Source organism: Ferrigenium straubiae, assembly GCF_051257895.1.
GTDB classification, from domain to species: Bacteria; Pseudomonadota; Gammaproteobacteria; order Burkholderiales; family Gallionellaceae; genus Gallionella; species Gallionella straubiae.
In genome coordinates, this window is the sequence record NZ_CP194331.1 from 514464 (window position 1) to 629806 (window position 115343).

Genomic DNA, 115343 nt, shown 5'->3' on the forward strand with positions numbered 1-115343 from the left:
CGCTTAGCCAGGATATGACCGGGCGCGATGGGCGGATCGAAGCGCTGCTGCAAGACAGCGCCAGGCAAGGCGCGGCTATCCGGCAATTGCGCATCGGCGCAATCCGGGACGGTTACCGCCTTGAACAGGCGCGATCTTCCTTTGGATGGAAGCTTTTCAGGCCGGTGCGGATGGTCAAAGGCCTGCTACCCATCCTTGGCCGCAAGCTTGGCATCGATCTGCTCCCGCTCGAACACCTGAAACGGAACGGATGCGAGTGGCTGCCGGCCGGGCGCGATGGCCAATTCCTGTTGATGGCCGAGCGCGCCTGGCATGGCTTGGCAGGCTGGTACTGGCTGGATGTGGATATGGCGGCCGAGCGGCCAATCGAGGCGCGGCTATGTTTCGATACCGGTGCAGGGTTCGATCCGTCGCTGGCCATCAAGCTGCTGCTTGCCGGTAGAGGTGCACAGCGGATCCCGCTTTTGGTTCCCTCCGGATGCTGCGACATCCGCCTCGATCTCTTTGATATGCCCGAAAAGTTCGGCTTGTCTGCGCCGCGTCTGAATAAATTGAGGGAGGCACCGGATTTGCCTGGGGAGTTCCTTGCACAGTCCGGCATATATGAGGCCCTCGGATGGCGCAAAGGCAACGTTACGGCGCTTGAGCCTGCAAATGGCGTTCATCGCCATGACGAGGCCGATTACTGCTGGCGTTCGCGGGGAGGCGACCCGTGGTTTGTGCTGCAGGGTATCAGCCGGAAGCTGCGCCCCGGCTGGTACATGATCGAATTGCAGATTCGTTCGGATATCGAGCGCGGCAACGCGAAGCTGTATTTCGATTATGGCGAAGGCTATAGCGAACGGACTTCGGTGGTCTTGCCGTTCAGGAGCGGCCAGGAGTCCAAGCGGTTGTGCCATTTGCCTGGCGTACCCAAACAAGTCCGTTTCGACCCTCTCGAAGGAGTGGCCAGGTTTTCCGTAGAACGCCTTAATTTTGCGCCGGTGATGGCTGTGTTTGCGTATCACCGCATATTGCAGCGCCTGTGCAATCGTTATGCGCCTTACAAGAATATGTCGCTGTTGCAGATTTGGCGGGATTTGCAGGCACAGGAAGAATCCGGGAAAGTCGCCGCAAGGGAGCTGCTTTTCCAATGCTATACCCACACTTTTCTTGTTGATAGCGTTAAGGCCGGTATCAGTGACATCTACGAAAGATGGATCGCCGGCGTCGAAACCCCGGAGTTTTCCAGGCTGGACGCGCTTGCGGCATCGCCTGAGCCGTTCAAGCTCCGGCCAACTGTTTCGATAGTCATCCCTGTCTACAACACTGCAGAAAAATTCCTGCGGCAAGCCCTGGAATCGGTGCTGGCACAGGGCTATTCCTGCTGGGAACTGTGCATCGCGGACGATGCATCGACCGAGCCGCATGTCAAAGCCGTGCTTGAGGAATACATGCGGCGCGATCCGCGCATCAAGGTAGTGTTCCGCGAGGAGAACGGCCACATTTCCGCAGCCAGCAACAGCGCGCTGGCGCTGGCGACCGGTGAGTATGTGGCCCTGCTGGATCACGACGACGAATTGGCGCGCCATGCCCTGCATTTTGTGGTGGAAGCGATCAACCGGAAACCGTCTGCACAGATACTCTACAGCGACGAGGATAAAATCGGCGAGCAGGGCAATCGTTCAGATCCGCATTTCAAACCGGAGTGGAACCCCGACTTGTTTCTGTCGCAGAACTATGTCTCGCATCTGGGTGTTTACCGCCGCGAGTTGCTGCAACGCATCGGTGGGTTCCGCGACGGCGTGGAGGGCAGCCAGGATCATGACCTGTTGCTGCGCTGCCTGCCGCATGTGAAGCCTGCCGGGATCGTGCATATCCCCAAAGTGCTCTATCACTGGCGCATGGCGGAAGGGTCTACCGCTCTCAACAGCGGGGAGAAGAGCTACACCGCTGAAGCAGGCATCAAAGCCCTGGAGAACTTTTTCAGCGCGCAGGGCCGGGACGATGTGAAGGTGGAAAATGGGCTGGGGCCTAACACTTACCGGGTTCGTTATCCCGTTCCGCAACCGGAGCCGCCAGTCAGCCTGCTCATCCCAACCCGGGACAAGCGGGAGTTGCTCGAACCTTGCGTGCGCAGCATCCTCGACAAAACGACTTACCGGAATTACGAAATCGTCATCCTGGACAACGAAAGCTCCGAGCCCGCCACGCTGGAATTCTTTGAGCGCATCCAGGCAGAGGACAGCAGGGTGAGGGTGCTGGCCTACCACCGGCCGTTCAACTACTCCGCCATCAACAATTACGGGGTGCAACAAGCCAGAGGCGAACTGATCGGCCTCGTCAACAACGACATCGAAGTCATCAGTCCGGAATGGCTGGACGAGATGGCCAGCCATGCCCTGCGCCCCGAGATAGGCTGCGTGGGCGCCAAGCTGTATTACGAGGACGAAACCATCCAGCATGCCGGGGTGATCGTCGGGCTGGGAGGCGTGGCGGGACATTCGCACAAATACTTTCCGCGCGAATCATCGGGATATTTTCACCGTCTGAAGGTAATCCAGAACCTGTCGGCGGTGACGGCGGCCTGCCTGGTCGTGCGCAAGTCTGTTTATGAACAGGTGGGGGGGCTGGAGGAAGACGGCTTGCGTATTGCCTTCAACGATGTGGATTTCTGCCTCAAGGTGCGCGAGGCGGGATATCGAAATCTCTGGACCCCCTATGCGGAACTGTTCCATTACGAATCGAAGTCGCGCGGCGCAGAGGATACGCCGGAAAAGGTCAAGCGATTCCACAAGGAAATAGCGTTCGTTAAGACTAAATGGGGCGAGCTGTTGCAGAGCGATCCCTGCTACAGCCCGAATCTGACCTTGGCGAGAGAGGATTTCTCCCTGGAGGTGTCATGATGCGCACTCAAGCAAGAATCATGATGGTCTTGGCGTTTTCGGCGATCTCCGCCGCGGCCGCGGCCGCGGACATATGGTACGAAGACAACAACCTCGGCAGGCCCGGCGGCATGCCGCCGGATTTCGCCGAAAAATTCCAGCATCCGGAGACGTTCAACCATGCAAGCCGTTACATTCATGTGTACATGGTGAGAGCCAACGTGCTCGATGTCATGGACGACAGGTTTCTGGCCGGCGCGTTTTACCCCTACCTGAACAGAAACCGCATCAAGCTGGCCATAGATGCAACCGGCGCAACCTGGACGCAGACATCGGGAAGGAAAAAAATCGCTTCCGGTGAAATTCGCCTGCTTGAACGCCTCAAGCGGCTGGGCATACAGGTCGATTACATCAGCCTGCAAAGCGTTCTGTCCCAGCCTCTGGTGCTCGGGGGCACAACGGTGGATTACCCCTTGAGCAAGAGGATCGAAGATGTCGTCGCCTATGCCAAGGCAGCCCGCGCGGTTTATCCGCAGGCCCAGATCGGCATCATCGATGCGCTTCCGTCTTATAACCAAGACTACCGGCAGCCTTATCTCATGCTCAAGGATGCCCTGGCACAGGAAGGCATTCCGCTTTCATATATCCATCTGGATATGCCCTTCGATATCCCCAGGGAGCAGCGGCATGGCGTTACGTGGCAACAAGCCAGGGCAGTCGAAAGCTATGTGGAGGATGAACTGGGGTTGCGGTTCGGCCTTTTGGCCACATCGAGGAAGGGAGGGGAGATTTCCGGAAAGGCAATCCACGAGCGGACTCTGGCTGCCCAGGAGTGCTATATGGGCGCCGGGGGCACGCCAGGCGATTTCATCGTAGCAAGCTGGTTTCCCTACCCGCGGACGACCATTCCCGAAACCGCCGCCGGCGACGATTACCCGGCGATGCGTACGGTGCTGGAATTTGGCCGCCAGCTCGACCACATCGAAAAAGCAGGAGCGCAAGCCACGAATCAGGCCGCTTGGCGCGCCAAGTGCACCACACAATGAATTTGCTGGCCCATGAACCCAACGAACGAACTGAAGCTGCCATGAAGAAAATCAACTTCATTGTTCATGTCCCCAAAACCGCGGGAACCAGCTTTCGTCGTGCGCTTCATGGGAACGAACAGGTCCGCATGCTTTATGGCTACGGAAAAGAATTCCATGAGTCTGCCTGCGAGCTGGCAGGGATAAACCCCATGGAAATGACGCCCGAGAGCGAAATTTTCGATGCCGACAAATTCAATTTCATTTGCGGGCATGTCCCTTATAGCGGATATGCGCATTGCGTTCCGCCGGATGCGGTGGTGTCCATTGTCAGAAACCCGGTGGAGCGGATCGTTTCGGCGTATCAGCATGTCAAGAGGCATTATGGGTATGCGCGCAGTTTCGCGGATTTTTCCTCGGCTCCGGACAACCGGAACGTGCAGTGGAAAATGCTCGGGGAGCTAGGCAGCGAATCCGGCGCATTGATTGGCCTGACGAGTCATTACAGATATTTTGTCGGGATTTTTTCAACCAGGTTTGGACTGCCGGTGGAATCGATATTGGCGAATCGAGCGCCTGATTCCGACGCAGAGGACAGGATCAATATTCCGCCCGCCGAAATAAAGGCCGCATATCTCTACAACCAGCAGGATATCGGGTTTTTTTTCGAGAAAGTAGGCGTTTTTTCGGAGCGGGTGCGGGATGCCGGCTATAACACCGCCCCGACAAGGGACACCAACTGGAATTGCCTGATTGCCGGGGGAAAACGGATCGTCGGCTGGTTGTCCTGCGCCGAAACGGACTGCTATTTCCTGGAGATCGGCGTCAACGGCGAAAGGCGCGCCGTCATCTCGCTGGATAAGGACAGGAATGACATTTGCAGCCTGGGATTATCCGAGAGCCCGGTATGCGGCTTTAGCTATCCGCTTGCGCTGCTCGGCACCGAGGCCGGCGACAAGGTAACCGTCGGAGTGCTCGGTGCGCCCGGATTCGCCAGGACATTGCACCTGGATTGGGAGCATTGACAGAACGGATGCTGCGCGGGAGGAGCAAGCCCGATCTTCCGCAATCGTTGCATGTTGTGAGGAGGCGCGATCATGGCAGACACTATTCATTCATGGGATTGGGAAAACCGCCTTCCTCTGGAATTCGATGGCGAGGTCTATGTGAATCATGCCGGAAGCGGCGACCTTGCCAGATTTGACAAGAGAACGGCACAGCTTCACTACAAAAAACATGGCATGGCCGAAGGCCGGATATGCAGCGAGGTAAAGGGGAGAAAATATTTCATCGGCCTGGTGCCAACCGGACAGCCCATTCTCGAAATCGGCCCATTCTTTTCGCCCGCATTCAGGCGGCCGGAAGCGAATGTGTTTTACCTCGATTGCCTTCCTGCGGAATCGTTGAGAAAAAAGGCGGAAAAAATAAAGGAAGCGGCTATCGACAACATTCCCGAGATAGATTATGTCTGGTCGGGACAGCGCTATGCCGAGCTCATCGGGCGAAAATTTTCGGCCATCTATTCATCGCACAACATAGAACATCAACTCTGCCTGGTCACGCATCTGCATGACCTCGAATCCGTATTGGAGGACGAGGGAGCGGTTTTCCTGACTGTTCCGGACAAACGTTACTGCTTCGACCATTTTTTCACCGAGACGAATCTTGCGGATGTCGTCGAGGCTTGGGCGGAGGGGAAAAAGCGGCATCGCCTGAAAGATATACTGGAACATCGCTTTTTTGCCACGCACAACGAGCCGGTCATGCACTGGCAGGGAGCTCATGGCGTAAACCGTGGGGTGCTGCCGCTCGACGACAGGCAGAATGTTTCGTTCATGGCCGAACTTGAAAGGCTGTGTTCCACGGACGAATACACAGATGTGCATGCGTGGAAATTCACTCCGGCAACCTTCAGGATGTTGTTCGACAATCTGTATTCCTTGAAGCTGACCAGGCTGCGCGTTGCAAGGGTCTATCCGACAGTGAGAAACAGCAACGAGTTTTACGCTGTCCTGATTTTCGGCCGCAATTGACGATTCTTGGTGGAGGCGAACGATGAGCCTGAAAAACGCAATCGGCAAATTCAAACCCTTCGATATGCTTGTTAAGCGGGTTATTTTCCGGTTTGGCTCGGGGATGGCCCATGGCGAACGGCCTCTCGCCAACATGGCGCTGCCTCGGCTCATGCTCGGTGGCTTGTGCAGCAAGGTACGCCGGAGCACGGATGAGGTGGCAAGCGCGTTTTTCGAGATGATTCGGCCAGGCGCCGAGAGACGCACCCCGGGCATGACGGCGCAACCAAAAATTTCCCTGTTGCTGAGTGTGCAGGCAGGCTGCGCCCGGCGCCTTTCCGCGACCATCGAGTCGGTGCGCGCCCAGATTTATCCGCATTGGGAGTTGCGCGTCATGGCTGCGTCCGGCTGCGATCCGGCGGTCAGGGAAGTTCTCGGGGACTTCGCCCGGAACGACACGCGAGTCAGCGTCAGATTCCTGCAAGCACACCGGATTGGCGCCGTTGCGGAGGATGCCGTGCGTACCGGCAGCGCCTACGTGGGGATAGTGGGCGAGGGCGATTTGCTGGCGCCGCGGGCTTTATATGGTGTCGCGGCGGAGGCGGTGGCACACCCCGATGCGGCGCTGCTGTATACCGATGAAGACGGCATCGACGACGCGGGAGCGCGATGTACGCCCAATTTCAAACCGGACTGGAATCCCCAGTTGTTGCTGTCACAAAACTACCTGGGCGGACTCTGTGTTTTTCGGGCCGATGCGGTGGCCGCGGCGGGCAGTTTCCGGAATGGGCTCGATGCTGCCGGGAGCTACGACCTGGCGCTACGCGTGAGCGAGACGGTAAACGCGCGGCAAATCCGCCACCTTCCCCGTGTGCTTTACCATCGCCGCTTACCTTGGGGCGGAGCCGCGCCGGAGCCGGCTGATAAAGCGCCTTGCGAGGCTGGACGGCAAATGCTGAAAGCATACCTGGCGCGCAACGGAATCCGGGGCGAGGTTCTGGGCATGCCTGCGGCCGGTGGCTACCGGATACGCTATGCGATTCCTCCCGGAATGCCGTTGGTCAGCATCATTATCCCGACCCGCGATGGGCTGGATTTGCTGCGGCATTGCATCGAAAGTATCCGCAAGATATGCAGCTACCCGCGCTACGAAATCCTGGTCGTGGATAACCAGTCCCGCGATCCGGCCATGCTTGCCTATCTGGACGTGCTTGCGGCGAGGGGGGATGCGACAGTCCTGTGTTACGACCGGCCGTTCAATTATCCGGCAATCAATAATTTTGCGGCACGGCATGCGCGCGGCAAGGTGTTCTGCCTGCTCAACAACGATACCGAAGTCATCACCCCGGGATGGCTGGAGGAAATGCTCGGTTTGCTTTACCAGAAAGATGTGGGCGTTGTCGGCGCCAAGCTGCTTTACCCGGATGGCACGGTGCAGCACGGCGGGGATTGGGTCGGCGTCGGCGGCGTGGCGAACCATGCCCATGCTTTTTTGCGGCGCGGCGATCCAGGTTATCAGGGGCGCGCCCTGCTGGCGCAGGATATGTCGGCAGTCACCGGGGCATGCCTGATGGTCTGGAAATCGCTGTATGAAAAACTGGGTGGGCTGGATGAGCAGCATCTTCCGGTGGCTTTTAACGATGTGGATTTTTGCTTGCGGGTGCGCGAGGCCGGCTATCGGGTGGTATGGACGCCGCATGCGGAGCTGTATCACCGCGAGTCGGCGTCGCGCGGCAAGGACCGGAGTCCCGAAAGGGTGCGGCAGGCCAGGTATGAAGCGGCGTACATGCGCAAGCGCTGGAAACATATGCTGCGGCACGACCCGTTCTATAACCCGAATTTGAGCTATGAACGACCCCGTTGCCCCCCGGGCAATGCGACGCCGGCGGAGGGGTCATGGTTTGCCTGATTTCACATGACTCTCCCCGGACAATAGATGCCGGGAGCACGGTTTACCTCGTCGAAGAGCAATGCAATCCTTCGACGGATTACTTTGTGCTCCCGGCTGTTTCCGCCAGCGGGCGCAGGGTGGCGCGCTGCGGCTTTGCCGATTTACCGGCTCCCTCCGATCTGGACGGCGCTTCGGTGGTGTTTGTTCGTTATGTGCCGCCGGCCTGGGCGAAACTGGTGGCGGCGGTGCGCCACCGGCTGCGCACGCTGGCGTTTTTCATGGACGACGACGTGCTGGAAGTGGGCGCATCCGCCGGGTTGCCGTGGCGATACCGCTTCAAGCTGGCGAGATCGGCGGCATGGCGGTCGGGGTGGCTGCAACGGCAAGCGGCGGAGTTGTGGGTATCGACGCCTTATTTGCAGCAGAAATATGCGGCTTGGCACCCCCGGCTGGTGTTGCCTGCGCCTGCGGCCGGGCGCACGGATGTGTGCCGGGTCTTTTATCACGGCTCGGCTTCTCATGCGGCGGAAATTCGCTGGCTGCGCCCGGTGATGGAAGAAGCCTTGCATCGCGAGGAACGGCTCGCCTTCGAGATTGCCGGCGGACGGGATGTGCATCGCCTGTACCGGGGGATGCAGCGGGTGACGGTGGCACATCCGATGAAATGGCCAGCCTATCAGGCATACATGACCATGCCGGGGCGGCATGTGGGGCTGGTTCCGTTGCTGGACATACCATTCAATCGCGCGCGCTCGTACACGAAGTTCTTCGACATCACCCGTTGCGGCGCGGTGGGGATTTATGCGCCGGACAGCGCCTGCGCCAAGGTGGTCAACCACGGCGTGGACGGGCTGGTCGTGGTGCAGAAACAGCAAGCCTGGGTGGAGGCGATTCTGCACCTGGCTCGGGACGAGCCTCTGCGGCATTCCCTGTTGAGTAACGCGGCGAAAAAGATGAGCAGCCTCGCGGACAGGGCGCGGCACGGTTATGCGGAATTGATGTAGCGGAGATGTGACAGGAGCGGAAATCCATATTCATCCTGAATAACGCAGTTGAAACTGCAGGAGCGGGCCTTGCCCGCGAGCAGCTTAATCGCGGGCAAGGCCCGCTCCTACATGAATTAATCACCCAAAAGGTGAGCGGCATCAAGCGCGAAAGAATCAAGCACCACGCAGTTTTCATTGAAATGTAAAGGATCAACTGAGGTTTTCAGGTTCATTCATGACAAGGGAGGCGCTATGAAACAGAGCAAATCGGATAACGTTGTCTGGCATCACGCCACAGTGACCCGCGCGGCGCGGGAGGCGCTGAATGGCCACCGCAGCGTGATTTTATGGTTCACGGGGCTTTCCGGTGCGGGCAAATCCACCTTGGCGCATGCCGTCGAGAAGCATCTTCACCAGTTAGGCTGCCGAACTTTTACTTTCGATGGAGACAACGTGCGGCACGGGCTTTGCTCCGACCTCGGGTTTTCCGCCGAAGACCGCGTCGAGAATATCCGCCGTGCAGGGGAGATGGCCAAGCTGTATCTGGAGGCTGGGGTCATTGCGCTGACTGCTTTCATTTCCCCGTTCTGTTCCGACCGCGCGCGGGTGCGTTCGCTGGTGCCGCACGGCGAATTCCTCGAAATCTATTGCCGCTGCCCGCTGGAAGTATGCGAGCGGCGGGATGTGAAAGGGCTGTACAAGCGGGCGCGCACAGGGGAGATCAAGGAGTTCACCGGCATTTCCTCGCCCTATGAGGAGCCGGAGAAGGCTGAGCTGGTGGTGGACACCGGCAGCCAGTCCGTGGAGGAATCTGTGGCCAGGGTCGTCGACCTGCTGTGCGAGCGCGGCATCATCGGGCAGGCTGGCAGCAGGCGGCCCGAGTTGGTTTGGGCTAGCGCCTGACCTGCGCCGGTTTGCGGGTGATGAAGCTTTGCGGGAATTATTTTTTCAGGCCGAGCAGGCTCCGCTGATCGCAACCGCGCGCGCACTGGCAAACCTGCCGAGGCTAGGCGAGCTGCTCGGAGCGCCGGTAGTGCACCGTTGGACTGTGCGGGATGCGGCTGCCTGCGCAGGAGTGATTGCCTGGGGGCGTAAACCCAGCGCCGTAGCGGCCGAGGCCTATGCCGACCGGCAAGGGCTGGCGTTGCTGCGCATCGAGGACGGTTTTCTTCGCTCGATGCACATGGGTGCTTCACCGCTCTCCGTTGTTGTCGACGACCTGGGCATCTACTACGATGCCTCTGCACCTTCCCGCCTCGAAATGCTGATCGCCCACCCGCTCGTGGAGGCGCAGCGCATCCGCGCCCAGGCGCTGATCGCTGCATGGCGGGCAGCGAGAGTGTCCAAATACAACCATGCGCGCGAGTATGCAGGCGAGCTTCCGGCGTGCTACGTGCTGGTGGCGGACCAGACGCAGGGCGACGCCTCGATACGCCATGGCTTTGCCGACGCCTCCAGCTTTCAACACATGCTGGCTGCGGCGTTGGCGGAAAACCCGGATTGCATCGTATTGCTCAAGACCCATCCGGAGGTGATGGCTGGGCGCAAGCGCGGTTATTTCGATCTCGCGGCGCTTGCGCAAGACCGGCGTGTGCGGGTGCTTGCGGAAGATGCGCATCCGGCATCGCTGATCGAGCATGCGGAGGCCGTCTATGCGGTCACCTCGCAGATAGGCTTCGAGGGGCTGTTGCGGGGCAAGCGGGTGCGCTGCTTCGGTATGCCGTTTTATGCCGGCTGGGGGCTTACGCAGGATGAACTGCCGGCCCCGGACCGGCGTCATCCAGTGCAGGTGGAAAACCTGGCGCATGCGGCGCTGCTGGAATATCCGCGCTATATCGACCCGGAGACTGGTCGGCGCTGCGAGGCGGAGCGCGTGATCGAATGGATGGGGCTGCAGCGGCGGATGCGCGAGCGGTTTTCTGCCCATATTTATGCGCTGGGGTTTTCGATCTACAAGAGACCCATCGTGCGCAGATTTTTCCAGGGCAGCACCGTGCGTTTCATACGCAAGGCAGACGCCGTGCCGCAGGGTGCCACACTCGCGGTGTGGGGGAGGAATGAGCATGCTTCCATCCATGCAACGGAAGCAAAAATCATCCGTCTGGAAGACGGGTTCATCCGTTCGGTGGGGCTGGGGGCTGATCTGGTACGCCCCTTGTCGTGGGTCATGGATGGGTGCGGCATCTATTACGACGCAGCAAAGCCTTCCGGTCTTGAGTATCTTCTGCAAACAGCCTGCTTCGATGCGGCGTTGCTCGGCCGTGCCCGCGCACTGCGGGAGCGTCTGGTGGCGGAGGGGCTAAGCAAGTACAACGTGGGGACGACACGGTGGCAGCGACCGCAATTTCACCCCTCATCCGGGGTGGCTGGAACAAGGGTGATCCTGGTGCCGGGGCAGGTGGAATCGGATGCCTCGTTATCTTATGGGGCTTCCGGCATCCGCCGCAATCTTGACCTGCTGCGCTCGGTGCGTGCGGCCAATCCGGAAGCGCACCTGATCTATAAGCCGCACCCGGATGTGGTGGCCGGGTTGCGCCGCAAAGGGGTTTGCGAGGAAGACGCCGCCCGCTGCTGTGATGAGATGGTGGCGGATGTCCCGATGGGAGAACTGTTGCCGCAAGTGGATGAAGTCCACACGCTGACCTCGCTGACCGGGTTTGAGGCGCTGCTGCGCGGCAAGAGGGTGGTGTGCTACGGCCAGCCTTTTTATGCCGGCTGGGGGCTGACCGAGGACATGTTGCCACTCGCTCGCCGCACACTCTGTCTTTCGCTGGACGAACTGGTGGCCGGAGTATTGATTCTCTATCCTGTTTACGTGAGCCGGAAGACGGGCAATTTTACGACGCCAGAACAGGCGCTCGATGAACTGCTAGCCTGGCGGAAGCAGCATGCGGCCGGTTTGTCGTGGTGGCGCAAGGGAATGCGCCAGGTGTTGCGCCTGATGGCAAACTGAGCAGGCGCGAAGGGCGTGGTTGCGAGCATCCAGAAGGGGTGTTCACATCCGCGCCATGCCTTGCACTGCTTTCAGCAGGCAAGTTGCACGGCGCAGGAAAACTGTTGAAACAGGCCTAACAGGGAACCTGGATGTTGGAAGCCTGCTTGCCTTTGGGACCTTGTACTATCTCAAAGGTAACCTTCTGGCCTTCCTGGAGGGTCTTGAAACCATTCATGTTGATGGCGGAAAAGTGCGCGAACAAATCCCCGCTTCCGTCATCGGAAGAGATAAAACCAAAACCCTTAGCATCGTTGAACCATTTGACTATACCAGTTGCCATTTTCTATTTCCTTCCTTAAAAAAACGGGTACCCCCGCAAAACGATCCTGCTATTTCCATCCAAATTTTTTCTTGTTCCACACATTCCGTTTCATGCCGCAGTCGGGGCGATTACGCATCAAGCGATTAAAGCTGAACGCATAACGATTCAGTGCAATCGTTCGATGCCGCACCGAACATGGGGCCAGCCATTTGTTGCTTTAACGCTGCAAGTTCTTTCTGGGTCAGGGCCAGCTTGTCGCACAATGACGCATTACAGGATTCCAGCAATGTCATGTTTTTTACCAGTTGCTCGGTTCTGCGTTCCACATTCCGCTCGAGGTAGTAACGGTGTTCGTTCAGTTCTGCTTCCATCGCTTTCTTGTCCGAAATATCCAGCATGACCCCGCTGAAGAACAGTGGAGTGCCTGATTTATCGCGCACGACGTTGGCTTCATCGTGAAACCAGCGCAGCCTTCCGAAACCGTCATAAAGGCGATATTGGCAACTGAATGCTTCCGCAGTGCTGCGGCTGTGCAGCATGGCTTGAGCAAATTTTTCCAGATCGTCCTCATGGATATGCTGCAGGCGCAAATCGGGTTTGCCTATCCAGTCTTCCATGGCAAATCCCAAGCTCGCTATTTGCGGACTTGCGTATGTCATGCAATTGTCCTGATGACAGGACAGGACATACATGAAAGCTGGCGGTAGTTTGCCGGGGGTGGTCTGGGTGAAAGGCAGTGGTTCATGTTTTGCAGAAGCTGATATTACTGAATTGGTTTGCGAGAGATGAGTCATATCTTGTCCCTAAATGCCATTTCACTATAAAGATGCCGCATCCCCTTTGTGTGATGTCGCAAGGCATCCAACTTGTGTAGCTTCTGACGTAATAGCAAATCATGGCATCGGAAAAACCAGGCGGCCTGCCATGCAGGCTGTTATGCACAACCTCTGATTTTTTGCCGGTGTAAACCCTTTAGGTCCATGCTGCGAATTACCTGCTGCCTACAGTGCATTTTTTTCACAACGTGGGAGCATCATGTAATGATTCCGATGGTTTTTAAATAGGTAGAATTACCTAGATAAAGGCATTACTCCGCAATGGTGGATTTCAATTGGCGGGAAAAATAATTTCCATCAACGGCCGTATTGGCCGAATGGCTATTGCCATAGCCATTCCATGATATTTTGTGGCAGCTCTCAAGCCTGATTGCTATCGATGTCAGAGGCAGCGTTGGCTGAACGCGTGTCGTTGCCGAGCTGAACCGGTAGTCCTTGTTTTGCATATGTAGCAACCTCCTACAGGGCACCTCTTTCCTGCAGTAACTCACTCTCTTTGATTTAAGTTCCTGCCGTAGCGAAATACACATTTCGCCTCGCTGTATTCGATGCGCATTCAACTGACACTTGTGCCGTGGTTTGGCTCGGTATGAACGGAAAGCTCCATTGGTGAATCCGGATCAAGCCTGAGTGTACCGATTCAAGCGAGGTGACAATAGTCATGTTGAGGTCGAACCTAAATCAGTTCAGGGGCAAGCGGGTACTGTTGCTGCAAGGTCCGGTTGGGCCATTTTTCCGGAGATTTGCCTCGGACCTGGAGCAGGCCGGCGCGCAGGTGTTCAAGGTGAATTTCAACGGCGGCGACTTGCTCTTCTACCCGTTCAGAGCGTTCAACTTTCGTGGCGGCATGGAAGACTGGCCGGCGTATCTGGAAGCCTTGCTCGATCAGTTGAATATCGATGCGGTGTTGCTGTTCGGCGATTGCCGCCCGCATCACCGCATGGCGCATGGAATAGTTCACCGGCGCGGGCTGGAAATAGGCGTGTTCGAGGAGGGCTATGCCAGGCCGGATTACATCACGCTCGAAAGGTTCGGGGCCAATGGCAATTCGCTGATCCCGCGTAACCCGATTTTCTACCTGAACAACCCGATGCCATCCGTCGAGCAGCCGCTGCCGGTAGGCAACGCCTTCTGGATGGCTGCGCTGTGGGCGGTGCTGTATTACCTGGCAGCCGGCTTGCTGAAGCCGGCTTTTTCACGTTACCGGCATCATCGGCCGTTGACCTGGCTGGAATGCCTTCCATGGCTGCGTTCCATATGGCGCAAGGGGTATTACGCGCTCAAGGAGCGCCATGTGTCTGCAAGGTTGATGAGCGAGTTTGCCGGACGTTATTTCCTGGTGCCGTTGCAGGTGCACAACGATGCACAGATCCATGCCCATTCGGATTTCGATTCGATGACCCAGTTTATCGACAAAGCGATGACATCGTTTGCCGGGAGTGCGCCCCGAAATGCCGTTCTGGTTATCAAGCACCATCCCATGGACCGCGGTTATTACGATTACACAAGATTCATTGCCAGGCGGATCAGGCTGCTCGGGCTGGAAGGAAGATGCTTCTACATTCATGACCAGCATCTGCCCACGCTGCTGCGGCGCGCCCGCGGCGTAATTGTGGTCAATAGCACGGTTGGTTTATCAGCCCTTTTTCATGGCGCGCCGGTCAAGGTTTGCGGCAGCGCAATATACGACATGAAGGGGCTGACTTTCGGCGGTTCGCTGGCCGATTTCTGGCGTAATGCACAGCAAGCCAAACCGGATCGGCTCCTGTTCGAGCGTTTTCACAGTTATCTGGTTCGGTATACGCAATTGAACGGCAGTTTCTACAAGCGCCTTCCGATTGTGGCATCTGTGGCAGGAATGCGTTGGGCTTCGAGTCCGGTCGCGGGGCAGCCCGATGCCCGGCCCCGTTATCTCGAGAGCGCCGTAAGTTGAATGGGTTCAACGCCGCTACTACAGTCTATTCCCACCCGGGAAACAGGGGTTCGACCGTAGCTGAATACTGGCTTGGCCTCAGTGTATTCATGCGTGCTTTAACCGATACTGGCAACCATGTCCCATCCGGGTAATTCCTGAATCAACTGTGAAGGGAGTGCGCGATGAAATACCATGAGATGCTTCTTCTTCTTACGATATTGTCGGCGGGCGTCGGTGTGGCGCATCGCGACAGCATGGCCATGGCCAGCGAAGCCGAACATCATCATCACGGCATGGCTGCGCCAGGCACCGGTTACAAGCGCGCCATCGTGTCCTACCAGACGCCCGACGTGAAACTGGTGGATAAAAACGGCAAGCCGGTTTCGCTCCACAGCCGCCTTGATGGAGACAAGCCGGTCATGTTGAATTTTATTTTCACTACCTGCACCACGATCTGCCCGGTAACGAGTGCGACCTTTTCCATAGTGCAGGAAAAGCTCGGGCCGGAGCAGGGCAAGGTGCACTTCGTTTCGATTTCAATAGACCCCGAGCACGATACGCCTGCCAGGTTGAATGACTATGCGAAAAAATTCGGTGCAGGGGCTCAATGGAGCATGTTGACCGGAAGCGCAAAGGACAGCATTGCTGTGCAGCGCGCTTTTGATGTCTATTCTGGCGACAAGATGAATCATCGGCCGGTGACTTTCATGCGTAAAGGCCCGGGCAAACCCTGGCTGCGTATTGACGGATTTGCCAGCGCCGACGATCTGTTGCAGGAATACCGGAAACTTGCGTTGAATTAAGCCGGTATGGATATGGATCAAACCGCATCGGATACCCTTTCCGCACGCAGTGGGAGGGGCGAAACGGGCTGGCTTTGCCAGCCTTTTAATTCCCGCCGCAGGCGGGTTTCTGTCCAAACCGGGAGAACGATCATGAAGAGATTTTTACTTGTGCTGGCTGGCGTATTGCTTGCTGCAAGCTTTTCAATATCTGCTCAGGCGGGGAGCTATGGCGAACCTGTGGCGGGGATGGGCAAGATGAGAGGCGAATGCATGGGGATGGACAAGACGAGAGGTGATTGCATGATGATGGGTTGGCACAAAATGACCGGCACCGTCGATAGGATCGATCATTCCAGAGGTATGCTGACCCTGAGAAGCGGCGCGACGGATATGGCGCTGCATTTCCCGCCTTCTTCTATCAAGGATCTGAAGAACGGCGACACCATCACGGTCGATCTGGGATTCAGCAGAGGGAAACCGGCCTCCATGGACTGATCTGGTTTTTTGGAAAAATTCACGGGTCGGCCTGTTTTTCCTTTAACCGATTGACTGCGCGAATCCAGCACTAGGGATTATGGCAGCAGTGTTTAATCTGTGAAAATCCGGCGTACCAAAGCTTTTGGTGCACGATCTCCCAAAATGGTGAACAAGATGAGTCTGGGCAATACAGATAGCCTGATTAACGATGGTGTGTTGGTGCTCAACGAAGAAACGACCGCCCAAGCACAGAGAACTTTTATTGTTCTTGGCGCCCCCCGGGGGGGAACTTCCATGGTGGCCGGTGTGTTGCATCACCTTGGGGTCTATATGGGAAGTGACTTGTTGCCTACCTTTGAGGACCCGTATTTAACGAAATTGATGCTGCAAGGCCGCAATGAAGATTTAAAACAGGCGATTGTTGATCGCAACCGGAGCCATTCCGATTGGGGGTGGAAATTTCCGGGGCAGCCCATTTTGGAAGCACTGCCGGAAATATCCTCTGAACTGAGGAATCCTTATTTCCTTGCGGTTTACCGCGATGTTTTTGCCATTGCGAACAGGAATTCCATATCCGCTTATGGAGACTTGTTCGAGACCATGAAATACAGCCTGAATTACTATGCGGGGCTTGGGGCATTTCTGGCGTCAAATAAAGTACCTGCAATGCTGATTTCTTATGAAAAGGTGATGCTCGACCCAAGCATGTTTGTTGATAGGGTGAGCAGGCTTTTGGGCATCGGACATGAATGCCAGGAAAATGCCATTGCCTTCATCGAGCCCAATAAACCCGCCTACCTGGGAGCTACCGACAATCGGTGCAATGGTTTTATCGACAAGGTCGATGCCGGCTATGTGGCAGGCTGGGCTTACAGTAAAACTCAAGATTTACCCGTGGTAGTGGATATCGAATTAAACGGCCGATTGGTGAACAGCGTGCTGGCCGATCAATACCGGCCGGATGTACAGGCAATTGCTAAACATCCAAATGGGAAGACGGGCTACAGATGCGCGCTTCCATCAGAATATCAACTCAAGCATGGCGATGAGATAAGAGTACTGATACAAACCGGCGGTGAGCGAAAAGAAGTTAACCGGTCGCCGTGGATATTTTGTATGCCTTAACCAAGCTGGCCTTTTTGGGCCCCCAGTTCAGTGGTCTGAAACATGCCGGCCATCGGCGAGCCGATTTTTGCGCTTTTTCCCCGAATCCGAAAAACATGTAGTATATCCGTGCCAACCAAGTGGGCCGAGGAGCGCTATTGCGTTGCCGATGGCAGTCTCGAATTGAACCATGTGAGCAGCATTTTGGTAAAAGAGATCGACGATGACCCTGCTTGTCCCGGAAGATCAGCCTCCCTCCAACCGCAAGAACCTTGCCGCCTATCTGCCGCTCCTTGGGTATGTCACACTTGCATTTCTGGTTGCCGCAACAGCCTATTATTTCTTCTGGAAAATAGAAGGCGTGATCGAAGGGGGAAAACTTCGCGATCTCGGCGCAATTGCCGATACCAAGGTCAAGCAAATCAACACATGGCGCGAAGTCCAAAAGCGGACCGGGGAGAGTATTTCGAATGACTCGCTGCTGGCCGGAGAATTCGGCCAGTGGCAAGAAAAAGGCATGCCGTCGAATGAACACAAGCACCGCATCCGGAAATTGCTTTCCGAGCTGCAATATGCGAATGGCTATAAAGCCCTTTCGTTGCTGGATAAAAAAGGCGTTCCCAGGATTTCGGCCGACGGAGATTATGCGCCGGATGCAGAGGAGGCGCGGCTGGCGGCGCAAGCGATGGGCAACCGGAAGGCAGTATTTTCGGATTTTCACCGAGGCGACGATGCCGGGCAGGGAATATATATCGATCTGATCATACCGCTCATTACGTCCGGAAAAACTGGCCGCGTCGTGGGTGCCGCAATACTGGTAATAGACCCCAACACCTTTCTTTACCCGCTCATCCAGTCATGGCCCACCCGCCGCGGCAGCGCGGAGACGCTGCTGGTGAGGCACGAGGGTAACGAGATTTTATTTCTCAACGAGCTACACCACAATAAAGGCACGCCCCTTTCCTTACGTATTCCGTTCGAAAAGCCGAACTTCCCGGCTGCCATGGCGGTGCGCGGTGAAACGGGTACGACGGACGGCATCGATTATCGCGGTGTAGCGGTAGTTGCGGCGATGCGCGAAATTCCGGGTACACCGTGGTTCATGGTGGCAAAGATCGATAAGGCTGAACTGTTTGCTCCGATCGATCAACTCAAAACATGGGCGACAGGCCTGGGTTTTGTTATAGCGGTGCTTGGCGGAGGCCTGTTTTTTTCCTGGCTCAAGGGAATTCGGGTAAGGCAGAGGCTGATTACGGCGCAGCGCGACGCCGCGGTGGAGCGCGAAATGCTGGTCAAGCATTTCGAATACCTGAACAAGTATGCCAGCGACATTATCCTCGTGGCCGACGAGGCCGGCCGGATCGTGGAAGCCAATGAGCGCGCCGTGGAGACCTATGGCTACACACGGGAAGAGTTCCTGCGGATGGAGATATCCGATCTGCGCCTGCCTGCCGAAGACCCCGCGATTTTCAAGCGGCAGCTTGAACAGCTCGGGGAGTTGGGTGAGCTGCGTTATGAAACCGCCAACCGGCGCAAGGATGGCACGACTTTTCCCATCGAGGTCAACGCCCGCATCATCGAGGTGCAAGGCACCAAATACCTGCATGGCATCGCGCGCGACATCACTGCGCGCAAACAGGCCGAGGACGCCCTGCGCAAGCATGAAACCATGTTGCGGGAATCGCAACGGATGGCGCAGATCGGCAGTTGGGAACTTGATCTGGTGAATAACATCCTTTCCTGGTCGGATGAAAATTACCGCATATTCGAAATCGATCGCACCCGGTTCGGCGCTTCCTATGAAGCCTTCCTGAATATTGTTCATCCGGATGACCGGACCATGGTCAACCGGGCCTATACCGACTCCGTAAAAAACCGGACGCCATACGATGTTGTCCACCGGCTGCTCTTTCCGGATCAACGGGTCAAATATGTCCGGGAATGGTGCGAAACTATTTATGATCAGGAAGGCCGCCCGATTCGCTCCATTGGGACGACGCAGGATGTCACTGGGCACAAGCTGGATGAAGAAGCATTGCGCGAGAGTGAAAACCGTTACAGGCTTCTTGTCGAGTCTTCGCCATTCGGCATCCATGAGATTGATCTGGAAGGGCGCTTGCAATCCATGAACAGGGCAGGGCTCGGCATGCTCGGCCTGGATGATGCCGGGAAGGTCTGTGGTATGCCGTATCTTGAATTGGTGAGTTGGCGAGACGCCGGGCGCATCGGAACGCTTTTGTGGGATGCCATCACCAACGGGAGCCTTAGCCATTTCGAATTTTCCGCTACCGGCGATGTGCCGCGGTATTTCAAGTCGTGCTTTATCCCGATCAAGGGTGCCGACGGCAAGGTGCTGAGACTGATGAGCATTACCGAAGATATCACCGAGCGCAGGCAAGCCGAGCAGCTGTTTCACCAGCAAAAGAATTTTATCCGACGGGTAATCGATACCGATCCGAACCTGATTGCCGTCAGGGATGCCAAGGGGAAATTCCTGCTGGCGAACCAGGCCGTGGCAACCTTGTATGGCATGGAGCCGCAAGAACTGGTCGGGAGGAATGTCGCCGAGCTATTTCCAGCCGGGGATCAACTCGACGCGATCTTGCGCACCGACTGCGAGGTGATCGAGAAGCGCAGCCCGATCGAGTTCGTCGAGCATGATTCCAGGGATGGCATGAACCGCTGGTTCCGTGTCGCCAAAGTACCGATGGAGCAGCCGGATGGCTCGGTGCATGTGCTCGGCATAGCCGTCGATATCACCGAGAACAGGCTTGCGGCGGAGAAACTGCTCAAATCGGCGGAGGATATCGAGGATCTTTACGACAATGCCCCGTGCGGCTATCACTCGCTGGATAAGGACGGAATTTTTGCCCGGATCAATAATACCGAACTCAAATGGCTGGGCTACACCAGGAATGAATTGGTCGGGCAACGAAATTTCCAGGATATATTGACGCCATCCAGCGGAAACAGATTCCAGCAATACTTCCGGAAATACAGGGGAGAAGGAGGCGTGCAGGAGCTGGAAGTGGATGTGTTGCGCAGGGACGGCACGGTGCTGCCGGTGCTGCTGACGGAAACTGCGATTTACGATCCGGAAGGCCATTTCGTGATGAGCCGTTCGACCATGTTCGATATCACGACGCGCAGGCTGGCGGAGGTTGCCTTGCGGGAAAGTGAAAACCTGTTCCGCACTACGGTGGACAATGCGCCGATCATCATCTGGGTAGCAGAGGTAAGCGACGAACGAGCCTATCAGGGCTGCAATTTCTTCAACCAGCGGTGGCACGATTTTACCGGGCATGCACGGGAAGAAACTCAGGTGCGCGACTGGGTAAGATATGTCCACCCCGATGATGCGGAGCGCTGCCTCGATGTTTACAGCAAAGCCATCGGGCAAATACAGCCGTTCAAGCTGGAATACCGTCTGCGGCGCCAGGACGGCATATACCGCTGGATGCTGGATTCCGGCATTCCCCGTTTTACGGAAGAGGGAGATTTTTCCGGTTATATTGGAACCTGCGTCGATATAACCGAGCAGAAACAATTCGAGAATATGCGGGAGAAGATGGAGCATGTTGGCCGCCTTAACATTGCCGGGGAAATGGCTTCCAGCATGGCGCACGAACTGAGCCAGCCCTTGACCGCATGCAGCAATTACCTGGATGGCTGCCTGCGGCGCATGGAGGAAAACGACTGGAACAGGGAAAAGCTCCATAGGGCAGTACAGCTTGCACATAAACAGTCCGAGCGGGCCGGCAAGATCATCAACCATCTGAAGGAAATGGTGAGAAAGCAGGGTCACGAACGCGTTTTGATTGACGTCAACCAGTTGGCCAGGGATGTCGTAACGTTTCTGGAGGACGAGATCAAGCGCCAGGGTATTTCCGTACACATGGCTTTGTTTCCCTTGCCCAAAGTCATGGCATGCAAGGTGGAGATCGAGCAGGTATTGCTGAACCTGTGCAAAAATGCCATTGAATCGATGCATTCCTGCCCGCAGCGTGAACTGCGCCTGTCTACCGGCGTTGTTGAATCCGGTGAGATATTGGTTACGGTAAGCGACAGTGGAAGTGGTATTCCGGCGGGTGGGATGGAGAGCCTGTTCAACCCCTTCCAGTCCTCGAAACGGGATGGGCTTGGTCTCGGATTGGCCATTTGCCGCAGCTTTGTCGAAAATCACGGTGGCCGGATCTGGGCGGATACGCAACGCGAATTCGGCGCCGAATTCTATTTCACTCTTCCTATCGGAGCAGAACATGAATGAAAGCAACAGACAGCCGATGATATTCGTGGTGGACGACGACGAGGCCATGCGCGACTCGATTCACTGGCTGCTGGAATCGGTGAATCTTGAAACCAGGATGTTCGCCAGCACGAGTGATTTCGTGGCTTCCTGCGATCCCGATGAGGAAGGCTGCCTGCTGCTGGATGTACGGATGCCGGGTATGAGCGGCATGGAGCTTCTCGAGGCGCTCAAATACAGCGGCATTACTCTGCCCGTCATTATCATTACCGGCCACGGCGACGTGCCCATGGCCGTTCGCGCCTTGAAACACGGCGCATTCGATTTTATCCAGAAGCCATTCAACGCGCAGGAGTTGCTGGATCGGGTTAATGCCGCTCTCGAACTGGACAGAAAGAATCGCCAGCGATCCGGCGAAGTCGAGCGGCGGCGCGCCTATTTTGCTTCGCTGACCGAGCGCGAGACTGAGGTGGTGGAACTGCTGGTGGCCGGAAATTCAAGCAAAGTCATTGCGCAGAAACTTCAAATCAGCCCGAAAACAGTGGATATCCATCGTGCCAACATCATGAGAAAACTCAATGTCGGTAGCGTCGTCGAAATCGCCCAACTCCGGTTGGACCTGCAGGATTCCTGAAGCAATTCAAAAATTATGTCGTGTTGCGCAGCGCACGCTACGCTGGTTTCGTGCGGCGTTCTTACACGTCATTCTATGTGGGCTAACAAAACCATTTACCCGTTCTGCCGGGTTGCAACGATATTTCCCTACTGCCGCTAGGTAATCCTACCTATTTGAAATCGACAGGATTCGTTACATGATATTCCCACGTTGTCGAAGGGAATGCACCGTAACAAATATAGCGTTCAGCTCTTCCCGGAGCTTTTGCTACCGCATAACCAATCGACCCAGACGCAGACGGCAAGTGCTATCGAAGCGTGGCCGATGATACGGCGAACAAGTTTCCATTCCAAAGTACGCCACTAGCTGGAGATCAGGGTGGCATAAAGAGTTTTCACTAAATCGGGTGATCGTTCATGCAATGCGATATCGGGAGGTGGCACATGTACGCGAAATCGATAGGACAATTAAGGCAACGGCGCCAATCTGTGGCCTCAGCGGCAGAGGCAAAGGGCCGTTACACATCCGGCAGGGTTTCATGCAGGCAGCAAACCGAATTGCAGCGGCTATCTGCCCGCTTGCTGGAGGTTCAGGAAAGCGAGCGGCGGCGGATCGCCACCGATTTGCATGATGTGCTCGGCCAATCGTTGACCGTGATCAAGCTTATGCTGGATGAGTCGGTGATGTTGCTGGCCGCAAACGAGACAAAAAGCGCGGCCGAATCGCTGCAGCAGATGAGACTCAAGGTCAAAGGGGCATTCGAAGAGTTACGCTGCGTTTCCATGAACCTGCGCCCTGCAATAATCGACGATCTCGGCATCCTCGCGACCCTGTCGTGGTTTTTCCGGGAGTTTGAAATGGCCTGTCAGGGGATAAAAGTCGAAAAATCCTTCGGCATCCAGGAAGGCGGCATACCTGCGCCGCTCAAGATAATAATTTTCCGCATCATTCAGGAAGCAACCAACAATATCGTCAAGCACGCCAACGCCAGCCATATCCGGGTGAGCCTGAAGAGAGCCGGCGCTACCTTGCACCTCTCGATCGACGATAACGGAGATGGTTTCGACCCGCTGGAGGCTGGCAAGTCCCGCCCTTTCGGCAAAGGGCTCGGCCTTTTGAGCATGAAAGAACGTGCCGAACTCTCCGGGGGGACCTATGTAATGGAATCCAGAGCCGGGCAAGGAACAAGAATTAATGTTTCGTGGCCGCTCAGCGAATTGGAGGATAGGCATTCAGGGCAGAAAGTGACCTGGCGCAATAGCCTGAGGATCGTTGCCAATCCGATCGTATTGTGACACTACAGAATTACGCTGATCCATCTGGCCAGGAGCCTTTCACCCATGTCAAAAATACTTGCGCAGCCGGCATATCGTGAGCACAAGCAAAACAACCTTCTTGCCGGGCTTCCTGCAGCGGTGTATGAGCGCTTGGCGCCAGATATGGAACTGGTGCCACTGAGGTTCGGTTCGATTCTCTACGAAGACGAGGCGCAGTTGCGCCATGTCTATTTCCCCACCGATAGCGTCATTACGCTTCTTCGCCGGATGGAAGACGGATTGCCGGCGGAGATTGCAGTAATCGGCAATGAAGGTCTGGTCGGGATTGCCACGTTCATGGGAGGGCCTTCCATCTCGGGCCGGGCAGTGGTGCAAAGTGCCGGTTGCGCCTACCGGCTTGACTCCAGCGCGCTGAAGTGGGAATTCGAACTCGGCGGTGCGCTACGGAATGTTCTGCTGCACTACACGCAGTCGCTGATCAAGATGATGGCGCAGACTGCAGCATGCAACCGGTATCATTCGGTGGAGCAGCAGCTGTGCCGCTGGTTGCTGTCGAGCATGGATAGATTGCCTTCAAACGAGTTGCTGATGACGCAGGATCTGATTGCCAATATGCCGGGATTGCGCCGCGAGGGTATTGCCGAAGCAGCCAGAAAACTGCATGCAGCCGGGATAGTTAATTACACTTGTGGGCGGATTGTCGTGCTGGATCGACCGAAACTGGAAGCACAGGCCTGCGGGTGCTATATGGTGGTCAAAAGAGAGTTTGAGCGGCTGCTGTCGGCGCAACGACCGCAGGCTGTTGCTGCCCGTATCCCTGCACGGCCCGTAAGCAGTGCCTTGTCACATGGTATGTGGTGGAGGCCAGCTTCGATTCCCAGGAAAAATTAACCAGAAGGGCTGCCGATAATATTTTGGGTTGTTGCGGTACGCCGATCGAATTTTTCCTCATTGATGGGCATTTTCGCCGTGATGCGAATAGCCGTTGCGCCCCGCCCCCTTGATCTTGTACATGGCGGTGTCCGCATGGTGCAACAAGCTGTCCGCATCTTCGCCATCATCCGGGAAAACACTGATGCCTATACTGGCGGTAACACGCAGTTTCTGCCCATCGATATTCAATGGATCAGCCAGGCATTCCAGGAATTTCCTGGCGACATTGCTTGCGTCATCGAGGTGAGAGATAACCGGAATAATCACGGTGAATTCGTCACCCCCCAGTCTGGCGAGCGTGTCGCCCTCGCGTAAACAGCTTTTCATGCGCTCTGTCGCAGCCACCAGCACTGCGTCACCGATCTTGTGCCCCAAGGTATCGTTGATCTGCTTGAACTCATCAAGGTCGACAAAAATAACCGCCAGCATTTGCCTGTCGCGCCGTGCATGGGAGAGGGATACACTGAGCCGGTCAAGAAACAGGCGCCGGTTGGGAAGCCCGGTGAGTCCGTCGTAGTAGGCCAGGTATTGCAGTCGCTCCAGAACATATTCCTGGGTATGGGCGTCGGAAAAAATCCCGACATAATTGATTACCCGTTGCTGGCTATCCTTGACGGTGCTGATGCTCAGCCACTCCGGATAAATCTCGCCGCTCTTGTGACGGTTCCAGATTTCTCCCTGCCATTGCCCGTTTTTGTTCAGCGAGTCCCACATTTCCCGGTAGAAATCCTTGTCATGATGGCCGGATTTGAGCATGGCGGGGGTGTTGCCGATAGCTTCGTGGGCCGCGTATCCGGTGGTTTTTTCGAAGGCCGGATTGACCGAGCGGATAATTTTGCGGGCATCCGTAATCATGACCCCCTCGGCTACGCTCTCGGTCAGGCGTGAAGCAAGACGGGACGCCTCATCAGCCCTCCTGGATTCACTCAGGTCTGTCATCACCATATGGCAGGCGAGTGTATGGTCTGAGCTTTCCATGACCCTGCTTTCCAGGCGCACATCGCGCAGGGTGCCAGTTGGGGTTTTGATTCTTGACTCGATGGCAAGATTGTCGCGCGACAGGAATACCTGGTGCAGGTGATTGAGAAACTGAGAACGGTCATTTTCGGCGAGCCATGCTATGAAGTGCTTGCCCAGCAGGTGGGCACGTCCCCTGCCAAGCATGGCGACACCGGCCTGGTTGACCGTCAGTGTGCGCCCTTTCTCGTCCAGGGTCAGGCAACCGACAGGCACCAGGTCGAAGAGAACGGTGTGGTGTTTGCGCGTATCCTTCAGCTGCTGCCGGAATTTAAGAAATTCTTGTTTGCATCTTGCCAGCTCAAACTGGTCGAACCACAATTCATGCAGCAGGCTCTGGGTATCGTTCTGCTTGTATGAAGGTGATTGGGCGAGTAAATTTTTACTATCTGGAAGCATGTCGGCTTTTGCGAATAGCCCGGATGCCTTTCCGAGCAGCATCCTGCCTAACGTTGCCATGCTGCCCTCAGTTTGCTGCAGTCCTTCCGCCATTCGCAATTTTCCATGCAGTCATAGCGCTTATCTGTAGAGAAACAAGGCTCGCCGCCGCGGAGCGCCTGGATTGTCCGGATCAGCCCCGTCTGCGATGTGTGTGTGGCGCATTCCTTTAATCCGAATTCGCACGCCAGTTGCTGCAATTCTTTCAAGGTCATAGCCATTATTTTCTCCAGCAAAGCATTTGTGACAGATATGTTCCTCGGTTTCGCGATGCGCCTCTCGATAGAGATAAACAGGGTAAGCAACTTTAGTGCGGAGCATTGGAAGGGGAAATTAGTAATCGTCTTAATTCTTTCCCGAGAAAAACTGTAGTTGCATGGCGAATCGGAAGCATGATCCGCCAGTGCAAACGCTGCTGCGCATTTACCCTGAGCAGGAAATACGGTGCATCCCGTACAAATGAATACAGTCATCCGCCCAGAGAGAAATTTGATATGGGCCGTTAAGGTGAGAGGCCATCACATAACTGCGGGGGAATGAAATGAGGAACACGGAATTTCCCGTTGTGCCGCGCCGCCATCCTCATGTAGCGCAGCAGGGCTTCACCTTGCTTGAATTGCTGGTAGTCATGGTAATCATCGGTTTGCTTGCGGGATTCGTCGGCCCAAAATATTTTTCCCACATCGGCAAATCCCAGATCAAGGCGGCCCGCGCACAACTCGACGGATTGGGAAAAGCACTCGATCAGTACCGCCTGGACACCGGGCATTATCCGAGCACGGAGGAGGGGTTGGCCGCACTGGTCACGCGTCCTCCCAATGAGCCCAGGTGGGACGGCCCTTACCTGACCAAGGGCGTACCGCTCGATCCGTGGGATAACCCGTATCTTTTCAGAATTCCCGGAGAGCATGGGGAGTATGACCTCATTTCCTACGGGAGAGACGGGCAGGCCGGTGGGGAAGGTGAGGCAGCCGATATCGTCAACTGGTAGACGATACGGCAGGAAAGCCCACAGGTTTGCGGCTAGCGGGCAATAGGTGGTTTTACTTATTTTGCGAGGCTGTCACCATTGTAATAATGGCCGCCATCCTGCCGCCCTTGGCAAGGCGTGGCGCATCGCGTCCGATCATGAAAAGAGTGGGTCGCTGTTTGTCGGCTAGCAGTTCAGACATACCACCTGTTCCCCATGCATACTCCACCGAAGCCTTGGTGTTGTTGCCGGAATGGGACATATAAACCGGAGATAACGATGGGAAAAAAGAAACGCATCCTGATCATCGAGGATTACCCACTGCTGAGAATTGGCATCAGGACATTATTGTCGCGGGAAGCGGATATCGAGGTTGCCGGTGAATCTGACGATAGCCGCGATGCCGCGCTTCTGGTCAAGGTTTTCGCCGCCGACCTGGTGCTGATGGATCTGCCCATACTCGGCATGAGCGGCATGGAGGCCATTGCGGATATCAAGCGGCACCACCCGGACACCCGCGTACTGGTTCTTACCATGCACAAGGCGGTCGAATGCGTTCATGGAAGCCTGCTGGCTGGCGCCGATGGCTACGTTCTCAAGGATGATGCACATGACGAATTGCGCACCGCAATTCGCTGCGTGCTGAACGGCAAGAAATATCTGAGTTACGGAATATCGGCTACCAACGGTTGCCTGGATGCCCGCGATTCATTGAATCACGGCAAAGGCCACTACATTTGCGCTGTGCGGCATGCGACTGACTGGAGGTAATGATGAAAGAGAAAAAACGCGTTCTGATCGTCGAAGACCATACCCTGTTGAGGGCCGGCCTCAAGGCATTGCTATCCCAGGATACGGAGATCGAGATTGTCGGCGAAGCGGAGAATGGCCGCGATGCCGTCCGTATGATTGCGACGACCGCTCCCGATCTGGTGCTGACGGACCTTTCCATGCCCGGCATGAATGGCATCGAATCCATCGTAGACATCAAGCGGCGCTACCCCGGCGTCCGCGTACTGGTGCTCACGATCCATAAAACGGACGAATACATTTTTGAAGCCATGCGTGCGGGCGCCGACGGCTATATCCTCAAGGATGCATCGCACGATGAATTGCGCATCGCAATCCGCAGCGTGCTGAACGGCAAGACTTACCTGAGCCCGGACATATCGGCAAAAGTGATCAACGGTTATCTGGATACCGACAAATCATCCAGCCCGGTCAGCACTTGGGATACGTTGACCCACCGCGAGAGGGAAGTGCTGAAGCTCGTGGCCGAAGGGCATCCGAACAAGTTCATTGCCGACTACTTTTGCCTGAGCATCAAGACGGTCGAAAAACATCGATCCAATTTGATGAAAAAACTCAATCTGCACAATGCATCGATGATAACTGCCTATGCCATAGAAAGAGGGCTGGTTACCAATTAGCCGCCGTAATACCCGGTTGCCTGAAGTTTATCGCCATATGGCGTTCGCCATATTGTCCTTGCATCCTTCCGTTCCCCCCAAGGTATGAAACCCTGTCGAAGCGGGCTTTGAGCCGCAGAGGTGAACCTTTACCGCAGAGCGATCACGCGTCCGTGAGGGATCGAATCCAATATCTCCTCAGCCTCCGGTAGTGAATGAAAAAATGCAACATTTCCTGATGCAAATATGCAGTCCATTGCGTAGTGCATCAGTTTGCCGCAGCAGTAATACTCGAATTGCGAACCGCTGCCGACAACCCACCCTGCAACGGGAGTGACGCGTACAGCACCACTTGGGAGAACACGTGGGAATTCCAAACAATCCTGAAAGGAACATAACCATGAAACAGCGCAAATTCAAGCTAAAGCAGGTGGCCGTAGCGGTTTTGTTCGCGATCAGTTCACCGTTGATAATCGATTCCGCCTACGCGGGCGCCGGATGGGCCGATAGTACCAATTCGACCGGCGCACCCATCAAGGTGCCTACCTTTTACGCCAACAGCCCATCGGGTATGCGGCCAGACCTGTCTCCGACGGCGGCACCGGGGGCGATGGTCAACACCGGAACTCCCTTAAGGAAATTCGTCGATGGCCTGCCGGGCCTGACCGCTGCCGGGACGAACAATCTCGGCCAGTACATTCCCGTTGCGGTGAAGGATGCGGCTTCCTATCCCGGCTCCGATTATTATGAAATCGGCATCGTCGAGTACACCGAGAAGATGCATAGCGACCTGCCCAAGCCCACCACGCTGCGCGGTTACGTTCAGCTGGAGACAGCTGCGAATGCCGCATCGAGCAAGCATATCGCGCTGAAGTACCCCAATGGCACGGCCATCATGAATGCCCAAGGCGCGCAGATTTACGCGGTTGACAACCCGCATTACCTGGGGCCGTTGATCAGCGCCACCAAGGATGTTCCGGTGCGCATCAAATATTCCAACCTGCTGCCCAAGGGGCACTTCGCTGCGGGAAAACGCAATGGCGACCTCTTCCTGCCGGTGGACAAAACCCTCATGGGGGCAGGAACCGGCCCGAATGGCGGCACTGAGAAATACACCGAAAACCGCGCCATCATCCACCTGCATGGCGGCGCCACGCCGTGGATCAGCGATGGCATGCCCCATCAATGGATCACTCCGGCAGGGGAAACCACTTCCTACAAGAAAGGGGCGAGCGCCCAGAATGTCCCCGACATGCCTGACCCGGGCGATGGCTCCCAGACGCTGATCTGGACCAACCAGCAGAGCGGCCGCTTGATGTTCTATCACGATCACGCCGCCGCGATAACCCGCATCAATGTCTATGGCGGCATGGCGGCGGGATACCTGTTGAGCGACCCGGTGGAAAGCGCCTTGCCTGTACCCGCCACCCAGATACCCCTGGTCATTCAGGACAAAACGTTCGTGCCCCAGGACGTCGCCCAGCAGGATGCGAAGTGGGATACGGTGCATTGGGGCCAGCCGGGCGATTTATGGTATGCCCACGTCTATGAGCCGAACCAGGATCCGAATTCCTTCGATGGAACGAACCCGCCCGGCCGCTGGGACTGGGGCCCATGGTTCTGGCCCGTGTTCCCCTCGGCATATCCTCTGCCGACCGGCGCATACGGCGACGTGACTACCACGCCCGAAGCATTCATGGATACTCCGGTCGTGAACGGCACCGCCTATCCTACCTTGGCCGTCGATCCCAAGGCCTACCGCCTGCGCATTCTCGCTGCCGCGAACGACCGGTCATTCAACCTGGGGCTGTATGTCGCCGAACCCTTGACCGTCACGGTGACCTCCGGCGGCAGCGGTTATTCCGCTACTCCTACCGTCACCATCACGCCTGCTGCAGGCGACACCAGCGGCACCACCGCTACAGCGACGTCTACTGTCGTGGCCGGTGTCATAACCGGGATCACGGCTACGGTCACCGGCCCCGGCTTTACCGCTCTGCCCACTGTCACCATCACTGATCCTGCCGGCACAGGCGCCGCCATCATGGCTTCCATCAACACGGAAGTGAAGATGATTGCGGCGACCCCTCCGACCCTGCCGCTCTGTTCGACCGTCACTGCCGCCGTTGACCCCGTGACCGGTCTGCCGTCGGGGGCCGGGACAACCTGTTGGCCGGATCTCTGGCCGACCGATGGCCGGGCGGGTGGTGTGCCGGATCCGCTGACCGCGGGTCCGCAGCTGATCCAGATCGGCAACGAAGGCGGCCTCTTGCCGGTACCGGTGGCGATTCCTTCCACCCCGGTCGGCTATGAGTACAATCGCAGGAGTGCCACAGTGTTGAACGTCTTTACCTATGGCCTTTACATGGGACCGGCGGAACGGGCGGATGTCGTCGTCGACTTTTCGCAGTATGCAGGCAAGACACTGATCGTCTACAACGACGGGCCAGCGCCTGTTCCGGGTTTCGATCCGCGCATCGACTACTACACCGGTAATCCGGATCAGACCAGCGTCGGCGGCGCGCCTTCGACCCTGCCGGGCTATGGCCCCAACACCCGCACCATCATGCAGATCAAGGTGGCTGCGACTCCTCCGGCCGCTCCCTATAATGCATCCGCGCTGTCCACTGCCTTGCCGACCGCCTATGCGGCCAGCCAGCCCAAACCCGTCGTGCCGCAAGAGGCTTACAACGCCGCATTTGGCGCAGGCTGGGCAAATACCTACGCCAGAATCTACACCGGCGCGACTTACCTCGGCAATTACGAGCCGCTCACCTTTGTGACGCCAGAAAATATCACCTATAAGGCTGCAACGGCAGCGACCACGACGGCGCCTACCACGACAACAACGGCTCCGGCGGGCTCTACGGTGTCGGTGTGGGTGGAAAACAAGGCAATCCAGGAACTGTTCGAGCCTAACTACGGGCGGATGAATGCCACGCTGGGGATCGAGTTGCCGTTCAGTAGCGCCTTGACCCAGACGACCGTTCCCCTCAATTACATCGACCCGGCTACCGAGACGATCGCCGATGGCGAGACCCAGATATGGAAGATCACCCACAATGGGGTGGACACCCACCCGGTGCACTTCCACTTGGTCAACGTGCAACTGATCAACCGGATAGGCTGGGACGGCACGGTGAAACCGCCTTCGGATAACGAAGTCGGCTGGAAGGAAACCGTCAAGATGAACCCGCTGGAAGACGTTGTGGTCGCGGTCCGGGCCAAGGCGCCCGTGCTCACCTTCGGGGTACCCGACAGCCACCGCGCGCTGGACCCGACACAGCCGCTGGGCTCCACGATGGGCTTCACCCAGATAGACTATACCCCGGGCAGCCCGACCTTCGGGATGGCGGTGCCGAATGGAACCGTCACCAACACGATGACCAACTTCGGCTGGGAGTATGTCTGGCACTGCCATATCCTGGGGCACGAAGAGAACGACTTTATGCGCCCGCTCATCTTCAAGTACTCAGCGCTTCTGCCGGCTGCACCCACCAGCTTGAGCCACAACGCCAACACCCTGAACTGGACCGATACGACTCCGGCAGCCGCCGTCGCGACGCCGGGCAATCAGGCGAACGAGGTCGGTTTCCGGATCGAGCGAGCCGCCGGCTTTGGCGCATTCTCGGCCATAGGAACAGTTCCAGCGAATACGACCAGCTTTACCGATACGACGATTGCTCCAGCCACCAATTATTCGTACCGCGTTGTAGCCTATAACGCCGCGGGGAATTCGCTTCCGTCGAATACGGTATCGCTGCTGCAAGGGCCGGTCAGCCTGCTGCCGTCATCTTTGACGTTCGGGACCCAGGCAGTTGGAACCAACAGCGCAGCGCAGGCGGCGACGCTGACCAACCCCGGCATTGCTGCTCTTTCGATCAGCGGAATCTCGCTCGTCGGAGCAAACCCGGGCAATTTCCTGCAGACGAACAATTGCGGGACCAGTCTGGCAGCTGGTGCAACCTGCGCAATCAACGTGGCGTTTAGTCCAAAATCAACCGGCGCCAAGACAGCGGGACTGCGTGTGGTCGATGCGGCAGGGACGCAGCAGATTAGCCTGAGCGGCACAGGCGGCGTAGCAGTCGTGGGGCTGACGCCGGCGAGCATGACGTTTGCGAACCAGACAGTCGGCACCAGCAGCTTGGCGCAGACTGCAACGCTGGCCAATACGGGAACGGCGCCAATGCCGATCACCAGCATCTCGGTGGTGGGGGCGAACATATCCAATTTTTCGCAGACGAATAATTGCGGGGCCAGCCTGGCCGTGGGTGCAAGCTGTGCGATCAACGTGGTATTCAGCCCCAAAGCGGCCGGCACCATGACTGCGGGGCTGCGTGTGGCCGATGCTGCGGGAACACAGCAGGTTGCGCTGAATGGCACAGGCATTATGCCAACGGCAACGCTAACGCCGGCATCCCTGACATTCGCTCCTCGAACAGTCGGCACCAGCAGCGCAGCACAGGCCTTGACGCTGGCCAACCCGGGAATAACGCCGATGGCGATCACCAGCATCTCGATCGTCGGGGCTAATGTGACCAATTTCTCGCAGACGAATAACTGCGGAGCCAGCCTGGCTGCAGGCGCGAGCTGCATGGTCAACGTGACGTTCAGCCCGAAGGGGGCCGGTGTCAAGACAGCGGCGCTGCGTGTGATTGATGCGGCGGGCACACAGAGTGCTCCTTTGAGCGGCACGGGGCTGTAGGTTAAATGACGGCCATGTCACCAACCCGGCATAAACAAGGAACGGCACTGCCCGCAGGGGCTTTCTGCGAGCGGTGCTGGCTCCTGGTGCCTGCCATGCCAGGATTGACTGCATCTGCGCCTGGCCAACATGATGGGTGGCAATTTTGCCCGGAACAGCATCAATCCTTAGGAGACAGAAAATGAAATCCATTGCAAAAATCATCTGCTGCGTTGTTACCTTGTCATGGTTATCCGGCGCAACTGCAGAAGGGGTGGTCATCCATGAGAATGCAAACTCAGTCACTTTGGAATCTACGCAAACTTCTGCCGTGCCAGCCCCCCAGGAAGCATCGGCACCAGTCTACGACAAGGTAGACCGGGCTCGAGCGGAGCAAAGGCTGGAATCGAATGCGCTGCGAGCCAAAAAGAGAACCGAACAAGCGAAGAAGGAAGCTGCCAGCAGGGCTGCCAAGGCGCCACCGGCAAATCCTGCCCGGAATAACCAGGGCACCGGGAAGTGATGGCCGGCGAAGCAGGCTCCTGGCTTTGCCTGGGTACAAGTCTCGATATGACGTCCACTTGGCGGCCATCTTTCGGTTGCCGGGTGGCCGGTTGCTTTCCAGGGCACGGGCAAAACGTAATCGGGTTCGTGTCTCTTCATCAATCGTGATGCGGAATCCAATTTCTGCGCAACGGCTAATCCGGAAAGGAAAAATGATGACGATGAAATGGATGATGGTTGTAGTTTTCGGGTTTGCCGCAGCCCAGGCAAATGGAGAAGAAGTGCCGGTCCTCAAGACCCAGAAGGACATGCAAAGTTATGGCATCGGGGTGAACATAGCGAAGAGCTTCAAGAAAAACGAGGTGGATTTTGACCTGGAATTCCTGATCAAGGGCTTGAGAGACGGGCTTTCCGGCGAGAAGCTGCTGATGACCGAAAAAGACCTCCGCAAGGTCATGAATTCGTTTCAGGGCGAATTGAGGCAAAAGGCAGCCGGGATACGCCGTGTGGCGGCCATGGACAACAAGACGAAAGGAGAGGCTTTCCTGGCCGGGAACAAGGCCAGGGATGGCGTGGTGGCGCTGGCAAGCGGAGTGCAATACAAGATCGTCAAGGAGGGCGGCGGCAGGAAGCCGACGGATGCCGACATGGTGGAATGCAACTACCGCGGCACTCTTCTGGACGGAACCGAGTTTGACGGAACCGATCCCGGAAAGCCTGCGATGCTGAAAGTTTCCCAACTCATCGCCGGCTGGAAGGAAGCGCTGAAACTGATGCCGGAAGGTTCCCGGTGGCAAATTTTCATTCCGCCGGAATCGGCTTACGGCCAGCGGGGAGTGGGAAGCGATATCGGGCCGAATGAGACATTGGTTTTTGAGGTGGAACTCCTCGCCGTCAAGTGATCGAGGATATCTCCGGCTGATCCGGGCATACGAATGAAACAGCTTCCAGAAGGGAAGGGGGTGGCCGATGTTTCGTCATAAGTTATTCGCGACAGGCTGTGAAATATTGTTGATGCTCGGCTCCCTCATGGCGTTCCCCGCCCATGCTGCCGGCCCGACACCCTCCGCAGATGAGCTGGAAGCCGGCAGGCGTATCTATCAGGAGGGCATTCTGCCTTCCGGCGCGTCGCTGAAGGGCGTGCGCGCGGGCGGTGCCGTGGTGGGCGCAGCCGCAGCCTGCATGAGCTGCCACCGCCGCAGCGGCATGGGTGCCGTCGAAGGCGGCATCCAGGTACCACCCATCAACGGCCGATTCTTGTTTGCGCAGCGTGAAGACAGGGTGCTGGCGATCATGGATACGCGCAGCGGCAAGCGGATGAACCAGGCGCACGATCCTTACACCGATCAATCGCTGGACAAGGCTATCCGCCGCGGGATGAACAACCGCGGCCAGGAGATGAACGTTGTGATGCCGCGTTATGAGTTGGGTGACCGGGAGGCGCAAGCGCTCATCGCCTATCTCAAACAATTGTCGGATCAATGGTCACCCGGGGTTACGGCGGACACGATCCGCTTTGCCACCGTCATTACACCCGAAGTGGAACCGGAAAGGCGCAGGCTGCTGGTTGACATGATGCGCTCCGCCTTTGTGCAGAAGAACGGCAGCACGGTAACCAGCAGGCAGGCGGGCAGAAGACGGCACATGACATCGGCGGCGGAGATGGTCTTGGGCACCGAGCGCACCTGGCAACTGGAGGTGTGGGAACTGCAAGGGGCGCCGGAAACCTGGGCGGGGCAACTGGATGAATTCTATCGACGCCAGCCCGTATTTGCCGTGGTTTCCGGCTTATCGAATTCCACGTGGGAGCCTGTGCATGATTTTTGTGAATGCGAACGGGTGCCGTGCTGGTTTCCCAGCGTCAGCCTGCCGCCCGTAAAGGAGCAGGCATTCTATCCGGTCTATTTTTCACGCGGTGTAACGCTTGAGGCGGACGTGCTGGCGAAGCATTTGTTGTCCGGCGGTAAGCCGCCGCGGCGGCTAGTGCAGGTATACCGTGATGACTATGTAGGCCGGGGTGCGGCGCAGGCCATGAGGCAATCCCTGTCCGGCTCGGGGGTCACAGTGGAGGATCGCGTCCTGCAGGGCGATGGGCCGGATGCTTTGCGCCGCGCGCTGGCGGATGCCGGGGAGAAAGACAGCCTGATGTTCTGGCTGCGCCAGTCCGACCTGGCCATGCTCGATCAGGTGATGCCGGCCGCCGGGGCATATTTTTCCGCCCGGCTGGGTGGCGGCGAGCATGGGCATTTCCCGGTAGCCTGGAAGGATAGCGTACGGCTAGTGTATCCCTATGAACTGCCGGAAAAACGCGCAATCAATCTGTCTTACTTTCACCAGTGGCTCCAGTTGCGCAGGATAGCGCTGGTGGACGAGCCGCTCCAGGCGGAAATCTTTTTTGCCTTGAATTTCCTGACCGATACGGTCGCGGAGATGCTGGATAACCTTTATCGCGATTACCTGCTGGAGCGGGCCGAGAGCATGGTCAGCCAGCGCGAGGGCGGCAAGGCCGAGGCCGAGGCGCGCGACCGCGGCTTGTTGAGAACCGCCGGGGGGGCCATCGGAAGGCAGGGCGGGGAGGGGACCGCACCGCTCGGCAGGCATGAGAGCACAACCATCTACCCGCGCCTGAGCTTGGGGCAGACCCAGCGTTTTGCCTCCAAGGGCGGTTACATCGTGCGCTTTGCCGGCAAGGATGATGACAGGCTCGTTGCCGAGTCGGATTGGCTCGTCCCCTGACCACTCCGTAGCGGCCCCCGGTATTGAAGCAGCGATCTACAGTTTTCACTGTATTGAAAAAACGAATGGCCCTGCCTAACCTGAAAAACGCGACAGGAAAATCACCCGCACAGGAGGAACCATGAGGCAGCTTGAGTGCATTCCAACGTTAATCATGTTTGGGCTCTGCCTGATGCAGCCGGTTTGGGCGGGTATCTACGTCTACAACGCCGACGATGGTTCGGTGAATTTGAGCAATGTGCCGGCAAACAGTCGCTACACCCTCCTGCTTCCGTCGCCGCCGGAAGAAATGCCTGCAGCGGGTAACCGCAGGCCTTTGCTGAAACTTGCCAACAAGGCGCAGTATGAGCGGATCGTTGCCGAAATCGCGCACGTTTACGGCCTGGACAGCGCGCTGCTCCATGCCGTAATTTCGGTTGAATCCGGCTACAGCCCGACAGCCGTCTCAAGGAAAGGCGCCGCGGGGTTGATGCAACTCATGCCGAAGGTTGCGAGGCGTTATGGCGTCACCGATTCTTTCGATCCGGTGCAGAACCTCCATGGCGGCGCAAGGCACTTGCAGTATCTGCTGAAGATATTCAACAACGATATCAGCCTGGCCCTCGCTGCCTACAACGCGGGCGAAGGGTCGGTGCTGAAATACGGCAACCGCATTCCGCCCTTCCCCGAGACGAAAAACTATGTGCCGCAGGTGCTGGGTTTTTACCAGATGTATCAGGCAGAGCCCCTCTAGTCGATGAAAGCGAGGCCCTAAGCCTTGTGTTCCTTGAGGTAGGTCTCTACCGAGGTTATCGCCTCGGCCAGCCTGACGGCAGCGGCCTCAACCAGTTGCCGGCATTTGCCGGCATCTTCTTCCGCAATGGCCTTCTCCAGCTGGCCGGCGGTTTCCGCCAGCAAATAGGCGCCGATGGTCGCTGCGACTCCCTTCAGCGTGTGCGCCAGGCGCTCCGCCGTTTTCCGGTCATCGGCCGCAAGCGCGTCCCGGATAGACTGCACTGCCTGCCCTTGGCTGGGAGCAAACTTGCCGAGCATGGTCAGGTAAATATCCTTGCTTCCCATGCCGGCTATGGCCTTTTCGGGATCGAAAGCGGCCGGAGCTTCGGGCGATTGCCGGGTTTCCGCTGCGGATTGCCTGGGCATCCGCTCCTGGCGGTGCACCCAGCGGGCCAGGGTGGCGTACATCGCCTCGTACTGCACCGGCTTGGAAATATAATCGTTCATGCCCGCGGCAAGGCAAGCATCCCGGTCGCCGATCATGGCGTTGGCCGTCATGGCGATGATGGGCAAATCGGCCAGTGCCGGGTTTTCCCTGATCAGGCGCGTTGCTTCCAGGCCATCCATCTTGGGCATCTGCATATCCATGAGTACCGCATCGAACCGTTCCCGCTGCAATGCCTGCATCGCCTCGATTCCGTCGTCGGCGATGCCGACTTCCACTCCGGCACGCATCAGCAGCGCGTTGGCCAGCTGCTGGTTGAACTTGTTGTCTTCCACCAGCAATACGTGCAATCCCGTCAGGTCGACATGTGTCTCTTTCCCCGGCTCGGGCGAGGACAGCATGCCCATACCCGAATTGCACGTCATCAGCGCGTCGAACAGGTTGGATGCCATGACCGGTTTGTTGATGATTGCGTCCAGCAGCGCCGCTGCCTCCGACTCATGAATCATTTCGGTATGCTTATGGCCGGAAAGGTAAATGATGCATGGCTGCTGGCGCAGCGGCAGCTCCCGTTTGATGCGCCTGGCCGCTTCCAGGCCGCTGATGCCGGGCATGCTCCAGTCCAGCGCCACGCAGGTAAACGGCTTTTCGGTTCCTTCGGCCTTCTCGATCGCAGCAATCCCTTCGAGGCTGCCGGAGACGGCCATCGCCTCGATGCCGAATGACTCCAGGCAGGATAGCATCAGGCGGCGCGCGTTATCGTTGTCATCGACCACCAGCACTCTGAGCACGTTCAGATATTCCAGGTTGCGGGCTTCATCGGGCAGATAGGCGAAGGAAATATCGAAGGAAAAAACGCTACCTTGCCCCGGCGTGCTTTCCACCTCTATCCGTCCGTCCATCAACTCCACGAGGCGTTTGGAGATGGCCAGCCCCAGCCCCGTCCCGCCGTATCTCCGGGTGGTGGAAACATCTGCCTGGCTGAAGGACTGGAAGAGTTTTTCGCGCTGCTCGGATGTCAGGCCGATGCCGGTGTCCCTTACGGTGAAGCGCAACATAACCCGATCGGCAGCCCGGTTTATTATCCGGATTCGAATCTCGACCTCGCCAGCCTCGGTAAATTTCACCGCATTGTTGGCAAGATTGTTCAGCACCTGCCCCAGGCGCAATGAGTCGCCAACCAGCAACTGCGGAATCCTGAATTCCTTGTCGATCAGGAACTCGATGTGCTTTTCTTCCGCGCGGATGCTGATGACGGCCGCTACGCCTTTCAGGACTCCCTCCAGGCTGAAGGGCGCTTTTTCCATATCCAGCTTGCCGGATTCGATCTTGGAAAAATCCAGAATGTCGTTGATGATGCCCAGCAGCGAGTTTGCCGAAAGAGAAACCTTTTCCAGATAATCCCGCTGTACGGGTGTCAGCTCGGTTTGCAGGCACAGGTGGGTGAAGCCCAGGATTGCATTCATCGGTGTGCGGATTTCGTGGCTCATATTGGCGAGGAAATAGCTTTTGGCCTGGCTGGCCAGTTCTGCATCGTATTTGGCGGCAATCAGCTCCTGCTGGTTTCGTTTGTACCGGGTGATGTCGCGCACCATGCAGGTAAAATGGCGCTTTCCACCCAGCATCACCTCGCTCACCGCCAATTCCAGGGGGAAGGCACTACCATCCTTGCGCTGCCCTGTGATCTCTCTCTCGCCGCCGGTGAAGCACACATCTTTGCTCTCGCGCAACAGACAGTCGCTGTGCAGCAACTGGACAAACTCCGGCATCAGCATGCCGATATTTTGCCCGACGGCTTCGTCGATGGGATAACCGAAAATGTGCTCGGCGTTGGCGGCGAATTCCTCGATGATGCCGTCTTCGTTGAAGGTGATGATCCCGTCCGCGATGGTGTGGAGAATCGCATACATGCGCGCTTCAGTATCGCGGATGACCAGTTGTTTGGCGTATTCTGCGGCGGCAATGTTCAGATCCTGCTTGGCCTTGAGTTGGGAATAGCGCATTTTGGTGAAATACCAGGAACCGATCAGCAGCAGCAGCAGCGTTCCCGCCGCATAGAGCACGGTGGGCCACATCACCCCGGAATTCAATTCTGCGATCCGGTTTGCGGGGACATAAGAAACCACTTTCCAGAAATAACGATCGATACCGGTGCTGGTGCGTATCGGGATGCCGGCATCCTTGCGCGGTTTCAGCAGATAGGCCGTTTCAAAGCTCCACAGGCCGGTTTTATCCTCGAACTGGCCATGCTCCGCCGATACAATCTTTTCCCATGCGGCGGGAAAACTGGTAGCAAGGGTTCCCGAGCGATTGAACATGGCCTCCAGCTTGTCATCCGGGTTATCGCCCATCAACCAGTACCCATCGCCATCCAGCAGCATGTTGTAGCTGCTGGCTATGCTCCGGTAGGCCCCCACGAGAGCCTGGTATTCCTTGACGGCTACTGTGACCACCAGCACGCCATGGCGGCGAGCCCGAGCGTCGAAAACGGGAGTGGCGATGCTGATGACGGGAAGGCGATGAGCGAGAATCTCTTCATCTGCAATTTCCGGATATAGCTGGGATACGTAAATCTGGCCCGGCCCCAGCCCGATGCTCTTCTGGAAGTAGTGCCGGTCGCGTTTGTTTTCCAGCTTGTTTTGATCGGTAATGCTGATCTGGCCATCGATATTGTTTATCCGCAGCATTTCCATGCCATTCCCGTTTATCCAGGATGTCTGGTAATAAATCGGGTGCGACATGGAGAACAGGACAAAATCCCTGCGCAGGTTCTCCATGTTCGTGGAAGTTTTCTGTTCCGCTGCGGCGGCCAGTCCCGGATTGGCCGCGAGGTAGGTGACATAGCGGACGGCTTCGCCAAGCGAGCGTTCGACTTCACGTCCATTGGCCAGTACGTTGAGCGAACTGTCCGCCCTGAGGATGGTTTTCTGATCGTCGATTGCCTGGTTGTAACGATAAATTGCAGCCAGAGAAACCAGTACCGCCAACAGAATGGCCAGGATGAAAAAGTTGCGGTAAAACGAATTGGATGTGAGGGCGGCTTTCATGGGCAATACCGGCCTCATGCCTGCCCCCTCATTAAGCTGCCCGGCTCAACAGATGGTTGCGGAAAGGCCAAAGTCAATGCCTGGCATACTGATCGGAACCCCACATGAAGTCCTTTAATTGCTGCAGCTCGGACGACTTTTCGTAGGCGCTTTCCTGCAGCTTGGCATTCTCGCTGCGCAAATAATCCTGCATGAATTTGATCTTGAGGTGCGTCCTGACACGCGCAGCGACCAGCGGCGCGCTGATGGGCTTGTGGATGAAATCGGACGCACCCACCGAGAATCCCAGCTCTTCATCCTTGACTTCATTTTTGGCCGTTATGAAGATGACCGGCACGTGATTCGTCGCAGGGTTGTTCATCAGGCGGCGGCAGATTTCAAAACCATCCACATCCGGCATCATTACATCGAGCAGAACCAGGTCAGGAGGTTCGGCGAAGGCAAGCTCGAGCGCCTTGAGGCTATCATCGGCCAGTTTGACGTTGTAGTACTTGCCCAATATGCCTTCCATCAGGCTCAAGTTGAACGGTTCATCGTCTACCACCAGCACCGTCGGACGTTCGGAAGAGATTGACATCATATTCCCCTTTCATTAAGTCGATTCGGATGACCGTAAACCGTTATGCCGCCCTTAGCCAGAAATAACTGCGCATTACAGCCTGCGTATTTTCGTGGCGTAAATAATCCTGCATGAATTTGATCTTGAGGTGCGCCTTGACGCGCGCAGCGAGTATCGGCGCGCTGATGGGTTTGTGAATGAAATCGGATGCACCCACCGAGAACCCCAATTCCTCGTCCCTGGTTTCGTTTTTGGAAGTTATGAAGATCACCGGCACATGACTTGTGGCGGGGTTGCTCATCAGGCGGCGGCAGACCTCGAAGCCATCCATATCCGGCATCATCACATCCAGCAGGACCAAATCCGGCGGGTCGGCAAAGGCGAGCTCAATTGCCTTGAGGCTGTTGTCGATCAGCTTGACGTTGTAGTCTTTACCCAATATCTCCTCCATCAGGCTTAAATTGAACGGCTCATCGTCCACTACCAGCACTGTGGGGTGCTCGGAAGAAACTGGCATCGTATTCCCCTTCATCTGATCTGCTCATGCAGGCTGCAAACCGTTATGCACCCTTCGCGAACCTGATGTTCACGAGGCATCCAGAAGTCGAAGCCTGCCGGATTGGATCCCTTATCGACGCCGGGCCGGTATGTATGCAATATAGACATCTGCCGCATCGTTACAATAGGGTAAAACCCCTACCCTGCAGGGAGTACCCTTCCCATTTTCCCTAGTGGCGCAGGCCGGAGGTTTCAGCGGCTAACACGCCGTCCGGTCTATGGCTTGAATAGTTCTACCGGCAGTGGGAATACGATGGTGTTGCTCTTGTCGCCGGCGATCGCGTTGAGGGTTTGCAGGTAGCGCAGTTGCATGGCCTGCGGCGATTGCGCCAGCACTTGCGCGGCCTGCAGCAGCTTCTCTGAAGCCTGCAACTCGCCTTCGGCGTGGATCACCTTGGCACGCCGCTCGCGCTCGGCCTCGGCCTGTTTGGCGATGGCGCGCACCATCGACTCGTCGATGTCCACGCGCTTGATCTCCACGGTGGACACCTTGACGCCCCAGGCGTCGGTCTGCGCATCGAGGATCTGCTGGATATCGGCGTTCAGGCGTTCGCGCTCGGCCAGCATGACGTCCAGCTCATGTTTGCCGAGCACCGAGCGCAGTGTGGTCTGCGCCAGTTGCGAAATCGCCTCGATGAAGTTTTCCACCTGAATGATGGCCTTCTGCGGGTCGATGACGCGAAAATACACCACCGCGTTCACCTTTACCGACACATTGTCGCGCGAGATGACATCCTGGCTCGGCACATCCATCACGATCACGCGCAGGTCCACCCGCACCATCTGCTGGATGCCCGGCAAGACGATGATGAGGCCAGGCCCCTTCACTTTCCAGAAACGCCCGAGCATGAAGACCACGCCGCGTTCGTATTCGCGCAGAATGCGGACGCTTGTTATCGCCAAAGCGATGATGAGCAGCAGGGCGCCGCTCCAGCCGAAATCCCAGATCATGGCTGTTCTCCTTTCTGTTCAGGTTGAACTACCAGAGTAAGTCCGTCCAATGCCACTATCCTGACGCGCGTACCGCGCGCCACTGCCGACTCGCTGCGCGCCTGCCAGCGTTCGCCGAAGGCCAGCACCCAGCCTTCACGTTCGAAATCTTCGAGTGCCACTGCCGTACCGCCCAGCATCGCCTCGCTGCCGCTGACCATGGGCCGCCGCCTTGCGCGCAACGCGAAGGCGCCGATGCCGGCCAGCACCAGGGCGCTGACTACGGCCAGCGGCACGATAAATGCGAGCGAAACTTCCATGCCGGGAATGTCGGCGTCGATCAGCATCAGCGCGCCGGCGACGAAGGAAACAACGCCGCCGATGCCTAGCACGCCGAAACTGGGCGTGAAGGCTTCCGCTGCCATCAGCGCAAGACCCACCAGCAGGAGCAGTGCGCCGGTCGCGTTGATCGGCAGCATGGCGAAACCGTAGAGCGCCAGCAGCAAGCTGATGGCGCCGATTACGCCGGCCACGCCGATCCCCGGCGTGTAAAACTCGAACAGCAACCCGTAGATGTCGAGCATCATCAGGATCAGCGCGGTGTTGGGGTCGGCCACCGCCATCAGCAGGCGCTCCTTCCAGTTGCGCTCGATGCTGACGATGGCGGCGCCGCCGAGCGCCAGTTTGTGATCGCCTTCCGCGAGGCGTACATTGCGCCCGTCGGCCTGGCGCAGCAGGTCGGGCAGGTCGGTTGCGAAGAAATCCACCACCTTCAGTTTCAGCGCATCTTCGGCCGACAGGCTTTCTGCCTCGCGTACTGCTTTCTCCGCCCAATCGGCATTGCGGCCGCGCAGTTGGGCGAGGCTGCGCAGGTAGGCTGCGGCGTCCTGTACCGCCTTTTTTTCCATCGCGCTGCCGCCCGGTGCGCGTGCCTTCCCGTTTGCGGCCCGTTCCTCGGGGGGCTTGCCGGTGTCGCCGACGCCGATGGCTACGGGTGTGGCGGCGCCCAGATTGGTGCCCGGCGCCATCGCGGCGATGTGGCTGGCGTAGAGCAGGTAGGTGCCGGCGCTGGCTGCGCGGGAGCCGGAAGGCGAGACGTAGGTCGCCACCGCCACCGGCGAGGCGAGGATACCCTGGATCATATTGCGCATCGCCGTGTCGAGCCCTCCCGGCGTGTCAAGCCTGAGCACCAGCAGTTCCGCGCGGCTCTGCTTCGCCTCATCCAGGGCGCGCAGGAAATAGGCGGCGCTGGCCGGACTGATGGCGCCGTCGATCTCCGCCACCACGACCATCCCGGCGGAGGCTGCAAGCGGCAGGAGCAGCAGCGCGACGGTAAGGCAGAGGAGGCGCTTCATCGTTCCTTTCCGGGGGGCATCGCATCCTCTCGGTGTTGGGCATTGGGTATGTTTTATAATCGCCGCAAGTCCAGCGGACAATAAGGTGAAATACCTACCCCAAAAACCCAAGCGGGGGAATGAAACCTAAAACCTGCTGAAATAGGCTCTTAGGTAATCCTACCTATTTGAAAATTATCGAGCCCGCTACATGATGCTCCGGCCTTGTTGAAGGCGAATGCAGCAGGATGAAAAGCGGAACAAACAGGCAGGTTAAACGACTGGGTCATAAGGAAAATATGTGTCTCGCCATTCCCGCCCGCATCGAACAATTTGTTGCTGAAGACAGCGCCATCGTCAATCTCGGCGGAGTGCGCAAGGAAATCTCCCTCACCCTAGTGGAGGATGTCGCGGTCGGCGACTATGTGATCGTGCACGTCGGTTACGCGCTGCAGAAACTCGATCCGGCCGAAGCCGAGCGCACTCTGGCGCTATTTGCCGAGTTGAGCGCGATGAACGGCCTGCCGGAAGAAGCGCCGGGCAGCGCGGCATGAAATATGTGGATGAGTTCCGCGACGGCGCGCTGGCCAGGAATATCGCCGCCAATATTGCGCACGAGGCCGATCCGCGCCGCCGCTATCACCTGATGGAATTCTGCGGCGGCCATACCCACGCGATTTCGCGTTATGGTATCGCCGACCTGTTGCCCCACAACGTACGCATGATCCACGGCCCCGGCTGTCCGGTGTGTGTGCTGCCGACGGGGCGCGTGGAGAACGCCATCCAGCTTGCGCAGACGCCGGGGCTGATCCTGTGCTGTTACGGCGACCTGCTGCGCGTGCCGGCGGACAACGGCATGAGCCTGCTGAAAGCGAAGGCGCGCGGCGGGGATGTGCGCATGGTGTATTCCAGCGCCGATGCGGTGAAGATCGCGCAGGACAATCCGCAGCGGGAGGTGGTGTTTTTCGCGATCGGTTTCGAGACCACCACGCCGCCGACGGCGGTGGCGATCCGGCAGGCGCAGGCGCTCGGCCTCAGAAATTTCAGCGTATTCTGCAACCACGTACTGACCCCCTCGGCGATCTCGCACATCCTGCAATCTCCCGAGGTGCGGCAGCTCGGGCTGGTGCCACTGGACGGCTTCATCGGCCCGGCGCATGTCTCGACGGTAATTGGTAGCCATCCCTACGAATATTTCGCCGAGGAGTTCCAGAAGCCGGTGGTGATCGCCGGCTTCGAGCCGCTCGACGTGATGCAGGCCATCCTGATGCTGGTGCGGCAATTGAACGAAGGACGCGCCGAGGTGGAAAACGAATTCTCCCGCGCGGTGACGCGCGACGGCAACGTCAAGGCGCAGTTGCTGGTGGCGGAAGTGTTCGAGTTGCGCCGCGTGTTCGAATGGCGCGGCCTCGGGCCGGTACCCTACAGCGCGCTGCGCATCAAGGCGCCCTACGCGGATTTCGATGCCGAGCTGCGCTTCCAGGTGCCGCAGATATCGATCGCCGACAACAAGGCCTGCGAATGCGGCGCGATCCTGCGCGGCGTGAAGCGCCCGCAGGACTGCAAGCTGTTCGGCACGGTCTGCACGCCGGACAACCCGGTCGGCTCCTGCATGGTGTCAAGTGAAGGGGCATGTGCGGCACATTACAGTTATGGAAGGTTTCGCAGCGGCGATGACCTGGTTGCGGCGTAGGCTAACATGAGCGAAGCGAATGTTAAGGCACACAGTGCCGGCCGTAGCCACAACCCGATCGGCTCCTGTATGGTGTCAAGTGAAGGCGCATGTGCGGCGCATTACAGTTACGGACGTTTCAGGGAGACAACCCAGTGAGCACGATCAAATCCAACTACATGCGCCCGCTCGATTTCAAGCATGGCCGCGTGGATATGACGCACGGCAGCGGCGGGCGCGCGATGGCGCAACTGATTACCGAACTGTTCGCCGCCGCATTCGGCAACACCTATCTGGCACAGGGCAACGATGGCGCGGTGCTGCCGCCGGCAAACGGGCGGCTGGTGATGGCGACCGACAGCCATGTGGTGTCGCCGCTGTTCTTTCCGGGTGGCGACATTGGCTGCCTGTCGGTGCATGGCACGATCAACGACGTCGCGGTGATGGGCGCCAGGCCGCTGTACCTGTCGGCCTCGTTCGTCCTCGAAGAGGGCTTCCCGCTCGCCGACCTGAAACGCATTGCCGAATCCATGGCCATGGCCGCAAGCGCGGCGGGCGTGCCTATCGTCACCGGCGACACCAAGGTGGTGGAGCAGGGCAAGGGCGATGGCGTGTTCATCACAACCACCGGCATCGGTGTCATGCCGGAAGGCATCAACCTGTCCGGCGACCGCGCACGTCCGGGCGACAAGATACTGGTGTCCGGAATGCTGGGCGACCACGGCGTGGCGATCATTTCACTGCGCGAGAACCTGACCTTCCACACCAGCATCGAATCCGACACGGCGGCCTTGCATGAGTTGGTGGCGGCGATGCTGGAGGCGGTGCCGGACATCCACGTGCTGCGCGACCCCACGCGCGGCGGGCTTGCCACCACGCTCAACGAGATCGCGCACCAGTCGGCGGCGGGCATGATGCTCTATGAAAGCAGGTTGCCGATCCGCGAGCAGGTCAACGCGGCATGCGAGTTCCTCGGCCTCGACCCGCTGTACGTCGCCAACGAAGGCAAGCTGGTGGCGATCTGTGCGCCAGAGGATGCCGAGCGCCTGCTGCAGGCGATGCGCGCGCATCCCCTCGGAAGCGACGCCGCCATCGTGGGTGAGGTGATCGAAGACCCGCACCATTTCGTGCAGATGGAGACCGCGTTCGGCGGGCGGCGCGTGGTCGATTGGCTGACCGGTGAGCAGCTCCCCCGGATTTGTTAAACCTTGAAAACACACTCCACCACGAAGGACACAGAAACCACGAAGATAACAGGGCGTCCAGGATATTTCACACTCAATGACAGGGCGATTCCATTTTCAGGGCACCAGCTTGTTCTTCTTCGTGTTCTTCGTGGTTTAACGGATGGATTTAGATCACCATGAAAATCCTGTTCCTCACCCACAGCTTCAATAGCCTCGCGCAGCGCCTGTACATCGAGCTGGTGCGATGCGGACATGAGGTGTCCATCGAGTTCGACATCAACGATGCGGTCACGCAGCAGGCAGTTGAGCTCTATTGTCCCGATCTGATCGTCGCGCCGTTCCTCAAGCGCGCGATTCCAGAAGAAATATGGCGCAACCACACCTGTTTCGTGGTGCACCCCGGCATCATCGGCGACCGCGGCCCGTCGGCGCTGGACTGGGCGATCATGCGCGATTTGCCGGAATGGGGCGTTACGGTGCTGCAGGCCAGCGGCGAGATGGATGCGGGCGACATCTGGGCGGCGGAAACTTTCCCGATGCGGTTGGCGAAGAAGAGCAGCCTGTACCGCAACGAAGTGCTCGAGGCGGCGGTGCGCGCGGTGCTCGCGGCGGTGGAGCGTTTCCATTCAGGCAATCACAAGCCGACGCCGCTGGATTATTCCCGCCCCGAGGTGCTGGGCCGCTTGCACGCCCCGATCAAACAGGCCGACCGCGCCATCGACTGGAGACGCGACGGCACGCGCACGATACTGAGAAAAATCCACGCCGCCGACGGCTTCCCGGGCGTGCTCGACCAGCTGCGTGGAGATGAATATTATCTGTTCGATGCCTGCGCGGAAGACACATTGCGCGGCAGCGAACCGGGTGCGATCATCGCGCGGCGCAACGGCGCGATCTGCCGCACCACACTCGACGGCGCGGTGTGGGTCGGCCATCTGAAGCGCAAATCAGATGGCGATCTGACGCTGAAATTACCCGCTGCCATGGCGCTTGAAGGACAACTCGCCGACATACCGGAAGCTCCGCTCGATCTGCTCTCGCCATGCACCGGCGAAACTTACCGCGACATCTGGTTCGAGCAGAAAAACAACGTCGGCTACCTGCATTTCGCGTTCTACAACGGCGCGATGAGCACCGGGCAGTGCGAACGGCTGCGCGACGCCTACCTGGCCGCCACGCAGCGCGATGTGCGCGTGATCGTGCTGATGGGCGGCGCGGACTTCTGGTCGAACGGTATCCACCTCAACTGCATCGAGAATGCCGCCAGCCCGGCGGACGAATCCTGGCGCAACATCAACGCGATGAACGACCTGACGCGCGCCATCGCCGCCACTACCGGTCAGATCACCATCGCCGCGCTGCAAGGGAACGCAGGAGCGGGCGGCGTATTTCTGTCGCTCGCGGCGGATCATGTCTATGCGCGCGAGGGCGTGGTGTTCAACCCGCACTACAAGGGCATGGGCAACCTGTACGGTTCGGAATACTGGACCTATTTGTTGCCGAGGCGGGTAGGCGAGGCGAGGGCGGCGGCGCTGACGCAGAACCGCCTGCCGGTGGGCGCGCCCGAAGCACAGGAGATGGGCCTGATCGACGGCTGCTTCGGAACCAACCGGGAGGAGTTTCTCGCAAGGGTAATGCAGATCGCCGAAGAACTCGCCGCCAGCCCGGACTATTCCGCGCTATTGCGGGAGAAGATCGTGCGGCGTGAATGCAACGAGCAAGAAAAACCGCTGGATGCCTACCGCGCCGAGGAGTTGCAACACATGAAGCTCAACTTCTACGGTTTTGATCCCAGCTACCACGTGGCGCGCTACAACTTTGTCTACAAGGTTCCCCACGCGTGGACGCCGCTGTATCTGGCGCGGCATCGCCGCATTACTTCTTCTTTTGCGTAAGGCGGATTAGCGTAGCGCCAGATGGAATTTACATGCGGCGCAATGCCTTTCGGTTATTGCACCCTGCGCGGCTGCCGCCCCTGGGAAATTCCGAAATCTCCCCCACGGCCAAAAATTTCAACTATTCATTCATCAGGCTTTGAACTTTGCCAGGTCGAGTTCTATCAAATGGCCACTTGAAGCATATTGGAGGAGTTGATATGACTACCACAATTATCGGTGTCATTATTACAGCCGTAGCCATTGAATTAGATAAGCTTACGCAATACAAACACTTTGCTTTGCCTCTGATTGCTCTAGCGGGGGTGCTGACAGTTGTTGTTTCCCTCATGCTGTAGGGGTAAATAGTTAGGTGCCGCGCTCCAGCGAACTCAAGCCGACCCATGCCTGCCCCAGCGCCAGCCCCCCGTCGTTGGGCGGTGCGAGCCGCGCCTGAAGGGCTTCGAGGCCTGCCGCCTGCAACAGGTCGGCCAGTTCGGCGCTCAGGATGCGGTTGAGGAAACAGCCGCCGCCCAATGCAACTCTGTTTAATCCCTGCTGCCGTGCCACGGGAATGACCCACGCGGCAAGCCCTGCCGCCACGGTGGCATGGAACAGGCTCGCGCCTTCCCCGGTATCGTGGCAATCTGCGAGCCGGTCCAGCAGCGGCAGGAAGCTCAGCGTCTTGCCGTCGAAAACGAAGCCATCCGCCAGCGGGGCAATCGGGCCGTGACTCTTTGCGAGGCCTTCGAGCAGCATCGCGGCCTGCCCTTCGAAGCTGCTGCGGCTTTTCACGCCGAGCAGGCCGGCTGCCGCATCGAACAGCCGGCCGCAGCTTGAAGTCTGTACAACATTCCTGCCGCGTTCGAGCAGCTCGGCCAGCATGGGCGCGGACGGCTCGGAAAAACGCACCGGGATTTCTCCGCCGCGTCCCAAGGCGGACAAGGCAGCTGCCGCCATGCGCCACGGCTCGCGCGCGGCGCGGTCGCCGCCGGGCAGCGCCAAGGGAAAGAGATGGCCGAGCCTCTCCATCTTCGCTCCGTCCACGCGCAGCAGCTCGCCGCCCCAGGCGGCGCCGTCGGTCCCGAGTCCTACGCCGTCGAGAGCCAGTCCCAATACCGGTTCTTGGATCCCATGCTCCGCAGCCACCGCACCGATGTGCGCATGGTGGTGCTGCACGCCCAAGGCAGGGATGCCGCATCTGGCGGCATAGGCTGCGGCGAAGTGAGAGCTGAAGAAGTCGGGATGCAGGTCGTGAACCACCAGTTCGGGTTCGATCTCGAGGACGTTCAATAAATATTCGACGGTCTGCTCCAGCGCTATGCAGGTTGCGGCGTTGTCGAGCTCGCCGATATGCTGCGACAGGAACGCTTCGCTTCCGCGCGTCGCGCAGATCGCATTCTTGAAGAAGCCTCCGGCCGCGAGTACGGCCGGGCCGGAGATGCCCAGCTCAATCGGCGCGGGAGTGTAGCCACGGCCGCGGCGGATGAAGCCCGGCGCCTGTCCGGTCAGCCTGAGCACGCTGTCGTCGGCGCGCAGCAGGATGTCGCGGTCGTGAACCAGAAAACCGTCGGCGATTCCCTTGAGGTGCAGCACGGCCTCTTCGTTGTGATGCACCAGCGGCTCGCCGCCGGGATTCGCCGAGGTGCATACCAGCAGGAAGGGTAGCGGCTCCGCCAGCCAGTTGCTGCCTGCCGGGCGGCCCGCCGCCTCGTGGAACAGCAGGTAGTGCAGCGGCGTGTAGGGTAGCAGCACACCGAGCTCGGGCAGGCCGTCGGCGACGCCGGACAGCTCGCCGTTTTTCTCGATCAATGCACCGTTTTTTTCGAGCAACACGATGGGGCGCTCCGCGCTTTGCAGCAGCGCGAGCTCGTCCGCGTTGCACTGCGCGAGGCCTTCAAGCGAGGCGGCGTTCAGCGCCATCACCGCGAAGGGCTTCTCCTCGCGCGCCTTGCGTTGCCGCAGGCGCGCGACCGCCGCCGGATTTTTCGCATCGCACATCAGATGGAAGCCACCCAGCCCCTTCATAGCGAGGATTTCGCCGCCCCGCAGCCTTGCGACGGCGGCGGCGATCGCGTCTTCGGATGCAACCGGTTCGCCGCCGGCATCGAGCAGCGCCAGTTGCGGGCCGCATGCCGGGCAGGCATTGGCCTCGGCGTGGAAACGGCGGTCCGCTGGAGAGCGGTATTCGGCGAGGCATTCCGGGCACAGGGGGAACTTCGCCATGGAGGTGTGGGCACGGTCGTAGGGCAGCCGCGCGGCGATGGTGTAGCGCGGGCCGCAATGCGTGCAGTTGATGAACGGATAACGATAACGGCGGTCACCCGGCGAAAAAAGTTCGGTGAGGCAATCGCGGCAGATTGCGGTATCCGGCGCGATCCGCGTCGCGACCGCGCCGCCTTCGCTTTCGAGGATGGCGAAGCCATGCCCCGGCTCGGGTTCGGCGCTTGCCACCGACACTTCCGCGATGCGCGCGAGCGGCGGGGGTTCCAGGCGCAGCCTGCGCAGCAGGGAATCGACTTTTTCACCATGCCCTTGCACCTCGATTTCCACGCCGACGCCGCAGTTTCGCACCCAGCCCGACAGGTCGAGTTCATTGGCAAGCCGGTAGACGAAAGGGCGGAAGCCGACGCCCTGAACCTGGCCGCGCACCTGTATGCGGCAACGGGTCAGGGTCTCGGCGGCAAGGGCGGCGCGCATCCTCAACCGGCTGCGGGTTCTGCCGCTTCCTGCTTCAGGGCGACGGCGGACAGCCGTTCTTCCAGCCAGCCCAGCCATTCCTCCATGCCTTCGCCGGAACGCGCCGAGGTGACGATCACGCGGATGCCGGGATTGATCCTGCGCGCATATTCGATCGCGAGCGAAACGTTGAAGTCGAGGTGCGGCAGGAGGTCGGCCTTGTTGAGCAGCATCAGGCCGGCGGCGGCAAACATGTCCGGGTACTTGAGCGGCTTGTCCTCGCCCTCGGTCACTGAGAGGATCGCCACCTTGTGCGCTTCGCCGAGGTCGAAGGAAGCGGGGCAGACCAGGTTGCCGACGTTCTCGATCAGCAGCAGGCTGTTGTCCCTGGGTTGCAGCCGTTCCAGCGCATGCCCGACCATGTGTGCGTCCAGGTGGCAGCCGCGCCCGGTATTGATCTGCAACGCGGGTACGCCGGTGGCGCGGATGCGGTCGGCATCAAGCGTGGTCTGCTGGTCGCCCTCGATCACGCAGATCGGGTGGCGATGCTTCAGGGCCTCGACGGTGCGCACCAGCAGCGTGGTCTTGCCGGAACCGGGACTCGAAACCAGGTTGAGCGCGAAAATTCCGCGCCTGTGGAAGTAGTCGCGGTTTTCGCCGGCATAGGCGTCGTTCTTGGCGAGAATGTTCTGCTCGACCTTGACCATGCGCGCTTGGCTCATCCCGGTGGCATGCGCACGGGCTGAGCCTAGCCCGTAGTGCAGGTCGTGCTGGTGGCGGTGCGCGCCGCTGTGGGAATGCGTCGTTCCGTCGGCATGGGTATGCGTGTGTTCCCCGCTGCTTTCGATTTTCACATCATGACTGCTGCAACCGCATACTGCGCACATGGTTTCTCCTGTTTCATCCTGAGTGCAGGGTTATTCGTTTCCTGTCCATCATCCCAAAATGCAGACCGGCGGGCAAACCTGCCCGCCGGTTTTTTTGACTGCGTTGCAACTGCTGCACGCCGGTTATGCCACCGCCAGATAGATGCCGCACAGGGCGATGCCCGATCCGGTCAGTCGTACGAACCGTTCATGCAGCCGGTGACGTTGCATTCCCAGGCCGAATGCAATGCCGGCAGCGTGCAGCGATGCCGTGGCCAGCGCGAATCCCAGCGCGTAAGACATTCCGGAAGCCCACGCCGGCACCTCCGCGCCATGCGCCTGCCCGTGCCACAGAGCGAACAGGCCGACCATGCTGCCGGCAAGCCAGAGCGGCAGACGGATCGATGCGGCGATCAATACGCCCAGCAGCAGCACGGACAACACGATGCCCTGTTCGACGAAGGGCAGGCCGATGCTCAGCATCGGCAATGCCCCACCCAGAGCCATGACGCCGACGAAGGTCAGCGGCACCGCCCACAGGGAGCGCCCGCCCGTCTGCGCCGCCCACAGCCCGACGGCGAGCATCGCGCAGACATGATCCAGCCCGCCAGCCGGATGCGCCAAGCCATGCAGGAAGCCGCTTGCATCTCCGATACCGGTGTGTGCGTAGGCGAGGGACGGCATCAATGTGCCGATTGCGACAACCGTGGATGAGCGCAGCAAGACGGATTTGTTTGTGATTGGCATGCTAGTCTCCTAATGTAACAATCAGGTCGCAGGACGGCCAAATGCTAAGCCGGTTTTGTGACTTAAGCCATACGGCATTTTCTGTATTTCCGGGCAGCTTTTTATTCAATTTCCAGTTCCTTGACGCGCATCGCCGTGCCTTCCGCCACCTGCAGGCGGAAGCCGCCGCATGTCGTGCATGGGTCGTATCGCGCCGCGAGCGGCACTTCCCGGTTGCAATCGAAACACCAGGCGCTGCCTTCCTGCTCGACGATGTCCAGCACCGCACCCTCGGCCGATGTGCCGCGCGCTACCGCATCGAAGCAGAAGCGCATCGCTTCGGGCTCGACTGCGGACAGCTTGCCGATTTCCAGCCGCACCATTTTGATCCGCTGGCCGCCCTCCCTGATGAGGCAGTCTTCGATCAGTCCGAGCACGCTCTCGGCGAGCGACATTTCATGCATACATTCTCCCGGTGGATGCACGACAATCCTGTGCCGTGGTTATTCTATGCATGTTGCACCGTAATTTCATAAGCCACACAAGGGTCCAGCGATTGCACCATCCACTCCGCCTTGCTTCTGGCGGCGGCCTCGCTGGCGGCCGCCATTCCGCGCAAGCCCTGGACCAGTGCGCCGTCTGCATGAAAATTCCATTCCGTGGGCGCGATGGTCCGGTAGTCGAGTATCCGGCCGCCATCGCTGGCAATACGGTGCGTGAGCAACCCGCGCGCGGTCTCTACCCAAGCGATGCCGACACCCTTGCGCAGGGGCTGCGACCCGATCCAGCCTGCGCATGCGTTGCCCGTTGCGGTGCGCATTGCATCTGCCAGATGCATCAATTCAATCAGGCGCGCCAATGCACGGGCAAAAACCGAATTGCCTTCGGTCGCCGTCAAAGCACGGAGCAATGGATGCTGGCGTTGGCGCGCCAGCGCCCCGGTTTCCAGCGCCGCACCCCGCCAGTTGGGCTGGTGCGAAAATGCCGGGTCTTCATGCATGGCCTCCGCGATCTCCTGCAGCCATATATTGTTCGGGCTGGGCATGGCCGCTACTTTGCTGGCGCCGAACCGGGCGCATTGCGCAAGGCTGCGCAGGATTTGTGCAGCCAGCGTGTCCGTATTCTCGTACCACGCTTCCAGCTCCTGTTGTGTGCCCAGTTCCAACCATTGTGCCGGATCGCATCCAAATATTTCTCGGTGCAAAACGTTTTTCAGCACGCGGGAGAATGACTGCCGCGCATCATCATAGTCCGCATCCAGCCTGCCGCCTATCGTCTTCCAGCCGCCCGTTGCGATCAGCGGCTTTGCCATTTGGCCGATTCCGGCACATAGTTCTGTCATAAGCTGCACACGAGGTTGTATACCCACCTGCCGGGGCCAATCGAGCAAAACACGCCAGAGATGCTCCTGGATGGCCTCGCCGAAAACCAGATGCGCCCGTGCCGCATGGAGCGAACCGGCAACTTCAATGCCGAGCGCGGCTTCGGCCGCCATGGCTGCCGCGACGCCTTGTGCGCGGCCGCATACGCTGAACAGCAACGGCATGGTATCGACGGCATTCTGGGCCGGTTTTCCAACCATCAGGCGGCTTGCCTGCAGCGGGCGTGAAGATCGCACAGCGACTGCATTCGCTGCCGCACCATCCCAAGCCACGTCGATGTGGAGCTTACCTTCCGTCGTCACGATAGGAAAGTGTCCCCATGCAAGCCAGTGGTGTCTTTTTCGCCGTCCTGCCCGGCAAGGCTGGTGAAATGTTCTTCAAAATTTAAATCGCCACGCAGCGCCGCTTCCAGTCCGTCAAGCGCATGATTGGTGCGTGCCGCATCCTCTTCCGTGAGGATTTCGCGCGCCGATCCGAGGAAGGACAGCACCCATCTGCCCGGCGGACAGTTACCCACCATCAGCATGTTGAGCCGTTTCCGTTCGCCGCGTCCCTCGCACAGCGCGGTGACCCCGTCAGTCTCCAGCACGCGCATGGGAATGCCGATGCACATCAGGCAGTCTTGAGCGGGGAGGGCATCGCCGTTGCGCCGGAATGTGTTGCCCCGAAAAAATCCACATCAAGGCTCGCGGGCAGGAGCGGCTCAACGGTTCCAGGCTCGCCTTCCCGCTGCTCCGGTTTCACGCCCCAGCGCCGCAGGCAGGCAAGTGCGGCTTCCAGCGCCGGCTGGATCTGCGCGCCGACGACCGCGCGCAGGTTTCCGCCGAAATCCTCGTAATCCTCCGGCTGCACGCCGATCAGCACCAGCTCATCCGGCAGGCTGCCGGTCAACTCTGCAATGGCCAGCACTTCCTGAAAGCCGGTCTGGTGCAGGCTCAGTTTTTTGGCGCCCATGAACCTCGGCACCTCTTCGTTGGCCAGCATCCTGAGCGTTCCGGGAGGCAGGCCGTAGTCGATGGCATCGAACACGATCAGCTTGTGCGCCTCCTGCACATGGGGCAGCAGGTTAAGTCCCTGTGTTCCGCCATCCATCAGCGTGACCTGCCCGGGAAAGCGCCACTGGCGATGGAGCGCCTGCACTGCGCGCACCCCGAAGCCCTCATCCGCCCAGAGCAGGTTGCCGATGCCGAGCATCAGGATGTTTTCTTGTGTCATTCGTCGGGCTCCTTCGCGATTGCGTCGATCAGCCTCAATCGTCGTCGTCGCCATTGCGACAATCGTCATTAAGGCGGGGGCGCTGGTTAGGCGGTGCAACCGTGACCACTCTGGTGGCAGTGCCCAAACTGCGCCCCCCGCGCCCGGTGACGGTCAGGGTAACGGTGTGCGTTCCCACCTCCCTGAACCTGACTGCGCCCGGATTTTGCCGCGTCGAATCGTCCGGCGAACCGCCCTGGAAGCTCCAACGGTATCTCAGCCGTTCATTTGCCTCGCCTGTGGCAGCCCCCCTGAACGTCACCGTTCCTCCCGGCAGCACCGACACGTTCATTGCCGGTGCCACAATGGTCACGGCAGGCTGAGGAGTTGCCGTCACGGTGATCGTGCGTGTGACTGCGGCCGAGGACAAGCCGAGGCTGTCGGTGACGGTGAAAGTCACCGTGAAGGCACCCGCAGTGTTGAACGTCACAGCACCCGGATTCTGCTGCGTGGAGTTGGGCGCGCCACCGCCGAAGTCCCAATTGAAGGTCAGCGGCAGGTTGTTGTCCGGATCGACGCCCGAGCCCTGGAAGTTAACCGTTCCGCCCTGTGCGATGGTCACGTTGTCCGCCGGCGCGTTGATGGTCGCGGTGGGCGCCTGATTCACCGGGGTTACCGTAACCACGCGCGTAACCGAGGCGGAAACCAGTCCCCTGTTGTCGGTAACGGTGAAGGTCACGGTGAATGTCCCCACGGTATTGAACATCACCATGCCAGGATTTTGCTGCGTGGAGTTGGGAGCGCCACCGCCGAAGTTCCAGTTGTAGGTCAGCGGCAGCCTGTTGTCTGGATCGGTGCCGGAGCCCTGGAAGTTCACCGTTCCGCCTTGTGTGATGGTCACGTTGGCGGCTGGTGCGTTGATGATGGCCACGGGCGCATTAGGCGATGGCGTGACGGTGATCGCCCGCATGGCCGGAGCGGATGCGACGCCTTGCCTGTTGGTCACGGTGAGGCTGGCCGTGAAGGTGCCTGCGGCGTTGAAGATTACCTTGACCTCATTGCGGGTCGAACTGGCCGGTGTGCCGCCCGGGATGCTCCAGTTAAAGCTCAGGCCGTCGTCGCCACCCTGCGCCCTTCCATGGAATTCGACCGGCCTTCCCTGGACGATGGCACGGTCCTGTTTGGGTTCTTCGATGATGGCAACCGGCTGTTGCCCCGCGCCCGTCACCGTCACGACGCGCGTGACCGGCGTCGAAGCCAGGCCGAGGCTGTCGGTCACCGTGAACGTCACCGTGAAGGCACCTGCGGTGTTGAACATCACCGCACCGGGATTCTGCTGCGTCGAGTTGGGTGCACCGCCGCCGAAGTTCCAGTTGTAGGTGAGCGGCAGGTTGTTGTTGGGGTCGGTGCCCGAACCCTGGAAGTTGACCGTGCCGCCCTGCGCGACGGTCACGTTGGCGGCCGGCGCGTTGATGGTGGCGACCGGCGGCTGGTTCGCCGGCGGTGTGACGGTGACCGTGCGGGTAACCGCTGCCGATGACAATCCCAGGCTGTCGGTGACGGTGAAGCTGACCGTGAAGGTGCCTGCGGTGTTGAACGTCACCGCACCGGGGTTCTGTGCAGTGGAGTTGGGTGCGCCGCCGCCGAAGTTCCAGTTGTAGGTGAGCGGCAGGTTGTTGTTGGGATCGGTGCCCGAGCCCTGGAACGTGACCGTTCCGCCCTGCGCGACGGTCGCATTGGCAGCAGGTGCAGTGATGGTGGCGACCGGCGGCTGGTTCGCCGGCGACGTGACGGTGACGGTGCGTGTGATCGCCGTCGAGGACAGGCCGAGGCTGTCGGTGACCGTGAAGCTGACCGTGAAGGTGCCCGCGGTATTGAACGTCACCGCACCCGGATTCTGCGCCGTCGAGTTGGGTGCGCCACCGCCGAAGTTCCAGTTGTAGGTCAGCGGCAGGTTGTTGTCGGGATCGGTGCCCGAACCCTGGAAGTTCACCGTTCCGCCCTGCGCGACGGTCACGTTGGCGGCCGGCGCGTTGATGGTGGCGACCGGTGGCTGGTTCGCCGCTCCGGTGACGGTCACCGAACGGGTTGGGGGGGTGCCGGTGGCCAGCATGCCGACGGAATTACGCACCTGCAGGGTCGAGGTGATAGCTCCGGCAACGGTCATCGGCACGGAGACGCTTTGCCCTGTGGCATTCGGCATGCCGCCGGTGAATAGCCAGGTGAAGCTCAGCGGGAACCCGTCCGGATTGGTCGCATTGCCCGCGGTGTAGGTCAGCGACTGCCCCTGCGCGACGGTTGTGCCGGCCGCAGGGGCAGTGATGCTGGCGTTGCTCGGTGGGGTCGCCACGCAGAACGGGTTCATCGCCGCTCCGCAGGTGGTCGAGGTACACGACAGGCTCGCATTGCCGAAGGCGTTCAGGTTGTTCGCCGAGGGGCTGCCGGTGTGGCAGAGGAAGCAGGAAAAGCTGGCGGCCCGGTAAGGGCGGCTCTGCTGCGGCGCAGTCGCCTGCGTCGGCCGCGCGGCGCAGTAGTTGTCGGCGCGGGTGCCGAAGGTCGCCGTGGCGAGCGCGCTGCCCGCCGAGACGGAGAGAGCGGCAAACAATAGGGCCCGGCCGAATTTAAGAAGCAATGTGTTCATGGCGGATTCCTTGTGTATGTCCGGGGGCGGCTCAGGCGCTTACCGTGACGTTGAGGGTTTCGTTCGGCTGCGGGTCGAAGAGATGTACCGCGCAGGCCATGCAGGGATTGAAACTGTGTATCGTGCGCAGCACTTCCAGCGGCTTGTCCGGCACGGCGAGCACATGCCCCACCAGCGCCTTCTCGTAAGGGCCGCCGTTCCCCGCGGCATCGCGCGGCGCAGCATTCCAGGTGGTCGGCACGACGCACTGGTAATTGGCGATAGTGCCGCTGTCGATGGCCAGCCAGTGCCCCAGCGCGCCGCGCGGTGCCTCGGTGAAGCCTATGCCCTGTGTCGTGGCGGGCCAAGTGGCGGGGTCGAATTTTGCAGCATTGTGGGTGCGGAAATCGCCGCCGGCGACATTCGCCGTGAGCTGGTTGAACCACACCTGCAATTCGTCGGCGACGAGATGCGCGTCGATCGACTGCGCGAGCATGCGCCCCATGGTCGAGTACATCGCCGAAAACGGCAGCTTGAGGTCGCGCAACGCCCGGTCTACGTGGTCGCGGGCGGTGCGGTTACCCGTGGCATACATCATCAGCACGCGGGCAAGCGGCCCCACCTCCATGGCATTGCCCTTCCAGCGCGGCGCTTTTACCCAGGAATAGGACTGGTTCACATCAAGGTTCTGGTAGTTAGCCTGCGGCCCGGTGTAGTTCAGCGTGGTCTCGCCCTGGAACGGATGCAGGCCGGTGTTTTTGCCCAGTGAATAGTCATACCAGCTATGCGTGACGAATTCCTGCACCTCGTCCGGATTACGGAGATCGACCGGCTGCACGTTGGACAGGTCGCGCCCGATGATCGCGCCGCGCGGCACGAACAGGCTGGAGGAAATATTCGCGCTATCGTCCTGGGGGTATTCGCCGAAGGTGAGAAAGTTGCCCAGACTTTCGCCTCGCCCGAACCAGTCCTTGTAGTGTGCGCCCAGCGCGAGCGCATCCGGGCGATACACCTTGGCGACGAATTCGCGTATCTCGGTGATGCAGCCCTGCACCAGGTCGAGCCCGGTCTGGTCTACGCCCGTCGTGCCTGGGGTGGGTACCAGTACGCCTGCGGCATTGGGGGACATGTTGAAGGTGCACGGTACCCCGCCGATGGCGAAATTCGGATGCGGGTTGCGCCCGCCGAATACAGCGTGCACGCGCAGCACCTTGCGCTGCCATTCCAGCGCCTCCAGCCAGTGCGCGAACAGCATAAGATTCATCTCGGGCGGCAGCTTGTACGCCGGATGATCGAAGTAGGCATTGCCGAACAGGCCGAGCTGCCCGCCGGCGATGAAGCCCGCGAGCTTCTGGCGCACCGCCTCGAAATAGGCAGGCGAATTTTTGTGCCAACCCGAAGTGCATTTCTGCAGGTTGGAAGTCGCGGTCGCATCGGCCTGGCTTGCTGATACCACATTCACCCAGTCCATCGAGGCGAGTTGGTAGAAATGCGTGACATGGTCCTGGACCAGTTGCGTACCCATCATCAGGTTGCGGATGTGGCGCGCATTGGTCGGGATGGCGTAGCCGAGCGCATTCTCCACGGCGCGCACCGAGGTCAGTGCATGCACCACGGTGCATACACCGCAGATGCGCTGGGTGAAGGCCCAAGCGTCGCGCGGATCGCGTCCCTTCAGGATGATTTCGATGCCGCGCACCATCGTGCCGCTGGCGGATGCTTTTGTGATCATGCCGGAACTGTTGGTCTCGGCCTCGATGCGCAGGTGTCCCTCGATGCGCGTGATGGGATCAATGACAACGGTGCTCATAGCCTGGGCTCCTTAATCTGGTTGGATTCGGTATGGCGGCGATTGACCTAGACCACCGGTAGTTGCGGATGGGCTGGCGTGACGCAGGCAGTGCCATCCCCCAGTTCGAACTCGCCGACAATTCCGTACACGCCGCCGGGGTGATCCCAGAAATTGGGCTCGGCACAGCCGATGCAGCCATGTCCCGCCTGGGTCGGAGAGCTGGTGCCCTGATTCCATTTATTGGTGGTGCAGGCATTGAAGGTGTCCGGCCCCTTGCAGCCTAGCAGCAGCAGGCAGTGGCCCTGCCTCGCCCCGTCGTCGTCGAACGATGCGGCGAAGCGTCCTGCCTCGAAATGCGGCAGGCGCGGGCAGCAATCGTGCACCGTCTTGCCGAAATAGAGTATCGGACGCCGCAGGCTGTCCTGCGGCGGCAGTGCGCCATTCACCAGGAAGTAGGCGATGCTTCCGGTGATGACCTCCGGCACCGGCGGGCAGCCGGAGATGTTCAACAGCGCCCGCGACGGCACCAGCCCGGCAGCCATCAGGTCGCCCACGCCCATCGCCTTGGTCGGATTGGGTGCAGCGGCGGGAAGGCCGCCGAAGCTGGCGCAGGTTCCCACGTTGATCACCAGCGCCGCGCCTTCGATGGTCTCGCGCAGCAGGCCCAATGCGGACTGCCCGTTTTCCGCCGAAAACCATTCGCCATCCCCGGTTGGAATTCCGCCGTCCGCAATCAGGACGTACTGGCCGAAATTCTCTTCCATCGCTGCCCGGCGTGCCGCCTCGGCCTGGGCGCCTGCCGCCACTTGCAAGGTGCCGTGGAAGTCGAGCGAGACGAAATTGAGGATGAGGTTCTCGACCGTCAGCCGGTCGGTTAACGGGTTGCCCGAGCGCATCAGCGACTCGGAGCAGCCCGTGCAGGCCTGGAACGACAGCCAGATCACGGAAGGGCGCCGGGCAACGGCAAGCACCTGGGTGAACGCCTTGACCCCGGCTCCCGTAATGGCCAGCGTGGATGCGGTGATGGCGCAGAACTTTAGGAAGCTGCGGCGCGATATTCCCTGGTCATACAGCGAATCGGAGACTGTAATTTGTTTGTTCATGGTGGTTACCTCGCATTGTGGGAGGGAGGGGCGGTGGGCACCCTGCGGGCGGAGCGGAAGGCTTCGAGTCCCCGGGCGACCGCCATCCGGTCGCCTGTGATAATTTCCGGTACGGCAGTAATCTCAATCAGTTCGCCGACTATTTCGCCTTCCTCATTGTGGTGGCGCACCCACCAGACGCAGGGAATGGCGGTTTCCCGTATCTCGGTGCGCCCCAGCGCACTCACGACGGCCGAGACTTCTCCCTGGCCGAGCAGGGTGGCGAGCGCTTCGCGCTCCTGGGGCATGGCCTTCAGGAAGCGCAGGTCGATGGAGTTGTCCTCCCCGTCTGCGGCAAAGCGTGCGGCGCATACCTCGATCTCTGAGGCGATCGCCTGTGCCGATGTGCCCGGCGCCGCTTCGACAGTTAGCGCAGGTTTGGCGGGGCGCATCCAGAAAATGGGGCGGTGCGGGTGGTGCGCTTTGTGCGCGCTGTGGGGCGGGGTCTGCAAACCACCGTGAATCAGGCCTGACGCAACGCTTTCGATTGCCATGCTAGTCTCCTAACGTAACCATCAAGTCGTGGAATGTCTGGGTATTCGAATGCTAGGTATGATCAAGCGCAGCATCAATACAGCCATCCCTTTATTTTTGCTGCCCGGAAATATGAGGCTTAACCGGGCAGCACCCGCTCCATACGGAACCAGGATCAGTGTGTCGTGCGCTGTCTGCCTGTTTTTCGACCGGGCGCTTCGAACAGGCTGGCAAACCCGTAGTGATCGTCCGGGACGATGCCTTCGTTGGCGTTTTCCAACTCATCCCGATCTATTTCCGGGTTGTAGAAAAAGTTGAAATTGCGCATTTGCTCTTCGACCACTTCCGGATGCTCTTCCAGAAAGTGGTCCATAAAATTCGTGAATTCGGAAACGTAGTGCTTATCCATTTTTTGCCTCCTTCTCTCGGGCAATGAATCACGTTCCCCTCGCTGCTCAGCCGGTTGATGCGGTGGCAAGGAAAGAAGCCCGGAGCCCTGCTTGCGCCGAGGCTTACTTGACCTGAAGATGTTTGGCGGTGCTGCCGGATTTTTTCGGCAACTTCAGCGCCAGCACGCCATTTTCGTAGCTGGCCTCGGCCTTGGTCTCATCCACTTCGCTGGCCAGGCTGAAGCTCCGGTAGCTCGCCCCATGGGAACGCTCGCAGCAAATGACCCTTTCGTCCTTTATTTCCTTTTTTTCCTCCCGGGTTTCGGCGCTGATGGAAACCCGGTTGCCTTCCACTTCCACATTGATATCTTCCTTCCTGACGCCGGGAATTTCTGCCTTGACCGAATATTCGCGGTCGTTTTCAGTCAGATCGATCCTGATCTGGGGAGTAGCTTCCAGCTCGCCGTTAAATGGGCGTATTCCAAAGCCCTTTAGCCAGTCTTCATCGCGGAATGGGTCGAAACGGGTAAGCCTGCTGAAAAGCGGGTTGTGCTGAATGATGTTTGCCATGGCTATTTCTCCTTGTAGAGTGGCGAAGCATGAAATTGGCTATCTTGAACCCGGCACTTTCATGCCGGGTTTCCCGGCTCGAGAGCCATTCAGAGGGTGTTGACAATATTGGATGCCTGCTTGCCCTTGGGTCCTTGCACCACGTCATAGATGACTTTTTGACCTTCCTGGAGCGACTTGAAACCGCTCATGTTGATTGCGGAATAGTGCGCGAACAAATCCGTGCCGCCATCATCGGGAGTGACAAAGCCAAAACCCTTCGCATCGTTAAACCATTTGACTGTACCGGTTGCCATGTTGTCGTTTCCTTTCTTCCTGAAAAATTTGAAATATCCCGCATGGATACTCATGGATACTTGAATCCGGGATTGCGCGTGAGAAAGCTTGAAGTGAAGCTCGCAATCAAAACAATATTGAGCCTATCCCGAATGGACAATCCCTTTTATGCGGGAAAACGCTGCTACCCCGGATCGCACTATGGTTTCGTTCCTCCTTGAGTTCAGAAAGAAAACGCCAATGCGCAAGCCGTACTTGTCAATATAGACTCAAGCCAGTCCAAAACAATAAGGTATACCCCTGCTTTGCGGGGTAGGTGCATACCTGAAGCAATGCGCTGTTTACAATGGGAGAACACAGGCATGAGATTGTTTCTCACGCAGAGGTTGCGACGCTATCGCTCGCGCCGGGGTGATCTGCATGAGCGGCGGCTTCCCATGGGCAGCATGCGGTATTTGCGGTGCCGGAAACTATGTATGGTTGCCAGATGGAAATACGTAGTGATTCGCATTCTGCGAATCCCCTCATACTGAAAGCTACAGTTTTTTCCGGGAGAAATTATGGGTATTTGCTAATTTGGCAGCTATGGCAGCGGCGCTAAAGTTGACTCGCCCTGTTGCGGTTTGGTGCTGAGGGTAATGGAACCAGCTATGCCTGCTCGGCTAAGCTGGAGCTTCCGGAGGAGTATTGCGGATTGGCTCGGAAGTGGCGATATGCGCCAATTGCGCGGCTATTGCCGGATTGAGGTATAGACCTGTCTCGATGGTTTTTCGAATGGCTTCCAGCAGAACATGCGGCGGGGAGTCCTTGGTGATATAGCCGGATGCGCCTGCCCCCATGGCGCGCGATACGACCTGGATTTCATTGTGCATGCTGAGCACCAGAATCCGCAGGCCGGGATAGAGGCTCTTGATATGCGCGATCAAACCCTCGCCGGATATGCCGGGCATGGACATATCGAGCAACAGCAGATCGGGGGTGGCTGAGCGCAACTTTTCCAGCAGTTCGTCGCCATTGGCTGCGTCGGCAATGACTTCAATACCGGGTGACATCCCCAGATACTGGACCAGTCCCGCGCGAACCAGTTCATGGTCATCGGTCACTAACAGGCGGATTGTCATCGATGCAGGGCATATCGAGTGTCGGTATGAGGCCGGATTAAAGCCCGTTTTGATTCCGGGCGCAACATTTTTCCGGGGGTATTCCACTGATTTTTTTGTGGGATTCCCGGTGCGGCAACCTGTGCGAACGTGCGGTGGCGAACATAATTTGCGAAGCGCCTGCTGTTATAATCCGCCACGCATTATTTTTTGAGCAGGCGAATCGGCACACCAAGCAAGAATGGACCTTCAAAAAATCATCAACCTGATGCCGGGAATCGTCTACCAGTTCCGCTTGCGCCCGGATGGCAGCACCTGCGTTCCCTGCGCCAGCGAGGCCACCCGCGAGATATACGAGTTGTTCCGGCTCGACCCTGCGGAACTTCGCGAAGATGCCTCCAGGATGTTCCTCCCTGTCCACCCGGAGGACAGGGAGGGGCTCATGGCCTCCATCCGCGCCTCGGCACAGGACCTGACGCCGTTCCAGCATGAATACCGCCTGAAGTTCGACGACGGCACGGTGCGCTGGCTGCGCGGCAACGGGCTGCCGCAGCGCGAGGCGGACGGCTCCACGCTCTGGCAAGGTTTCCTCACCGACATCACCGAGAGCAAGAACGGCGAGGAGCGCCTCCGGCAAAGCGAGGAGAAACTGCGTGCCTATCTGGACAACATCTCCGACACCGTCTGGCTGATCGATGCGAACCTGAACATGGCCTATGTATCGCCCAGCGTCACGCGTCTGCTGGGCATCTTGCCCGTGGAACTGGTCGGTCGGCCAAGCGCCCTGGTCATCCACCCGGACGACATGAATGCCGTGATCAACGCGCAGCGCTATGTGATGGAGCACCCCGGCGAGCCGTACACGACCCGGTACCGCGTCAGTCACAAGGATGGCCGCTGGATCGATGTGGAGAGTACCGGTGTAAATTTGTTTGCCAATCCGGCGATCAACGGCGTGCTCGTCACCATGCGGGACATCACCGAGCACAAGCAATTGGAAACGGCGCTGCGCCATAGCGAGGAAACTCTCAGTGTTGCCCAATCCGTTGCACAGATCGGCAGCTGGTTTCTGGATATTCCTGCCAACCGGCTGGAGTGGTCGTCGGAGGCCTATCGCATATTCGGCACCCCGCAACAGGATGCTATCAACATGGAAACCTTTGTCGCGATCGTTCATCCCGATGACCGCGATTTTGTGCTCAGGGCATGGGGCGAGGCGATGGCTGGCACTCCCTATGACATCGAACATCGCATCGCGGTCGATGGGAAGGAACGCTGGGTGAGGGAGCGTGCGCGGATTGAGCGTGATCCAGAAGGCAGGCCGCTTACCGGTATCGGCACGGTGCAGGACATCACCGAGCGCAAGCGGGTCGAAGAAGCGTTGCGCACCAGCGAGCACCGCTACCGGCTGCTGGTCGAGTCCTCACCGCTCTGCATCCACGAGATCGATCTGGAAGGGCGTATCCAGTCCATGAACAGGGCAGGGCTTGATATGCTCGGCCTGAAGGATGCCAGAAATGTCTGTGGCTTGTCGTATCTTGGTGCGGTAAGCCGGCAGGATGCTGAGAGCGTTAGCGCGCTTATGCAGGACGCCATCTCCAACGGAACCTCAAGTTATTTTGAATTTGTTGCTGCCGGCGATATGTCGCGGCATTTCAAGTCTTGCTTCATCCCGATCAAGGATGAAGGCGGCAAGGTGCTGAAGCTGATGGGCATTACCGAAGACATCACCGAGCGCAAGAAAATCGAAGATGAGCTGAAACAGACCAAGGAACGCTACGATTTCGCCACGGCGATTGGAAAAGTCGGAACCTGGGACTGGAACCCGGCTACGGGCGATCTGGTCTGGAGCGATGAAACATTCCGCCTTATGGGGTTTGCGCCGGGTTCGGTCGCGCCTTCCTATGAGTTATTTCTGGGCAAGGTGCATCCGGACGACAGGGAATCTCTCGATAATGCCGTCCGGGCGGCCCTGCGCGACAGAAAAGCGTATGCCATGGATTGCCGGATCGTTGCTGACAGCGGCAAGGAACTGGCATGCCATGTAACCGGAAAGGTCGAATTCGATGCAAAAGATCAGCCGGTCCGCATGCTGGGAACGATTCATGACATCACCGAGCGCAAGGCAGGAGAAGAACGCCTCCGGAAAAGCGAAGCGAACCAGCGCGCCATCCTGGATAATTCACCCTATCTGACATGGCTGAAAGACCCTGCAGGCCGCTACCTCAAGGTAAACAAGGCTTATGCCGCTCATGCCCGGCTTGAAGATACCCTGCAGGTCGTGGGTTTGACCGATTTCGACCTGTGGCCCAAAGAACTGGCGGAGAAGTACCGCGCCAACGATGCCGAGGTAATGGCCTCGTGCCAGCAGCAGCGCATTGAGGAGCCATCGCTTGACGGCGACAGGATGCTCTGGGTGGAAACCTTCAAGAGTCCGGTCATCGACGAGAACGGCAATTTACTGGGCACGGTCGGTTTTGCACGCGATATTACCGAGCGCAAGCAGGCCGAGGAGCAGATACGCAACCTGGCTTTCTACGACGCATTGACCGAGTTGCCCAACCGCCGTCTGCTCGACGACCGGCTCAGGCAGGCAATGGCTACCAGCAAACGCAGCGGCCTGTATGGCGCATTGATGTTCTTCGACCTGGATAACTTCAAACCCCTCAATGATACGTATGGCCATGAGGTGGGCGATTCGCTGCTGGTGGAAGCGGCGCGCCGTATTACCGGCTGTGTGCGCAAGGCGGACACTGTCGCGCGCTTTGGCGGCGATGAATTTGTGGTGATGCTCGGCGAGCTGGATGAGGATAGAACCGGATCCATCTCGCAGGCGCGCGTGGTTGCGGAGAAAATCCGCACCATCCTGGCCGAGCCTTATATCCTGCAATTCAAGCGGGAGGGCCACGCAGAAACTATTGTCGAGCATCACTGCACGTCGAGTATCGGCGTGACGCTGTTTATCGGCGACGAGGCCGGCCCGGAAAATCTCATCAAATGGGCGGATCTGGCGATGTACCGGGCGAAAGAGGGTGGGCGCAACCGGGTGCATTTCTACGGCTCGTGATTCCCGGCGCCGCCTCTTGAAAAACTTCCGGATAATCCCCAAATGGTGGGTTGCCTTCTAACAACAAACCGGAGCAAACATGACCGAAAACGCCACCCTCAACCGTGAAACCATGGGCTTCCAGGCCGAGGTGAAGCAGCTGCTGCAATTGATGATCCATTCGCTGTATTCCAACCGCGAGATTTTTCTGCGCGAACTGGTTTCCAACGCTTCCGACGCCTGCGACAAGCTGCGCTTCGAGGGGCTGCACAACGCGGCCTTGTTCGAAAATGAATCGGATATGAGTATCCGCATCGCCTACGACAAGGCTGCGCGCACGCTGACCATTGCCGACAGCGGCATCGGCATGAACCGCGACGAGGTGATCAGCAACCTCGGCACCATCGCCAAGTCGGGCACACGCGAATTCTTCTCGCGGCTGTCCGGCGACCAGCAGAAGGACGCGCACCTGATCGGCCAGTTCGGCGTGGGTTTCTATTCCGCGTTCATCGTTGCGGACAAGGTGACGGTGCTCACGCGCCGCGCTGGTGAGAACGCCGACCAGGGTGTGCGCTGGGAATCCGACGGCGGCGGCGAGTTCTCCATCGAGATGGTGGAGAGGGCCACGCGCGGCACCGAGATCACGCTGCACCTGCGCGAGGGCCAGGACGACCTTCTGGAAGGCTACAAGCTGCGCGACATCGTGCGCAAGTACTCCAACCACATCGTTCAGCCCATCCTGATGAAGAAGGCGGAGTGGAAGGACGGCAAGCAGGAAGTCACCGCCGAGGACGAAACGGTCAACCAGGCATCGGCCCTGTGGGCGCGCAGCAAGAACGAGATCAGCGACGAGCAGTACAAGGAATTCTACAAGCATGTCGGGCACGACTACGACGACCCGCTGGCCTGGAGCCACGCCCGCGTCGAGGGCCGCCAGGAATACACGCAACTGCTGTACATCCCGGCGCATGCGCCGTTCGATATGTGGGACCGCCAGTCCCGCCACGGCATCAAGCTTTACGTGCGGCGCGTGTTCATCATGGATGACGCCGAGCAGTTGATGCCGCTGTACCTGCGCTTCGTGCGCGGCGTGGTCGATTCGGCGGACCTGCCGCTCAACGTGTCGCGCGAGATCCTGCAGGAATCGAAGGATATCGAGGCGATCCGCAAGGGCTGCACCGGCAAGGTGCTCGGGCTGCTGGCGGATATGGCCGAGAACGACAAGGAGAAATACGCGACCTTCTGGGGCGAATTCGGCAAGGCGCTCAAGGAGGGCATCGGCGAGGATCACGCGAACAAGGACAAGATTGCCGGCTTGCTGCGCTTCGCCTCGACGTATGCCGACACGCCGGACGAGACCGTGTCGCTGAAGGATTACATAGCCCGCATGAAGGAAGGGCAGGAGAAGATCTACTATGTCACCGCCGAGACCTTCAACGCGGCGAAGAACAGCCCGCATCTGGAGGTGTTCCGCAAGAAGGGCATCGAGGTGCTGCTGATGTCCGACCGTGTGGACGAGTGGGCGATGAGCTATCTCACCGAGTTCGAGGGTAAGCCGCTCGCCTCGGTAGCCAAGGGCGGGCTCGATCTCGGTAAGCTCGAGGACGAGGCCGAGAAGCTGGCGCAGGAAAAGGAGGCCGACGAATTCAAGCCGCTGGCCGAAAAGATCAAAAACAGCCTGGCCGACCGGGTCAAGGAAGTGCGCGTCACGCACCGCCTGACCGATTCGCCCGCCTGCCTCGTGGCCGAGGAACACGACCTGAGCGGCAACCTCGCGCGCATGCTCAAGGCGGCTGGGCAGACGATGCCGACCTCGCAGCCGATCCTCGAGATCAACCCGCAGCACCCGGTGGTGCTGCGCCTCAAATCCGAGGAAAAGCGCTTCGACGACTGGGCAGCGGTGCTGTTCGACCAGGCCCTGCTGGCCGAGGGCGGCCAGCTCGATGACCCGGCAACCTTCGTCAAGCGCGTCAACCAGTTGATGTTGGAACTGAACGGCTGATTTCCGAACCATTCACCACGAAGGACACGGAGTACACGAAGAAAAGCAATCGTAGGTCGGATTAGCCCGGATGCGGGCGTAACCCGACGAATCGGTCGTGGGTGCCCGATGGCCTATGGTGCGCCACGGCCGCTTCGTGGCCTTCGTGATCTTCGTGGTTGATCGCTTTTTCAGGTTCATGCGGGGTAGCTCCGCCCCTTGTGTTAGAATGCGCGCCCTTTGAATTCAGCACAGGTAGTTTCCATGTCCCGCGCCCTCCGCAACATCGCCATCATCGCCCACGTTGACCACGGCAAGACCACCATGGTGGACAAGCTGCTCAGCCAGGCCGGCACGTTCGCCGCACACCAGCATGTCACCGAGCGTGTGATGGACAGCAACGACATCGAAAAAGAGCGCGGCATCACCATCCTGGCGAAGAACTGCGCGGTGGATTACGAGGGCGTGCATATCAATATCGTCGATACGCCCGGCCACGCCGACTTCGGCGGCGAGGTGGAGCGCGTGCTCGGCATGGTGGATAGCGTGCTGCTGCTGGTGGACGCGGTCGAAGGGCCTATGCCGCAGACGCGCTTCGTCACCAAGAAGGCGCTCGCCTTGGGCCTGCGCCCCATCGTGGTCATCAACAAGGTGGACCGTCCCGGCGCACGCTGCGATTGGGTGATCAACCAGACCTTCGACCTCTTCGACAAGCTCGGCGCGACCGACGAGCAACTGGATTTCCCCGTGGTGTACGCCTCGGCGCTGAACGGCTACGCCACGCTCGACCTGGCCCAGCCGAGCCCGGACATGCGCCCCCTGTTTGATACGGTGCTCAAGCATGTACCCGCGCCGGAGGCCGATGTCGATGCGCCCTTGCAGTTACAGATTTCCGCGCTGGACTATTCGAGCTTCGTCGGCCGCATCGGCGTGGGCCGCGTGCGCCGCGGCCGCATCCGCCCCGGCCAGGAAGTGATGGTATTGAACGGCGACAAGTCCGCGAAGAAGGCGCGCGTCAACCAAGTGCTCGGTTTTCGCGGCATCGAGCGCGTGCAGTTGGACGAGGCGATGGCGGGCGACATTGTGCTGATCAACGGTATCGAGGAGATCGGCATCGGCGTGACCATCGCCGACGTGAGCAAGCCCGAGGCGCTGCCGCTGCCCAAGGTGGACGAGCCGACGCTGACCATGAACATGATGGTGAACAGCTCGCCGCTCGCTGGGCAGGAGGGCAAGTTCGTCACCAGCCGCCAGATCCGCGACCGCCTGAACAAGGAGTTGCTGACCAACGTGGCGCTGCGCGTGGAAGACACGCAGGACACCGACGTGTTCCTGCTCTCCGGGCGCGGCGAGCTGCACCTGACGATTCTCTTGGAAAACATGCGCCGCGAAGGCTTCGAGCTGGCCGTGGGCAAGCCGCGCGTGGTGTTCCGCGATATCGACGGCGAGAAGTGCGAACCTTACGAAGTGCTGACCGTGGATGTGGAAGACACCAACCAGGGCGCGGTGATGGAAGAACTCGGCCGCCGCCGCGGCGACCTGCAGGACATGCAGCCGGACGGCCACGGGCGCGTGCGCCTCGAGTACCGCATCCCGGCGCGCGGCCTGATCGGCTTCCAGTCCGAATTCATGACCCTGACGCGCGGCACCGGCATCATGGCGCACGTGTTCGACGACTACGCGCCCGTCAAGCCCGACATGCCCGGCCGCCGCAACGGCGTGCTGATTTCGGCCGAACACGGCGAGGCGGTGGCCTATGCGCTGTGGAACCTCGAAGAGCGCGGCCGCATGTTCGTCAGCCCCGGCGACAAGCTCTACGAGGGCATGATCATCGGCATCCACAGCCGCGACAACGACCTCGTGGTCAACCCGATCAAGGGCAAGAAACTCACCAACGTGCGCGCCTCGGGCACCGACGAGGCCGTGCGCCTCACCCCGCCGGTCCGCCTGACGCTGGAGTCTGCCGTGGAATTCATCGACGACGACGAACTCGTGGAAATCACGCCGCAATCCATCCGCCTGCGCAAGCGCTTCTTGACTGAAAACGAGCGCAAGAGAGAATCAAGAACGCGAGATTCGGCGTAGCAATCGTAGGTCGGGTTAGCCCGCATGCGGGCGTAACCCGACTGGTTATTGAATGGTGTCGGGTTGCTTTGCTGCGCTCTTGTCCCAGAAGGGGGAACCCGACTTACGCCTGCTAATCGACATAGCCCCATTTCGTCATTCCGGCGGAAGCCGGAATCCAGTATTTCGATACCGGCCTTCGCCGGTGTGACGACTTGTTCAGTGCCTGTTTAATTCGATTGTCTCGGCCAACGTTTCCCGGAGAGACTCCAACAACTTCTCGCGCGAAGCTTCCTGGCAATTCACGCCGGACACTTCTTCGATCCAGCCTATCCACCAGCCGGCATCCTGTTTAATTACGGCAGTGTAGTTTGAGTTCATGGCTATATCTCCTTACGGGCATCGTAGCAAAAAGTGTGGGAGTTCTAACGAGGCTATGAAAATCGTGGTTGAGCTAACCTGACCGCACCTATTATAAAGTTGGAGAGCGTTGTTATTTCTTCACCCTCAGTTGATCGATGGATTGTTGAAGAAACTCAATTTTCTTTAGCGCCTCAGAGACGCTGCGTTCTTCAAGCTCCTTTTCGACAAATTGAAAGTACTCATCGACGTCACTCCAGCGAGGTCCTTGTTTGTTGATTCGGGGTTCGAGTGCTACAAGAAGTGCGCCTTCAATCTCATTGAGTAGTGACGCACCCGCTGCCTTAAACACCTTCTCCGGGTGGTCAAACTCGGACAAATTGCCGTTCCCGGGATTGACGCGACGAAATCCAAACCACGAGAAATATTCCCATCGGTTCCATAGGTGGTCACGTTGATGCTGGCGTAATCGAGCGAATAGCCGCTGGTGCCTGCGGATTCAACCCGTCGATGCAACAAGTTGGTTAAATCGTTCAGCCGGTGTTTCGTAGTTTAGCGTCTTCCTTGGACGTTCATTTAGCTTCCTCGCCACGCCATTTAGCTGTGCTTGCGTGTATCCGGAGATGTCCATCCCTTTTGGGAAGTACTGTCTCAACAATCCATTGGTATTTTCATTCGTCCCGCGCTGCCAAGGATTCTGAGGGTCACAGAAATAGACCTTGATGTCGGTCGCCAAGGTAAAGCGCTTGTGGTCCGCCATCTCCTTACCTCGATCCCACGTCAGCGATTTGTAAAGTTCCTGCGGCAGCTTGTGAGCATGTTTGATCAATGCATTTATGACGGTCTCGGTATCTTTTCCTGCCACCTTCACCAACATCACATAGCGTGTCTGGCGCTCAACAAGTGTCGCAATCTGGCTACTTAAAGTCCCACACAGCAGGTCGCCCTCCCAGTGGCCTGGCACTGCCCGGTCTTCTGCCGTGGCCGGACGCTCGCTAATCGATACCGCATCGGTGATTCGGCCATGATTATCCGTCTTCTGCGTATGATGCCGCGAACGGCGCATGACTCGCGTGCGCCGCAGGTGGGCCAGAAGTTCCTTCTTCAATGCGCCTCTGGCCTGGATGTAGAGGCTGCGATAGATGGTCTCGTGTGACACCTGATAGTCCTCGTCATCTGGATAGGTGCATTTTAGCCATCCGGCAATCTGCTCCGGTGACCATGCCATTTTCAGTTTGCCTGCCACGATATGTGCCATCGCGCGGTTCTTCACCAGTTTACAAGGTTGGGGGCGATGCGCACGCTCCCAGGCAGCCTGGTCGGCCTGGCTTGCGCGATAGCTCTTTCGATCACCGTTACGTTCGATCTCTCGACTAATTGTCGAAGCGGCACGGCCAAGCTTCTTGGCGATAGAGCGGATTGAATCCCCTGCAACGACTGATCGAGAGATTTCTTCACGTTCAGACAAGGTTAGTGCCAGTCTCGAACGACGTCGAGGAATCGGCCGAATGCCGCCGGCCTCAGACAAAATTCGCTCGATTGATGAATGGTATCGATCAAACAGCTGCGCGATCTGCTGAAGGGAATCGCCTTTCTGCCAGCGATCCCACATCAGCGCCTTCTGGGATTCAGTGTAATGAATGCGAGGTCTTTGTTTCATCTGCAACACTCCTTTCGCTTTCGCAAAGTTTAGTGTGTTGCATCGACGGGTTGAATCCGCACCCCCACCCCTTGCCGGTCTGTCCAACATAAACGGGCACATAGTTCTTGTCGAAGAGAATGTAGATACCAATTTGGGTACGAAAATCGGAGCCGACATCCGTTGGGGTGCGATAGCCACGCAGGTGCCCCTTTACTCCACCATGCCCCCAAAACACGTAACGACGTTCCCACAGATGACCAAAGTTGCGGATGAGCATGATGTTTCCTCTAAAAAGCTATTCAGATTACTAACTTGTTGATGGGTGCAGATTATCCGACGCCTGCATCCGTTACAAGGCCAATCATGGGGGCTGCGCAATCTGGGATAATGAATTCCAACCTTTCTTCGAACGGCTTGCATGAATCCTCCCTCCCATATCGTCTTCCTCGACCGCGGCACGCTGCCGGTCGCGATGCGCCCGCCCGCGCTACCGCTGCAATGGTGTGAGCATGAGGTTACGGCGCGCGAGCAGGTCGTGGAGCGCCTGAAAAATGCAGAGGTGGCGATCTCCAACAAGGTGCCGCTGATGGCGGCGGAGCTTGCGCAACTGCCGCGATTGAAACTCATCGCGGTGGCGGCCACAGGCACCAACAACGTCGATCTGGATTACTGTCGCGCGCACGGCATCGCAGTGTGCAACGTCAGCGGCTATTCCACGCATTCGGTTGCGGAGCATGTGTTCGCGCTGTTGCTCGCGTTGCGACGGCAAATCCACAGCTATCATGCGGACATCGTTGCCGGAGCCTGGCAGCGCTCGGAACATTTCGCGCTGCTGAGCCATCCGTTGCACGACCTCAACGGCAGCACGCTCGGCATCTTCGGCTATGGCCACATCGGCCAGGCCGTGGCGCGCATCGCGGAGGCCTTCGGCATGAGGGTGCTGGTCGCGGAACGCAAGGATGCGACAGCCATCCGCGCAGGGCGCGTGCCGTTCAACCAGATGCTGGAAGAATCCGATGCGGTCTCGCTGCATTGCCCGCTCACGCCGGAGACGCGCAATCTGATTGCGGAACCGGAGCTGCGCCGGATGAAGCCGACCGCGATCCTGCTCAACCTCGCGCGCGGCGGGGTGGTGGACGAGGCCGCACTGGCACAGGCCTTGCGCGAGAAGCGCATCGGCGGGGCAGGGGTGGACGTGCTCACCAATGAGCCGCCGCGCGCGGGTAATCCGCTGCTGGAAGCGGCCGGCGCGAACTGTATCCTCACGCCACATGTCGCCTGGGCCAGCCAGCAGTCCTTGGCGCGGCTGGCCGGAGAAATCATCCTGAATATTGAAGCCTTCTACAGAAGCGAGTCGCGCAACCGCATTGTCTGAATAAGCTCATTCGCCTTGGTTTATACTGGCACGAAATCATGAGGGGATCGCTGCCGGTGGAATCGCTAATCTATTTCTTTGCCGCTCTTTTCGTTGGTCTGCTCGTCGGCGCGGCTGCCGCGTGGCTGGTTCTACGCGCCCGCATTTCCTCGGCCGGAGCACAGGCGAGGGCGGAGAGCCAAATCGAGATCGTCCGCGCCAACGAGCGGCTGACAGCATCGCAAGAAGATAACAAACGCCTCGAAGGGGAGAAAGAGAGCCTCGCCGCGTTGCGCGATCAGCTTGTCGCGGAGCGGCAGCGCCTGAGCAACCAGGTTGCCGAGTTGACCGCCGAGCTGGAAGCGGAACGTTCGCAAGGCGCGGAGAAGATCACGCTTCTGAAGAACGCCGAGGAGCAATTGTCCAACCGCTTCAAGGCGCTGGCGAGCGAAATCCTGGAAGACAAGACCAAACGCTTTACCGAGCAGAACCAGACCAACCTCAACCAGTTGCTGGAGCCGCTCAAGGTCCGGATCGCCGAGTTTCAGGGCAAGGTGCAGGAGGTCTATGTGCAAGAGGGCAAGGATCGCTCGGCCCTCGCCGAACAGGTGAAGCAACTGATGGCACTCAACAACCAGCTGTCGAAGGACGCTCACAACCTCACCAGCGCGCTCAAGGGCCAGGCCAAGGCGCAGGGCAACTGGGGCGAGTTGATCCTGGAGCGGGTGCTGGAGGCCTCCGGCCTGCGCAAGGGCCACGAGTACGACGTGCAGGAGAGCCACACCCGCGCGGACGGTTCGCGCGCGCAGCCGGACGTGGTCGTGCACCTGCCGGAGGAGCGGCACCTGATCGTCGATGCCAAGGTCTCGCTGACCGCTTACGAGGAGTACGCCAGCGCGGAAACCGACCACCAGCGCGAGGCCGCCGTGAGGCGGCATCTGGATTCGGTGCGCGCCCATGTCAGGGAACTGTCCGAGAAGAACTACCAGCAGCTCTACGGCCTGCAATCGCTCGATTTCGTGCTGATGTTCATCCCGGTGGAGCCGGCCTTCATGCTCGCCATTTCGCAGGACAGCGATCTGTGGCAGGACGCGTGGAAGAGGAACGTCCTGCTGGTCAGCCCGAGCACGCTGCTGTTCGTGGTGCGCACCGTCGCGCACCTGTGGCGGCAGGAACAGCAGAGCCGCAACGCGCAGGAGATCGCCAACCGCGGCGCGGAGCTCTACGACAAGCTGGCCGGTTTCGTCGAAGATCTGGATGCCCTCGGCAACCGGCTGCAACAGGCGCAGAAAGCCTATGACAATGCGTACAGCAAATTCACCGGCGGCCGGGGTAACGTGATCCGCCAGGCGGAGATGCTGAAGGAGCTCGGCGTGAAGCCAAGCAAACAGCTTCCACAGAGCCTGGTCGATGCGGCGGCGGAAGAGGCGCCCATCCTGCCCGCGCATGGCATTTCATAACCTGCGGGTCGGATTTTTCTGATGTAGTTTTTTCGCAACAATTGCCCCATGACGGGCATCTTTAGGTAGTATGCAGCCCAGCAAGTTGCCGTCAGGCCTAAATGGATGCGCAGCATGCCTTTCCGTTTGCTTACCTTACCAAGGAGAAGAAAAATGAAAAAAAGCACCATGGTTATTGTTTTGGCAGTTGCATCGCAAGGCATTACGGCGGCTCAAGCCAGCGAATTCGACGGCGGTTGGGTCGGCGCAAAAATCGGAGTAAACCGCACGGACATGACTGCTGTTTCGAGGCAGTCACCTGTCGCCACTGGACTTGAAGGCGGCTACAACTGGAACATGAGCGGCTTCACGCTGGGCGTGGACGGTTTCTTCGATTTCAACGAAAAGAAGACGCATACGGGCGCCGCGCCCGCGCCGGCCACGGTGAATTACGGCAGCCATGTCTACGGCCTCGACCTGAAGCTCGGCCTGCCGAGCGGCAAATGGCTGCCCTATGCGAAACTGGGTTACGCACATGTCAGCGGGCGCGGCGATGCTTACGCCTCTGCTGTCGGCGATAACGATGCGCACCTCGGTATCGGCGTCGAATACAAATTCGCACCTCAATGGAGCGTCACTGGCGAATGGACGAACAACTCCGCCAAGAATGCCGCTACCCGGCTGGATAACGACAACCTGACCATCGGCATAAATTACTACTTCGAAAAGCCCTATATTGCGCCGCCGCCCCCGGCCCCGGTAATGAAGAAGGAAGAGCCCAGGGTTGAACCCAAGGCGGCGCCCGCACCAGCACCTGCGCCCAAGGAAGCCTGGAAGGTGATCATGGAAGAGAAACCGGTGCGCATCGAGGGCGCCAGCTTCGATACGGCTTCGGCGAAGCTGAAGCCGACGGCGGATGTCAAGTTGCAGGAGGTGGTCGATTTCGCCGCAAAATATCCTGAGGCCAATCTGGAAGTAACCGGCCATACCGACAATGTGGGCAAAGACGCATATAACCAGAAATTGTCGGAACAGCGCGCCGCTGCGGTGAAGGCTTATCTGGTGAAGAAGGGAGTTGCCGCCGGCCGCATCACTGCCAAGGGCTATGGAAAGACCATGCCGGTAGCGGATAACAAGACCAAGGAAGGGCGCGCGGCAAATCGCCGCGTCGAGGTGCGCTACACCATCCGCGAAGAAAGAAAAGTGCGCGTCCAGTAATTTCATCTGGCGCAAATCCCGAAGGCGGGCTGGCAACAGCCCGCTTTTTTATTGCCCGCACCGTGATGGTAAGATGCGCGTCCCTGACATTCTTCTGAAGTGACAATGAAACTGGCAATTGCGCAAATCAACTGTGTGCTGGGCGATCTGGCGGGGAATGTTGCAAAGATTTCGCAGTATGCCAAACAGGCCAAACGGCAAGGTGCGCAACTGTTGCTGTCTCCCGAACTCGGCCTGTGCGGTTATCCGCCGGAGGACCTGCTGCTGCGCGACGGGTTTTACCGGGCATGCGCGCAGGCACTGGCCGAACTCGCCGGGAAAACTTCCGGCATTACCGTGGTGGTGGGGCATCCCCATCAGCAGGGCGGGAAGCGCTACAACGCGGCTTCGTTGCTACGCGACGGGACCATCGTCGCAACCTATTTCAAGCATGAGCTGCCGAACTACGCGGTGTTCGACGAGAAGCGTTACTTCGATCACGGCAGCGAGCCTTGCGTGTTCGAGATGGAGGGCATCCGCTTCGCCCTGAATATCTGCGGCGATGTCTGGGAGCCCGATGCACCGCACCAGGCGCGCAATGCAGGTGCGCAGGTTTTGCTGGTGCCCAACGCGTCGCCCTATGCGATGCGCAAGCAGGAGGCGCGCTACGGCGCCATCCGCGAGCGCATTGCAGAAACCGGCCTCGCGGTGGTTTATGCCAACCTGGCCGGCGGCCAGGATGAACTGATTTTCGACGGCGGCTCGTTCGCCATGGATTGCAATGGCGACCTGACCGCACAGGGGCCGCGCTTCGAGGAGGCCTTGCTGATGCTGGAAATCCGGGACGATTTGCGTCCTGTGGGCGAGATTGCCGAGGCGTTGGGCGAGGAAGCCGAGGTCTATCGTGCGCTGTGCCTCGGCGTGCGCGACTACATCGGCAAGAACCGCTTCCCTGGCGTATTGCTGGGGTTGTCGGGCGGGATCGATTCCGCATTGACTCTCGCGATAGCGGTCGATGCGCTGGGCGCGGGCAAGGTTCATGCGGTGATGATGCCGTCGCCTTACACCGCGCAGATCAGCCTGGACGATTCGCGCGAGATGGTAAAGATTCTCGGCGTACGTTACGACGAGATTCCCATCGAGCCTATGTTCCAGAGCTATCTGGCTGCGCTGAACCCTGCCTTTGCCGGACGTGCGGCGGACACCACCGAGGAGAACCTGCAGGCGCGCATCCGCGGTGCCCTGCTCATGGCTCTGTCGAACAAGTTCGGCTCGCTGGTGCTGACCACCGGCAACAAGTCGGAAATGACCGCGGGCTATGCCACGCTCTACGGCGACATGGCGGGCGGTTTCGCGGTGCTGAAGGATGTGAGCAAGACGCTGGTGTATCGCCTGGCGCGCTACCGCAATACGCTGGGACAGGCGATCCCCGAACGCATCATCACGCGCGCGCCGAGTGCCGAACTGCGCGCGGACCAGACCGACCAGGACAACCTGCCGCCCTACGATGTGCTGGATGCCATCATGACCTGCTATGTCGAACAGAACCTCACGATTCCGGAAATCGTCGCGCGCGGCTATGCGGAAGCCGATGTGCGCCGCATGGTGCACCTGATCCGCATCAGCGAATACAAGCGCCGCCAGTCCGCAGTAGGCATCCGTATCACGGAACGCAGTTACGGCAAGGACTGGCGCTATCCGATAACGGCACGTTACCAGGATAACTTTTAAGAAGCTGCCTTAAAGTTAATTCCCTTTAAGTCCAAGTTTTGCTACAATGCGCCGCGTTTTGAGATGGGCTTCGAGCCCGTTTTTTATTTGTGGGCGGTCATTTATGGATGTGATGGAACTGGTCGAAACGACGGTAAATGGCTTGGGCTATGAGCTGGTGGATTTCGAGCGCTCTGGGCGCGGCCTGTTGCGCGTGTTCATCGACAAGCCGGAAGGCATCCGAGTGGAGGATTGCGAGACGGTCAGCCATCAGCTCACGCGGCTGTTCCTGGTCGAGAACGTGGCTTACGACCGCCTCGAAGTTTCGTCGCCGGGGCTGGACAGGCCGCTGAAGAAGGAAGCGGATTTTGTGCGTTTCGCCGGGCAGAAGGTGCAACTCAAGCTGCGCCTGCCGCTGGCGGGGCGCAAAAACTTCATCGGCATCATAGGTGAAGTAAGCAACGGAATATTGCAGTTGGATGTGGATGGCAGTTGGGTGGCAATCGAACTGTCGAATCTGGACAAGGCGCGATTGGTGCCGGAGATCAGTTTTTAACGCCTGCTGCTGACAGACAGACAATTAGTTGGAGAATGGTATGAGCCGTGAAATTTTATTACTGGTGGATGCGCTGTCCCGTGAGAAGAACGTGGACAAGGAGGTCGTGTTCGAATCGCTTGAATCCGCCCTGGCTTCCGCGACCCGGAAACGCTTTGCGGACGAAGCCGACGTGCGTGTCTCGATCGACCGCAATACCGGAGAATACGAGTCTTTCCGCCGCTGGGAGGTGATGGACGACGAAACCTTCGAAACGCCGGACATGCACATCAAGCTGGAAGAGGCGCAAAAGCGCGAGGCCGATATCCAGCTCGGCGAGTTTATCGAAGAGCCGCTGGAATCCATCGATTTCGGCCGCATCGGCGCGCAGGCCGCGAAGCAGGTGATCTTCCAGAAGATACGCGACGCCGAACGCGAGCAGGTGCTGAGCGATTTTCTGGATCGCAAGGAGCACCTGGTTTCCGGCACGGTGAAACGGCTGGAGCGCGGTAACGCACTTGTCGAATTCGGCAAGATCGAGGCCTTGCTGCCGCGCGAGCAGATGATCCCGAAGGAAAACCTGCGCGTCAGCGACCGCGTTAAGGCGCATCTGCTGCGCGTGGATCGCAGCGCGCGCGGCCCGCAGGTGATTCTGTCGCGCACCTCGCCGGAATTGTTGACCAAGCTGTTTGAGCTGGAGGTGCCGGAGATCGAGGAAAAGCTGCTGGAAATCGTCAGTGCCGCGCGTGACCCCGGTTCGCGCGCCAAGATTGCGGTGTTGTCGCACGACCCGCGCATCGACCCCATCGGCACCTGCGTCGGCATGCGCGGTTCGCGCGTGCAAGGCGTGACCAACGAGTTGGCCGGCGAGCGCGTGGACATCATCCTCTGGTCGGAAGACCCCGCCACTTACGTCATCAACGCGCTGGCGCCCGCCGAGGTGAGCAGCATCGTGGTGGACGAAGAGAAGCACAGCATGGATGTCGTGGTCGAAGAGGAAAACTTGGCGCAGGCGATCGGGCGCGGCGGCCAGAATGTGCGCCTGGCCAGCGAATTGACGGGATGGGAGCTCAACATCATGACCGTCGAGCAGTCCAACGAGAAGCATGCCGAGGAGTTCTCCAGGACGCGCGAAATATTCATGGAAAAACTGGACGTGGACGAAGAAGTTGCCGACATCCTGGTGCAGGAAGGCTTCAATACGCTGGAAGAAGTGGCATACGTGCCGCTGGAAGAAATGCTGGAAATCGAGTCGTTCGACGAAGCGACGGTGAACGAGTTGCGCAGCCGCGCGCGCAACTCATTGCTGACCGCCGCGATTGCCAACGAGGAAAAAGTGGAGCATGGCATCGAAGACCTGCTCAAGCTTGATGGCATGGACGAGCAAATCGCGCGCACCCTTGCGGCAAAGGGAGTGGCGACGCAGGATCAATTGGCAGACCTGGATGTGGATGAGCTGGTGGAGCTTACCGGCATGGACAGCGAACGCGCCAATACGTTGATCATGGCGGCACGCGCGCCCTGGTTTGCTTGAATCGGTTAAGGATTCTCTTAAGGACGGCTAATGGGAAAAATGAACGTAGCGCAATTTGCGACGGAACTCGGGTTGCCGGTTGCCTTGTTGCTTGAGCAGTTGAAGGCGGCAGGGGTAAGTAAAAAACAGGAGGCCGACCCGGTTTCCGAAAAGGACAAGGCGCAATTGCTGGAGCATTTGCGTCAGTCGCATGGCGCCGAAAAACCCGCCAAGAAGATTACGTTAACGCGCCGCGAAACCACGGAAATCAAAAAAGCCGACAGTACAGGCCGGGCTCGCACCATTCAGGTTGAAGTGCGCAAACGCCGTGTAGTGGCTCCGACCGCTGCCGCAGAAGCGGCTGCGCCAGCGCCTGACGCTTTGCCCAGGGGAGGCGAAGCGCCCAAGAAGGTGCTGGATGAGCAGGAGCTGGCCGCGCGCGAAGAGGAAGCACGCTTGCAGGCCGAACTTGCGGCGCGCCAGGCAGCCGAAGTGCAAGCCAAGCAGGAGCGCGGCAAGCGCAAGACTACCAAGAAGGAGGCTGAGCCTGAGCCGGAACAGAAAGCCGTTGCGCCGGCAGTCAAAGAAGAAGCCGCGCCCGTTGTGGCAGCGCCGGTGGTCGATCTGGCCGAGGGCACGCTGCACAAGCCGACGCCAAAGCCCGGCGACAAGGTGGTCAAGCCAAGCAAAAAACCCAAGACCGAAGTCAAGGCCAGCCCATGGGACGAAAAAGGGCACAAGAAGCGCACTCCCGTCAAAACCGGTGAGAAAACGGGAACCTGGGCGACGCCGGTACGCGCGCCGCGCCACGACAAGCACAAGCATGCTGCCGAGCCCGAGCATGCCTTCTCGTTGCCGACCGAACCGATCGTGCGCGAAGTGGCTGTTCCGGAAACCATCACCGTCGCCGAACTGGCGCAGAAGATGGCCGTCAAGGCTGCCGAAATCATCAAGGTGTTGATGAAGATGGGTTCGATGGTAACCATCAACCAGGTGCTGGACCAGGAAACCGCGATGATCGTTGTGGAGGAAATGGGGCATATCGCCAAGGCCGCCAAGGTGGATGATCTGGATGCCTATCTGCTGGATGTCGAAGCGCCACACGATGTGGCGCTGGAGCAGCGCGCGCCGGTCGTCACCGTGATGGGCCACGTCGATCACGGCAAAACCTCGCTGCTGGACTACATCCGCCGCACCCGCGTTGCTTCCGGCGAAGCGGGCGGCATTACCCAGCATATTGGCGCGTATCACGTCGATACGCCGCGCGGGATGATTACCTTCCTCGATACACCGGGCCATGAGGCATTTACCGCGATGCGTGCGCGCGGCGCCAAGGCGACCGATATCGTGATCCTGGTGGTGGCCGCCGATGACGGCGTAATGCCGCAGACCAAAGAAGCGATCCACCATGCCAAAGCCGGCAACGTGCCGATCGTGGTGGCCGTCACAAAAATTGACAAGCCTGAAGCCAATTCAGAACGCGTCAAGCAGGAGCTGGTTGCCGAAGGCGTGGTGCCGGAAGACTGGGGCGGCGACGCAATGTTCGTCGAAGTTTCCTCCAAGTCAGGCCAGGGCATCGACCAGTTGCTTGAAGGTGTGCTGTTGCAGGCCGAGGTGCTGGAGCTGAAGGCGCCGCGCGCGACCCATGCCAAGGGGCTGGTGATCGAGGCTCGCCTGGACAAGGGCAAGGGGCCGGTCGCCACCGTGCTGATCCAGTCCGGCACCATGAAGCGCGGCGATGCGGTCCTGGTTGGGTCGGTATTCGGGCGCGTGCGCGCCATGCTGGATGAGAACGGCAAGGCGGTCAGCGAAGCAGGGCCGTCCATTCCGGTTGAGATTCAGGGCCTGTCCGAAGTCCCATCGGCCGGTGAGGAATTGCTGGTAATGGCCGATGAAAAGCGGGCACGCGAAATTGCGTTGTTCCGTCAGGGCAAGTATCGCGGCGTGAAACTGGCCAAACAGCAGGCCGCCAAGCTGGAAAATATGTTCGAGCAGATGGCCGAGGGTGAAGTACGCACCTTATCGCTGATCGTGAAGTCCGATGTGCAGGGCTCTGCCGAGGCGATTGCACAATCCTTGCAGAAACTCTCCACCAGCGAGGTCAAGGTCAACCTGATCCATGGCGGCGTAGGTGCGATCTCCGAGTCTGACATCAACCTGGCGCTGGCTTCCAAGGCGATCGTGATCGGCTTCAACACCCGTGCCGATGCGGCTGCGCGCAAGCTGGCCGAGACCTCGGGCGTGGATATCCGCTACTACAACATCATCTATGCGATGGTGGACGAGATCAAGGCAGCGCTTTCTGGCATGCTGGCTCCCGAGAAGAAGGAAGTTGTCCTCGGCATGGTCGAGGTGCGCCAGGTGTTCACTGTTTCCAAGGTGGGTACGATTGCCGGCTGCTATGTGCTGGAAGGCATGGTGAAGCGCGGTGCGAGGGTGCGCCTGCTGCGCGACAACGTGGTGATCCACGATGGTGAGCTGGATTCGCTGAAGCGATTCAAGGACGACGTGAAGGAAGTGAAGTCCAACTTCGAGTGCGGCCTGTCGCTGAAAAACTACAACGATCTGGTAGTGGGCGACAAGCTCGAAGTGTACGAAATCGTTGAGGTTGCGCGCGCGCTGTAATGGCGGACTTTGCAAGAACGGATCGGGTTGCACAGCAGATTCAGCGCGAATTGGCCGAACTGGTGCGCCTTGAAATCAACGATCCGCGCGTGCGACTGGTGACTATCACCGGCGTCGAAGTTGCAGGCGACTATTCTCATGCCAAGATTTTTTTCACAAGGCTGGATGGCAAGCACGCCGAGGCGCAGCAAGGCCTGGAGCGTGCCAGCGGTTTCCTGCGTGGCCGGCTCGCGCACAGCCTGAAACTGCGCGTGATGCCGCAGCTGCATTTCGTTTATGACGCCTCCGTTGAGCGCGGCAGCCGCCTGTCGCAGCTCATCGACCAGGCAGTGGCCAGCGATAAGCAACATTCCGATAAACCCGAATAACTCTTTTAACCACGAAGCTCACGAAGAGTACGAAGAAAAGCTAGTAGCCTCATGAAAAACCTTCGTGATCTTCGTGCCCTTCGTGGTGAAGTGTTTTTTTCTGGATAACTTTCATGGCACGCACTTTCCGCGCGCTTGACGGCGTGCTGCTGTTTGACAAACCCCTTGAGCTGAGCTCCAACACCGCGCTGCAAAAAATCCGCCGCCTGTTCCAGGCCGAGAAGGCCGGGCATACCGGCACCCTCGATCCCTTGGCCACCGGCCTGCTGCCGGTCTGTTTCGGCGAGGCCACCAAATTTTCCACCGCGCTTCTGGACGCCGACAAAACCTATCGCGCCCTGTTGCGCCTCGGGCAAGCTACCAGCACCGGCGATGCGGAGGGCGAGATCATCGCGGAACATCCGGTCGAGGTTACGCAGGCCGATGTCGATGCCGTGCTGGCAAAATTTCGCGGCGAGATCCGGCAGCTTCCGCCCATGCACAGCGCGCTCAAACATCAGGGCAGACCGCTCTACGAATACATCCGCAAGGGCGAAACCATAGAACGCGAACTGCGCAATGTAACGATCCACGAACTGGTGCTGAACGCTTTTGGCGGCAACGAGATGGACATCACCGTACGCTGCAGCAAGGGGACTTACATACGCACGCTCGCCGAAGACATCGGCGCAGCGCTCGGCTGCGGTGCACATCTGATCGGGCTGCGCCGCACAGCCATTGCCCATTTCGACTTGCGGAATGCCCATAGCCTGCCGCAACTGGAGGCGATGACCGAAGCCGAGCGCGATGCCTGCGTGCTGCCGCTGGAAGTGCTGATGCCTGACATGCCCAGGCTGCAACTGGATGCCGTACAAACCCAGCGTCTCGCGCAAGGGCAACGGCTGGGCCTGGACACCGGCTTGCCGGACGGCAGGGTCTGCCTGCATGGCCCGCAGGGCTTCATCGGAGTAGGGCTGCTGCAAGGCCGCCGCCTTGCCCCGGACCGGCTATTGTCCAATGTGGCAAAACAGGCCGCCAAGGCTGTCCCGGCGGAAAATTTTGGGGTTGAGCAATGAAGGCATTCAAGGGTAGAATGCCGCACTTTTTTTAGGAGAGAAGACTAATGGCAATTACCGCCGCGCAAAAAGCGCAAATCGTCGCCGACTTTCAACGTGCCAAGAGCGACACTGGTTCCCCCGAAGTGCAGGTGGCTTTGATCACCGCGCGCATCGCTTATCTGACTGACCATTTCAAGGATAACACCAAGGATCACCATTCCCGCCGCGGCCTGCTGCGCCTGGTGAGCCGCCGCCGCAAGCTGCTCGACTACCTCAAGAGCAAGGATGATGCGGGCTACCGCGCGCTGATCCAGCGCCTGGAAATTCGCAAGTAACAGATAGTATCCAGCGGGTCGCTCAGGCGACCCGCGTTGTTTTGTCTTGTCACAACGCATGGCGCGATGGCGCGCCAGGCCACCCATAGAGAGGTCTATCTTGAGTCACTATAAAAAAACATTAGCATACGGCAAGCATCAACTCACGCTGGAAACCGGCGAAATCGCGCGCCAGGCCAGCGGTGCGGTGATGGTCAGCCTGGACGACACCATGGTGCTGGTCACGGTAGTCGGCAGGAAAGATGCCAAGCCCGACCAGGATTTTTTCCCGCTGACCGTTGACTATCAGGAAAAAACCTACGCTGCGGGCAAGATTCCCGGCAGCTTCTTCAAACGCGAAGGCCGCCCGAGCGAGAAGGAGATCCTGACTTCGCGCCTGATCGACCGTCCGTTGCGACCGCTGTTCCCGGAAAGTTTCTACAACGAAGTGCAGATCATCGCGACGGTGATGTCTTCGGACAGCGAAGTCGATTCCGATATTCCCGCCATGATCGGCGCATCCGCCGCGCTGGCGCTGTCCGGCATCCCGTTCGACGGCCCGATCGGCGCGGCGCGCGTGGGTTATGCCAATGGCCAATACCTGCTCAATCCGACCGCATCGGAACTCGCGACTTCGCAAATGGATCTTGTGGTTGCCGGCACCGAACGTGCTGTGCTGATGGTGGAATCCGAGGCGCAGCAATTGTCCGAAGACGTGATGCTCGGCGCAGTGATGTTCGGCCACGAACAGATGCAAGTCGTGATCCAGGCCATCAATGAGATGGCCGATGCCGTCGGTGCTCCCGCTTGGGATTGGACTCCGCCAGCCAAGGATGAGGCCTTGATTGCGCAGATCGCCAGCCTCGCCGAAGCCGAACTTGGGAAGGCCTATGCGATCCGTTCCAAGCAGGCGCGCACCGATGCGGTGAATGCGATCCGCGACCAAGTGATAGCCGCCATCATCACACCCGAGAACGCCAGCCAGAAGAACCACGTCAACGACCTGTTCAGCGCGCTGGAAGCCAAGATCGTGCGCGGGCAGATCCTGGGCGGCGAGCCGCGCATCGATGGCCGCGACACCCGCACCGTACGTCCCATCACCATCCGCAACGGCGTCCTGCCGCGCACCCACGGCTCCTCGCTGTTCACTCGCGGCGAAACCCAAGCCATCGTGGTGGCGACCCTGGCCAGCATGCGTGACGCACAACGCATCGACGCTTTGCAGGGTGAATACAGTGACCGTTTCATGCTGCACTACAATTTCCCGCCGTATTCCACTGGCGAAACCGGCCGCGTGGGCACGCCCAAGCGCCGCGAAATCGGCCACGGCCGCCTGGCCAAGCGCGCGCTGGCTGCGGTGCTGCCCAACGAGGAAGATTTCGGCTATGCCATCCGTGTGGTGTCGGAAATCACCGAATCGAACGGTTCCAGCTCGATGGCCTCGGTGTGCGGCGGCTGCCTGTCACTGCTGGACGCCGGCGTACCGATGAAGGCGCATGTAGCAGGCATCGCCATGGGGCTGATCAAGGAAGGCAACCGCTTTGCGGTGCTGACCGACATTCTCGGTGATGAGGATCATCTGGGCGACATGGACTTCAAGGTGGCCGGCAGCGAAACCGGCGTGACCGCGCTGCAAATGGACATCAAGATCAACGGCATCACCCGCGACATTATGCAGGCTGCCCTGACCCAGGCCCGCGAAGGCCGCATGCACATTCTCGGATTGATGAAACAGGCCATGCCGCAGGCACGCGGGGAAGTTTCCAGCTATGCGCCGCGCATGATCAAGATGAAGATCAACCCGGAGAAAATCCGCGACGTGATCGGCAAGGGCGGGGCGGTGATCCGCGCCCTGACAGAAGAAACCGGCACGACCATCGACATCGACGATGAAGGCAATATCGTCATCGCCTGCGTAAGCGGCGAGGCGGGCGAGTTGGCCAGGAAACGCATCGAGGACATCGTGGCGGACGTGGAAGTCGGCAAGGTTTACGAAGGCCCGGTGGTCAAGCTGCTCGACTTCGGCGCGCTGGTAAACGTGCTGCCGGGCAAGGACGGCCTGTTGCATATCTCCCAGATCGCCCACGAACGCGTCAACAGCGTGTCGGATCACCTCAAGGAAGGCCAGATCGTAAAGGTGAAGGTGCTGGAGGTCGACGACAAGGGACGCATGAAGCTGAGCATGAAGGCTTTGCTGGCTGCTCCTGAAGCTGCGAAGGCCGAGTAAGCTGCATCAGCCGTAAGACAAAAGCCCCGCATCGCGGGGCTTTTTGTTTGTTCAATCAAAGTAATTAAACAGTTTGTTTTTTGGCTTAGGCTAACATGCACTATGCCATGTTAACCTCCGAAAACAGATAACCAAGATTATTTGGCTATCTGTTTCTCGCGAATCTCGTCCAGGGTCTTGCAGTCGATACACAGGGTGGCGGTCGGCCTTGCTTCGAGGCGGTTCAGGCCGATTTCGATGCCGCAGTTGTCGCAGTAGCCGTAATCCCCCGCATCAATCTTTGCAAGCATCTCATTGATTCTCTTGATTAGTTTGCGCTCGCGGTCGCGGTTGCGCAGCTCCAGCCCCATGTCTGACTCCTGCGTGGCGCGGTCATTCGGGTCGGCAAATACCGTCGCCTCATCTTGCATGGCGTGCACGGTACGGTCGATATCCTCACCCAGTTCGGACTTGATGTCGTTCAGGATTTTGCGGAAATGGTCCAGCTGCTTGGGGTTCATGTACTCCTCGCCCTTTTTGGCCTTGTAAGGAGCGACGGGTTTGTGTGGCTGTACCGGCATTAAATTTCTCCAATGGGAAAATCAAAGTTCGCTTTAATACCAGAAAGCGCCTGTTCATGCAAATAAATAGCCCTGCGTTCAACCAGCCGCCAGCAGCAAAAACAGACTGGGGCGTTTGTTCAGTTGCGGCATGGGCAGCAGCCTCCATTGGGCGATGGAGCGGGTCTGGATCGATTCTCCGGGCAGGGTAATGTCGGTGGCGACGCACAGCAGCGTCTGCGGGCGGCAGCGGGCGAACAGGGCACCGAACATCTTTTCGTTGCGGTACGGCGTTTCGATGAACAGCTGGGTCTGCTTGCGCCTGGCCGATTCGGCTTCCAGCGCCGCGATCGCCTTGTTCCTCTCCGTCTCCTCGACGGGCAGATAGCCGTGGAAGGCGAAGCACTGGCCGTTCAGGCCGGAAGCCATCAAGGCCAGCAAAATGGAGGAGGGACCGACCAGCGGCACGACGCGGATGCCGTTGCGGTGCGCCAGGTTGACCAGGTCAGCACCGGGGTCGGCGATGCCGGGACAGCCCGCCTCGGAAAGAATGCCGACATCTTCTCCTGCCAGCAGCGGCGCGAGCAGTTCCGCCAGCTCTTTGGGCGCAGTGTGTTCGTTGAGCGAGGCGAAGTGCAGCGACTGGATCGGCTGCTCTGGCTTGAGCGCAGCCAGGAACTGCCGCGTGGTCTTTGGGTGTTCCACCACGAAATGCCGCAGCCTGCGCGCGATGTCGATGACATGTTGCGGCAGCACCTGCCCGGCAGGGGTGTCGCCCAGCGTGCAGGGAATGAGGTAGAGCGTACCAGGTCTGGCTGTCATGGCTAAAACAGGTGGACGTTTTCGCGGCGCAGCATTTGGCTCAGCAGGATCAGCGGCAGGCCGATCAGCGCATTCGGGTCGTCGCCGGTCATCTTGCTCATCAGGGCGATGCCCAGCCCTTCGGATTTTGCGCTTCCGGCGCAGTGGTAGGGCTGTTCCTTGAGCAAATAACCCTCGATCTCGGCGTCGCTGAGCTCGCGCAGCGTGACGTAATTTTCCGCGACCTCGGTCTGCATGTTGCCGGTCCTGCCGTTCAGCAGCGCCACGGCGGTATGGAAGCAGGTCGTCTTGCCGCGCATGGCGCGCAATTGCCTGACCGCGTTGTCGTGGGTGAGCGGCTTGCCGAGCTGCCGGCCTTCCAGCAGGGCAACCTGGTCGGAGCCGATGATCAGCGCATCGGGGTATCTGGCCGCAACGGCGCGGGCCTTTTCCTGAGCGAGGCGCGCCGAGGTGGCGCGCGCCGGCTCGCCCGGCAGGGGCGTTTCATCCACATCGGGGGCGGCGGTCTCGAATGGGAGTTGCAGCCGTTTGAGGAGCTCGCTGCGGTAAACGGAGGTGGAGGCGAGGACAAGCAACTGAGAATTCAACTATTATTCCTTGGGATTTTTGACAGGGAGCGGCGAAAAATATATCATGCGCGCCTCATGTCCGCACGGCCTTTCATCGACAGCCTGGATTTTGCCGGGAATGGCAGGCAAATAAGCGGCGAAGTGCCGGTTGCCGGGTTGCCGCGTTTGCTGGACTCCCTGGAAGGTTCTCAGGGAGTCATGAAGTACACGGTACGCGGCGGCGCAGACAAGCAAGGCCATCCCCTGCTGGAAGTCGGCATAACCGGAAACTGCCGGTTGCGCTGCCAGCGCTGCCTCGGTGCGATGGATCATGCGGTGCAGATCGATACGCGGCTGCTGTTGCGCGACCAGGCCAGCCTGGATGCGCTGGACGATGAGGAAGAAGAAGAGCTCGACAGCATCCTGGCAGATACGCACCTGGATGTGCTGAATCTGCTGGAAGAAGAGATTCTGCTGAGCCTGCCAATCGCGCCCAGGCATGAGTTCGGCGCTTGTCAGGCAACAGGGCTTGAGAGTGAACGTGGGGCAGAAAAGAATCCTTTCGCAGCTTTGGCGAAATTGAAGCGTAGTGCGTAATTAATTTGTTTTTAGGGTTTTATTAGGAGGCAACATGGCAGTTCAGCAGAACAAAAAATCCCCGTCCAAGCGCGGCATGCACCGCGCCCACGATTTTCTGACCAACCCGGCAACGGCGGTCGAGCCGACAACGGGCGAAACTCATTTGCGCCACCACATCAGCCCGAACGGCTTTTACCGTGGCAAGAAGGTAATCAAGACCAAGGGCGAGTAAGCCCTTAAGTTACGCAGCCGGCCGTGAAGGCCGGCTGCGTTTTCTTTTCCATTCCTGATTTTTCTTCCAAGGAATCGCCTAGTGGACGTCACATTGGCCATAGACGCGATGGGAGGCGATCATGGCACGGCGGTCACCGTCCGCGCCGCGGTCGATTACCTGAAGCATTCTCCCGGCGACACCATCGTCCTGGTGGGTATTCCCGATGCCATCGAATCCGAGTTGCGCAACCTGGGTGCGCAGACGAGCGCCCATTTGCGCATTCATCCCGCGAGCGAAGTGGTAGGGATGGACGAGCAGCCGCAATCGGCGCTGCGAGGCAAGAAGGATTCCTCGATGCGCGCCAGCATCGACCTGGTCAAGAGCGGCGAGGCGCTGGCCTGTGTCAGCGCGGGCAATACCGGCGCGCTGATGGCGACGGCGCGCTACGTGCTGAAGACCCTCCCCGGCATCGACCGGCCCGCAATCGCCTCGTACCTGCCGACCAAAAAAGGCCAGATCTGCATGCTCGACCTCGGCGCGAACACCGATTGCACCGCCGAACACCTGCTGCAATTCGCACTCATGGGCTCCACACTGGTCACCGCGCTGGAGCATAAACCCAATCCCAGCGTCGGCCTGCTGAACATCGGCAGCGAAGACATCAAGGGCAACGAGGTGGTCAAAGAGGCCGCCGGGCTGCTGCGCAACAGCGACCTGAATTTCTATGGCAACGTCGAGGGCAACGACATCTTCAAGGGCACCACCGACATCGTGGTGTGCGACGGCTTCGTCGGCAACGTTGCGCTCAAGACCACCGAGGGGCTGGCGCAGATGCTGGGCGGCTTCCTGCGCGAGGAATTCGGCCGCAATGCATTCACCAAACTCGCCGGGCTGGTCGCGATGCCGGTGCTCAAGGCCTTCAAGCACCGCGTCGATCACCGCCGCTACAATGGCGCGAGCTTCCTCGGCCTGAAGGGCATCGTGGTGAAGAGCCACGGTTCGGCAGACGCCTACGCCTTCCGCTGCGCCATCGAGCGCGCAGCCGGGGAGGCGCGCGAGGGCATGCTGCGGCATATCAGCGAGCATATCGAAAAATGGCACCACGCCCGTCAAGGCGCGGCGCAAGGAGCAGCATGATGCATTCAAGGATAATCGGCACCGGCAGCTATCTGCCCGCCAGGACGCTGACCAACTACGATCTGGAAAAGATCGTCGAGACCTCGCACGACTGGATTTTTTCGCGCAGCGGCATCGTCGAGCGGCATATCGCGGCGGAAGGCGAAATGACCAGCGACCTCGCCCTGCACGCCAGCCGCCGCGCCATCGAGGCGGCGGGAATCAAGGCGGACGAGATCGACCTGATCATCGTCGCAACCACATCGCCCGACCAGATTTTCCCCAGTACCGCTTGCATCCTGCAGGATAAGCTCGGCATCAAGAATTGCGGCGCGGCGTTCGACATGCAGGCGGTATGCGGCGGCTTCGTCTATGCGCTGAACACCGCCGACCTCTACATCCGTGGCGGGCAGGCCAAGACTGCGCTGGTGGTCGGCGCGGAAGTGCTGTCGCGTATGCTGGACTGGACCGACCGCGGCACCTGCGTGCTGTTCGGCGATGGCGCCGGAGCGGTGGTGCTGCAGGCCAGCGAAACGCCGGGCATAGTCGCCAGCAAGCTGCACGCCGACGGCCGCCATCGCGACATGCTGAAGGCCGGTGGCCACATCCGCAACGGCGAGGTGCAAGGCGATCCGTTCATCAAGATGGACGGGCAGGCGGTGTTCAAGTTTGCCGTCAAGGTGCTGAGCGAAGTCGTCGAGGAAGTGCTGGAAGAAAACAAGCTGCAAGGCTCAGACATCGACTGGCTGGTGCCGCACCAGGCCAATATCCGCATCATGGAAGCCACCGCGAAGAAGCTCGGCCTGGGCATGGACAACGTGGTGGTCACCGTCGCGCATCACGGCAACACCTCGGCGGCCTCGATCCCGCTGGCGCTGGATACCGCCGTGCAAGACGGGCGCATCAAGCCCGGCCAGAACATCCTCATCGAGGCGGTGGGCGGCGGGTTTACCTGGGGTGCGGTGCTGATTAAATGGTAAATCGGCTAGTAGCTCGTAGCTTGTAGCCAGTAGCAGAACCGCTTGGCTATCCGCTACAGGCTACCAGCTACAAGCTCAATAAGGTTCTACATATGACTAAATTCGCTTTCGTATTTCCAGGTCAAGGCTCGCAATCGCGCGGCATGATGAACGGCTACGCCGATTTTCCCGCGGTGCGCGACACCTTCGCCGAAGCCTCCGAGGTATTGAAACAGGACCTGTGGCAGCTGGTTGCCGAGGGCAGCGATGCCGACCTGAACGCCACCGTGAACACCCAGCCGATCATGCTCACCGCAGGCGTGGCCGTGTACCGTGCCTGGCAATCGCAAAACGGCGCAACTCCGGCGATGCTGGCGGGGCACAGCCTCGGCGAATACACCGCGCTGGTCGCCGCCGGCGCGTTGCACTTTGCCGATGCGCTGCCGCTGGTGCGCTATCGTGCGCAATGCATGCAGCAGGCCGTGCCGGAAGGCGTGGGCGGCATCGCCGCGATCCTCGGCCTCGACGACGACGCCGTGCGCGCGGTTTGTGCCGAAGGCGCGCAGGGCGAGGTGCTCGAAGCGGTGAATTTCAACTCGCCGGGGCAGGTAGTGATCGCAGGGAACCGCGCGGCGGTCGAGCGCGGCATGGAGCTGGCCAAGGCCAAGGGCGCGAAGCGCGCGATCATGCTGCCGATGAGCGTGCCGTCGCATTGCCAGTTGCTCAAGGACGCAGCGGAGCAGTTGCGCGGCTACCTCGCCGATGTCGCCGTGCAGGCGCCCATCGTCCCGGTATTGCACAACGCCGATGTTGCGGCTTACAGTGGCGGCGCGGCGATCAAGGATGCGCTGGTGCGCCAGTTGTATTCGCCGGTGCGCTGGGTCGAGACCGTGCTGGAATTCGGCAAGCAGGGCATCACCCACAACGCCGAATGCGCGCCGGGCAAGGTGCTGGCGGGACTCAACAAACGCATCGACACCAACCAGCAGGCCCTGGCCATCAACGACGGCGAGGCGCTGAAGCTGGCTTTGGCTGCACTCGCATAAGGAGACCGACATGACACTACTCGGACAAATCGCACTGGTGACCGGCGCCAGCCGCGGCATCGGCCAAGCCATCGCACTGGAACTCGGCAGGCACGGTGCTACCGTGATCGGCACCGCCACCAGCGACAGCGGCGCGCAAGCCATCAGCGCCTATCTGGACGCGGCCGAGATCAAGGGCGCGGGCATGGTGCTGAACGTCAACGACGCCGCGCAAACCGAACACATGCTGGGCGAACTGCGCAAACAGTTCGGCGAAGTCTCGATCTTGGTGAACAACGCCGGCATCACCAAAGACAACCTGCTGGCGCGCATGACCGACGAGGAATGGGACGACGTGCTGGCGACCAACCTCAAGTCGGTGTTCCGCCTTTCGCGCGCCGTGCTGCGCGCGATGATGAAGGCGAGAGGCGGGCGCATCATCAGCATCGGCTCGGTGGTCGGCAGCATGGGCAACCCCGGCCAGGCCAACTACGCCGCTTCTAAGGCAGGCATGATCGGTTTCACCAAATCGCTCGCGCAGGAGATCGGCAGCCGCAACATCACCGTGAACTGCATTGCCCCCGGCTTCATCGACACCGACATGACCCAGGGCCTGGGCGAAGAACAGCGCGCCAAGCTGGTCGAACATGTGCCGCTGAAACGCTTAGGCCAAGCCGCCGACGTCGCCGCCGCCGTGGCCTTCCTCGCCGGCCCCGGCGCGTCCTACATCACCGGCGCCACGCTGCATGTAAACGGCGGGATGTACATGGAGTAGGGTGGCTGCCGTCGCCGCGGAACGGCCTTGGGCGTATGGCCGGTTCCGAACCTGAAGCTTTCGTATTATTCACCAAACTGCTCGGCACTACGCTGGGTTCTACGCCGTAAACCATTACACTCTCTTGCTCGCGAGGGGCCGGATTGGTATCTGGCTGATGTTTCCTGCCGCCACGGCGCGCTTACTCCCCGGTCCGTTTGGCGCTCATCTCCCATATTTATTGAAAAGGCACGCGATGTATCCAGTTCACGATGTTGATGCAATCCTTTTGCTGGCCCTGTCGCTTGCTGCGAAGCGACGGCCGGCCGGTCTTGTCGAGATCATTGCTGCGGCCGATCTGACTCAAGGAACGATTCCTTCCGAAACAAAATTGTCCGATTCGTTTTATCGGCTCTCCGAATACGGCTTGATCTGCGCGCAGGAGGGCGGCTATACGCTGGCGCCGGATGCGCAGCAAATGATGGCAGGCCAGCGCAAGAAAGCCGACACCCCGGAACGCATCTTCGGCATCAGGGAATTGCTCGCCGATTACCATCTCAAGGGCGAACACGCGATCATTTTATTGACGGTGGAACAACTCGCTGCGGCCATTGCGGAACATCAGGCCGCCAAAAAATCTGGTAGAAGCTGGCTGGTGCCCAAGCCCAAACCGGCAGAAGCCGACCGCAAACGCCCGGGGCAGCGCAAGCCGTTCTTTACCAAACGGCGCAAGGACTGAGCGTAACCATGGCCGATACTCAAACACCCACCTCCGCCTCCACAGCCGGGTGCTCTTTCAGCGAACTGCCGCTGTCGCCCGGCATGCAATCGACCTTGCAGCAGCTGGGCTACCTGACGATGACCCCGATACAGGCGGCCAGCCTGCCGATCGCGCTGGCCGGGCATGACCTGATCGCGCAGGCCAAGACCGGCAGCGGCAAGACCGCGGCGTTCGCGCTGGTGCTGTTGACCCGCCTTAACCCGCGCCGCTTTGCGGTACAGGCAATGGTGCTGTGCCCGACGCGCGAGCTGGCCGACCAAGTGACGCAGGAGATACGCCGCTTGGCGCGCTCCGCAGATAACATCAAGATACTGACGCTGTGCGGCGGCAGCACGATGCGCCCGCAGATTGCCAGCCTTGAGCACGGCGCACATATAGTCGTCGGCACGCCGGGGCGCATCATGGATCACATGGATCGCGGCACGCTGAACCTGGAGGCGCTCAACACGCTGGTGCTCGACGAGGCCGACCGCATGCTGGACATGGGCTTCTACGACCAGATCGCTTGGGTGGCGAGACGCTGCCCCGCAGAGCGCCAGACGCTGCTATTCTCGGCGACCTATCCCGAAGGCATCGCGCGGCTGGCGCGCCAGTTCCTGCGCAATCCTCGGGAAGTGAAGCTGCAGGAACAGCATGAGGAAGGCAAAATACGCCAGCGCTTCTACAAGGTGGCAAACGAGCAGCGTTTGCAGGCGGTCGGCATGTTGCTCAAGTACTACCGTCCGGTTAGCACGCTGGCCTTCTGCAACACCAAGCAGCAATGCCGCTCCCTGCTGGAAGCGCTGCATGCCCAGGGCGTCAAGGCGCTGACCCTGAATGGCGATCTGGAACAGCGCGAACGCGACCAGGTGCTGATCCAGTTCGCCAATCGCAGTTGCTCGGTGCTGGTAGCTACCGATGTGGCCGCGCGGGGCCTGGATATCGCGCAACTCGAAGCGGTGATCAACGTTGATGTCACGCCTGACCCGGAAGTCCATATCCATCGCATCGGCCGCACCGGCCGCTCCGATCAGGACGGTTGGGCGCTGAGCCTGTGCGGCCCGAGCGACCGGCATCGCATCGTCAGCCTCGCGCAGATGATGCGCATCGAACCGGAGTGGCATGAGCTGGGCGCGCTGCAAAACGATGACGACTCGCCGCTGGTGCCGCCGATGGTGACGCTGCAGATACTCGGCGGGCGCAAGGAGAAGATCCGCCCCGGCGACGTGCTGGGCGCGCTCACCGGCGAGGCGGGATACACGCGCGAGCAGGTCGGCAAGATCACCGTGACCGACTTCTCCACCTATGTCGCCGTCGCGCGCAACATCGCCACAGAGGCCGTGCGCAAATTGTCGGCCGGCAAGGTTAAGGGCAAAACGGTGAAGGTGCGCGCGCTGTAGGGAGCTACGCTGCGGGTGAGCAGTGGGATGTAGAGGGAGTAGGGGTACCGTAGCTTTAGAAGATACGCTACACCGCTTCCTCTAAACTCATCTCCAGTTCCAGCCAGCTTTCTTCCAGTTCCGCGACCTTGCTTTCCAGTACTTCGCGCCGGGCATTCAGGCCGGCGATGAAATCGCCGCTGCATCCGGTGTAGGTGGTCGGGTCGCCTAGCTTGCCGTTGATCTCGGTTAATTCGGTCTGCGCCTTGTTCAACTCGGTTTCGAGCTTGGTCTGTTTCGACAGCAGCGCCTTCCGGTTCGGCCTGGGTGCGGCTTTCTGAATGGGTTTTTCCGGCTTGGCCTGTACCGTCTCGCGCGGGCGGCGCGCTTCGATCCAGACCTTGTAGTCTTCCAAATCTCCGTCGAACAGCTTCGCCTGCCCGTCCGCGACCAGCCACAGCTCGTCGGCCACGGCGCGGATCAGGCTGCGGTCGTGCGATACCAGCACCACCGCGCCGGTGTATTCCTCCAGCGCGATGGTGAGTGCGTCGCGCATGTCGAGGTCGAGGTGGTTGGTCGGCTCGTCGAGCAGCAGCAGGTGGGGCTTTTGCCAGGCCAAGAGTGCTAACGCGAGGCGGCTTTTCTCGCCGCCGGAGAAGCTTGCCACCGGGCGATCCTCGCTGTCGCCGGCCAGGCCGAAGCGGCCGAGGAAGCTGCGCAGCGCGAGCGTGGTTTCCTTGGGCGCTATGCGTTCCATGTGCTGCAGCGGGGTGGCTTTGCTGTCGAGGTTTTCCAACTGATGCTGGGCGAAGTAACCGATGCGGATGTCCGGGGTGGTTTCCAGTTTGCCCGAGGTGGGTGCGAGTTCGCCGACCAGCAGCTTGATCAGGGTGGACTTGCCCGCGCCGTTCGGCCCGAGCAGCGCGATGCGCGCACCGGCGCGCAGCACCAAGTCGACGTTCTGGAACAGCTTCTTGTCGCCGTAGGCGAAGCCCATCTTCTCGGCGCGCAGCAGCAGGTCGGGGCTGCGCTCCGGCGCTTCGATCTCCAGTTCGAAATGGCCGTCGGTGACATGCGCGGGTGCGATGCGCGTGATTCGTTCCAGCGCCTTGATTCGGCTCTGCGCCTGCTTGGCCTTGGTGGCTTTGGCGCGGAAGCGGCGCACGAAGTCTTCCAGATGCGCGATCTTCGCCTGCTGCGTCTGGAATGCCTGATTCTGCTGGGCGATGCGCTCGGCGCGGGCGCGCTCGAAATCGTCGTAGTCGCCGGCATAGCTGTCGATGACGCAGTCGTGCACATGGGCGATGCGGTTGACGGTGGCGTTGAGGAATTCGCGGTCGTGCGAGACCAGCAGGATGCTGCCGGGGTAGCGCGCCAGGTACTGTTCGAGCCAGAGGATCGCTTCGAGATCGAGGTGGTTGGTCGGCTCGTCGAGCAGCAGCAGGTCGGCGCGGTGCATCAGCGCGCGCGCCAGGTTGAGGCGCATGCGCCAGCCGCCGGAGAAGCTGGTTACCGGACGCGCCAGACTGTCGCTGGCGAAGCCCAAGCCGTTCAGCAGTTGCGCGGCGCGCGCCGGGGCGCCGTAGCCGTCGATGGCCTCGAACTGGTGCTGGGCTTCGAACCAGGCCGCGTCGTGGTTATCCCTTGCCAGGATTTTCTCGAGCTGGCGCAACTGCACGTCGCCGTCGAGCACGAACTCCAGCGCGGGCTGTGCGGAGTTGGCGATCTCCTGCTCGACATGGGCGATAGTCTTGCCGCTTTGCAGCGAGACCTCGCCGCCGTCGGGCTTGATTTCGCCGCGGATCAGGCGGAACAGGGTGGTCTTGCCGCAGCCGTTCTTGCCGACCAGCCCGATGCGCTGATTGGCGAACGCCTGCAAATTCGCCTGCTGGAACAGCGGTGTGCCGCCCTGCAGGTAGGTCAGATTCTGGATATTGAGCATGGCTCAATGATAACAGAGGGCTGCGCGCAACCCGCTCCGTAAACATCAAAGCGCTACAAGGCCGAAGGACTTGTTATCATGTGCCCCTCAAACTTAAAGAGCGGGAACGCAAATGGCCAAACCAAATTACTCGTACGAGAAACGTCAGAAAGAACTCGCCAAGAAAAAGAAGCAGGAGGAGAAGCGGCAGAAGAAGGCAGCGGCACAGGGCGAGCAGCCCCAGGATGGCTCGCTGCAGCCGCCGGCGGGCGAGACACCTGCTGCTTGAGTCGTTCATCCTGATGGCTTGCCATGAATAAAGAGAATTTCATCGCCGCACAGCGTGGGCAGAAACTGACGCTGGAGTTCATCCTGCGCTGGCTGATGCGGGACGGCATGGTGGCGGAGGAGGATGCGAGCCGGCTCATGAGGAGCCACAAGGCCGACCACATCCATCCGCTGGCGGTGATCGGCGAGCAGAAATGGCGCAATCTGCTGCCGCCCAACAAGCTGCTCACTACCGAGTTCCTCACCGAATGGCTGGCGGCGCATCTCGGCATGCCGTATTTTCACATCGATCCGCTGCAGCTGAATTTCGCCGGCATCGCCAGCATCATTTCCAAGTCCTACGCCGAGCGGCTCAAGATCATGCCGGTCGGGCTAGGCGAGCGCGAGGTGAGCATCGCCACCGCCGAACCCTTCCTCACCGACTGGGTGGCGGACCTGGAGCGCATCCTCAACCTGAAGATCAGGCTGGTGCTGGCCAGCCCGCTCGACATCAACCACTACCTGCCGGAAATATACAGCCTCGCGAGTTCGGTGCAGCTTGCCAGCAAGGCCAGGGCGGGGCAGGCCATCGGGGTGCAGAACTTCGAGCAACTGGTCGAACTGGGCAAGAACAAGAACCTCGACGCCAACGAGCAGCATGTGGTGACGCTGGTGGACTGGCTGTTCAAGTACGCCTTCGAGCAGCGCGCCAGCGACATCCACCTGGAGCCGCGCCGCGACCTCGGCATTGTGCGCTTCCGCATCGACGGGGTGCTGCACCAGGTCTACCAGCTGCCGATGCCCGTCACCAACGCCATCACCAACCGCATCAAGCTGCTGGGGCGCATGGACATGGTGGAGAAGCGCCGGCCGCAGGATGGACGCATCAAGACGGTCAGCGCGGAGGGCGATGAGATCGAACTGCGCCTCTCCACGATGCCGACCGCCTTCGGCGAGAAGCTGGTGATGCGCATCTTCGACCCGGAAATCCTGGTGAAAAATTTCACCGATCTCGGCTTTTCGCGCGAGCAGACCGCACTGTGGAACGGCTGGACGAGCCAGCCCAACGGCATCATCCTGGTGACTGGCCCGACCGGCTCCGGCAAGACCACCACGCTGTATTCCACGCTGAAGCAGCTCGCCACGCCGGAGGTGAACGTCTGCACGGTGGAAGACCCGATCGAAATGATCGAGCCGGCGTTCAACCAGATGCAGGTGCAGCACAACATCGGCCTGAATTTTGCCGACGGCGTGCGCACCCTGCTGCGGCAGGATCCGGACATCATCATGGTGGGCGAAATCCGCGACGCGGAAACTGCCGAGATGGCGATCCAGGCGGCGCTCACCGGCCATCTGGTGCTGTCGTCGCTGCATACCAACGACGCGCCTTCCGCGATCACGCGATTGCTCGAACTGGGCGTGCCGGCCTATCTGCTCAATTCGACGCTGCTGGGCGTGATGGCGCAACGCCTGGCGCGCACGCTGTGCCCGCATTGCAAGGCTGCGGGCGAAATCAGCGACGAGGCCTGGCAGGAACTGGTCTCACCGTGGAAGGCCGCCAAGCCCGCTCAGGTCAATGCCGCCATCGGCTGCCTCGAATGCCGCATGACCGGCTATCGCGGGCGCACCGGCATCTACGAGATGCTGCCGCTCAGCATGGAAATGAAAAAGCTGGTGGTCAGGGATGCCGAACTCGCCAAGATCAAGGCGCTGGCGAGACGCGAGGGCATGAAGCCGCTGCGCCTCAACGGGGCGGAAAAGGTCGCGGCAGGGCTGACCACGGTGGAGGAGATCATCAAAATCGCGCCGCCGCCGGATCATGAATAGCCCTGACCTGAAAGCAGGAATTCCGGTTAATCAAATAGATGGCGGCAAAAGCGGGGCGGGACGGGCGATTTTTAGCGGTTTTCGTTTGGAATTTCCGGCAACTTTGATACAATCCCGTCCGCTTTTTTAACTTAAACTAGGTGGGAGATATAAATGTCTATTGAACAACGCGTTAAAAAGATCGTCGCCGAACAGCTTGGCGTGAACGAATCGGAAGTCAAGAATGAATCTTCTTTCGTCAACGATCTGGGTGCTGATTCTCTGGATACCGTAGAGCTGGTGATGGCTCTGGAAGAAGAATTCGAATGCGAAATCCCCGATGAAGACGCGGAAAAAATCACCACCGTCCAGCAAGCCATCGACTACGTCTTGGCGCATCAAAAGTAATTCCCTCCTTTATTTCGTTTGTTAAACGGAGTCAGTTTGTCTAAACGCAGAGTCGTCATTACCGGGCTGGGGATCATTTCCCCGGTCGGGATCGGAATTCCTACTGTCTGGCAGAACATCGTCGCGGGTAAGCCCGGCATTACCCGGATCACCCGCTTCGATGCCAGCGCGCTGGCCGCGCAGATCGCCGGCGAGGTGAAGGATTTTGACGTTACGCAGTACATTCCCGCCAAGGATGCGCGCCGCATGGACCGCTTCATCCATTTCGGCCTGGTGGCCGGCATGGAGGCGTTCAAGGATGCCGGGCTGGAAGTCACCGAGCAGAATGCCGAGCGCATCGGCGTGAACATCGGCTCCGGCATCGGCGGTTTGCCGATGATCGAGGAAACGCATAACGATTTTCTCGCCGCAGGCCCGCGCAAAATCTCGCCGTTTTTCATCCCGGGCACGATCATCAACATGATTTCCGGCAACCTGTCCGTGATGTACGGGCTGAAGGGCCCGAACCTGGCGATGGTCTCCGCCTGCACCACCGGCACGCATTGCATCGGCGAGTCGGCGCGCATCATTGAGTACGGCGATGCGGATGTGATGATTGCGGGCGGTGCCGAAGCGACGATCAGCCCGCTGGCAGTGGGCGGCTTTGCAGCAGCACGCGCGCTCAGCACGCGCAACGACGATCCGGCCACCGCCAGCCGCCCTTGGGACAAGGACCGCGACGGCTTCGTTATCGGCGAAGGCGCAGGGGTGATGGTGCTGGAAGAATACGAGCACGCCAAGGCGCGTGGCGCAAAGATTTACGCGGAACTGGCGGGCTACGGCATGAGCGGCGACGCCTACCATATCACCTCGCCGAATACCGACGGCCCGAAGCGCAGCATGTTGTATGCATTGCGCAATGCCGGGCTGAATCCACAGGACGTGCAGTATATCAACGCGCACGGCACTTCGACGCCGCTGGGCGACAAGAACGAAACCGACGCGATCAAGCTGGCCTTCGGCGACTACGCCAGGAAGCTGGTAGTGAGCTCCACCAAGTCGATGACCGGCCATCTGCTGGGCGGCGCGGGCGGCATCGAGTCGGTATTCTGCGCCCTGGCGGTACACCATCAGATTGCGCCGCCAACAATCAATGTCTTCGAGCAGGATCCGGAGTGCGATCTGGACTGTTGCGCGAATACCGCCCGCAACATGAAGATTGATGTCGCGGTCAATAACAACTTCGGCTTCGGCGGAACCAACGGCTCGCTGGTATTCCGTAAGCTTTAACCTCTCCCTCCGCGATGCTGGTCAACGGTGTACCCGGTAACTCGATCAGCATCCGCGACCGGGGCCTGCTCTACGGCGACGGGGTATTCCGCACCCTGCGTGCCGCCAAGGGCAAGGCGCTGCACTGGCCCCTGCATTTCCTCAAACTCCAGCATGACTGCGCCGCGCTCGGCATAAGCTGCCCGGGCGAGGCGCTGCTTCGCGCCGAACTGGATCAGGTGCTCGCACAGCATCCGGACGGTGTGGTGAAGCTGATCGTCACGCGCGGCGAGGGTACACGCGGATACACGCCGCCCGCCGATGTTGTGCCCACGCGTATCTGGGATTTTTCGCCGCTGCCGGACTATCCGTCGCAATGGTCGACTGAAGGCATCAAGGCGCATGTGTGCAGTCTGCGCCTGGCCGCACAGCCTCGCCTTGCCGGCGTCAAACACCTCAACCGCCTGGAAAACGTGCTGGCCGCAGCCGAGCTGAGCGCGGCGCAACAGCACGACGGCCAGCTTGCCGAGGGGCTGTTGCTGGATGCCGAGGGGCATCTGATCGAGGGTGCGCGCAGCAACCTGTTCCTGGTGTTGCAGGGGGAACTGGTTACGCCCGATCTGTCGCGCTGCGGTACGGCGGGAATGCAGCGCGAACGAGTCATGGCTTGGGCCTCGCAGCATGGTGTCACGCTGCAGGTGCGCGATGTTGCACTGGAGGAGGCGCTGCAAGCCGACGAATTGTTCCTCGTGAACAGCGTCATCGGGCTGTGGCCGGTGCGCGAGCTCGGGCAGTGCAGTTGGGGCCATTTTCCGGTTGCCGCGCGCATCCGCCACGACCTTGAGCGGATGGATGCATGATGCGGAAGCTCTTCGCCCTGATCGTTTTGCTGGCGCTGCTCACCACGGCAGGAGGAGGCTACTACGCCCTCCGCCCGCTGCCGCTGCCCGCCACGCCGTTCGAGTTTACGCTGAAACAGGGCAGCAGCCTGAAGGGCATGGCGCGGGACATGGGGCAGGCCGGACTGCTGGAACAGGACTGGGCGTTCGTCTGGCTGGCGCGCCTCTTGGGTAAATCGGGGCAGCTCAAGGCCGGCAAATACGCGCTGGTGCATCCGGTTTCACCGCTGGAATTGTTGAACATTCTCGACAAGGGGCTGGTCGTCCAGGGACAGGTCAGCGTCATCGAGGGTTGGACATTCAGGCAGCTGCGCGCCGCGCTGGACGCCAGCCCGGACGTCGCGCATGACACCATGAACCTGACTGACTCGGAAATCCTGCAGCGCATCGGTGCGGCGGAAAGCCATCCCGAGGGACTGTTTTTCCCCGACACTTATAATTTCGCCTCCGGCAGCAGCGACTTGGCAATCATCAAGAGCGCCTACCAGTCCATGCAGCGGAATTTGCAGGAGGCATGGGCGGCGCGCGAGCCGGGGCTACCGTTGCAAACCCCTTATCAGGCGCTGATCCTGGCTTCCATCGTCGAGAAGGAGACCGGCGCACCCGGCGACCGCGGAATGATCGCCGGGGTGTTCATCAACCGCCTGCGCAAGGGGATGCTGCTGCAAACCGACCCGACCGTGATCTACGGGCTGGGCGAAAAATTCGACGGCAACCTGCGCAAGCGCGACCTGCTGGCCGATACCGCTTACAATACCTACACGCGCGGCGGACTAACACCCACACCGATTGCCTTGCCGGGCAGGGCCGCGTTGCAGGCGACGCTGCACCCGGCAAAAACCGACGCGCTATACTTCGTGGCGCGCGGCGACGGGAGTTCGCAATTTTCCGCCAGCCTGGCCGAACATAACCGGGCGGTGAATCAATACCAGAAATGAGCAAATTTATAACTTTTGAGGGGGTCGATGGGGCAGGCAAAAGCACCCATCTGGGGTGGTTCGCCGAGGCGTTGCGCCAACGTGGCCCCGACGTGCTGGTCACTCGCGAACCGGGCGGCACGCCGCTCGGCGAGCAATTGCGCGAAATCCTGCTGAACCAGCCGATGAGCATTGGCACCGAGGCGCTGCTGATGTTTGCGGCTCGCTTGGAGCACATTGAGCAAGTCATCAAGCCGGCGCTGCACGCGGGCAAATGGGTGATTTCAGACCGTTTCAGCGATGCCAGCTTCGCCTATCAGGGCGGCGGCAGGGGGCTGGACTGGAGTAAGCTGAGCCAGCTCGAGCAATGGGTGCACCCCGACCTGCAGCCCGATCTCACGCTGTTTTTCGATGTCCCGGTCGAGGTCGCGCAGCAACGCCTGAGATCGCCTGACAGCACAAGGCCGAACAATACCTCGCTCGATCGCTTCGAACAGGAGCAGGCCGATTTCTTCGAGCGGGTGCGCGCCGGCTACCACAAGCGCGTGCAACAAAATCCACAGCGTTATGTCGTCATCGATGCGGCTCTGCCCATGGATGCAGTTAAACAAAAACTCAAAGAAATCATTCTATCGCTTTGATATGAATAATATATATCCTTGGCAAAAAAGTGACTGGGCGCGCTTGCAGGAGCTGCGCAAGCGCCCGCCGCATGGCCTGCTCTTCAAGGGAAGCAAGGGGATAGGCAAGTTCGACTTGGCGATGAATTTTGCCCAGAGCCTGCTGTGCCAGCACCCCGATGAAACCGGTTTTGCCTGCGGGCAATGCCCTTCCTGCCACTGGTTTTCCCAAGGCTCGCACCCGGATTTTTGCCTGCTGCAACCGGATGCCTTGAGCCAGGATGGCGAGGAGGGTGATGATTCCAAGTCCGCATCCGGCAAGAAACCCAGCAAACAGATTTCCGTCGACCAGGTGCGCGGATTGGCCGATTTTTCCGGCATGTCCGCCCATCAGGGCGGCCGGCGCGTGGTCGTCATCCACCCCGCCGAGGCGATGAACACCAATGCCGCGAATGCCTTGCTGAAGAGCCTTGAAGAGCCCTCGCCGGGCCTGCTGTTCATCCTGGTGTCGCACAAACCGCAGCAATTGCTGCCGACCATCCTGAGCCGCTGCCTGTCGTTCGTCTTGCCCGCGCCCGATGCCGAAAGCGCCGCACGCTGGCTGGCAGAGCAGGGCGTGAAGAACCCAGCCGAAGCCCTCGCGGCCTCCGGCTTCGCGCCGCTGCAGGCCGCCCAACTGGACGAACAACTGGGCAGCGAGGAACGCGACAAGTTGCTGCGCGCCGTGCGCCAACCCGCCGCGCTGGACGTATTCGCGCTGGCCGAGGCCTTACAGAAAACCGAACAGGTGGTGGTCGTGCAATGGCTGCAGCAATGGAGCTACGACCTGAGCGCGATGAAGCTGGCGGGCAAGCTGCGCTACCATCCCAGCGAAGAGGCCGCCATCAGGAAGCTGGTCGAACCCGTCGCACCCCTGAACCTCGCACGACTGCAAAGCTACCTGCAAGGCGCGAAACGCGAGGCGCAACATACACTCAATCCCAAGCTGTTTCTGGAGTCGCTGCTGTTCTCCTACCGCCAGCTCATGCTCCACTAAACATGTCGTTCATTGATTCCCACTGCCATCTCGATTTCCCCGGGCTGGCCGAAAACCTCCCCGATGTGCTGGCGCAGATGCGCCATAACGACGTGGCCGGCGCGCTGTGTGTTTCGGTCAACCTGGCGGAATTTCCGCAGGTGCTGGCGCTGGCCGAACAGCATCCGAACATCTACGCATCGGTGGGGGTGCATCCCGATTACGAAGGCGTCGAAGAGCCCGATGCTGCGCGCCTGGTCGAGCTGGCGCGGCATCCCAGGGTGATCGCCATCGGTGAGACCGGCCTGGATTATTTTCGGCTGAAGGGTGACCTCGAATGGCAGCGCACGCGCTTCCGCAACCACATCCGCGCCGCGCGCGAATGCGGCAAGCCGCTCATCGTCCATACCCGTGAGGCGGCTGCGGATACCCTGCGCATCATGGCGGAAGAAAATGCGGCCGAAGCGGGCGGGGTCATGCACTGTTTCACCGAAACCTGGGAAGTGGCCGAAGCCGCGCTGGCGATGGGGTTTTACATCTCCTTTTCCGGCATCGTCACCTTCAAGAATGCCAAACAGATCAAGGATGTGGCGCAACGCACGCCGCTTGAGCGCATCCTGATCGAAACTGACGCCCCCTATCTGGCGCCCGTACCGCACCGCGGCAAGCTCAACCAGCCGGCCTACGTGAGGCATGTCGCCGAGGAAATCGCCTCGTTGCGCGGCATCTCCGTCGATGAAGTGGGGCGGCGCACCACGGGGAATTTCGAGCGATTATTCAAGGTAAGGGAATTTGAAAAGTGAATTTTTACCAGTGCAAATGTTGACAGACATTCGAATATCCCTATAATGCGCAACTCGTTTTGCGGGAATAGCTCAGTTGGTAGAGCGCAACCTTGCCAAGGTTGAGGTCGAGAGTTCGAGACTCTTTTCCCGCTCCAAACAACTAAGGGAAAGCATCTCCTGCTTTCCCTTAATCATTTCAAGCCAGTGTTCCTCGGCACGGCGCGGTAGCAAAGCGGTTATGCACCGGATTGCAAATCCGTGTAGGTCGGTTCGACTCCGGCCCGCGCCTCCAGTCCAGAAGCCAGAAACCACGCCATTTCAGGCGTGGTTTCTGCTTTGGGCCTTGGGCGCAGCGATCGGTAAGCTTTGCACCTCATCTACATAGTATTACCTATTGAGCCATGAGGGTGCCTAAGTTAGATTCCCAATAGTCATGGCGACTTGCAAAAGACCGCAATGTGCGCAGCCCAGCGTTAGCCCTTAACTTCAGGAGGTTCGCATGTTCAAGCTGATAACAGTCGCGCTCTTTGGCACCGCCGTCATGGTATCTATGCCGGTTTGCTATGCCCAAGGCAACGGCACCGCCGCGCACAAGATGGACAGGAGGGTGGTCGTGACGCAGTCTGCCGTAGCTTTGCGGCTGGGCATGCGGCAACTGTGGGAAGACCACCTTGTTTACACGCGGAACTACATCATCAGCGGGCTTGGGGGCCTCGAAGATTCCCAGAAGGTTGCCGAACGGCTTCTCAAAAACCAGGACGATATCGGCAACGCCATCAAGCCATATTATGGCGGGATGGCGGGCGACAGGCTCGCTTCGCTGCTGCGCGACCATATCCTGATTGCCGCGAATGTCGTGAAGGCAGCCAAGGCTGGCGATAACGACGGCTTGGCCGCAGGACAGAAAAAGTGGCATGAGAATGCCGATGACATCGCCGCTTTCCTGAGCAGCGCAAACCCCAACTGGCAGAAAGCGGTGCTCACCGACATGTTGTACAAACATCTCGATTTCACGACCTCCGAGGTCGTTTCCAGGCTCAAGAAAGACTGGGCCGCAGACATCGATGCCTACGATAAAGGGCATGCACACATGCTCGCATTCGCCGACATGCTCACTACGGGGATTGCCAGGCAGTTTCCAAGAAAGTTTTCCAGATAATGCCCGATCAGGCAGGGTGAAGGACTCAAATCCAACAGGCGGGACGGCCCGCCTGACGGTCAGGGAGAAACAGAAGCATACTCGGCGGAGGTTATGCCATGGAATTAGCCGGTGCGGCCATTCATGATGAACCTGCCACTCAAGAGCGGTACAGCACGCTTCCCTGTTGCGGCATAAGGCACGAGGCTGCAAGTCTCCATGAGGAAAGACCGGCTATAAAACAGCTGCGGCCATGGCTCGGGGTGGTTTTTTTCCTTTTTGCTTCCGATCCGGCATGCGCGAAATCAATCTGGGACTTTCAGGAACCCGTTACCCCCGTGGCCCGTGATTCGATGACGGCGAGCGTAGATTTTCTGCACATCATCATGGGCATCTATGTGGTCGTTTTTGCCATCTTCGCTTATTCCATCTTCAAGCATCGCAAGAGCTCAGGTGCTCAACCGGGGACATTCACCGGCCCACGCAGCAAACGGCAGTGGATATTGGCAATCGCTCCCTTTCTGCTGCTGATCTTCATCGATTACGTCTGGATGGGTATCCCCGCCTTCCAGGCCATCGCGCGTATGGAAGATACCGGGACCGCTGCCGAAATGGTGGTCAAGGTGACGGCCAGCCAGTGGAAATGGCAGTATGAATACCCGGAAGAGAACATCAAATTCGTCAGCACCATCGCGACCTCGCAAGACCAGATCCATGGCAGGAAGGCCAAGGGCGAGCATTACCTGCAGGAAGTGGACAATCCGCTTGTCCTGCCCACCAACAGGAAGGTGCGCATCCTCCTGACCTCCAGCGACGTGATCCACTCCTGGTGGGTGCCTTCCTTCGGCGTCAAGCGCGACGCCGTTCCCGGCTATCTGCGCGAGATGTGGGTAAACATCGACAAGCCCGGAACCTACCGCGGCCAGTGCTCCCAGTTATGCGGCGACGGGCATGCCTTCATGCCCATCGTGGTGGAGGCCGTCGCCGAGCCGCAATTCAGGGAATGGCTTGCGAAGAAAAAAACGGAAGGCACGACATCAGAGCTGGCTGCCGGCAAGGCCTGGAGCAGGGAAGAGCTGATGGCGAAAGGGGAGGAAGTCTATAACCGGATTTGCATCGCCTGCCACCAGGCTGGCGGCAAGGGGGTTCCGGGGGCTTTTCCTGCATTGGCGGGAAGCAAGCTCGAAAATGGGCCGTTCCTCGATAAGGAAGGACGCCTGCTCAAGGACGGCCATCTGGACCGGGTCATGAACGGCAAGCCGGGTACCGCCATGCAGGCCTTCAAGAATACCCTGTCCGATGTCGAGATCGCCGCGATCGTGACCTATGAGCGCAATTCGTTCGGCAATCACATGGGCGACATGGTGCAGCCTTCGCTGGTCAAGGCATTGCGTTAAGGAGAACACATGACTGGAACCGCTGCAGTTGCGCATGACCATCCACCCGCGGGCCTGATGCGCTGGCTGACCACCACCAACCACAAGGACCTTGGCATCCTGTACATGAGCTTCGGCGGCCTCATGTTCTTCGTCGGCGGCTCTTTCATCATGGCGGTGCGTGCCGAGTTGCTGCTGCCGGGCCTGCAGCTCTTTTCGCCCGCCATGTACAACCAGTTGTTCACCCTGCATGCCCTGATCATGGTGTTCGGCGCGATCATGCCGTTCGCCACGGGCCTCAACAATTACCTCATCCCGCTCATGATAGGTGCGCCCGACATGGCGCTGCCGCGGGTCAACAACTGGGGGTTCTGGATCCTGCCGTTTGCCGCGCTCCTGCTGCTGATCCCGTTTTTCCTGCAATTCTCCGGCATCGGCAGCGGCGCCTCCGGGCTCGGCTGGGTGATGCACAACACCTCGCTGGATTTGCAAAGCGGGATCGGGATCGATTTTGCGATCTTCGCGATCCACCTGCTGGGGCTCTCGTCCATCAGCGGCGCGATCAACGTGGTGGTGACGGTGTTCAACATGCGCGCGCCGGGCATGACGCTGATGAAGATGCCGCTGTTCGTCTGGGGATGGCTGATCACCGCCTTCATGCTGATACTGGCCATGCCGGTCTTCAGCGCGGCGGCCACCATGCTGCTGACCGACCGGCATTTCGGCACGCATTTCTTCGACGCCGCCAACGGCGGCGACCCGATCCTGCTGCAGCACCTGATCTGGTTCTTCGGCCACCCGGAGGTGTATATCGTGCTGTTGCCGGTATGGGGGCTGATCCCGCATATCCTCGCGACCTTCTCGCGCAAGCCGGTCTACGGCTATCGGGCGCAGGTCTATGCGCTGTGGGCGATCTGTTTCCTCAGCTTCATCGTGTGGTCGCACCACATGCTGACTTCCGGCCTGCCGCTCGCCGCAGAGGTGTACTTCATGTATGCCACGATGGCGATCTCCGTTCCCACCTCGGTGCTGGTGTTCTGCTGGCTGGGTGCGATATGGCGCGGCGCCATGACTTTCGAGACGCCGATGCTGTTCGCGCTGGGCTTCGTCGCCCATTTCGGCATGGGGGCGCTGACCGGCCTGATCCTGCCGGATGTCGCGGTCAATGCGCAGTACCACAACAGCTACGTGATCGTCTCGCATTTCCATTACACCTTCTTCGGCGGCGGTATCTTCGGAGTGATGGCCGCGCTGTACTACTGGCTGCCCAAGTTCACCGGCCGCATGTTCGACGAGAGGCTCGGCAGGCTGCATTTCTGGCTGACGGTGGTCTCCTTCAACCTGACCTTCGCCCCGCAATGGTTTGCGGGGCTGGACGGCATGCCGCGCCATGTTGCGGACTATGCGCTCAGGTTTTCCACCATGAATTTCATTTCTTCGATGGGCGCCTTCCTGCTGGGGCTCTCGCAACTGCTGCTGGTCTACATCGTGGTCAAGTGTGTGCGCAACGGGCCGAAAGCCACAGGCCAGGTATGGGAGGGCGCGCAGGGGCTGGAGTTCACCCTGCCTTCTCCGCCGCCGTACCACACCTTCGAAACTCCGCCGGAGGTCAAATGATGAGCGAGCCTATGATAAAGAGGGAGCGGCGCACGGCACAACTAGCGGTTGCGCTGCTGCTGTTCGTGGCGGCCATCTATGCCGTGACTTTTATCAAGCTGCCGGTATGGCTGCCGGTATTGCAGTGAAAGGCGGTCGCGATGAATGAAGCGCTCAGACAGGCAAACCGGCGGCTGACCGTCAGGCTGCTGCTCCTGGTTGCCGCCGCAACCGGCTTCGCATTCGCGCTCGTGCCGTTCTATGACCTGTTGTGCAGGGTGACCGGCCTGAACGGCAAGACCGGCGGGGCAGTACAGATTGCGCAGGCGTCGGAAGCGGATACCGCGCGCTGGGTGACGGTGGAATTTACCAGCACCGTGATGCCGGGCATGAGCTGGGAATTTCGTCCCGCGCAGACCAGGATGCGGGTGCATCCCGGCGAAGTAACCAGAATCAGCTACCTGGCCAGAAATCCAAGCAACCAGGCGGCGACCGGGCAGGCGGTGCCGAGCGTGAGCCCCGGCTGGACGGCGCAGCATTTCAACAAGATCGAATGCTTCTGTTTTCAGCGGCAAGTACTGCAGCCGGGAGAGGCGAAGGAAATGCCGCTGGTTTTCCTGGTCAGCCCGGAGCTGCCTGCCGAGGTGCAGGAGATCAGCCTTTCCTACACCCTGTTTCCTGTTTCCGGGTGAACGCTTAAGGAGACCGTCATGAGCGAAACGCGCAGCGACAGCCATTACTATGTGCCGCCCCCGAGCCACTATCCGGTGACGGTCAACCTGGGGCTTTTCATCCTGGTGCTGGGATTTGTGCTGAGGATCAATGCCATCGCTTCCGGCGTCGCCCCTATCCTTGCGGGGATGGCGGTGGTGCTCTATGGCGCGTTCGGCTGGCTGGGGAAAATCATCTGCGAGGACGAGAGCGGGAATTACCGCCCTTGGGAAGACAGCTCCTTCCGCATCGGCATGGCCTATTTCATTCTTTCCGAGATCGCTTTTTTCGCCTCCTTTTTGCTGGCGCTGATGTACGTGCGCGCCTTTGCACTGCCGGAGCTGTCGTCCATGGACCCGGCCTTCACGCTGTGGCCGGATTTCAAGGAAACATGGCCGTCGGGCGGCCCGAAGTCGCAGGCATTCACCCCGTTGAATGCCTGGGGCATTCCCGCAGCCAATACCATCCTCATCCTGGCATCGGCCGCATCAATGATGTGGGCGCGCAAGGGGCTTTCGACCACCAATCGCGGCCAGATGGTTGCTGGCTTGGCGATTGCGCTTGTCTTGGGCGTGGCGTTCCTCTTCCAAGAGGCGATGGAATACCACCATGCCGCCGGGCTGGGTGTTACCCTGGCCAGCGGCGTTTACGGCACGAATTTTTACATGCTGACCGGCGTGCATGGCATGCATCTCCTGGCGGGCCTCATCATGCTGATCGTGTTGCTGCTTCGCGCTTTTCACGGGCACTTCAAGGCCGAAAGCCGCGTCGGGCTGGACCTCGTGAGCTGGTACTGGAACTTTGTGGTGGTGATACCGGGATTGCTGATATTCGTTTATTTCTACTGGTTGTAACCCACCCCATCCTTGCCTGTCGGGCACAGGCTTGCTGAATTTATGCAGAAGTCTTTTTCGCTATTCAAATATAATGCGCCCCCGAGAGGCGAAGAAAAACCGCATCGCAAGGCAGAAAACACCCAAGCGGTTGATTTGATGCGATTGCAAATCCATCGATACCGGTTTGATTCCTGCAAATACCTGCCCGGGTGGTGAAATTGGTAGACACAACGGACTTAAAATCCGTCGAGGCTTAACCCCTCGTACCGGTTCGATTCCGGTTCCGGGCACCATTCATGGGGCTTTCAAGCCCATGGCCTTCCCCGTCTTGGGGCACCAATATTATTACCGTACAGTATGTACGATATGTGCGATGCTGCGGCTTGAATTACTTCATCAGGAGGATTTATGCGGCTGGCGATGATCGGATTGGGCAAGATGGGCGGCAACATGGCGCGCAGGCTGCGCCGCCACGGAATCAAGGTAGTCGGTTATGACCGTTCGGCGGAAGCTGTCGCGCAACTTGTTGCGGAGGAGGGCATGCTGGCGGCCGCCTCGATAGCCGACGCAGTGGCGCAATTATCCAGCCCGCGCGTGGTGTGGCTGATGCTTCCGAGCGGTGAACCCACCGAGCAACAGATTCGTGCGCTGGCGCCGCTGCTGGCGAAAGGCGATGTCATCGTGGATGGCGGCAATTCCAATTACCATGACAGCCAGCAGCGCGGAGCATGGCTGGCGGAGCAGGGCATCGGTTTCATGGATTGCGGCACCTCCGGCGGCATCTGGGGACTGGAGAACGGCTATTGCCTGATGGTCGGCGCAACGCCCGAAGTAGCCAAGACCATGACCCCCATCCTGCAAGCCCTGGCTCCATCAGCGGAACACGGCTGGGCGCATGTCGGGCCGGTCGGCGCGGGACACTTTACCAAGATGATCCACAATGGCATCGAGTACGGCATGATGCAATCCTTCGCCGAAGGGCTGGAGTTGTTGCGCGGCAAGCAGGAATTCGCGCTCGACCTGGCGCAGATCACCGAGCTGTGGCGGCATGGTTCGGTGGTGCGCAGCTGGCTGCTCGACCTCACTGCGGAAGCGCTGAAACATGACCAGGAACTGGGAAAAGTGGCGCCTTATGTGCCGGACTCCGGCGAAGGGCGCTGGACGGCAGTGGAGGCGATCGACCAGGGTGTCGCTGCGCCGGTGCTGACCCTGGCATTGCAGATGCGCTTTGCCAGCCAGAGCGAAACCGGCTACGGCTACCGCCTGCTTTCCACCATGCGCAATGCCTTCGGTGGCCATGCGGTCAAGCATGCGGACGGGGGAAAATGAAAGTTTCTGAGCCTTGTACGCTGATGATATTCGGCGCGGGCGGCAACCTCAGCCGCCGCAAACTGATTCCGGCATTGTTCCGCCTGGAAATGGCAAAGCGCCTGCCGGAGCAGATGGCGATACTGGGTTGCGACATCGCGCAGCGGCAGCGCGACGAATGGCTGGACATCGTTACGGGGATATTGCGGCCGCTCCACCCGCAGGGAATGGATGAGGCTGCGCTGCAGCGATTTTGCGCACGGTTGCATTATTTCGCCATTCCGCCCGGCGACGATGCGGCCTACTCGCGTTTGCAGCAGTTGATCGAAGAAAACCCGAAATTCCCTCCCAATGTGGTCTATTACATGGCGGTGCGTCCGGTGGATTATCCCGCCATCGTCGACAAGATGGGCAATGTTGGTCTGCTCCAGCAAAAGAACGGCTGGCGGCGCGTGGTGATCGAGAAGCCCTTCGGCTACGACCTGCTCAGTGCGCAGACGCTGCAGGCGGGTCTGTACCGGCATCTGGACGAGCCGCAGATTTACCGCATCGACCATTACCTCGGCAAGGGCACGGTGCAGAACGTGATGGTGTTCCGCTTCGCCAACCTGCTGCTGGAGCCGCTGTGGAACCACCACTACATCGACCATGTGCAGATTACCCATTCCGAAACTCTGGGCATCGAAGGGCGTGCCGATTACTACGAAGGCGCCGGCGCGCTGCACGACATGATCCAGAGCCATCTGCTGCAATTGCTGGCCCTGGTGGCGATGGAGCCTCCGGTGACGATGTCCGCCGAGCATTTGCGCGACGAAAAGGTAAAAGTGCTGAAAGCGATTCGCCCGATCACGCAAAATTCGGTGCATGCCCACGCCTTCCGCGGCCAGTACGCCAGCGGCAGCATCGACGGCAAGATGGTTCCCGGCTATCTGGAAGAGCCCGGCGTAGCGGCGGACAGCACCACGGAAACCTACGCGGCATTGAAGCTGTTCATCGACAACTGGCGCTGGGCTGGGGTGCCGTTCTACCTGCGCACCGGCAAGCGCATGGCGGAGGGCAGCTCGGCAATCTGCGTGCGCTTCAAGAGCCCGCCGCAGGATTTGCTGCGTCACACGCGCCAAGGCCCGCCGCAGCCGAACTGGATCATGCTGGGCATCCAACCCAACGATTGCCTGAAGATGGAAATGCAGGTCAAGGTGCCGGGACTGGACTTGCACACCCGCGCCATCAGCCTGGATGCGACGTACCGCAAGGGCGGCGACGAGGATTACGACGCCTACGAAGGCCTGCTGCTGGACGTGATCCAAGGGGATCATTCGCTGTTCCTGCGCATCGACGAAGTGGAAGCGGCATGGCGCGTGGTGGATCCGATCCTCAAGGTGTGGGCGATGGAACGCGATTTCATCAACGGCTACCCGGCGGGAAGCTGGGGACCGCGCGGCACCTACCGGCTGTTCGACCGTGACGACCAGTTCTGGCGCCATTCGCTGAATCTGGATGGCGCCAGCCTGCAGGCCTATTGAAGCCATGGATCGTTATCTTGCAGGCGACATCGGCGGCACCAAGACGCGCCTCGCGATCGTCGAAGTCGACGGCGCACAAGTGCGCATCGAGCGCGAAGCCACTTACCCGAGCCGCGACTATGCCACCCTCGAAGGCTTGCTCGGCGTGTTTCTGGCGGATACTGAAACCCCACGTTATGCGGCTTTCGGTATCGCCGGCCCGGTGCAGGGCAGGGCGGTGCAAACCACCAATCTCCCGTGGCGCATCGACGCCGATGCCTTGCAGCGGCAATTCGGCCTTGCGCGTTGCAACCTGCTCAACGACCTCGAAGCGAACGCCCATGGCTTGCCGGCACTGGGCGCGGACGATCTGCTGGTCTTGCAGGCCGGTGTGCCGGGTGCCTGCGGCAACGCTGCCGTAATCGCGGCGGGAACCGGCCTGGGCGAGGCGGGGCTGTACTGGGACGGGCAGTGCCACCGGCCGTTTGCCACCGAAGGCGGCCATGCCAGTTTCAGCCCCGGCGACGAACTGGAAATGACGTTTTTCCTCTACCTGAAACAGCAGTTCGGCCATGTCAGCTGGGAACGCGTGGTTTCCGGCATGGGGCTGCTGAACCTCTACCAGTTTCTGTGCCTGCATCGCCGCACGGAGATACCGCGGTGGCTGAGCGAGGAAATGCAAAGTGGCGATGCGGCAGCCGCCATAGCCGATGCAGCCCTGTCCGGCCGCGACGAAATCTGCGCCGAAACGATGAACTGGTTCGTGCGCCTGTACGGGGCGGAAGCGGGCAACCTCGCGCTCAAGGTGATGAGCAAAGGCGGGCTGTATGTGGGCGGCGGCATCGCGCCGAAAATCCTGCCGCTGCTGCAAAAGGGCGCATTCCTCGGCGCATTCCTGAACAAGGGCCGCATGCGGCCGTTGCTCGAAGCCATGCCGGTCAGGGTAATCCTGAACGACCGCGCCGCGCTGTTCGGCGCGGCCTTGCGCGCCGCACAATTAGCCGGTGAGGCAACATGAATATCGCCAACTTACCGAACGCGCAGGCCGTCTTTGTGCACGACGATCCGGAAGGATTGGGCGCTGCGGCCGCTCAGCGTATCGCAGAAACGGCGGCGCAGGCGATTGCTGCACGCGGTGTGTTTCATCTCGTACTGGCCGGCGGCGAAACGCCGCGCCGCTGCTATGAAAAGCTGCGCCACCTCGCCATCGACTGGGCGCATGTCCAGCTTTATATCGGCGATGAGCGCTGCCTGCCCAAAGGTGATGCCCAGCGTAATGACACAATGATCCGCGTTACCTTGCTTGAGCATATTTCCATTCCGCAGACCAATATCCATTTCATCCCGTCCGAACTGGGTGCTCAAGCCGCT

General features: G+C 59.6%; 102 protein-coding genes and 3 tRNA genes (2 of these 105 cut by a window edge). 74 read left to right on the plus strand and 31 right to left on the minus strand.

The window, feature by feature from the left end:
* The 8 genes from ACRRNM_RS02345 to ACRRNM_RS02380 all read left to right on the plus strand — a co-directional run.
* Positions 1–2885: the 3' portion of a glycosyltransferase gene (locus tag ACRRNM_RS02345; RefSeq protein ID WP_435626643.1), read on the plus strand. Its footprint begins 1687 nt before the window's first position; the window shows 2885 of its 4572 coding nt (coding positions 1688–4572); its start codon lies off the left edge, out of view; the stop codon is at positions 2883–2885.
* Entirely contained in the window at positions 2882–3910 is a 1029-nt protein-coding gene (locus ACRRNM_RS02350) for a hypothetical protein (protein ID WP_435626644.1), read from the plus strand. The genes ACRRNM_RS02345 and ACRRNM_RS02350 overlap by 4 nt, the downstream gene beginning before the upstream one ends.
* A gap of 41 nt (positions 3911–3951) precedes the next feature.
* Complete coding sequence (locus tag ACRRNM_RS02355) at positions 3952–4914, plus strand: sulfotransferase family 2 domain-containing protein (protein WP_435626645.1); 963 nt, start codon at positions 3952–3954, stop codon at positions 4912–4914.
* Positions 4915–4986: 72 nt separating this feature from the next.
* Positions 4987–5922: a hypothetical protein gene (locus ACRRNM_RS02360; RefSeq protein ID WP_435626646.1), complete on the plus strand. Its 936-nt coding sequence runs from the start codon at positions 4987–4989 to the stop codon at positions 5920–5922.
* Between the two features lie 253 nt (positions 5923–6175).
* Positions 6176–7810 (plus strand): glycosyltransferase family 2 protein, encoded by a 1635-nt coding sequence (locus ACRRNM_RS02365; RefSeq protein ID WP_435626647.1) that lies wholly within the window; start codon positions 6176–6178, stop codon positions 7808–7810.
* A complete protein-coding gene (locus ACRRNM_RS02370) occupies positions 7798–8796 on the plus strand; it encodes a hypothetical protein (RefSeq protein ID WP_435626648.1) in 999 nt (332 codons plus the stop codon). Before ACRRNM_RS02365 ends, ACRRNM_RS02370 begins: the two co-directional genes overlap by 13 nt.
* A gap of 234 nt (positions 8797–9030) precedes the next feature.
* Positions 9031–9681 (plus strand): adenylyl-sulfate kinase, encoded by a 651-nt coding sequence (gene cysC / locus ACRRNM_RS02375; protein ID WP_435626649.1) that lies wholly within the window; start codon positions 9031–9033, stop codon positions 9679–9681.
* A 28-nt stretch (positions 9682–9709) separates the two neighbouring features.
* Complete coding sequence (locus tag ACRRNM_RS02380; RefSeq protein WP_435626650.1) at positions 9710–11731, plus strand: capsular polysaccharide biosynthesis protein; 2022 nt, start codon at positions 9710–9712, stop codon at positions 11729–11731.
* Positions 11732–11846: 115 nt separating this feature from the next.
* On the opposite strand, the gene ACRRNM_RS02385 is transcribed toward ACRRNM_RS02380, so the two are convergent.
* Together ACRRNM_RS02385 and ACRRNM_RS02390 are read right to left on the minus strand one after the other, a co-directional pair.
* Positions 11847–12053 (minus strand): cold-shock protein, encoded by a 207-nt coding sequence (locus tag ACRRNM_RS02385; RefSeq protein WP_435626651.1) that lies wholly within the window; start codon positions 12051–12053, stop codon positions 11847–11849.
* Between the two features lie 125 nt (positions 12054–12178).
* On the minus strand, positions 12179–12829 hold the full coding sequence (locus ACRRNM_RS02390) for a PAS domain-containing protein (RefSeq protein WP_435626652.1): 651 nt from the start codon (positions 12827–12829) through the stop codon (positions 12179–12181).
* A gap of 826 nt (positions 12830–13655) precedes the next feature.
* Here ACRRNM_RS02390 and ACRRNM_RS02395 point away from each other — a divergent pair.
* The 8 genes from ACRRNM_RS02395 to ACRRNM_RS02430 all read left to right on the plus strand — a co-directional run bounded on the left by ACRRNM_RS02395 (position 13656) and on the right by ACRRNM_RS02430 (position 24182).
* Positions 13656–14804, plus strand: coding sequence for a capsule biosynthesis protein (locus tag ACRRNM_RS02395; protein ID WP_435626653.1), 1149 nt, complete (start codon positions 13656–13658; stop codon positions 14802–14804).
* Between the two features lie 164 nt (positions 14805–14968).
* Complete coding sequence (locus ACRRNM_RS02400) at positions 14969–15589, plus strand: SCO family protein (protein WP_435626654.1); 621 nt, start codon at positions 14969–14971, stop codon at positions 15587–15589.
* A gap of 132 nt (positions 15590–15721) precedes the next feature.
* The gene (locus ACRRNM_RS02405; RefSeq protein WP_435626655.1) at positions 15722–16066 is read left to right on the plus strand and encodes a hypothetical protein; all 345 of its coding nucleotides are present in this window, start codon (positions 15722–15724) and stop codon (positions 16064–16066) included.
* 156 nt (positions 16067–16222) lie between these two features.
* Positions 16223–17173 carry a hypothetical protein gene (locus ACRRNM_RS02410; protein WP_435626656.1) on the plus strand — a complete coding sequence of 317 codons (951 nt, stop codon included), beginning with the start codon at positions 16223–16225 and terminating at the stop codon, positions 17171–17173.
* Between the two features lie 202 nt (positions 17174–17375).
* Complete coding sequence (locus ACRRNM_RS02415) at positions 17376–21419, plus strand: PAS domain S-box protein (protein ID WP_435626657.1); 4044 nt, start codon at positions 17376–17378, stop codon at positions 21417–21419.
* Entirely contained in the window at positions 21412–22032 is a 621-nt protein-coding gene (locus ACRRNM_RS02420; RefSeq protein ID WP_435626658.1) for a response regulator transcription factor, read from the plus strand. Before ACRRNM_RS02415 ends, ACRRNM_RS02420 begins: the two co-directional genes overlap by 8 nt.
* A 425-nt stretch (positions 22033–22457) precedes the next feature.
* Entirely contained in the window at positions 22458–23309 is an 852-nt protein-coding gene (locus ACRRNM_RS02425) for a sensor histidine kinase (protein ID WP_435626659.1), read from the plus strand.
* A gap of 45 nt (positions 23310–23354) precedes the next feature.
* Positions 23355–24182, plus strand: a complete 828-nt coding sequence (locus tag ACRRNM_RS02430; RefSeq protein WP_435626660.1) for a Crp/Fnr family transcriptional regulator — start codon at positions 23355–23357, stop codon at positions 24180–24182.
* Between the two features lie 57 nt (positions 24183–24239).
* Here the strand turns inward: ACRRNM_RS02430 and ACRRNM_RS02435 are convergent, their stop codons facing one another.
* A complete protein-coding gene (locus ACRRNM_RS02435) occupies positions 24240–25733 on the minus strand; it encodes a diguanylate cyclase domain-containing protein (RefSeq protein ID WP_435626661.1) in 1494 nt (497 codons plus the stop codon).
* A gap of 487 nt (positions 25734–26220) precedes the next feature.
* Here ACRRNM_RS02435 and gspG point away from each other — a divergent pair, with 487 nt between their 5' ends.
* From gspG to ACRRNM_RS02475, 8 genes are all read left to right on the plus strand, one after another.
* Positions 26221–26670 (plus strand): type II secretion system major pseudopilin GspG, encoded by a 450-nt coding sequence (gene gspG / locus ACRRNM_RS02440; RefSeq protein ID WP_435626662.1) that lies wholly within the window; start codon positions 26221–26223, stop codon positions 26668–26670.
* Between the two features lie 258 nt (positions 26671–26928).
* On the plus strand, positions 26929–27420 hold the full coding sequence (locus ACRRNM_RS02445; RefSeq protein ID WP_435626663.1) for a response regulator: 492 nt from the start codon (positions 26929–26931) through the stop codon (positions 27418–27420).
* Positions 27420–28079, plus strand: coding sequence for a response regulator (locus ACRRNM_RS02450; RefSeq protein WP_435626664.1), 660 nt, complete (start codon positions 27420–27422; stop codon positions 28077–28079). Before ACRRNM_RS02445 ends, ACRRNM_RS02450 begins: the two co-directional genes overlap by 1 nt.
* A gap of 379 nt (positions 28080–28458) precedes the next feature.
* Positions 28459–32763 (plus strand): choice-of-anchor D domain-containing protein, encoded by a 4305-nt coding sequence (locus ACRRNM_RS02455; protein ID WP_435626665.1) that lies wholly within the window; start codon positions 28459–28461, stop codon positions 32761–32763.
* A 181-nt stretch (positions 32764–32944) separates the two neighbouring features.
* The gene (locus ACRRNM_RS02460; RefSeq protein ID WP_435626666.1) at positions 32945–33265 is read left to right on the plus strand and encodes a hypothetical protein; all 321 of its coding nucleotides are present in this window, start codon (positions 32945–32947) and stop codon (positions 33263–33265) included.
* A 193-nt stretch (positions 33266–33458) separates the two neighbouring features.
* The gene (locus ACRRNM_RS02465) at positions 33459–34148 is read left to right on the plus strand and encodes an FKBP-type peptidyl-prolyl cis-trans isomerase (protein WP_435626667.1); all 690 of its coding nucleotides are present in this window, start codon (positions 33459–33461) and stop codon (positions 34146–34148) included.
* A gap of 112 nt (positions 34149–34260) precedes the next feature.
* Complete coding sequence (locus tag ACRRNM_RS02470; RefSeq protein WP_435626668.1) at positions 34261–35982, plus strand: c-type cytochrome; 1722 nt, start codon at positions 34261–34263, stop codon at positions 35980–35982.
* 154 nt (positions 35983–36136) lie between these two features.
* Complete coding sequence (locus ACRRNM_RS02475) at positions 36137–36715, plus strand: lytic transglycosylase domain-containing protein (RefSeq protein WP_435626669.1); 579 nt, start codon at positions 36137–36139, stop codon at positions 36713–36715.
* Positions 36716–36732: 17 nt separating this feature from the next.
* Here the strand turns inward: ACRRNM_RS02475 and ACRRNM_RS02480 are convergent, their stop codons facing one another.
* The 5 genes from ACRRNM_RS02480 to ACRRNM_RS02500 all read right to left on the minus strand — a co-directional run bounded on the left by ACRRNM_RS02480 (position 36733) and on the right by ACRRNM_RS02500 (position 43590).
* Complete coding sequence (locus tag ACRRNM_RS02480) at positions 36733–40188, minus strand: response regulator (protein WP_435626670.1); 3456 nt, start codon at positions 40186–40188, stop codon at positions 36733–36735.
* 73 nt (positions 40189–40261) lie between these two features.
* The gene (locus ACRRNM_RS02485) at positions 40262–40768 is read right to left on the minus strand and encodes a response regulator (protein ID WP_435626671.1); all 507 of its coding nucleotides are present in this window, start codon (positions 40766–40768) and stop codon (positions 40262–40264) included.
* Between the two features lie 40 nt (positions 40769–40808).
* Complete coding sequence (locus ACRRNM_RS02490) at positions 40809–41264, minus strand: response regulator (RefSeq protein WP_435626672.1); 456 nt, start codon at positions 41262–41264, stop codon at positions 40809–40811.
* Between the two features lie 257 nt (positions 41265–41521).
* Positions 41522–42256: a slipin family protein gene (locus ACRRNM_RS02495; protein ID WP_435626673.1), complete on the minus strand. Its 735-nt coding sequence runs from the start codon at positions 42254–42256 to the stop codon at positions 41522–41524.
* The gene (locus tag ACRRNM_RS02500) at positions 42253–43590 is read right to left on the minus strand and encodes an NfeD family protein (RefSeq protein WP_435626674.1); all 1338 of its coding nucleotides are present in this window, start codon (positions 43588–43590) and stop codon (positions 42253–42255) included. The genes ACRRNM_RS02495 and ACRRNM_RS02500 overlap by 4 nt, the downstream gene beginning before the upstream one ends.
* A 278-nt stretch (positions 43591–43868) precedes the next feature.
* Here ACRRNM_RS02500 and ACRRNM_RS02505 point away from each other — a divergent pair, with 278 nt between their 5' ends.
* The 6 genes from ACRRNM_RS02505 to ACRRNM_RS02530 all read left to right on the plus strand — a co-directional run bounded on the left by ACRRNM_RS02505 (position 43869) and on the right by ACRRNM_RS02530 (position 48661).
* The gene (locus ACRRNM_RS02505) at positions 43869–44123 is read left to right on the plus strand and encodes a HypC/HybG/HupF family hydrogenase formation chaperone (RefSeq protein WP_435626675.1); all 255 of its coding nucleotides are present in this window, start codon (positions 43869–43871) and stop codon (positions 44121–44123) included.
* Complete coding sequence (gene hypD, locus ACRRNM_RS02510) at positions 44120–45262, plus strand: hydrogenase formation protein HypD (protein ID WP_435626676.1); 1143 nt, start codon at positions 44120–44122, stop codon at positions 45260–45262. Before ACRRNM_RS02505 ends, hypD begins: the two co-directional genes overlap by 4 nt.
* Before the next feature lie 6 nt (positions 45263–45268).
* Positions 45269–45400 carry a hypothetical protein gene (locus ACRRNM_RS02515; RefSeq protein ID WP_435626677.1) on the plus strand — a complete coding sequence of 44 codons (132 nt, stop codon included), beginning with the start codon at positions 45269–45271 and terminating at the stop codon, positions 45398–45400.
* Between the two features lie 20 nt (positions 45401–45420).
* Positions 45421–46446: a hydrogenase expression/formation protein HypE gene (gene hypE, locus ACRRNM_RS02520; protein ID WP_435628626.1), complete on the plus strand. Its 1026-nt coding sequence runs from the start codon at positions 45421–45423 to the stop codon at positions 46444–46446.
* Between the two features lie 158 nt (positions 46447–46604).
* Positions 46605–48323: a hydrogenase maturation protein gene (locus ACRRNM_RS02525; protein ID WP_435626678.1), complete on the plus strand. Its 1719-nt coding sequence runs from the start codon at positions 46605–46607 to the stop codon at positions 48321–48323.
* A gap of 200 nt (positions 48324–48523) precedes the next feature.
* Entirely contained in the window at positions 48524–48661 is a 138-nt protein-coding gene (locus ACRRNM_RS02530) for a hypothetical protein (RefSeq protein ID WP_435626679.1), read from the plus strand.
* Positions 48662–48671: 10 nt separating this feature from the next.
* On the opposite strand, the gene hypF is transcribed toward ACRRNM_RS02530, so the two are convergent.
* The 15 genes from hypF to ACRRNM_RS02605 all read right to left on the minus strand — a co-directional run bounded on the left by hypF (position 48672) and on the right by ACRRNM_RS02605 (position 63533).
* Positions 48672–51002: a carbamoyltransferase HypF gene (gene hypF / locus ACRRNM_RS02535; RefSeq protein ID WP_435626680.1), complete on the minus strand. Its 2331-nt coding sequence runs from the start codon at positions 51000–51002 to the stop codon at positions 48672–48674.
* A gap of 2 nt (positions 51003–51004) precedes the next feature.
* The gene (gene hypB, locus ACRRNM_RS02540; RefSeq protein ID WP_435626681.1) at positions 51005–51868 is read right to left on the minus strand and encodes a hydrogenase nickel incorporation protein HypB; all 864 of its coding nucleotides are present in this window, start codon (positions 51866–51868) and stop codon (positions 51005–51007) included.
* A gap of 123 nt (positions 51869–51991) precedes the next feature.
* Positions 51992–52594 (minus strand): HupE/UreJ family protein, encoded by a 603-nt coding sequence (locus ACRRNM_RS02545; protein ID WP_435626682.1) that lies wholly within the window; start codon positions 52592–52594, stop codon positions 51992–51994.
* A 101-nt stretch (positions 52595–52695) separates the two neighbouring features.
* Positions 52696–53037, minus strand: a complete 342-nt coding sequence (hypA, locus tag ACRRNM_RS02550) for a hydrogenase maturation nickel metallochaperone HypA (RefSeq protein ID WP_435626683.1) — start codon at positions 53035–53037, stop codon at positions 52696–52698.
* Between the two features lie 44 nt (positions 53038–53081).
* Complete coding sequence (locus ACRRNM_RS02555) at positions 53082–54119, minus strand: nickel-dependent hydrogenase large subunit (protein ID WP_435626684.1); 1038 nt, start codon at positions 54117–54119, stop codon at positions 53082–53084.
* Between the two features lie 134 nt (positions 54120–54253).
* Positions 54254–54568 carry a HypC/HybG/HupF family hydrogenase formation chaperone gene (locus ACRRNM_RS02560; protein WP_435626685.1) on the minus strand — a complete coding sequence of 105 codons (315 nt, stop codon included), beginning with the start codon at positions 54566–54568 and terminating at the stop codon, positions 54254–54256.
* Positions 54568–55170, minus strand: coding sequence for a HyaD/HybD family hydrogenase maturation endopeptidase (locus tag ACRRNM_RS02565; protein WP_435626686.1), 603 nt, complete (start codon positions 55168–55170; stop codon positions 54568–54570). The genes ACRRNM_RS02560 and ACRRNM_RS02565 overlap by 1 nt, the downstream gene beginning before the upstream one ends.
* Positions 55171–55204: 34 nt before the next feature.
* Positions 55205–57790: a PKD domain-containing protein gene (locus ACRRNM_RS02570; protein ID WP_435626687.1), complete on the minus strand. Its 2586-nt coding sequence runs from the start codon at positions 57788–57790 to the stop codon at positions 55205–55207.
* A gap of 31 nt (positions 57791–57821) precedes the next feature.
* Positions 57822–59579 (minus strand): nickel-dependent hydrogenase large subunit, encoded by a 1758-nt coding sequence (locus ACRRNM_RS02575; protein ID WP_435626688.1) that lies wholly within the window; start codon positions 59577–59579, stop codon positions 57822–57824.
* Positions 59580–59626: 47 nt separating this feature from the next.
* On the minus strand, positions 59627–60664 hold the full coding sequence (locus tag ACRRNM_RS02580; RefSeq protein WP_435626689.1) for a hydrogenase small subunit: 1038 nt from the start codon (positions 60662–60664) through the stop codon (positions 59627–59629).
* A 5-nt stretch (positions 60665–60669) separates the two neighbouring features.
* Positions 60670–61197 carry a hydrogenase expression/formation C-terminal domain-containing protein gene (locus ACRRNM_RS02585; RefSeq protein WP_435626690.1) on the minus strand — a complete coding sequence of 176 codons (528 nt, stop codon included), beginning with the start codon at positions 61195–61197 and terminating at the stop codon, positions 60670–60672.
* A 155-nt stretch (positions 61198–61352) separates the two neighbouring features.
* On the minus strand, positions 61353–61586 hold the full coding sequence (locus ACRRNM_RS02590; protein WP_435626691.1) for a DUF3460 family protein: 234 nt from the start codon (positions 61584–61586) through the stop codon (positions 61353–61355).
* A 103-nt stretch (positions 61587–61689) separates the two neighbouring features.
* On the minus strand, positions 61690–62136 hold the full coding sequence (locus tag ACRRNM_RS02595; protein ID WP_435626692.1) for an Hsp20/alpha crystallin family protein: 447 nt from the start codon (positions 62134–62136) through the stop codon (positions 61690–61692).
* Positions 62137–62225: 89 nt separating this feature from the next.
* The gene (locus ACRRNM_RS02600) at positions 62226–62432 is read right to left on the minus strand and encodes a cold-shock protein (RefSeq protein WP_435626693.1); all 207 of its coding nucleotides are present in this window, start codon (positions 62430–62432) and stop codon (positions 62226–62228) included.
* A 642-nt stretch (positions 62433–63074) separates the two neighbouring features.
* Positions 63075–63533 (minus strand): response regulator, encoded by a 459-nt coding sequence (locus tag ACRRNM_RS02605; protein ID WP_435626694.1) that lies wholly within the window; start codon positions 63531–63533, stop codon positions 63075–63077.
* Positions 63534–63753: 220 nt separating this feature from the next.
* On the opposite strand from ACRRNM_RS02605, the gene ACRRNM_RS02610 reads away from it, so the two are divergent.
* From ACRRNM_RS02610 to typA, 3 genes are all read left to right on the plus strand, one after another.
* A complete protein-coding gene (locus tag ACRRNM_RS02610) occupies positions 63754–66579 on the plus strand; it encodes a PAS domain S-box protein (RefSeq protein WP_435626695.1) in 2826 nt (941 codons plus the stop codon).
* A 79-nt stretch (positions 66580–66658) separates the two neighbouring features.
* Entirely contained in the window at positions 66659–68560 is a 1902-nt protein-coding gene (gene htpG, locus ACRRNM_RS02615; RefSeq protein ID WP_435626696.1) for a molecular chaperone HtpG, read from the plus strand.
* A gap of 243 nt (positions 68561–68803) precedes the next feature.
* Positions 68804–70624 carry a translational GTPase TypA gene (gene typA / locus ACRRNM_RS02620; protein ID WP_435626697.1) on the plus strand — a complete coding sequence of 607 codons (1821 nt, stop codon included), beginning with the start codon at positions 68804–68806 and terminating at the stop codon, positions 70622–70624.
* Positions 70625–70822: 198 nt separating this feature from the next.
* Here typA and ACRRNM_RS02625 read toward each other — a convergent pair whose 3' ends face one another.
* The 4 genes from ACRRNM_RS02625 to ACRRNM_RS02640 all read right to left on the minus strand — a co-directional run bounded on the left by ACRRNM_RS02625 (position 70823) and on the right by ACRRNM_RS02640 (position 72882).
* Positions 70823–70984 (minus strand): hypothetical protein, encoded by a 162-nt coding sequence (locus ACRRNM_RS02625; protein WP_435626698.1) that lies wholly within the window; start codon positions 70982–70984, stop codon positions 70823–70825.
* A gap of 112 nt (positions 70985–71096) precedes the next feature.
* Positions 71097–71342, minus strand: coding sequence for a hypothetical protein (locus ACRRNM_RS02630; protein WP_435626699.1), 246 nt, complete (start codon positions 71340–71342; stop codon positions 71097–71099).
* Between the two features lie 120 nt (positions 71343–71462).
* On the minus strand, positions 71463–72623 hold the full coding sequence (locus tag ACRRNM_RS02635; RefSeq protein WP_435626700.1) for an IS30 family transposase: 1161 nt from the start codon (positions 72621–72623) through the stop codon (positions 71463–71465).
* Positions 72592–72882 carry a hypothetical protein gene (locus tag ACRRNM_RS02640; protein WP_435626701.1) on the minus strand — a complete coding sequence of 97 codons (291 nt, stop codon included), beginning with the start codon at positions 72880–72882 and terminating at the stop codon, positions 72592–72594. Before ACRRNM_RS02640 ends, ACRRNM_RS02635 begins: the two co-directional genes overlap by 32 nt.
* A 141-nt stretch (positions 72883–73023) precedes the next feature.
* On the opposite strand from ACRRNM_RS02640, the gene ACRRNM_RS02645 reads away from it, so the two are divergent.
* The 11 genes from ACRRNM_RS02645 (at position 73024) to pnp (ending at position 86924) form a co-directional block, all read left to right on the plus strand.
* A complete protein-coding gene (locus tag ACRRNM_RS02645; protein ID WP_435626702.1) occupies positions 73024–73980 on the plus strand; it encodes a D-2-hydroxyacid dehydrogenase in 957 nt (318 codons plus the stop codon).
* A gap of 38 nt (positions 73981–74018) precedes the next feature.
* The gene (gene rmuC / locus ACRRNM_RS02650) at positions 74019–75419 is read left to right on the plus strand and encodes a DNA recombination protein RmuC (RefSeq protein ID WP_435626703.1); all 1401 of its coding nucleotides are present in this window, start codon (positions 74019–74021) and stop codon (positions 75417–75419) included.
* A gap of 153 nt (positions 75420–75572) precedes the next feature.
* Positions 75573–76616 (plus strand): OmpA family protein, encoded by a 1044-nt coding sequence (locus tag ACRRNM_RS02655; RefSeq protein ID WP_435626704.1) that lies wholly within the window; start codon positions 75573–75575, stop codon positions 76614–76616.
* A gap of 105 nt (positions 76617–76721) precedes the next feature.
* The gene (locus ACRRNM_RS02660; RefSeq protein WP_435626705.1) at positions 76722–78326 is read left to right on the plus strand and encodes an NAD+ synthase; all 1605 of its coding nucleotides are present in this window, start codon (positions 76722–76724) and stop codon (positions 78324–78326) included.
* Positions 78327–78429: 103 nt separating this feature from the next.
* Positions 78430–78861 (plus strand): ribosome maturation factor RimP, encoded by a 432-nt coding sequence (gene rimP, locus ACRRNM_RS02665; RefSeq protein WP_435626706.1) that lies wholly within the window; start codon positions 78430–78432, stop codon positions 78859–78861.
* Positions 78862–78901: 40 nt separating this feature from the next.
* Positions 78902–80374: a transcription termination factor NusA gene (gene nusA, locus ACRRNM_RS02670; RefSeq protein ID WP_435626707.1), complete on the plus strand. Its 1473-nt coding sequence runs from the start codon at positions 78902–78904 to the stop codon at positions 80372–80374.
* Between the two features lie 30 nt (positions 80375–80404).
* Positions 80405–82978, plus strand: coding sequence for a translation initiation factor IF-2 (gene infB / locus ACRRNM_RS02675; protein ID WP_435626708.1), 2574 nt, complete (start codon positions 80405–80407; stop codon positions 82976–82978).
* Complete coding sequence (gene rbfA / locus ACRRNM_RS02680; RefSeq protein WP_435626709.1) at positions 82978–83346, plus strand: 30S ribosome-binding factor RbfA; 369 nt, start codon at positions 82978–82980, stop codon at positions 83344–83346. Before infB ends, rbfA begins: the two co-directional genes overlap by 1 nt.
* Before the next feature lie 113 nt (positions 83347–83459).
* On the plus strand, positions 83460–84401 hold the full coding sequence (truB, locus tag ACRRNM_RS02685; RefSeq protein ID WP_435626710.1) for a tRNA pseudouridine(55) synthase TruB: 942 nt from the start codon (positions 83460–83462) through the stop codon (positions 84399–84401).
* A gap of 47 nt (positions 84402–84448) precedes the next feature.
* Positions 84449–84718 (plus strand): 30S ribosomal protein S15, encoded by a 270-nt coding sequence (rpsO, locus tag ACRRNM_RS02690; protein ID WP_435626711.1) that lies wholly within the window; start codon positions 84449–84451, stop codon positions 84716–84718.
* A gap of 100 nt (positions 84719–84818) precedes the next feature.
* Positions 84819–86924 carry a polyribonucleotide nucleotidyltransferase gene (gene pnp / locus ACRRNM_RS02695; protein ID WP_435626712.1) on the plus strand — a complete coding sequence of 702 codons (2106 nt, stop codon included), beginning with the start codon at positions 84819–84821 and terminating at the stop codon, positions 86922–86924.
* 137 nt (positions 86925–87061) lie between these two features.
* Here pnp and dksA read toward each other — a convergent pair whose 3' ends face one another.
* The 3 genes from dksA to ACRRNM_RS02710 form a co-directional block, all read right to left on the minus strand.
* Positions 87062–87484 carry an RNA polymerase-binding protein DksA gene (gene dksA / locus ACRRNM_RS02700; protein WP_435626713.1) on the minus strand — a complete coding sequence of 141 codons (423 nt, stop codon included), beginning with the start codon at positions 87482–87484 and terminating at the stop codon, positions 87062–87064.
* 78 nt (positions 87485–87562) lie between these two features.
* Complete coding sequence (locus ACRRNM_RS02705) at positions 87563–88285, minus strand: SAM-dependent methyltransferase (protein ID WP_435626714.1); 723 nt, start codon at positions 88283–88285, stop codon at positions 87563–87565.
* A gap of 2 nt (positions 88286–88287) precedes the next feature.
* Complete coding sequence (locus tag ACRRNM_RS02710) at positions 88288–88872, minus strand: Maf family protein (RefSeq protein ID WP_435626715.1); 585 nt, start codon at positions 88870–88872, stop codon at positions 88288–88290.
* A gap of 57 nt (positions 88873–88929) precedes the next feature.
* Between ACRRNM_RS02710 and ACRRNM_RS02715 the strand changes: the two genes are divergently transcribed.
* The 8 genes from ACRRNM_RS02715 to dbpA all read left to right on the plus strand — a co-directional run bounded on the left by ACRRNM_RS02715 (position 88930) and on the right by dbpA (position 95640).
* Positions 88930–89430, plus strand: coding sequence for a YceD family protein (locus tag ACRRNM_RS02715; RefSeq protein ID WP_435626716.1), 501 nt, complete (start codon positions 88930–88932; stop codon positions 89428–89430).
* A gap of 34 nt (positions 89431–89464) precedes the next feature.
* The gene (gene rpmF, locus ACRRNM_RS02720) at positions 89465–89644 is read left to right on the plus strand and encodes a 50S ribosomal protein L32 (RefSeq protein WP_435626717.1); all 180 of its coding nucleotides are present in this window, start codon (positions 89465–89467) and stop codon (positions 89642–89644) included.
* Between the two features lie 81 nt (positions 89645–89725).
* Complete coding sequence (gene plsX / locus ACRRNM_RS02725; protein WP_435626718.1) at positions 89726–90763, plus strand: phosphate acyltransferase PlsX; 1038 nt, start codon at positions 89726–89728, stop codon at positions 90761–90763.
* Positions 90760–91722: a beta-ketoacyl-ACP synthase III gene (locus ACRRNM_RS02730; RefSeq protein WP_435626719.1), complete on the plus strand. Its 963-nt coding sequence runs from the start codon at positions 90760–90762 to the stop codon at positions 91720–91722. Before plsX ends, ACRRNM_RS02730 begins: the two co-directional genes overlap by 4 nt.
* A 92-nt stretch (positions 91723–91814) precedes the next feature.
* Positions 91815–92747 (plus strand): ACP S-malonyltransferase, encoded by a 933-nt coding sequence (gene fabD, locus ACRRNM_RS02735; RefSeq protein WP_435626720.1) that lies wholly within the window; start codon positions 91815–91817, stop codon positions 92745–92747.
* Between the two features lie 10 nt (positions 92748–92757).
* The gene (fabG, locus tag ACRRNM_RS02740; RefSeq protein ID WP_435626721.1) at positions 92758–93501 is read left to right on the plus strand and encodes a 3-oxoacyl-ACP reductase FabG; all 744 of its coding nucleotides are present in this window, start codon (positions 92758–92760) and stop codon (positions 93499–93501) included.
* 157 nt (positions 93502–93658) lie between these two features.
* Entirely contained in the window at positions 93659–94219 is a 561-nt protein-coding gene (locus ACRRNM_RS02745) for a hypothetical protein (RefSeq protein WP_435626722.1), read from the plus strand.
* 8 nt (positions 94220–94227) lie between these two features.
* Positions 94228–95640 (plus strand): ATP-dependent RNA helicase DbpA, encoded by a 1413-nt coding sequence (dbpA, locus tag ACRRNM_RS02750; RefSeq protein ID WP_435626723.1) that lies wholly within the window; start codon positions 94228–94230, stop codon positions 95638–95640.
* 67 nt (positions 95641–95707) lie between these two features.
* Here the strand turns inward: dbpA and ACRRNM_RS02755 are convergent, their stop codons facing one another.
* Positions 95708–97561 (minus strand): ABC-F family ATP-binding cassette domain-containing protein, encoded by a 1854-nt coding sequence (locus ACRRNM_RS02755; protein WP_435626724.1) that lies wholly within the window; start codon positions 97559–97561, stop codon positions 95708–95710.
* 112 nt (positions 97562–97673) lie between these two features.
* Here ACRRNM_RS02755 and ACRRNM_RS02760 point away from each other — a divergent pair, with 112 nt between their 5' ends.
* The 22 genes from ACRRNM_RS02760 to pgl form a co-directional block, all read left to right on the plus strand.
* A complete protein-coding gene (locus ACRRNM_RS02760; RefSeq protein ID WP_435626725.1) occupies positions 97674–97829 on the plus strand; it encodes a hypothetical protein in 156 nt (51 codons plus the stop codon).
* Positions 97830–97852: 23 nt separating this feature from the next.
* Positions 97853–99634, plus strand: a complete 1782-nt coding sequence (locus ACRRNM_RS02765; protein WP_435626726.1) for a GspE/PulE family protein — start codon at positions 97853–97855, stop codon at positions 99632–99634.
* A gap of 153 nt (positions 99635–99787) precedes the next feature.
* On the plus strand, positions 99788–100021 hold the full coding sequence (acpP, locus tag ACRRNM_RS02770; RefSeq protein WP_212784836.1) for an acyl carrier protein: 234 nt from the start codon (positions 99788–99790) through the stop codon (positions 100019–100021).
* 36 nt (positions 100022–100057) lie between these two features.
* Entirely contained in the window at positions 100058–101290 is a 1233-nt protein-coding gene (gene fabF / locus ACRRNM_RS02775; protein ID WP_435626727.1) for a beta-ketoacyl-ACP synthase II, read from the plus strand.
* A gap of 14 nt (positions 101291–101304) precedes the next feature.
* Positions 101305–102129 (plus strand): aminodeoxychorismate lyase, encoded by an 825-nt coding sequence (pabC, locus tag ACRRNM_RS02780; RefSeq protein ID WP_435626728.1) that lies wholly within the window; start codon positions 101305–101307, stop codon positions 102127–102129.
* Positions 102126–103106: an endolytic transglycosylase MltG gene (gene mltG, locus ACRRNM_RS02785; protein WP_435626729.1), complete on the plus strand. Its 981-nt coding sequence runs from the start codon at positions 102126–102128 to the stop codon at positions 103104–103106. The genes pabC and mltG overlap by 4 nt, the downstream gene beginning before the upstream one ends.
* Positions 103103–103726: a dTMP kinase gene (gene tmk, locus ACRRNM_RS02790; RefSeq protein ID WP_435626730.1), complete on the plus strand. Its 624-nt coding sequence runs from the start codon at positions 103103–103105 to the stop codon at positions 103724–103726. Before mltG ends, tmk begins: the two co-directional genes overlap by 4 nt.
* Before the next feature lies 1 nt (position 103727).
* Positions 103728–104741: a DNA polymerase III subunit delta' gene (gene holB, locus ACRRNM_RS02795; protein ID WP_435626731.1), complete on the plus strand. Its 1014-nt coding sequence runs from the start codon at positions 103728–103730 to the stop codon at positions 104739–104741.
* Positions 104742–104743: 2 nt separating this feature from the next.
* The gene (locus ACRRNM_RS02800; RefSeq protein ID WP_435626732.1) at positions 104744–105523 is read left to right on the plus strand and encodes a TatD family hydrolase; all 780 of its coding nucleotides are present in this window, start codon (positions 104744–104746) and stop codon (positions 105521–105523) included.
* Positions 105524–105584: 61 nt separating this feature from the next.
* Positions 105585–105660, plus strand: a tRNA-Gly gene (locus ACRRNM_RS02805).
* 63 nt (positions 105661–105723) lie between these two features.
* A tRNA-Cys gene (locus tag ACRRNM_RS02810) sits at positions 105724–105797 on the plus strand.
* 207 nt (positions 105798–106004) lie between these two features.
* Complete coding sequence (locus ACRRNM_RS02815; protein WP_435626733.1) at positions 106005–106664, plus strand: hypothetical protein; 660 nt, start codon at positions 106005–106007, stop codon at positions 106662–106664.
* A gap of 332 nt (positions 106665–106996) precedes the next feature.
* Positions 106997–108040, plus strand: a complete 1044-nt coding sequence (gene coxB, locus ACRRNM_RS02820; RefSeq protein ID WP_435626734.1) for a cytochrome c oxidase subunit II — start codon at positions 106997–106999, stop codon at positions 108038–108040.
* A gap of 9 nt (positions 108041–108049) precedes the next feature.
* A complete protein-coding gene (locus tag ACRRNM_RS02825; protein WP_435626735.1) occupies positions 108050–109636 on the plus strand; it encodes a cbb3-type cytochrome c oxidase subunit I in 1587 nt (528 codons plus the stop codon).
* Positions 109633–109764 carry a hypothetical protein gene (locus ACRRNM_RS02830; RefSeq protein ID WP_435626736.1) on the plus strand — a complete coding sequence of 44 codons (132 nt, stop codon included), beginning with the start codon at positions 109633–109635 and terminating at the stop codon, positions 109762–109764. Before ACRRNM_RS02825 ends, ACRRNM_RS02830 begins: the two co-directional genes overlap by 4 nt.
* A gap of 12 nt (positions 109765–109776) precedes the next feature.
* Positions 109777–110307 (plus strand): cytochrome c oxidase assembly protein, encoded by a 531-nt coding sequence (locus tag ACRRNM_RS02835; protein WP_435626737.1) that lies wholly within the window; start codon positions 109777–109779, stop codon positions 110305–110307.
* Positions 110308–110325: 18 nt separating this feature from the next.
* On the plus strand, positions 110326–111180 hold the full coding sequence (locus ACRRNM_RS02840) for a cytochrome c oxidase subunit 3 (protein ID WP_435626738.1): 855 nt from the start codon (positions 110326–110328) through the stop codon (positions 111178–111180).
* 185 nt (positions 111181–111365) lie between these two features.
* Positions 111366–111455: transfer RNA gene (locus tag ACRRNM_RS02845), tRNA-Leu, on the plus strand.
* 115 nt (positions 111456–111570) lie between these two features.
* Positions 111571–112491: a phosphogluconate dehydrogenase (NAD(+)-dependent, decarboxylating) gene (gnd, locus tag ACRRNM_RS02850; RefSeq protein ID WP_435626739.1), complete on the plus strand. Its 921-nt coding sequence runs from the start codon at positions 111571–111573 to the stop codon at positions 112489–112491.
* A complete protein-coding gene (zwf, locus tag ACRRNM_RS02855) occupies positions 112488–113993 on the plus strand; it encodes a glucose-6-phosphate dehydrogenase (RefSeq protein ID WP_435626740.1) in 1506 nt (501 codons plus the stop codon). The genes gnd and zwf overlap by 4 nt, the downstream gene beginning before the upstream one ends.
* Before the next feature lie 4 nt (positions 113994–113997).
* Positions 113998–114990 carry a glucokinase gene (gene glk, locus ACRRNM_RS02860; protein WP_435626741.1) on the plus strand — a complete coding sequence of 331 codons (993 nt, stop codon included), beginning with the start codon at positions 113998–114000 and terminating at the stop codon, positions 114988–114990.
* A protein-coding gene (gene pgl, locus ACRRNM_RS02865) for a 6-phosphogluconolactonase (protein ID WP_435626742.1) crosses the window boundary here: on the plus strand, positions 114987–115343 show its 5' portion. It continues 339 nt past the right edge of the window; the window shows 357 of its 696 coding nt (coding positions 1–357); the start codon lies at positions 114987–114989; the stop codon falls past the right edge of the window. The genes glk and pgl overlap by 4 nt, the downstream gene beginning before the upstream one ends.

Excerpts from the sequence above, each read along its gene's own strand:
- glk (WP_435626741.1), top strand. The coding sequence starts at position 113,998 with ATGGATCGTTATCTTGCAGGCGACATCGGCGGCACCAAGACGCGCCTC.
- ACRRNM_RS02435 (WP_435626661.1), bottom strand. The coding sequence starts at position 25,733 with ATGGCGGAAGGACTGCAGCAAACTGAGGGCAGCATGGCAACGTTAGGC.
- ACRRNM_RS02450 (WP_435626664.1), top strand. The coding sequence starts at position 27,420 with ATGATGAAAGAGAAAAAACGCGTTCTGATCGTCGAAGACCATACCCTG.
- ACRRNM_RS02390 (WP_435626652.1), bottom strand. The coding sequence starts at position 12,829 with ATGACTCATCTCTCGCAAACCAATTCAGTAATATCAGCTTCTGCAAAA.
- nusA (WP_435626707.1), top strand. The coding sequence starts at position 78,902 with ATGAGCCGTGAAATTTTATTACTGGTGGATGCGCTGTCCCGTGAGAAG.
- ACRRNM_RS02365 (WP_435626647.1), top strand. The coding sequence starts at position 6,176 with ATGACGGCGCAACCAAAAATTTCCCTGTTGCTGAGTGTGCAGGCAGGC.
- ACRRNM_RS02530 (WP_435626679.1), top strand. The coding sequence starts at position 48,524 with ATGACTACCACAATTATCGGTGTCATTATTACAGCCGTAGCCATTGAA.
- tmk (WP_435626730.1), top strand. The coding sequence starts at position 103,103 with ATGAGCAAATTTATAACTTTTGAGGGGGTCGATGGGGCAGGCAAAAGC.
- dbpA (WP_435626723.1), top strand. The coding sequence starts at position 94,228 with ATGGCCGATACTCAAACACCCACCTCCGCCTCCACAGCCGGGTGCTCT.
- rimP (WP_435626706.1), top strand. The coding sequence starts at position 78,430 with ATGGATGTGATGGAACTGGTCGAAACGACGGTAAATGGCTTGGGCTAT.
- ACRRNM_RS02545 (WP_435626682.1), bottom strand. The coding sequence starts at position 52,594 with ATGCCAATCACAAACAAATCCGTCTTGCTGCGCTCATCCACGGTTGTC.
- ACRRNM_RS02515 (WP_435626677.1), top strand. The coding sequence starts at position 45,269 with ATGAGCGAAGCGAATGTTAAGGCACACAGTGCCGGCCGTAGCCACAAC.
- rbfA (WP_435626709.1), top strand. The coding sequence starts at position 82,978 with ATGGCGGACTTTGCAAGAACGGATCGGGTTGCACAGCAGATTCAGCGC.
- hypA (WP_435626683.1), bottom strand. The coding sequence starts at position 53,037 with ATGCATGAAATGTCGCTCGCCGAGAGCGTGCTCGGACTGATCGAAGAC.
- ACRRNM_RS02525 (WP_435626678.1), top strand. The coding sequence starts at position 46,605 with ATGAAAATCCTGTTCCTCACCCACAGCTTCAATAGCCTCGCGCAGCGC.
- holB (WP_435626731.1), top strand. The coding sequence starts at position 103,728 with ATGAATAATATATATCCTTGGCAAAAAAGTGACTGGGCGCGCTTGCAG.
- fabG (WP_435626721.1), top strand. The coding sequence starts at position 92,758 with ATGACACTACTCGGACAAATCGCACTGGTGACCGGCGCCAGCCGCGGC.
- ACRRNM_RS02600 (WP_435626693.1), bottom strand. The coding sequence starts at position 62,432 with ATGGCAACCGGTACAGTCAAATGGTTTAACGATGCGAAGGGTTTTGGC.
- zwf (WP_435626740.1), top strand. The coding sequence starts at position 112,488 with ATGAAAGTTTCTGAGCCTTGTACGCTGATGATATTCGGCGCGGGCGGC.
- ACRRNM_RS02455 (WP_435626665.1), top strand. The coding sequence starts at position 28,459 with ATGAAACAGCGCAAATTCAAGCTAAAGCAGGTGGCCGTAGCGGTTTTG.
- ACRRNM_RS02445 (WP_435626663.1), top strand. The coding sequence starts at position 26,929 with ATGGGAAAAAAGAAACGCATCCTGATCATCGAGGATTACCCACTGCTG.
- ACRRNM_RS02635 (WP_435626700.1), bottom strand. The coding sequence starts at position 72,623 with ATGAAACAAAGACCTCGCATTCATTACACTGAATCCCAGAAGGCGCTG.
- truB (WP_435626710.1), top strand. The coding sequence starts at position 83,460 with ATGGCACGCACTTTCCGCGCGCTTGACGGCGTGCTGCTGTTTGACAAA.
- ACRRNM_RS02825 (WP_435626735.1), top strand. The coding sequence starts at position 108,050 with ATGACTGGAACCGCTGCAGTTGCGCATGACCATCCACCCGCGGGCCTG.
- htpG (WP_435626696.1), top strand. The coding sequence starts at position 66,659 with ATGACCGAAAACGCCACCCTCAACCGTGAAACCATGGGCTTCCAGGCC.
- ACRRNM_RS02360 (WP_435626646.1), top strand. The coding sequence starts at position 4,987 with ATGGCAGACACTATTCATTCATGGGATTGGGAAAACCGCCTTCCTCTG.
- ACRRNM_RS02765 (WP_435626726.1), top strand. The coding sequence starts at position 97,853 with ATGAATAAAGAGAATTTCATCGCCGCACAGCGTGGGCAGAAACTGACG.
- hypD (WP_435626676.1), top strand. The coding sequence starts at position 44,120 with ATGAAATATGTGGATGAGTTCCGCGACGGCGCGCTGGCCAGGAATATC.
- ACRRNM_RS02565 (WP_435626686.1), bottom strand. The coding sequence starts at position 55,170 with ATGACACAAGAAAACATCCTGATGCTCGGCATCGGCAACCTGCTCTGG.
- ACRRNM_RS02355 (WP_435626645.1), top strand. The coding sequence starts at position 3,952 with ATGAAGAAAATCAACTTCATTGTTCATGTCCCCAAAACCGCGGGAACC.
- ACRRNM_RS02415 (WP_435626657.1), top strand. The coding sequence starts at position 17,376 with ATGACCCTGCTTGTCCCGGAAGATCAGCCTCCCTCCAACCGCAAGAAC.
- mltG (WP_435626729.1), top strand. The coding sequence starts at position 102,126 with ATGATGCGGAAGCTCTTCGCCCTGATCGTTTTGCTGGCGCTGCTCACC.
- ACRRNM_RS02830 (WP_435626736.1), top strand. The coding sequence starts at position 109,633 with ATGATGAGCGAGCCTATGATAAAGAGGGAGCGGCGCACGGCACAACTA.
- ACRRNM_RS02730 (WP_435626719.1), top strand. The coding sequence starts at position 90,760 with ATGATGCATTCAAGGATAATCGGCACCGGCAGCTATCTGCCCGCCAGG.
- ACRRNM_RS02470 (WP_435626668.1), top strand. The coding sequence starts at position 34,261 with ATGCTCGGCTCCCTCATGGCGTTCCCCGCCCATGCTGCCGGCCCGACA.
- ACRRNM_RS02715 (WP_435626716.1), top strand. The coding sequence starts at position 88,930 with ATGTCCGCACGGCCTTTCATCGACAGCCTGGATTTTGCCGGGAATGGC.
- ACRRNM_RS02465 (WP_435626667.1), top strand. The coding sequence starts at position 33,459 with ATGATGACGATGAAATGGATGATGGTTGTAGTTTTCGGGTTTGCCGCA.
- rpmF (WP_435626717.1), top strand. The coding sequence starts at position 89,465 with ATGGCAGTTCAGCAGAACAAAAAATCCCCGTCCAAGCGCGGCATGCAC.
- ACRRNM_RS02350 (WP_435626644.1), top strand. The coding sequence starts at position 2,882 with ATGATGCGCACTCAAGCAAGAATCATGATGGTCTTGGCGTTTTCGGCG.
- ACRRNM_RS02755 (WP_435626724.1), bottom strand. The coding sequence starts at position 97,561 with ATGCTCAATATCCAGAATCTGACCTACCTGCAGGGCGGCACACCGCTG.
- ACRRNM_RS02610 (WP_435626695.1), top strand. The coding sequence starts at position 63,754 with ATGGACCTTCAAAAAATCATCAACCTGATGCCGGGAATCGTCTACCAG.
- ACRRNM_RS02655 (WP_435626704.1), top strand. The coding sequence starts at position 75,573 with ATGAAAAAAAGCACCATGGTTATTGTTTTGGCAGTTGCATCGCAAGGC.
- ACRRNM_RS02420 (WP_435626658.1), top strand. The coding sequence starts at position 21,412 with ATGAATGAAAGCAACAGACAGCCGATGATATTCGTGGTGGACGACGAC.
- ACRRNM_RS02460 (WP_435626666.1), top strand. The coding sequence starts at position 32,945 with ATGAAATCCATTGCAAAAATCATCTGCTGCGTTGTTACCTTGTCATGG.
- ACRRNM_RS02475 (WP_435626669.1), top strand. The coding sequence starts at position 36,137 with ATGTTTGGGCTCTGCCTGATGCAGCCGGTTTGGGCGGGTATCTACGTC.
- typA (WP_435626697.1), top strand. The coding sequence starts at position 68,804 with ATGTCCCGCGCCCTCCGCAACATCGCCATCATCGCCCACGTTGACCAC.
- hypB (WP_435626681.1), bottom strand. The coding sequence starts at position 51,868 with ATGTGCGCAGTATGCGGTTGCAGCAGTCATGATGTGAAAATCGAAAGC.
- ACRRNM_RS02370 (WP_435626648.1), top strand. The coding sequence starts at position 7,798 with ATGGTTTGCCTGATTTCACATGACTCTCCCCGGACAATAGATGCCGGG.
- ACRRNM_RS02425 (WP_435626659.1), top strand. The coding sequence starts at position 22,458 with ATGTACGCGAAATCGATAGGACAATTAAGGCAACGGCGCCAATCTGTG.
- ACRRNM_RS02570 (WP_435626687.1), bottom strand. The coding sequence starts at position 57,790 with ATGAACACATTGCTTCTTAAATTCGGCCGGGCCCTATTGTTTGCCGCT.
- ACRRNM_RS02640 (WP_435626701.1), bottom strand. The coding sequence starts at position 72,882 with ATGCTCATCCGCAACTTTGGTCATCTGTGGGAACGTCGTTACGTGTTT.
- ACRRNM_RS02405 (WP_435626655.1), top strand. The coding sequence starts at position 15,722 with ATGAAGAGATTTTTACTTGTGCTGGCTGGCGTATTGCTTGCTGCAAGC.
- ACRRNM_RS02590 (WP_435626691.1), bottom strand. The coding sequence starts at position 61,586 with ATGGATAAGCACTACGTTTCCGAATTCACGAATTTTATGGACCACTTT.
- cysC (WP_435626649.1), top strand. The coding sequence starts at position 9,031 with ATGAAACAGAGCAAATCGGATAACGTTGTCTGGCATCACGCCACAGTG.
- ACRRNM_RS02560 (WP_435626685.1), bottom strand. The coding sequence starts at position 54,568 with ATGTGCATCGGCATTCCCATGCGCGTGCTGGAGACTGACGGGGTCACC.
- ACRRNM_RS02605 (WP_435626694.1), bottom strand. The coding sequence starts at position 63,533 with ATGACAATCCGCCTGTTAGTGACCGATGACCATGAACTGGTTCGCGCG.
- hypE (WP_435628626.1), top strand. The coding sequence starts at position 45,421 with ATGCGCCCGCTCGATTTCAAGCATGGCCGCGTGGATATGACGCACGGC.
- ACRRNM_RS02660 (WP_435626705.1), top strand. The coding sequence starts at position 76,722 with ATGAAACTGGCAATTGCGCAAATCAACTGTGTGCTGGGCGATCTGGCG.
- ACRRNM_RS02745 (WP_435626722.1), top strand. The coding sequence starts at position 93,659 with ATGTTTCCTGCCGCCACGGCGCGCTTACTCCCCGGTCCGTTTGGCGCT.
- rmuC (WP_435626703.1), top strand. The coding sequence starts at position 74,019 with ATGAGGGGATCGCTGCCGGTGGAATCGCTAATCTATTTCTTTGCCGCT.
- ACRRNM_RS02835 (WP_435626737.1), top strand. The coding sequence starts at position 109,777 with ATGAATGAAGCGCTCAGACAGGCAAACCGGCGGCTGACCGTCAGGCTG.
- ACRRNM_RS02410 (WP_435626656.1), top strand. The coding sequence starts at position 16,223 with ATGAGTCTGGGCAATACAGATAGCCTGATTAACGATGGTGTGTTGGTG.
- ACRRNM_RS02625 (WP_435626698.1), bottom strand. The coding sequence starts at position 70,984 with ATGAACTCAAACTACACTGCCGTAATTAAACAGGATGCCGGCTGGTGG.
- ACRRNM_RS02480 (WP_435626670.1), bottom strand. The coding sequence starts at position 40,188 with ATGAAAGCCGCCCTCACATCCAATTCGTTTTACCGCAACTTTTTCATC.
- ACRRNM_RS02490 (WP_435626672.1), bottom strand. The coding sequence starts at position 41,264 with ATGCCAGTTTCTTCCGAGCACCCCACAGTGCTGGTAGTGGACGATGAG.
- ACRRNM_RS02505 (WP_435626675.1), top strand. The coding sequence starts at position 43,869 with ATGTGTCTCGCCATTCCCGCCCGCATCGAACAATTTGTTGCTGAAGAC.
- dksA (WP_435626713.1), bottom strand. The coding sequence starts at position 87,484 with ATGCCGGTACAGCCACACAAACCCGTCGCTCCTTACAAGGCCAAAAAG.
- ACRRNM_RS02580 (WP_435626689.1), bottom strand. The coding sequence starts at position 60,664 with ATGAACAAACAAATTACAGTCTCCGATTCGCTGTATGACCAGGGAATA.
- ACRRNM_RS02485 (WP_435626671.1), bottom strand. The coding sequence starts at position 40,768 with ATGATGTCAATCTCTTCCGAACGTCCGACGGTGCTGGTGGTAGACGAT.
- pabC (WP_435626728.1), top strand. The coding sequence starts at position 101,305 with ATGCTGGTCAACGGTGTACCCGGTAACTCGATCAGCATCCGCGACCGG.
- ACRRNM_RS02430 (WP_435626660.1), top strand. The coding sequence starts at position 23,355 with ATGTCAAAAATACTTGCGCAGCCGGCATATCGTGAGCACAAGCAAAAC.
- acpP (WP_212784836.1), top strand. The coding sequence starts at position 99,788 with ATGTCTATTGAACAACGCGTTAAAAAGATCGTCGCCGAACAGCTTGGC.
- ACRRNM_RS02595 (WP_435626692.1), bottom strand. The coding sequence starts at position 62,136 with ATGGCAAACATCATTCAGCACAACCCGCTTTTCAGCAGGCTTACCCGT.
- ACRRNM_RS02585 (WP_435626690.1), bottom strand. The coding sequence starts at position 61,197 with ATGGCAATCGAAAGCGTTGCGTCAGGCCTGATTCACGGTGGTTTGCAG.
- ACRRNM_RS02800 (WP_435626732.1), top strand. The coding sequence starts at position 104,744 with ATGTCGTTCATTGATTCCCACTGCCATCTCGATTTCCCCGGGCTGGCC.
- gspG (WP_435626662.1), top strand. The coding sequence starts at position 26,221 with ATGAGGAACACGGAATTTCCCGTTGTGCCGCGCCGCCATCCTCATGTA.
- ACRRNM_RS02815 (WP_435626733.1), top strand. The coding sequence starts at position 106,005 with ATGTTCAAGCTGATAACAGTCGCGCTCTTTGGCACCGCCGTCATGGTA.
- ACRRNM_RS02760 (WP_435626725.1), top strand. The coding sequence starts at position 97,674 with ATGGCCAAACCAAATTACTCGTACGAGAAACGTCAGAAAGAACTCGCC.
- rpsO (WP_435626711.1), top strand. The coding sequence starts at position 84,449 with ATGGCAATTACCGCCGCGCAAAAAGCGCAAATCGTCGCCGACTTTCAA.
- ACRRNM_RS02500 (WP_435626674.1), bottom strand. The coding sequence starts at position 43,590 with ATGAAGCGCCTCCTCTGCCTTACCGTCGCGCTGCTGCTCCTGCCGCTT.
- hypF (WP_435626680.1), bottom strand. The coding sequence starts at position 51,002 with ATGCGCGCCGCCCTTGCCGCCGAGACCCTGACCCGTTGCCGCATACAG.
- ACRRNM_RS02575 (WP_435626688.1), bottom strand. The coding sequence starts at position 59,579 with ATGAGCACCGTTGTCATTGATCCCATCACGCGCATCGAGGGACACCTG.
- ACRRNM_RS02400 (WP_435626654.1), top strand. The coding sequence starts at position 14,969 with ATGAAATACCATGAGATGCTTCTTCTTCTTACGATATTGTCGGCGGGC.
- ACRRNM_RS02705 (WP_435626714.1), bottom strand. The coding sequence starts at position 88,285 with ATGACAGCCAGACCTGGTACGCTCTACCTCATTCCCTGCACGCTGGGC.
- ACRRNM_RS02645 (WP_435626702.1), top strand. The coding sequence starts at position 73,024 with ATGAATCCTCCCTCCCATATCGTCTTCCTCGACCGCGGCACGCTGCCG.
- ACRRNM_RS02555 (WP_435626684.1), bottom strand. The coding sequence starts at position 54,119 with ATGCCGTTGCTGTTCAGCGTATGCGGCCGCGCACAAGGCGTCGCGGCA.
- ACRRNM_RS02840 (WP_435626738.1), top strand. The coding sequence starts at position 110,326 with ATGAGCGAAACGCGCAGCGACAGCCATTACTATGTGCCGCCCCCGAGC.
- infB (WP_435626708.1), top strand. The coding sequence starts at position 80,405 with ATGGGAAAAATGAACGTAGCGCAATTTGCGACGGAACTCGGGTTGCCG.
- ACRRNM_RS02385 (WP_435626651.1), bottom strand. The coding sequence starts at position 12,053 with ATGGCAACTGGTATAGTCAAATGGTTCAACGATGCTAAGGGTTTTGGT.
- gnd (WP_435626739.1), top strand. The coding sequence starts at position 111,571 with ATGCGGCTGGCGATGATCGGATTGGGCAAGATGGGCGGCAACATGGCG.
- ACRRNM_RS02495 (WP_435626673.1), bottom strand. The coding sequence starts at position 42,256 with ATGATCTGGGATTTCGGCTGGAGCGGCGCCCTGCTGCTCATCATCGCT.
- fabD (WP_435626720.1), top strand. The coding sequence starts at position 91,815 with ATGACTAAATTCGCTTTCGTATTTCCAGGTCAAGGCTCGCAATCGCGC.
- coxB (WP_435626734.1), top strand. The coding sequence starts at position 106,997 with ATGACGGCGAGCGTAGATTTTCTGCACATCATCATGGGCATCTATGTG.